Raw genomic sequence first — 115,343 nt, forward strand, 5'->3', positions numbered from 1 at the left:
AAGGCCGGCGTTTATAACCGCATACTTTACGGTTCCTGAAACAATGTCGATGTCCAGGTCGCCTATTTTGCCTATCTTATCGCCGCGTGAACCTAGAACTTCTTTTCCCAGCAATTTCTTTACGAGCATATTACCTCCGCGTTTCCACACTTACCGGTATTGAATTTTTGTTCTTTATTATACAATTATTACCTGAACCAACAAGAAAGAGTGATCAAATCCAGCAGGCTATGGGAGGATTATGTTTTACATAATACATGGTAACGACAGTTACAGGTGCCACCAGGCATTAAATGAGATAAAAGCGAGCATCGGCAGCCCGGACATGGTGGATGTAAATACCACGGTATTGGATGGACGCAGACTATCTATCAGGGCTCTGAATGATGTATGCAGCGTGGTCCCTTTCATGTCTTCCGGCAGGCTGGTGATCGTGGAAGGTTTATTCAAGCGCTTCCAGCCGGGGGACAGGCAGGCCAGGGCGAATAGTGGTGGTGAGGAAGTAGGGCAGGCACTCAAAGAATGGCAGGGCTTATCCGAATATATCAAGATGATGCCCCAGACAACCACACTGGTTCTTTTCGATGCCGACCTCGATCCGAAAGCGGTCAACCAGCTTCTGAAATCGCTGGCGCCGTCGGCGGATCGCGTGTTACAGATGAACGAGATAAAGGGCAAAGAGTTGGCAGCCTGGATTAAAGATTATACGGCTAAGAACGAGGGAAAAATCTCGGCGAGCGCTGTGGCTCTGCTGGCTGACTATATCGGGGGGGATTTATGGTCGTTGACCGGTGAACTTAATAAGCTGATTACCTATTGTGAGGCCCGTGAAATAAACGACAATGACGTCAGAGAGATATCCAGTTTTGCACGGGAGGAAAGCATCTTCGCTCTTGTCGATGCGGTGCTGGAGGGTAGAATCAAGGATGCGCAACTTATGCTGCACCGCATGCTTAAATACGGGACGGCGCCGCAGCAGATCTTAGCCATGATCGAGAGGCAACTCGCGATCATCCTCAGGGTTAAAGAATTGAGTCACAGCAACCAGCAGGAGATCCGTGAGAGCCTCGGTCTTCATCCCAGATATCCACTGGAGAAAACCCTGCGTCAGGCCAGGTCCTTCACCATACCCAAACTACGCAAAGCGTTTCACTCGCTGCTGGATACTGATGTGGCGATCAAGACGGGGAAATACGAGGACGACCTGGCGCTTGACCTACTGGTAATTGAGTTGTGTAAATAAAATACGAAAAGAGAAAAATCTGACGTTTCGCTGCTGTACGGTGTAAGTCCTTTAAAAATGTAAATCGTAACCATCGACAATTACCTGACATTTAGTTAAAATTGAGTCGAGGTATGGTTGCGATATCGAATATGCGTAGGGTTTTAGCTATTGTTCTGGCTGGTGGTGCGAGCGAGCGGTTGAGCGTCCTTGCCGACGAGCGTGCCAAGCCGGCTGTCCCTTTCGGTGGAAAATACCGCATCATCGACTTTACGCTAAGCAACTGCGCCAACTCGGGCATTTATAATGTAGCCGTTTTGACACAGTTTAATCCGAGGTCGCTGGCCAGGCATGTGGGCGTAGGCAGGCCCTGGGACATGGACCGTGAAATGGGAGGAGTGGTGCTGCTGCAGCCTTTTCTCAGCCGCTCACAGAGGACATGGTATAAGGGGACCGCTGACGCTGTTTATCAGAACCTTTACTATATAGTCGACCAGAGAGTCGACGAGATCCTTGTCCTGTCGGCGGACCACATCTACAGCATGCGTTACGACCAGATGCTGGCCTCTCATCGCAACAGGCATGCCGATGTGACCGTAGCGGTCTATGAAGTCCCTCAGGAAGATACTTCAAGGTTCGGCATTATTACGATAGATCACAATGAGCGCATCGTCAATTTTGAGGAGAAGCCCAAAACAACCAAAAGCAGGCTGGCATCCATGGGCATCTATATCTTCAATAAAAAAGTGCTGGTAGATGCTCTGGAGGAGATGGCCAGCAAACAGGAAGGCCATGACTTCGGGCATGATATCCTGCCAAACCTGATAAGTAAATACGAAGTGTTCGGATTCCGTTTCCGCGGTTACTGGCGCGATGTGGGAACTGTGGATGCATACTGGCAGGCCAATATGGACTTGATCGTGGACCTTCCGGAACTGAACCTTTATAATCCGGAAAATGAGGTGAGGACCATCACGCAGGGATACCCACCCGTCAAGTTGGGGCCTCACGCCCGGGTCAACAGGGCGCTCATCTGTAACGGGGCGATCGTCAACGGTACGGTCATAGAATCAATCATATCACCGCGCGTTTTCATCGAGGAGGAAGCGATAGTAAAGAACTCAATCATCTTCGAAGATACCACCATCGGCCGCGGAGCTGTTATTGAAAAGAGTATTATCGATAAACAGGTCTGGGTCAGCCGCGGGTGCCACCTGGGAGCCGGAGACGATCTCACTGCTAACAAGGAGGAGCCCGACCATCTGGATTCAGGCATTACTCTGGTCGGCAAAGGTGCGAGGATACCAGCCGATGTAATAATCGGGAAAAACTGCAAGATAGAGCCCTGGGTGGAGGCCACAGATTTCGCTTCCAAGACGGTTGAAAGCGGCGAAACGATCAAGGGTAAGAGCGTTCGCAGATATCAGGTCTGATCAAGCTGATTCCGTATAACTGAAGCTTAAGCATATCCAAACCGGGACTGTTAATCATGAAGATACTTTTTGCAGCTTCGGAAATAGCCCCTCTGACCAAAGTGGGAGGCCTGGCGGATGTTGTCAGGTCCCTGCCGGCGGAGCTGATTAAGCTGGGACACCAGGTCCGCGTGATAGTGCCCAAATACGGCTTCGTGGACTATTCTTCCTATAAAGCTGTGACTGTAATCCGCGACCTTATAGTATTCTCTCTTAAGGAATACAGAACGATCGTGCTGGAGCAGATCTTCGTCGACGAGGTTCCGGTCTACCTGTTGTCCAGTGATGTTTTTTCCAGGTCCGAAACTGTTTACGGCGGCGATGAGGTCGAAAAATTCTGGACCTTCTGCGACTGTGTCAACCAGTCGCTGCCCTACCTGGGTTGGAAGCCCGAAATAGTCCACTGCCACGACTGGCACACTGCCTTGCTCCCTCTACTGCTGAGGACAGGCCGGTCTGATTGCCGTACGGTATTCACCATACATAATTTAAGGTATCAGGGCAATTTCGATGACCGCATCTTACATAGATCCGGTATAGACCAGTACTGGTTCGGGCAGGTGGCCGGCCTGACCGATTTACCCTGGAATTTAATTGTGCAGGGTATACTCTGGTCTCATGTAGTAAATACAGTCAGTGAGAATTTTGCACGGGAGATACTTACCGCCGAATATGGCTGCGGCATGCAGGCGTTCATCGAGTTTCGCAAGAGCAGCCTTTTCGGCATCATCAATGGTGTGGGATATGATGAATATAATCCGGCGAGTGATGCGTTGATCGAGGCCACCTATAACAGCGAGGATACCACCAGCAAGGCGGTGAACAAGCTTAAACTGCTGACGACGGCCGGCTGGAAACCGCGGCCTGAGGCTCCGCTGGTGGGTATGGTCTCCAGGCTGGATGAACAAAAAGGCATGGACATCATCATTAATGCCGTTCCTGAAGTAATAAAATCGACAGGAGCAAGGTTCATTTTCCTGGGACGCGGAAAAGAGTATTACGAAGAGTCGCTGCTGCAGCTTGAATCAAAGTATCCGGACAATGTGAGGGCATATATTGCCTACGATAATGCCAGGGCGCACCTTGTTTACGCGGGATCGGACCTTTTCCTCATGCCCTCGCTTTGGGAACCGTGCGGCCTGGGCCAGATGATCGCCATGCGCTACGGGACATTGCCGGTAGTGCGCAATACCGGGGGACTGGCCGATACGGTGCGCAATCTGAGCGGCGATCTCAAACAGGGAACGGGGTTTGTCTTCTCGGAGTACTCCGCGAAAGCGCTGGCTTTTACACTAAAAAAGGCGGCGGAGGCGTTCAGTAACAAAACAGCCTGGCAAAGGACAATAAGACGCGTCATGGAATTGGATTTCAGCTGGCAGGCATCGGCCCAACGTTATCAGGCGCTTTACAAAAGGGCGCTGGGATTGAAGACAGATGGTCCGCTCTGAATCACCTGTTGTCGCAGTGGATATCGGCGGCACAAAGATAATCGCTGCCGTATTTGATAGAGACGGCGCAATGCTGTCGAGGATATACTGTCTCACCCTTGGCAGCGAAGGTCCGGCCAGGGTGATAAAAAGGATTGAGTCGACGATAGTCCAGGTAATTGAAAAGGCAGGACTGAAAAGAAACCAGGTGGGGTGCATTGGGATTGCTGCTGCGGGGGCGATAGACATAAACAGGGGGATTGTCGCCGATTCGCCCAATATTCCTCACTGGCAAAATATTCCTCTCAGAGATAGGTTGCTTGAATCTCTGGGCGGTCCTCTTTTTGTGTTGAACGATGCCAACGCTGCTGCGCTGGCTGAACACCGGCTGGGCGCCGGACGTGGATTGAATAACCTGATATATATAACCGTCAGCACCGGCATTGGTGGAGGCATGATTGTCGACGGCGAACTGTATCAGGGCACGGACGGCAGCGCTGCCGAGATCGGGCACATGATTATCAAGATCGGTGGACCGGTCTGCAAATGCGGCAAGCGCGGATGCTTTGAAGCCATGGCTTCAGGCACGGCAATTGCCAAGCTGGCACAAAAAAGATTGCGTCGGGGCGAGCAGAGCAGCATGCCCGGGCTGGCCCATGATAAAGTAGGCGATGTTACTGCACAGGTAGTTGCTGAGGCGGCTCGCAAAGGTGATGCGCTGGCTCGGGCTGTAATCGAGGAATCAGCCGGCTATCTCGGCATCGGGGTGGCCAATCTTGTGAACCTGATGAATCCGCAGATGATTATAATCGGTGGCGGAGTATCAAAAATGGGGGAGATGATTTTAAGGCCGACCAGGAAGTCAATGACGGCTAACTCTATCGAGCTGCCTGCCCGGACAGTGCATCTGGTCAGGTCCCAGTTGGGTGTGGATGCGGAGCTCACCGGCGCTGCATTATATGCGCGTGATATGATGAGGGCGAAAGTATGATTTATTGGGCGCCTCTTTTCCATTTTTATCAACCGCCGACTCAGACTCCCTCCATATTAATGAAGGTGGCCAACGAGTCTTACCGACCCGTGCTGGAGGTATTTGACGAATTCCCCCGGGCCAGAGCTACGTTCAACATCAACGGTGTTCTCAGCGAGATGCTCGGCCTGTACGGGTACGGCGATGTGCTGAGCGAAATGCGCAAGCTGGCCGAGAGGGGTCAGATCGAGTTTACAGGCTCTGGGAAATACCATCCCATATTGCCCCTCATACCCGAAGATGAGATGGCCCGGCAGATCATGCTTAACCAAACGACAAATAGCGAGTATCTGGGCCAAGCCTATCAGCCGAGAGGGTTTTTCCCCCCGGAGATGTGTTACTCCAGGGATATCGCCGGGCCTGTCAGCGCTGCGTATCACGAATGGATTATAGTCAGCGGTATCGCCTGCCCGGTGGGCTGGCCCATGGATGTCATCCACCGCATCGATTACGCCGGCCAGTCGCTGGCGGTGTTTTTCCGCGACGATATCCTGAGCAACAAAATCAGCTTCAAAGATGTGGACGGCAAAGGATTTATCCAGCATTTAAAACAACTGCGCCAGGGCGAAGGAGATATCTACGTGATAACGGCTATGGATGCGGAAACGTTCGGCCACCATATACAGCACTGGGACAGGCTATTCTTATCCCAGGTATATGAGACACTGGTGCCGGCCGAGGACAGCCAGGCTGTAATGCTCGAACAGAAGCCGCTGGCCGAACAACACCGCAAGCTATTCGAGTACGAGAGGTCCCAGGACGCCGATGAGATCAGGATTGTTACGATAAGCCAGTTGCTCGATCTTTTTCCTGCGGGGCAGAAGATCAGCCCGCGGCCCTCATCCTGGAGCACATCCGCCGGCGATATCGAGGCGGGTAACTACTATCCGCTCTGGCAGGACAGGAACAATCCGGTGCATAAGATGCAGTGGGAACATCTGGACCTGACTATACGGGCGGTGCATAAAGCGGTGGAGGTGGGGGACAATCCAGACAGTCTTGAGTATGCCGGACTGGCCAGAAATGCGCTCGATTGCGCGCTGCACAGCTGTCAGTTCTGGTGGGCCAGCAGAAAGCCTATGTGGAACATCAACATGATAGATAAAGGCCTGGTACAGCAACGGGAAGCCCTGTTAAACGCAGTAAAAGCCGTATCGCTGAGCGGATGCAGCCAGCAGGCAAAGCGGGAGATTAATTACAGTGCAATGGCGGCCAGACACGTATTTGACCGAATCACTGATTACCTTTTCATGGATCAGGTGTAAATATAGCCTGCCATCGCTTATGGAGGGTTAATGAAATGATGTCCCGGGAGATTGTCGGAAAAGAGGTTATCGACTCCGGCGCGCGCATCGTCGGACGCGTGAAGGATGTCGAGGTAGACACGGTTAAGTGGAACGTGACGGGCATCGTTGTCTCGACGGGATTTATGCGGACCAGGACGCTGCTGACGGGCGATATCGACAAGGTCGGCGACAAGGTCGTGCTAAAAGTATCCATAGACAAAGCGCACAAGGTCTGAGCACAAGGGTGCATATTTGAAGCGGATATATCTGGGCCTGGCCATACACAACCATCAGCCTCTCGGCAATTTCTCATGGGTTTTTGAAGATTCTTACCGGCAGGCATATTTGCCCATGCTCGAGGCGCTGGAACGCCACCCTTCTATCAGCGTTTCACTGCATTACAGCGGATGTCTGCTGGACTGGATCTCCGAGCAGCATCCCGAATTCTTAGGACTGCTGGCAAAGTTAATCTCCTGCGGGCAGGTGGAAATAATGGGTGGGGGATACTACGAGCCGATCCTTTGCATGATACCTGATGCCGATAAGAGCGGGCAGATAGCCAGGATGAGCGAGTACATACAACAGCAGTTCGGTTGCCTGCCGCGCGGCCTGTGGCTGGCCGAACGCGTCTGGGAGCCCTCACTGGCTATGGTCCTTGCGGAGTCGGGGATAGATTGGACGCTGGTGGACGATACGGCCTTTAAAATGGTGGGCAGGGCTGAAAAGGATCTGTTAGGCTATTTCACAACCGAGGAGCAGGGCAGGTATATCAAGGTCTTTCCCATCAGCAAGCACCTGCGTTACGCCATACCCTGGCATAATGTGGGCGACGTTATCGCGTATTTGAAAGAGAACGCATCGGAAAGCGGGGAAAAGATTGCAGTGCTGGGTGATGACGGCGAGAAATTCGGCGTCTGGCCGCAGACCGCAAAGCTTTGCTGGGAAGCGGGCTGGGTTGATGAGTTCTTCACAGCTATCGAAAATAATGGAGAGTGGCTGTCCACGATCAAACTCGGTGATTACGCACAAAGGCATGACCCTGCAGGCTGTGTATATCTGCCGTGCTCATCCTATGACGAGATGCTGGAATGGTCGCTGCCCGCTGACGTATCTGAGCAGTATACGGAGCTGAAGCGCCGGCCGTCCGGAGACAGGGAGTTGAATAATCTGTTCAGCGGCTACTGGCGAAATTTCCTGGTCAAGTACCCGGAGATAAACCGTATGCAGAAGAAGATGCTTGCAGTCAGCTCCAGGGTCCACCAGGCGCTGGCCGTGGATGGGACTGATTGCGGGATAGAATACCTCTGGAAAGCGCAATGCAATTGTCCGTACTGGCACGGCGTATTCGGAGGTATCTATCTGCCGGACATAAGGGCGATGGCCTTCACCAATTTAATCAAGGCGGAGAACTGCGCGGATGCCGTATTGACCGATGTCGATCAGCGATACCGCTGGCAACAGGTTGATTTCGACGGTGACGGACGTGAAGAGATAATAATAGAAGGTGGGGACCTTAACCTGTACCTCTGCCCCGCTGAGGGCGGCAGCATATTTGAATGGGACATTCGCCGGTACGCCTATAATGCGCTCAGCACGGTATCGCGCAAACCCGAGGCCTATCACAGTGCCCTGACTGCTGGTGAGAACGCACGTCAGAAATATCAGGATGGCAGCAGCGTCCGCAGCATTCACGATGGCGTGAAGATCAAGGACAGCGATGTCGCGGACTGGCTGATCTATGACAGGTTGCCGCGCTCGAGCCTGATGGATCGCTTCCTGGACAGTCAGGTAAAAATGATGGATTATCGTAAGAATATCTTTGATGACAGGGGTGATTTCGCCGGACAACCTTACCTTTGCCGGGTTGTCCCGGAAATCAATAGTCTGAAAATAGAACTGGAGCGTGAGGGCGCTGTGCTTTCTTATCATAACACGTGCGGCTTGATGCTGAGTAAAAACATCACCCTTGAGCGTAACGATGGCAGCCTGAGAATCGATTACAGATTTGAAAACACGGGCGATATCTCAATAGATACGCTCTTTGCAGGTGAATGGAACATCAATCTACTGGGGGGAGGCCGGAACGAGGCAGCCTATTATCGTATAGAAGGCAGAGAAATCGCAGACGCCCATCTTGATTCCAGCGGAGAGATAGCGGACGTGGACCGGCTTATCATGGGCAACCGCTATCTGGGATTCGAGCTTGAGCTGGAGATCGACCGGCCGTTGACTATCTGGCGCTATCCCGTGGAGAGTATATCCAATTCCGAGGCCGGCCTGGAGAAAGTCTATCAGTGCAGTTGTGTGGTGATGCTGCTGCCTTTGACCCTGGAGCCGGGACGTACGGCTTCCTATAACTACATCTGGCGGGTGACAGAATGACGGCCGCAGAGACGCCCCACACACCGTTGAGGAAGCAGTACCTGCGCATCAAGCAGAAATATCCCGGCGCCATTGTCTTCTTCCGGCTGGGCGATTTTTATGAGACATTCGACGAGGACGCCGGGATCACCTCACGTGAGCTTGAGATCGTGCTCACCTCGCGGGAGATGGGCAAGGGTGTAAAAGTTCCGCTGGCGGGAATACCTCACCATGCCCTGGAGAACTACCTGGCGCGTTTGATAAGCCGCGGCTACAAGGTGGCTATCTGTGAGCAATTGACACCACCGGGCAAGGGCCTGGTTGAGCGCGATGTGATCCGGGTGGTCACACCGGGCACGCTGATCGAGCCCGGCCTGCTGGCGGAGAAAAGCAATAACTATCTGGTCAGCGTACTGATGCATAAGGACCAGGCCGGCATCGCCTTTGCGGATATCACCACCGGCGAGTTTGCCGTAACTCAGGTGGACCGCGACCGGGCTGCGGACGAGTTGGCCAGGTTAAATCCGGCCGAGCTCATTGTGCCGAAATCATCAGGATACGTTGAAATCAGTGCTTTCCGCAATGTAACCGAGGTAGAAGCGTATTTCTTTGAGCGGGAGAGTGCCGCTCAATCACTGCTGGATCTGTTCTCCGCCTCGTCCCTGGAAGGTTACGGCTGCGAACATCTACCGCTGGCAGTAGGTGCGGCTGGCGCCGTTGTCGCTTATCTGAAGGACAACCAGAAAGCAGCCCTGGGTCTGCTCACCCATCTGTCGACCTATTCCACGGCGTCCTTCATGACGCTGGATATGCAGACCATACGCAATCTGGAATTGTACAGCAGCTTGCGCTGGGGCGCTGCCCAGGGATCCCTGCTGTCGGTTATCGATATGACTAAAACATCCATGGGCGGCCGCCTGCTGAAAAAATACATCGGCCAGCCGCTGCTCGATCTTGGGGCTCTCGATCAACGGCAGCAGTCCATCGGATGGTTCGTCAATAACGCCATTCTGCGCGGCACAATTATCTCCCTTTTGTCCGACATGCCCGATATCGAACGCATCATCAATAGAGTGCGCGGTGGCAGCGCCCTGCCCAGGGAACTGGTGGCGCTCAAGTCCGGACTGGAGAAACTGGCTTCGATACAGGTTTCGCTGGATGAAAATGGTCCGCCTTCCTATCTCAGCGATGGACTTAAACCCTGTCCGGACGTAGTCGAACTGGTCTCCAACTCCATCGCCGACAACCTTGCCTCAAACTTCGATCACGGTGGCGTTATCCGAAAAGGCTTTTCAGAGGAGCTTGACAGGATCAGGTCCATGGCGTCCGATGCGCGGCAGTATCTGGCCGGGCTGGAGAAACAGGAAAAGGAGCGCACCGGTATCAAGTCGCTCAAGCTGGGCTATAACCGGGTTTTCGGCTATTACATAGAGGTATCGCAATCGAACCTGGGGTCGGTGCCCTCGGACTATATCCGCAAACAAACTCTGGCCAACGGGGAACGTTTCTACACCCCGCAGCTCAAGGAATACGAGTCACGCATACTCAATGCACAGGAGAGGATGATCGAGCTTGAGAAGTCTATTTTCAGTCAGGTGTGCGGTCAGATTGCCGACAGGGGTGAAAGGATCCTGGAATCGGGCAATGCGCTGGCGAAGGTGGACGTATATTCCAGCCTGGCAGAGCTGGCTGTGCGCAACAAATACGTAAAGCCTGAGCTGAATGACGGGGATTCCATCACGATCAGGGGCGGCCGGCATCCGGTCGTGGAGAGGGCTTTGGGCAGCGGCGTATTTATTCCCAACGATACGTCGCTTTCCAATAGAGATAACCAGTTGATCGTATTAACCGGCCCCAACATGGCGGGCAAGTCGACCTATCTCAAGCAGGTGGCGCTGATCGTTTTAATGGCTCAGACCGGGAGCTATGTACCGGCTGATGAGGTCGTGATCGGGCTGGTCGACCGCATCTTTACACGCATCGGAGCACAGGAAGATATAGCGGCGGGGCAATCGACATTCATGGTCGAGATGATCGAGGCGGCCAACATTCTCAATAATGCGACAACCAGGTCGCTGCTGATACTCGATGAAGTCGGGAGGGGCACCAGCACCTATGACGGTCTTTCCATCGCCTGGGCCACCATCGAATATATACACAATAATGCTAAATTGAGGGCCAGGACGCTTTTTGCCACTCACTATCATGAGTTGGTGGAGCTGGCTGCCAGCCTGCCGCGGGTGAAAAACTACAACATGGCCGTGGCTGAGGAGGGTGGGAAGGTCATATTCCTGCGCAAAGTCATTCCCGGGGGCGCCGACCGCAGCTATGGCATACACGTGGCTCAACTTGCCGGCTTGCCCAAAGCCGTCATACGACGTGCAGAGCAGATATTACAGCAACTGGAAGAGGACCAGGCCTCGCGCAGGAACGGTACAGGCAGGGAGTCGACTGATGCTCAGTCGCTACAGCTATCCATATTCGGGCGGTCATCCGAAATTGAAAGCGAACTGAAGGATCTCGATATAGATTCGATGTCGCCCATTGAGGCTATTAACAAACTGTATGAGCTGAAGAAAAAAACGGAGCTTGATAAATAGCGATAATTGATCAAAAGGCAAGGCGCTCGGCCGGAAAATAGCGGTATCAGTAGAAAAGTGCTATAGTCTTAACCCCATGAAAGAGAAAACAGAGGATATCAAACAGGGCACAGTCACATCGCCGCAGGGTTTTTTAGCCGGTGCTGTGGAGGCTGCAATCAAATACAAGGGCCGCCTCGATCTGGGTTTGCTTTATTCCGAAGCGCCGGCGGTTTCCGCCGCGGTCTTCACCCGCAGCAAAGTAAAAGCGGCCCCCATTATTCTCAGTATGAAGAATAATGAAAAAGGCAGGGCGCGCGCCGTGGTAGTGAATTCGGGTTGTGCCAATGCCTGCACAGGTGACGGGGGATTGCGCGATGCCGCCGAAATGGCTGCCCTGGCTGCGAAAAAACTGGGTATCAGGGCCGATCAGGTCATGGTGGCCAGCACAGGAGTTATCGGCAATATCATGCCCATGGACAGGATACAGAATGGCATCGGCAAAATCGAGTTGATTAAGAGCGGGGGACATAAACTGGCCCGGGCCATCATGACCACGGATACCCGTCCCAAGGAGATCGCCGTCAGGGTCATGGAGCAGAACGGGCATTATACTATCGGCGGTATAGCCAAGGGCGCGGGCATGATCCATCCGGATATGGCCACGCTGTTGAGTTTTCTGACCACCGACGCAAGGATCGATCGTGTATTTCTGGCCAAAGCGCTGAGAGCCGCCGTTGAGGACAGCTTTAATATGATAACTGTAGACGGAGATACCAGCACCAATGACATGGTATCGATTATAGCCAACGGCAAGGCCGATAACGATTTGATCACGGCTGAAAATGGCAGAATGTTCAAACATGCCCTGAGCAGGGTATGCCGTTACCTGGCCTGCAGCATCGCTGCGGACGGGGAGGGCGCCACCAGGCTGATCGAGGTGTGCATAGAAAGAGCAAAGAGCAGATCCCAGGCGAGGAAGGTGGCCAGGTTGATCGCCGCATCAGCGCTGGTTAAATCGGCCGTGCACGGCAACGATCCCAACTGGGGCCGTGTCGTGGCTGTTCTGGGCCGCAGCGGAGCTGACATGGACGAAGGGGCGCTGGATGTTTACCTGCAGGGTGAACAGGTCATGCGCGGGGGCAACCCGCTGCCCTTTGAGAAGAATAAACTCAGCCGTCGTATGAAGGCCGATGAGGTTACGATCAGAGTCTGCCTGAATATCGGCACGGGAAGTGCAGTCGCGTGGGGATGCGATCTATCTCAGGAGTATGTTACTATAAATAGCGATTATACTACCTGACCTGTCCCTTGATTGCATATGTTAAGATCGAAAATCATTGTGGTTAAGATCGGCGGCAGCACTCTGGGCCAGAACGATACCACGCTGGAAGACCTTGTTACGCTCCAGAAAAAAAAGGTCCCCGTGGTCGTTGTACACGGCGGAGGCAATGCTGTTACGGACTGGCTGAGCAGGCTGCATATCTCAACGCGCTTTGTGCAGGGCTTACGCGTGACGGATGAGGACACGCTGAAGGTGGTCACGGCTGTGCTGGCGGGACTGATCAATAAGGAACTGGTATCCGAGATCAGCCGGAGGGGGGGGAAAGCTGTGGGTATCAGCGGCGCCGACGGCGCCATTGTTACAGGGAAAAATAAGAACCGCGAGTTGGGATTGACTGCCGAAGAACTGACGGTGAACTCACGGCTGCTGAAAGTGCTGCTCAACAGCGGCTACATGCCGGTGATAGCACCCGTCTGTATCAATGCCCAGGCCGGCGACAGAGATGATAACAACCTGCTGAATGTCAACGGCGATACTATCGCCGCCCAGATCGCTGCTGCGCTGGACGCACGGAAGCTGATCTTTTTGACCGACGTGCCGGGGATATACGATGATTCCAGGCAGGTGATAACTCATATCGATGTAGGCAAGGCCAGGAATATGATCGAGAGCGGGACCGCCTCCGGCGGGATGGCGGCCAAGCTCGAAGCGGGCGTGATCGCCGCCCGCAAGGTATCGCTTACGCGCATAATAGACGGGCGGGTCGAACATGCGCTGATAGACGAAATCGAAGGAAAAGGAAAAGGTACAACAATTGTCAACCAAAAATAATAACTGGCAGGAACTGGAAAAGAAGGTTTATATGCAGCTGGCCAAACGCTGGCCCATCACTATTGTACGCGGCAAAGGAATGAAGGTCTGGGATGATAGAGGCAAGGAATACCTTGACTTCGTGGCCGGCATCGCGGTGACCAGTCTGGGACACTGCCACCCTGTTGTGGTTAATGCGCTGACACGCCAGGCTAAAACGCTGATACAAATGTCCAACATGTATTACACAGTCCCGCAGCTGCAGCTGGCTGACCTGCTGGTTAAGACAAGCTGCCTCGACCGCGTCTTTATCTGCAATAGCGGAGCGGAGGCGAACGAGGGCGCCATCAAGCTGGCGCGCCGCTATGGCAAGCTGAAGCTGGACGGCGCCTACGAGATAATAACCACGCACGAGTCGTTCCATGGAAGGACGCTGGCAACTACGGCTGCCACAGGCCAGAACCAGTTTCAGGAGCCTTATACTCCACTGCCTACAGGTTTTGTCAATGTGGATTACAACGACCTGGAGGCCATCAAAGCAGCCACCAATAAACAGACCTGCGCGGTAATGCTCGAGCCGATACAGGGTGAGGGTGGGGTCAACCTTCCGTCCGACGATTACCTGAAGAAAGTAAGGGCCTGGTGCGATGAAAAGGGACTGTTGCTCATCCTGGACGAGGTACAGACCGGCATCGCCCGCACCGGCACGCTATACGCATATCAACAGTACGGAGCGGAGCCCGATATCATGACGCTGGCCAAGGGTCTGGGTGGGGGTGTTCCCATCGGAGCTTTCCTGGCCAAGGAGCGCGCCTGCGTTTTCAAGATCGGCGAACATGGCACTACCTTCGGCGGCAATCCCCTCGTGTGCGCAACGGCCTTGGATGTGCTCAGCTACATAATACAGAAGAATCTGGCCGGCCATGTCCAGCGTATGGGTGAATACCTTCGCGCCGGCCTTAAGTCCCTGGCCGCCGACTATAAGATTATTAAAGAGGTCAGAGGAAAAGGTTTGCTTGTGGCCTTGCAGTTCAATGCAGAAATAGCAGAGCCGATAGTGCTGGCCTGCCTGGAAAAAGGCCTGATCGTAAATAAAGTGAAAGCCGACACGATACGCTTTATTCCACCGCTCATCGTCACGGAAAAAGAGATCGACAGGGCGTTGGACGTGCTCGGCAAAGTACTGAAAGAGAGGCAATAGAAATGGCGAAAAAAGCAAAGGAAAAGGTTGTCCTGGCCTACAGCGGCGGATTGGACACATCTGTGGCCATCAAGTGGCTGGCAGACAACTACAAGATGGACGTTATAACGCTTTGTGTTAATATCGGAGGCGTCAAAGATGTGGAGGGTATCAGGCAGAAGGCCTTAAAGCTGGGGGCGGTGAAATCATTCGCTGTTGATGCCAGGGACGAGTTTATTGACGATTACGTCTTCAAGGCCGTTAAAGCCGATGCGCTGTATGAGGGACAATATCCACTGGCCACGGCGCTGGGCCGCCCCCTCATGGCCAAGCTGCTGGTGGACCTGGCGCACATGGAGGGCGCTACCGCTGTCGCGCACGGATCGACCGGAAAGGGCAACGACCAGGTTCGCTTTGACGTCAGCGTGCTGGCGCTGGGGCCCGACCTCAGGATCATAGCCCCCGCACGCGAGTGGGGCATGACCAGGGACGAGACCATTGAATATGCCCAGCTGCACAAGATACCCGTGCCGGTCAAGGTAAACCGTCCATACTCCATCGATGAGAACCCGTGGGGCCGCAGCATCGAATGCGGTATACTCGAAAACCCCTGGACGGAGCCGCCCGAGGATATATACGAATGGACCAAGTCCCCGGCGGACGCGCCGGACAGGGCCGAATATGTTGAGATCGGCTTTGAAGAGGGCGTACCCGTCAGCCTTAACGGCAGGAAGATGGATGGGTTGCCCCTGATCGAAAAGCTCAACGTGATGGCCGGGCGAAACGGCATAGGCAGGATCGACCACATGGAGAGCCGTCTGGTGGGCATTAAGTCCAGGGAAAACTACGAGGCCCCGGCTGCCCTGGTCATTTTAAAATCCCACCTCGCGCTTGAAGCTATGACTCTGACCAGACACCAGCTGAGATACAAGGAGCGGGTAGCCCAGGAATACTCGGACCTAATATACAACGGCCTATGGTTTTCCAATCACAGGGAAGACCTGGATGCCTACATCGACAGCTCTCAGAGGTATGTATCTGGGACAGTCAGGGTCAAAATGCACAAGGGCAATTGCGTCATCGTCGGGCGCAAATCGCCTTACTCGCTTTACAGCTTCCAGCTGGCAACCTATGACCGTGGCGATCTGTTCGACCAGAGCGATTCGGCGAGCTTTATCCGCATCTGGGGCCTACCGCTCAAGATACAGGCGCAGGCACAGGTCATAGGATTAGCTCCGCCCAAGAGCGGCAAGAGGAGCAAGAAAAGTAAGAAGAATAAATAAAGTACGGCGGGAGAAGGATGGGAGTTAAAAAAGAGGCAAGGTTACGGGGCAGGTTTAAAGAGGATATTAATGAAGCTGTCCAGCATTATCTGGCTTCGATTCTTTATGACTGGCGGCTGTACAGGCATGATATCGAAGGCAGCTTGGCGCACGCCGAAATGCTGGCGCGGCAGAAGATCATAGCCAAAAGCGATTACACAAAGATACGGGACGGGCTGCATTCCATCCTGAAGGAGATAGAAAGCGGACGTTTCCAATTCAAACTCGAGCTGGAAGATATCCACATGAACATCGAGAGCCGGCTCTTCGAACTGATCGGCGATACCGCAGGAAAGCTGCATACGGCCAGATCGCGCAACGACCAGGTGGCTCTCGATATGCGGCTTTATGCCCGGGAGTCAGCCAGGAAAGTGATCGGGGCCCTGCAAAGGTTTAATTCGCAGCTTGTGGATATCGCCGAGAGAAACATCAAGGTGATCATGCCGGGATATACCCACCTGCAGCAGGCCCAGCCGGTGCTTTTCTCTCATTACGTCATGGCTTATTTCCAGATGTTCAGCCGTGATATACAGAGATTTGAAAGCTGCCTCAGCCGCATCAATATTATGCCGCTGGGCAGCGGCGCGCTGGCCGGTCTTCCCTACCCTGTGGACAGGGAGTTCGTTGCGGGCAAGCTGGGATTCGATGATGTCAGCGCCAACAGCATCGACGCAGTCTCCGACCGCGATTTCATTATAGAGTTCGAGTCTGCCGCCGCCATTGCCATGATGCACCTCTCGAGGATGGCTGAGGAGATCATTATCTGGTCCACGGCCGAGTTCGGATTCATTGAAGTCGGCGACTCCTATGCAACCAGCAGCAGCATCATGCCGCAGAAGAAAAATCCGGATGCGGCTGAGCTTGCCAGAGGGAAAACCGGCCGCGTATACGGACATCTGGTATCAATGCTGACCGTAATGAAGGGCCTGCCGCTGGCCTACAACCGTGACCTGCAGGAGGATAAAGAGAGTTTTTTCGATACGGTGGACACGCTCATCTCAAGTTTGGATGTTCTGGCAGGTCTGGTTTCTTCCATCAAGATCAACTCTGCCAGGATGAAGTATTCCATGCAGAGCTATATCCTGGCCACCGACATGGCGGATTACCTGGTAAACAAGGGCCTGTCGTTCCGCGAGGCGCACGACGTCGTAAGCAGGGTGGTCTCATATGCCGTTGATAATAACAGGGATTTGAACGAACTGGATATCAGGGAATACAGGGGATTCTCGAAGCTTTTCGAGAAGGATGTGCTGGCCATCTCCCTGCATAAATCCGTCGAAGCGAGGTCCTCACAGGGCGGCACGGCCACCGCCGAGGTGAAAAAGAGCATAGAAAGAGCCAGAGACGTCGTCAGGGGATATGAAAAAGAATAAAGTTAAAATAGCCCTTTCCATCCTTTCTGCGGATTTCGGCCGTCTGGGAGAGCAGGTACGCGAGGCAGCCGCCGCAGGCGTGGATTACATACACGTGGACGTCATGGACGGCCATTTCGTACCCAATATATCCATCGGCCTGCCGGTGGTTGAATCGCTGCGCAGAATCACGGATGTTCCGCTGGATGTCCACCTTATGATTGACAAGCCCGAGTTATTTATTGAGAAGTTCGCCGGGGCGGGCGCCGATATCCTGACGGTGCATGTGGAAGCATGCCCTCACCTGGATGGCACACTTAACAGCATCAAGAAGCTGGGGATAAAAGCGGGCATCTCGCTCAATCCGGCCACGCCACTATCCTCGCTGGACGAGGTCTTGCCCCTGGCCGACTTATTGCTGTTGATGACAGTTAATCCGGGTTTCGGCGGGCAGAAGTTCATCGCGGGAATGGCCGATAAAATAGTCAGGCTGAGGCAAATACTCTATAATAGAAAATCCAGTGCCGAGCTTGAGGTTGATGGCGGGATAACCACTAAGACGGCCCCTGTCGCTGTAAGCGCTGGTGCGGATGTCCTGGTGGCCGGTTCCGCCATTCTTAATTCAAGCTTGGGTATAGGCGCAGCGATAAAAGAGCTGAGGAATTCTGTATGTTAGCGGGCGACTTTGTTTCTGGTCCTGATGCACCTGGTACACAGGTTGAGCCGGACGGCGGTCCCGTTGATGTTGAATGTAGTGGGCTGGACGTTGGGAAGCCATGTCCGCCTGGTATGCTGTTTAGAGTGGCTGATCCTGTTGCCGAACCGCAGCGTTTTTCCGCAGATATCACATTTGATAGCCAATTTATAACCTCTTTCCGATACTTTACGAATTCCGAGTAAGAATGATATATAATACCACAACGTTCAAAATGTTGAAAGGAGACAGATGAAACAGTCCTGGGACGGCAAAGACCTCAGAGATATGTTTGCGGCCGGCAGCAACTGGCTGGAGAAGAGCGTCGCCGAGGTCAATGCCATCAACGTCTTTCCGGTCCCCGACGGCGATACGGGCACCAACATGCTGCTTACCCTCAGGTCGGTTATCGAAGAAGCGGACAGGGCTACCGATAGTACTGTGGGCGTAATGGCCAAAGCCATGTCGCACGGAGCGCTTCTCGGCGCCAGGGGCAACTCCGGCGTGATCCTGGCCCAGATCTTTCGAGGCATGGCCAAGGGATTCGACGGGAAAGCTCAATTCAACGGCACGGACTGGGCCGCAGCTCTGGTGCAGGCGGCCAAGACGGCGCGGGAGGGCCTTTCCAATCCCGTCGAAGGCACTATACTGACGGTTATAGGGGATGCCGCCGGCACAGGCCAGCAGTATGCGGACAAGCACCCTGATGACCTGGTGGCCATTATCGATGAGACGGTCAAGGAAGCCCGTGAGTCTGTCGCCAGGACCCCCACGCTGCTGCCCGTGCTGATGGAAGCCGGCGTGGTGGACGCCGGCGGCCAGGGATTGTACATATTACTGGATGGCGCCCTGAGATATCTTAAAGGTGAACTGGAGGACCTGCAGTTCCGCAAACCCCAGATGGTCAGCGCCAACATCACAGCGACCAGGAACGTCAACGTGATCTCTGTGGATGAGGATGAAGCCTACGGATATTGCACCAATTTCCTGCTGGAGGGAACGAACCTGGACCCCGAGAAGATCCGGCGTAAGCTCGAGGACAGGGGGCAGTCGCTGGTAGTGGCGGGCGATGAGACCGCCGTGCGCGTGCATATTCACTCGTACGATCCAGGGGGTATTCTGGCCTACGCCACGACGCTGGGCACCCTTCACCAGATACAGATCCAGAACATGGATGACCAGCACGTCGGATTCAAGGAGATGCAGAAGCAAAAAGCCATGCCCACGGATATAGCGGTAGTGGCCGTTGCTTTTGGCGCGGGCATGATCAAATTATATGAGAGCCTGGGCGCCGTGGTGGTGAAGGGCGGGCAGACCATGAATCCCAGCGTTAAGGAGATACTGGCTGCTGTTGAAGCCGTCGAGCCGGATAAGGTCATATTGTTGCCCAATAATAAAAACATCATACTGACAGCCTCACAGATTAAAGAGTTGACCAGGAAATCGGTGGAGGTTATTCCGAGCCGCACGATACCCCAGGGCATCACAGCCCTGATGATTTTCAACTACGAGAGCACGCTGGAAGAGAACATTAAGTCGATGAGCGAGGCCATTAAATCGGTCAAGACAGTCGAGGTTACCACGGCTGCCAGATCGACCCAGATACACGGGCTTAAGATTAAGCAGGGGCAGGCCATCGGCATAATCGATGACACGGATCTCGTGGCGGCGGGCGATGACGTTCAAGATGTGCTTGTGCGGAGCCTCGATAAAGGCGGGATCGGTGCGGTCGAGATGATCACCATATATTACGGTGCTGATTTGCCGGGTGAGCAGGCTGAGGAGGTGGTCAAACAATTAAAGGAGAAGTATCCGGGCAAACAGTTCGAGTTGGTCAGCGGAGGACAACCCCACTATTTCTATGTAGTATCTCTGGAATAAGTCAAGGGAGGCTAAGTCATGATTAAACTTGTTACCGACAGCACCTGTGATATCCCGGCGGATCTAATCAAAAAGTACGCCATCACTATCGTGCCCATCAACGTTCTTTTCGGAAATGAGACTTACCGGGACGGCATAGACATCAATGCAGAGCAGTTTTACAAGAAGCTGGTGGAGTCCAAGGTACATCCCACGACTTCGGCGCAGTCACCGGGATACTTTTCCGAGCTGTTCACCCGGCTATCCAAGGAAACCGATGAGATTCTACTGATACTGTTTTCCAGCAAGATCAGCGCTACTTACGAGAGCGCCATCCAGGCCAAGGCTCTGGTAGGCGATATCTGTAAAATCGAGATCGTGGATTCACTGCAGACCTGCGGTGGATTGGGCCTGCCCGTTATCAAAGCAGCGGAGATGATTCAGAGCGGCGCCAAGCTGGCGGATATTGTTGCATCCGTGAATGACATGTGCTCCCGGTCCCATTCTTATATGGTCTTTGATACGCTGGAGTACCTGCGCAAGGGTGGCAGGATCGGACGCGCACAGGCCTTACTGGGTGGATTGCTCAAGATAACCCCCATCCTGACGCTACGCGAAGGCATTGTGACTCCGGTGCAGCGGACAAGGAGCAGAACTCAGGCTATCGATGCTCTGGTCAATCTGGTAAAGGGCGCTAACAAAATCGAGGGCCTGATGCTCCAGCATGCCACCACGCCGGACGAGCTGGAGATACTGGCCAAGAGGGTCGCCGAGTTTTATCCCAGGGAAAAAACTGTTTTCAGCACGGTTAATTCAGTGATCGGCGCCCATGTCGGACCCCATGTGCTCTGTGTGAATTTCATCGAGGGCAAATAGCCCCTGTGAATACAGTGTGTGAAAGCGGCGTCCATGACACAGCCTGTTGTTGAAAACGCTGCCACTTTCAGGACTGTATTGAATCTGGAAGCCAGAGGCGGTTATAACAACCGCGCTGTAATCGGCGGCCTCGACAAATACGTGGCCAGGTGGATTTCGCAAATCCCATCCGGCCACGATTATTTTCTGGCTCATCCGCAATTAAAGACGCTGCTGCTCGGCAAGCCTTCCTACGCTGAGAAGAATGTCGATGAGAGGCGGAAATGGGTGGAACAGGTATTGAGGGAACTGGACAGCACAGAGAGTTCTCGTAAGGTTGGAGTGCAGACGAGCAAAGCGTCCTTGCAGAGAGCGAAGGCGGCGTCCGGTAAGACGGTATCCACTGCGGTGGCAACCGAATCTCTGGATTTGCAGGCATCCAGGATAAAAGGCATAGGCGATGCAGTTGCGGCACGATTGGCCAGACTGGGCGTGGCCAGTATAAGGGATCTTCTTTATTTCTTCCCGAGGCGTTTCATGGACTTCAGCCGGCGCTGCACCGTATCCACGCTCGAAACAGGCAAAGAGCAGACGATTTTCGTCGATGTGTGGGAAGCGCGTCAGGTCATGCTGGGCCGCATGAAGAGCAGCGAGGCCGTGCTGGGTGATGAGACCGGCAATGTGCGGGCTGTGTGGTTTAATCAGCCCTGGGTGGCAAAACAGCTCAAAGTAAATACTAAAATAGCCGTCAGCGGTAGAGTGGGAGAATTCAATTACGGTAAGGTTTTTGAAAATCCCGAGTGGGAGATTGTTGACGATCGTGAGCTCCTGCACACCGGTCGCATGGTCCCCGTCTATCCCCTGACCGGCGGCCTCTTTCCCAGGCAGGTGCGGGCTGTAGTGAGAAAGGCGCTGGATGTATATCTGACGGCTCTACCCGAGTTTCTGCCGTTACCCGTCCGGCAGCGCTGCGGGCTGATGGACCTGCGGGACGCGATAATGCAGGCGCATTATCCCTCTGACTATGCAGCGCAGAACAGGTCGCGGCAGCGGCTGGCTTTCGATGAGCTTTTCCTGCTGCAGATCGGTGTGCTCAATAAGAAGCGCGACTGGCAGGAGGATCAGCCGGGCCGGGGATTCCATATAAAGAGGGAAGATATTCAAGGATTCATCGGGACGCTGCCCTTCAAACTGACTGCGGCCCAGGTCAGGGTCATAGAAGAAATATGCCGGGACCTCGAGCAAGACGTACCGATGTCGCGCTTGCTGCAGGGCGATGTGGGCAGCGGCAAGACGGTGGTGGCAACCATAGCACTGCTGGCTGCGGTTACCAACGGATGCCAGGGCGCGCTGATGGCGCCCACCGAGATACTGGCTGAGCAGCATTTCTCGACATTACAGAAGCTGCTGTCAGCCATTTCAGAGGAAAGCAATGCGGAATCGAATATCTGTATCTTCAAGGGAATCATGGGTCGCGAAATCAGGATCGCTCTTTTAACGGGCAGCCTGTCTGCCGCAGATAAAGCCAGGACGCATGAACTGGTAAAGCGGGGATCGGTGGACATCGTGGTGGGTACTCATGCGCTGGTACAGAGGGGGGTAAAATTTGCGTCCCTGGGGCTGGCCGTAATAGATGAACAACACCGCTTCGGCGTACTGCAGCGCTCAGCTTTGAAACAGAAAGGTTACAATCCACATCTTCTGGTTATGACGGCCACTCCCATACCGAGGACACTGGCGCTAACGCTCTTCGGCGATCTGGACATCTCGACGATAGACGAGATGCCGGCCGGCCGGCTGATAATAAAAACGCGCTGGCTGAAGCCTGAGGACCGCCAGCGCGCATATAATTTTATAAAAAAGCAGGCCGCCGAGGGGCGACAGTCCTTCATTATTTGCCCCCTGATCGAGGAGTCCGAGAGCCTTGACGCTAAGGCGGCGGTAGCGGAATACAAGCACCTGTCGAGCGATGTTTTCCCCGATCTAAAATTGGGGCTGCTCCACGGCAGGATGAAGAATGCCGATAAAGAATCCGTCATGCGCGATTTCAAGGACGGCAGCCTGGATATACTGGTATCCACCTCGGTGGTGGAGGTTGGCATAGACGTGCCCAATGCCACCGTGATGCTGGTTGAGGCGGCGGACCGTTTCGGTCTCTCTCAGCTGCACCAGTTTCGGGGCAGGGTTGGAAGGGGTGAGGTCCAGAGCTATTGCATCCTGCTGTCGGAGAACCCCTCGGAATACGGACAGGAAAGGCTGAAGGCCATCGAGGAACTGACAGACGGCTTCGCCCTGGCCGAAAAGGACCTGGAGTTGCGCGGGCCCGGCGAGTTTTTCGGTACCCGGCAGAGCGGACTGCCCGATCTTAAGATGGCAAAGTTATCGGATACACGCTTGTTGGAGATGGCGCGCAGGGAGGCCCGCATGATATTTGAAAAAGACCCCGGACTTTCCGCCGCCGAAAATGGGCTGTTAGCTTTGGAGTATCATAGAATCTGGCATAAAAGCATAGAAAACAATTAAAATATTACTTTCTCGGCGGGAACCCGTGTGTTCCCGGGCAAATTTTACTGATTTATTCGGGGGATTACATGACTTTCAAAAAACGCCTGGCTGAAATGCTTGAGCAGGCATTCGCCCGCGCCTGTGAAAAAGGATTGGTGGAGAAGTCCAGCCTGCCTGATATAACCATAGAGCGACCTGCCAGACCGGAACACGGGGACTATGCCAGCAGCCTTCCACTCAAGCTGGCGCGGCTGACAGGCACAAAGCCCATGGATATTGCTGCAGCCATAATCGAGAATATGCCGAAGGACAGCGATTTTGAGAAAGTCGCCGCGGTGCCGCCCGGGTTCATCAACTTCACATTAAGTCAAAAATGGCTGGCCGGCCAGGTGGACGTTATCTGCCGGGCCGGAGAAGCCTATGGCAATATACAACTTGAGGATAAAAGCATTCAGATCGAGTTCGTGAGCGGTAACCCGACCGGTCCTTTGCACGTGGGGCATGGGAGGGGAGCCGTGCTGGGCAGTACGCTGGCCAACGTCCTTAAAGCGGCCGGATACAGGGTGTCCACCGAATATTACATCAACGATGCCGGAAGCCAGCTCCAGGCCTTCCACCGGTCGTTATATGCCCGCTACCTGGAGAAGCTGGGCAAAGAGGCCGAGGTACCGGCCAATGGTTACCACGGCCACTATCTGGCGAACCTGGCCGGTGATCTGGTCAATCAATACGGGGATAAATTCGCCAATATGCCGGAGGATCGCGCTGTTGAGGAGATCGGCCAAATCGGTATTGAGAGGGAGATGCAGCAGATCAAACAGGACCTCGAGACGCTGGGAGTGACTTTCGATGTCTGGTTCAGCGAGCAGGGCCTGTTTAAGAGCGGCAGGTATGACAGCACCATGCAGATGCTGCGCGATGGAAATTATATAGTCGACAGGGAAAATGCAACCTGGTTTACTTCGTCCACATTGGGGGAGGATAAAGATAATGTACTGGTGCGTTCCGACGGCACACCCACCTATTTCGCCTCGGATATTGCCTATCATTACGACAAGTTCGCCGTCAGGAAGTTCGACAACGTAATCGACATCTGGGGCGCCGATCACCAGGGCCATGTGCAGCGCATGAAGGTAGTATTGAATGCGCTGGGCATCGATCCCGAGAGGCTGGAGATAATCATATGTCAGCTTGTGATGCTGAGGCGTGGCAAGGAGGCGGTTAAAGTCTCCAAGAGGAGCGGCGATATCATCACACTGCGCGAGCTGCTGGAGGAGGTGGGTCCCGACGCCTGCCGCTTCGTATTTTTGTCGCGCTCGGCCGACAGCCAGATGGACTTCGACCTGGAGTTGGCCATAAAGCAATCCGCCGACAACCCCGTCTATTACGTGCAGTACGCGCACGCGCGCATCAGCAGCATTCTGCGCAATGCGGTTGAGAAAGGGATCGATTTCAGTAAAGGCGATACAGGCCTGCTGACGGCCGAGCCCGAGTTGACGCTGATACGCAGCATGGTCAGGATGCCGGAGATAATCGAGACCGTTGCGGTATCACGTCAGCCGCATCACCTGCCGTTTTATGCCCAGGACCTGGCCACGGTCTTTCACTCTTTTTATAAACAGTGCCGGGTCATCTCGGAAGACGCCGACCTGACGGCTGCCAGGCTGAAGCTGGTGCTGGCGGCCAGGACGGTGCTGGCCGGGACGCTACACCTGATGGGCATGAGCGCGCCGGACAGTATGTAATAAGCCTGTAATTGCGGTGAGCCGAAGCTGCGAGCCGAAGGCGTGGCAGCCGCAGGGCGCGGCAATCCTGTGTCCCCGAATGGCGGTATCAGGATAGGGCAGGCTTAATCGAGAATCCACTAGTACCTCCGGGCGTTCTGGTTGCCCCTGGGCGCACTTCTCTGCTTCTTTTCTATCATGAATCACTTTGAGCATGCCGTAGACGATGGTCTTAGCCGCCAGCTCGTAGTTACCTTTCCTGAGCGCTTTTTCGAGTAAAGACATAGCCGTTGGATATCATGATAGTACACATGCGTTGATTAAAAAAGAGGGTTTTGTCAGGGTGGGGGGGGAGGCGGAAAAGATTTAAACAAATTTCAGATAAGCGTTGCTAATTATTATGAAAAGAGATTAGAATATCCGAGATGAAGGGTCGTAAAGGTATGAATGCGGCATTGCTGGTTACTAATTCGCGAAATAGACGATTCAGAATATGAGCTCTCCTTACACTGTATGGCTGCAATAAAGTATTTACCTCATTCATACAGAAAACAACACAACGGAGGATTGAATAATAATGAGAGCGGCGATATTATTAAGCGTTGCAGCAGTATTTCTTTTAGGGATAATTGCGGGTGGCATTACGGGGTGGTGTTTAGCTGAAGGAAACGGATCATCAAGCGTACCAGGGCTTATCAATTATCAGGGGACATTAACCAATCCAGCTACAGGAAATCCTGTACCGAATAATCAATATCAAATGACCTTCTCGATTTATTCTTCAGATACCGGTGGCAGTGCGCTTTGGCAAGAAACCCAGCAGGTAACGGTGCAAAATGGGGTATTTAATGTATTGCTGGGCAGTCAAAATGCACTTAACGAAAGCATATTTGAAGGCAGTACCAGATACCTCGGAGTTAAAGTGGGCACAGATAACGAGATGACGCCGAGACAACGCCTGACAACGGTTCCCTATGCTTTTCAAGCGGAGAATGCACAAACACTTCAGGGATTATCAGCAGATTCTTTTATAAGAGCACCTGCTGTAGCACCGGTAATATCAGGAATCACCGTATCCAGTATCTCTTCATCAAGTGCTGTTATAAGTTGGACAACAAATGTAGGAACAAATACAGTTATATTTTATGGCACTACTACATCTTTTGACGAGTCAGCTGGACAGCAACTGCTTCTAGTAACCAGTCACAGCATCACTTTGACTTCACTTAATGCTAATACAACATATTACTACAGGATTAAAGCAGAAGATATATATGGAAATGTGGCTACATCGTCAGTTGCGACATTCACTACTACGACTGGTCCAATACCGCCAACAGTAAATGGAATTTATATAAATTATGACTATCGTTTCTCAGTACACTACCCTGAAACATGGACTTCTCAAACTGTGACTCTATCCGGAGGCGTCTTCTATGCAAAGGATGATGACTTGGTTTATATAGCCGTACGCCCAGCCACTAACTTTGCGGATGCAGCAACATCATTCCTTACTGACCTGATTGCTTCCTCTGGTGCTGCCTTTTCTCCCAGCGTTGAGAGTGAAACTACTATAACGCTGGACGATGGTACAACGCAAGCCAATCAAATAGTTTTTTCTGCTGCTTTTGGTATGGCCAAGGCGGTCGTCACTGGTGTCTTAAAAGATGGCAATGCAATCATGGTCTGTGGTGCAAGCGACCCCCAGCATCTTGACCTGTATAAGGCAATAGGGCAATCACTATTTTTTTGGACTGCTGGACCATATATCGGAGACATGGCACCAGATTTCACCTTGAGATGCATTGATGGTAGCCAGGTGACTTTGAGCAATCTCCGGGGGAAGAAGGTAATTATTAACTTCTGGAATCTGAACTGTCATTTCAGCATGGAGGAGATGCCCGATTTTCAGACCGTGCGTGATAATCATCCCGAAAGCAGTGTGGCCATGCTGATTATCAACAGCGCTGCCGCCGGATTCCCCGCCAACAGCGATCTAGCCGTTGGAGCTGCTGTTGCAACTGGAGGCTGGACTTTTACAGTCCCGCTGGACGACTCCGGCGCCGTTGCCCAGGCCTATGACGTGACCAGTGGTATACCGGTGACCTTTTTCATCGACTCCGGCGGAATCATAAGGGCCAAGCAGGATGGTAAATTCAGCGACGCCGCCGCCATTGAGGCCATGCTGAGCTCTTATTAAAGAATATATGCATTAATTAGGATGATCTTTTCTCTTACCCGCTTGAAGAAGCGTTAATTGGTGATTGCTATTAGGCTCATAATATGAAAATTGTCATCATAACCCTGATTTGCCTAGCAATTGGCGCACTTGCTGCTGGAGAAGCATTGGCAGTGGCTTCTACCATTACTCCAGGATTAGTTTCAAGTAGTGGCGGCACTAGCAATTCTGCTAGCTACTCTGTTAATGGCATAGCTGGACAACCTGCTACAGGCTTGTCTCAAAGCCAGAATTTCGGCATATTTGCCGGTTTTATCACAGGTATGGAGTATCCAAGTCAACCTCCACCTTTCCCTACAACTACTAATATACTAACACCAGAAATATCAACCATGATTTCGACTACACCACATGGTTCATCAATGCCAGCTACGATAGCACCTGCTCCGATGCAATTGCCAAATCTATTAGTTCAGAGCGCATCGCTATCCACATCAAAAGTATTACCGGGGACACTTGTAACGGTAACCGCTAATATTGCCAACAAGGGAACTGTCAACGGGTCAACCAGGATAAAGCTATATGTCAACGGCGAGGAGGATTCCAGCCAGGGCGTCACAGTGGAAAGCGGCGGCAGCCGGCAGGTTTACTTTACAGTGAATAGAAGCCAGCCGGGAACCTATGACGTGTACGTAGGCGGTGTACAGGCCGGCACCTTTATGGTCGAGAATGAAATAGATCCAAATATCATCCTCTTATGCAGCTGCACATTAATATTGATTTCCCTTGCACTTGGTATAGTTTATGTACTGAGGCGGCGGAATTACAGTTATTGAGTATTTGTACTATTGCGAGCGAAGCGAAGCAATCCTGTGTTTGATATAGAGGCAACACCAGATTGCCGCGTCGCCTGCGGGCTCCTCGCAATGACATTATTTTTGTGTTAAACTTTCCCCCTGTTATGAAGAAACGGGTTTTCTCCGGTGCGCGCCCCACCGGCAGGCAGCACATCGGCAACTATATCGGCGCAATTCAGAACTACGTCAAGCTGCAGGACGATTATGATTGCATCTATTGCATCGTCGACCTGCATGCGCTGACAACGCTTGAGAGCACATCCGAGCTCCAGCACAACATCTTCGAGATGACGCTGGACTGGCTGGCCGCCGGCATCGATCCTAAGAGGTCTATCGTCTTTGTGCAGTCGCACGTTCCCGAGGTGACCGAGCTTTTCACACTGCTGGGCATGCTCACGCCGCTGGGCTGGCTGCTGCGCGTCCCGACCTTCAAGGAGAAGGCCAGGATGCAGCCGCAGAATGTGAACTACGGCCTGGTCGGGTATCCGGTATTGATGGCTGCCGACATCATGTTATATAAATCGGACGCCGTTCCCGTGGGAGAGGACCAGCTGCCGCACCTGGAAATGACAAGGGAGATAGTGCGCCGCTTCAACTACATATTCGGCGAAACCTTCCCCGAGCCGCAGGCCAAGCTGACCAATTATCCCATGGTGCGCGGCCTGGACGGCGGGCAGAAAATGGGCAAGTCATATAACAACCACATCGAGCTGGCGGCGACCCCCGAGGAGACGCTGGAGCGGGTAAAGACGGCCGTGACCGATCCTGCCAGGCAGCGCCGCAACGATCCGGGGCATCCGGAGGTCTGCAACGTTTTCAGCCTGCAAAAGTTCTTCAATGCATCACGTGTACAGGAGATCGAGTCGCAGTGCAGGGTGGCGGGGATAGGCTGTGTCGATTGCAAGAAACTGCTGGCGGCCGGGATAAACAGCAGCCTCAAGGATTTCCGCGAGCGCAGGGCGAAGCTTGAGAAGAACCCGGACCATATTTACGAAATACTGGCCGACGGTGCGAAGCGCGCGCAGGCCATAGCAGGAAAGACCATCGGCGAAGTTAAGCTCAAAATGGGCCTCAGCAGGCATGACTGAGAAGCCGTCTACATCACTCCCTTCATCCTTACAGGGACAATCCGCCTATCATGTGGCCAGACAGGCAGCCGCCGAAGCAGGCAAGATACTGCGGCAGCGCTTCGGTTTACATAACGCCACAAAGGTCAAAGGCAAGCGCAATCTTGTGACCGAAGCCGACCTGCTGTCTGAACAGACCATTATTCGGATCATCAACGCCGCGTTTCCCCAACACGGGATAATGTCCGAGGAAGCAGGGAGCAGGCGGGAGGGCAGTGAATATACCTGGATCATCGATCCACTGGACGGCACCAACAACTTCCATTTCGGGATTCCCCTGTTCTGTGTAAATATCGCCCTGGCCCGGCGTGGTGAGGTATTGCTGGGCGTTACCTTCGATCCCATGCGCGATGAGACCTTCCGGGCCGTCAGGGGCAGGGGCGCTTACTTGAACAACAAAAGAATCGAGGTGGCGGATGTTGCCGACCTTAATGACGCCGCGGTCGGCGTGGACCTTGGCTACGACGCGGAAAGAAGCAACGATCTATTAGAAACGGCGATGAAGTTGTGGCCGAAGATACACTGTATGAGATTGATCGGCTCCTCCAGCCTGGGGATGGCCTATGTGGCCGGTGGACGGATGAGCCTTTACTTTCACAGGAGCCTGTATCCGTGGGATTCGGCCAGCGGACTATTGCTGGTGCGGGAAGCGGGTGGAGAGGTGACAAATTACACGGGACGCCCTGCCACTATTCATGACAGAGAGATCATAGCGGCCAATCCCCGCCTCGGCCGTGTATTCAGAGACTGGCTGGTTAAAAAGTAGTTATTTTCTGCGGCGCCGTGCCAGGAACTTCTTGATCCTTTTGAGGGCCTCTTCGATCTCGGGCATTGAGGTAGCGTAACAGCAGCGAACGTAGCCCTGTCCACATTTCCCGAAAACCGAGCCGGGCACCACGGCCACCTTCTCCTCCGTCAGCAAATCCTCGGCAAATTCCTCTGATGTCATGCCGGTGGATGTAATATTGGGGAAGGCGTAGAAGGCGCCCTTCGGTTCGAAGCAGGAAAGGCCCAGGTCTTTAAATCCCTTGACTATAACACGCCGGCGCCTGTCATATTCGGCCAGCATGTCCTCAACCTCCTGGTTATTGCTGTCCTTCAGTGCTTCAAGGGCGGCCAGCTGGCCCATGATGGGAGCGCACATCATGGTGTACTGGTGCACCTTGAGCATGGCCTCGGTGATCTCGTCGTTGGCCAGCGAAAATCCGACGCGCCATCCTGTCATGGCGAAGGCTTTGGAGAAGCCGCCGATCAGTATGGTCCTGTCTCTCATGCCCGGCAGGCCGGCCATGCAGGTATGCTCCATGTCATAGGTCAGACGGGCATATATCTCGTCCGAGACCACCAGCAGGTCGTGTTCGACCGCTATTTTCGCTATCTCAAGCAGCAGCTTCCTGGGCATGACCGCGCCGGTGGGATTGGAGGGGAAGCTCAGAAGTATGGCCTTGGTCTTGCGTGTCAGCTTCTTTTTGATATCGGCCGGCATTAGCTCAAAATTATTTTTCTCGTAGGTCGGAACAGGCACCGGCACGCCTCCCGCCAGGGATACGCAAACAGGGTAAGCCACGTAATGCGGATCGGACATGATAACCTCGTCACCCGGATCGATAATAGCCCTGAAAGCCAGGTCGAGCGCTTCGCTGCTGCCCGTGGTCACTAAAATCTCCGATTTCGGATCGTAATTGAGGTTATAGAATTTATGGTGGTATTTTGCTATGCCGTCCCTTAACTCGGGTATGCCCCGGTTGGAGGTGTACATGGTGAATCCCTTCTCGATTGCCGTGATACCGGCCTCGCGCATCGGCCAGGGTGTCACGAAATCAGGTTCTCCTACACCGAGAGAGATAGCGCCATCCATGTGAGATAGCAGGTCGAAATATTTCCTGATGCCCGATGGTGAGATGTCCTGTGCTTTTTGCGATATATAGCTACATTTGTTTTTTTTAATATGATGCGTCATATGGAGTCTCCTGTAAGAGGTATGATGGGTGGTGATCAGGCTACGACGCCCAGCCGCCGGGGCTCACCGTCATCCTCGAATATGACACCGTCCTCTTTGTATTTCTTGAGTATGAAATGGGTTATCGTGCCCTGGACGGTATCCATAGGCGCCAGTTTTTCGGAGACGAAAATAGCGATCTCCTGCATGGTCTTGCCGGCTATGAGTATGGCCAGGTCGTAGGTGCCGGATGCCAGGAAGACCGATTTGGCCTGGGGGAAGCGATAGATACGCTCTGCGATGGCGCCGAATCCGGTATCCTTCTGCGGGACTACCTTTACCTCAACCAGCGCCCATACCTGTTCCTCACCCAGCTTGGACCAGTTGATAACCGTCTTGTATTTAACGATGGTGCCGTCCTTCTCCGCCTTCTTGATTATCTTCTGTACATCATGGACGGGCACGCCGGTCATTTCGGCGATCTGGTCGTGGGTCAGCTTGGCATCCTTTTCCAGTGCCTCGAAGATTTTCTTCTCGTTCTCCATAACGCCTCCTCGAACAGCCTGAATTTTCGGGTAAACCGTATTATAACAAAACAGGCAGGCAAAGTAACATAACTATTTATGAGGGGCTCTTTCAACGGGTCATTGCGAGGAGCCGCAGGCGACGCGGCAATCCTGTGCGTGCCTAATAATATTAGATTGCCACGCCCTTCGGACTCGCAATGACGGCAGGACGGAATTGCGTTGTTAGGCGATGACGGGCTTCTGCTTGTGCCAGGGCGTGGCCTGCTCGTAGGTATAGGCGGCGCGCAGCAGGGTTTCCTCGCCGAAGTGTTTGCCAATGAACTGCATGCCAACCGGCAGGTCGTCCACGAATCCGGCGGGAATGGAGATGGCGGGGATACCGGCGATGTTGATCGGAAGTGTGCACACATCGCTGAGGTACATCTGAACCGGATCGTCTGCCTTCTCGCCGATCTTAAAGGCCACGGTGGGCGATGTGGGTGTGACCAGGACATCGTACTTCTCAAAGGCCCGGTCGAAATCGCGTTTGATCAGGGTTCGCACCTTCTGCGCTTTCAGGTAATATGCGTCGTAGTAGCCGGCTGAGAGGGCGTAGGTGCCCAGCATAATACGCCGTTTGACCTCCGCGCCGAAGCCGTACTGCTTGGTCTTCTCCATCGATTCCCACATGCTTGTGGTCTCGCGGTAGGAGTAGCCGTATTTCACGCCGTCGTAGCGCGCAAGGTTGGCTGAAGCCTCCGAGGGCGCGAGGATATAATATGCGGCCAGGCCGTATCTGGTGTTGGGCAGTGAGACGTCCCAGTCGACTTTCGCGCCCAGTTCTTCAAGCTTTTTAACTGCATCCTCTATGGCCTTACGGACGGCGGGCTGCATCCCCTCCACCAGGTACTCGCGCGGTACTCCTATGCGCAGGCCCTTGATATCCGGCTTCAGCGCTCTGGAATAGTCCGGCACCTCCAGCGGCACCGTGGTGGAATCGCGTTTATCATGTCCCGAGATGACATTCATCACCAGTGCGGCATCGGTTACATCTTTAGCTAACGGTCCGATCTGGTCCAGCGAGCTGGCGAAGGCTACCAGCCCGTAGCGGCTGACACGTCCGTAGGTGGGCTTGAGCCCCACCACGCCGCAGAACCCCGCCGGCTGGCGTATGCTTCCACCCGTGTCGGAACCCAGGGCGTAGACGCAGGAATCGGCGGCGACCGCTGCGGCCGAGCCGCCGCTGCTCCCGCCGGGAACGCAGTCCAGCTTCCAGGGATTGTGCGTGGTAAAGAAGGCCGAGTTTTCCGTGGAGGAGCCCATGGCGAACTCGTCCATATTGGCCTTGCCCACCATCACGGCATTAACCGAGTTGAGCTTCTCTATTACGTGCGCGTCGTAGGGCGGCACGAAGTTCTCCAGCATTTTGGAGGAGCAGGTGGTGGTGACGCCCCTGGTGCACATGTTGTCCTTGATGATGGCCGGCACGCCGGTCAGGGGGCTGCACCTGCCCTCAGCGATTGCCCTATCCGCAGCCGCAGCGCTTGCCATCGCCTGTTCGGTAGTGATGCGCATACAGGCACGGATCTTGCCGTCGATGGATTCGAGGTATTTTAGAACGGCGCGCGTCAGCTCGACCGAAGAGATTTTTTTCTCTTTGAGCAGGGCGTGAGACTCGTGGATGGTCAGGCGGTGAAGGTCGTTCATGGATTACTCCAGGACTGCATTGACCTTGAAGCAGCTCTCTTCGCGGTCAGGCGCATTGGCCAGGACATCGTCGACCGGCAGGGAAGGTCTGTCCTCATCCGGCCGGTAGATGTTCTCCAGTGCTACTGATTGTGCTGTAGGCGGAAGGCCTTCGGTGTCCGCCTGGCTGAGTATGTCGAAGTTCTCCAGGATATTGGAGAGCTGAGTGCGGAACCTCTCCACCTCGGCATCGGAGATGCCCAGCCTGGCCAGGAGAGCGATGTGTCGTACTTCTTCGTCTGTTAATTTCATCGGCGTGCATTAAGATTCCATGCCCGAGTTGGTAGATAAGGATTATAACATAAATGAAGCCGTATGGTGACAGGCACTGTCCCGCTCTTGCCCATCACGCGGCCAAGATAACATGCAGTTTTTAAGTTTCACACGGGTTCAGGGATTGCCGTAGCCGCAGATAGAGACATTTATTTTGGTTGTGCCGTTATCTGAAGGGGCCTTGGCCGGGAAGGCAAAGTCATCGAAAAGGGCCTTTAAGTAAAAGGCCTTCTGGGTACCCGACCCGTTCATCACAACACCCGTTGTATCTGTATTGAAAGCGAGCCAGTATGCTCTCCCTTTGGATATCGATACAGGCGGGATATTGATGGTATTCCACGTGTTGGCGGCGCAGGCAGTGGGCTGATCGTTTGAGCTCAGCTTGTTCACAGGATGGTCGGATGCTGGGTCATGATCATAGATGGCGGCTTTGGCGGATCCGGACTTGGAGCTATAGACCATGATTAGATCAGCGCTTCCGTCGCGGTCGGCCGTGAATTTAATGTAGTGCACATTATCCTTTCCGCTGGAGTTCTTATTTGACGTGGACAGTTCGCTGCCCAGTATTTTAGTCATGATAACGGGAGGTGTTGTGCCGGCGGGTGGCTTCAGCTTTTCGCTGATCCACAGCGGGATCTGGTCGTTAGCTTTATCATCGGTTATCCTTTTTTGATTTCCCCCATCGGTATTCATGATATAGATGTCGTCGTTTCCAACAATATTGGAATGGTATACGATTTTCATGCCGTCCGGGGAAAAGCAGGGTTGATAGTCCTTGGCGCTGTTGAATGTGATGCGTTTCTGATTTTTTCCGTCGGCGTGCATGGTATATATCTCAGGATTGCCGTCCCGCTCGCTGACAAAGACGATCCTCTTACCGTCCGGCGACCAGCGCGCCTGCCCGTCATAGCCCTCAGCGGTGGTAAGCCGTAGCTGGTTGCTGCCGTCGGCATCCATGACATAGATCTCATAGTTGCCGTCACGGTCTGTATAGAATACGATTTTATCTCCCGCAGGTGACCAGCGCGGCCTTTGATCGTTAGGTTTGCTCACCGTCAGCCGCTGGAGATTGCCGCCGTCGGCGTCCATAACATAGATCTCGTAATTACCGTCCCGGTTACTGACAAACGCTATTTTCTTGTTGCCGGCTGACCAGTCAACCTGTTGGTCGATGAAATTATTTTTAGTCAGATTAGTATCATTCGATACGTCCGCATCTATGCTGTATATCTCATAATTTTTATCGCGGCTGGTGCAAAAATATAATTTTTTCAGGTCAGCGGACCAGCTGGATTGCACATTGAAATATTTGCTCGTATTGTCGTGAGCGGTGAATAGTTGCGGATCCGATCCGTCCGGATTCATAACCCAAACCTGCCAGGTACCATCACGATTGCTGTCAAAGATGATCATGCCGCGCTCTGAAGAGCCGACCGGCATGCCGGGCAGTATCGCGAAAACAAAGACAACCACGGCATAAACCGCCGTAAGCCCGATGCCGGTCCAGAGCATAGCCTTCGCTTTGCCGGGCTCTTTAGATTTATTCATGAACCAGGCGAGCAGACCTCCTATGAAAGCGAGCAGTACAGGGGCCAGCCACCACAGTCCCGAGGGTACTTTGACGTCACGATGGGGTGTTTGTTTACCGGTATCGGTTGCAGCGGATGGAGTTATTATCGCCTTTTTTATTACGGGAGGCACACTTGTGGCAGGGGTCACAGCGGCTGCTGTCTGCGGTTGCGCCATCGGTACAGCCGGCGGAGCAATCCTGCCGACGTCCTGTTTGGACTCGGTTGCAGGAGCGATGTTGCTGATCTCCTGCTTCGGCGCGGACGGTTGCTGTTCTATCTGTTTCTGCTTTGATTTAGATCGAGCATCGCCGGTTGGCATCGGAGCAGACGGCTGCTCCTTTATGGTGAACAATTTATTGGCACAGGACGTACAGTAGACCCTGTCCTTGACCTCTGTATAACAGGCTTTGCAGACCAGGTGCCCGCATTCGCTACAAGCTCCAACGGCGTCTTTCCCAGGATGCTGGGTGCAGTATGACATATCGGACCTCCTCGCCACAAAAGGATGTTTGGATGTGATGTATCATACTCGATATATATAATAATGGTCAACGAGAGAGCAGCACTGAAAGCAAGCGGGGTTAAATTTTAGTCCATCTGTACCCGCTTAATGCCCAGAGCACCACGTTGGTTCCGTAGAATACCCAGACCAGGCAGAACATTACCTGTGAGACGTTTCCCAGGCCCAGGTTATAGACCTCCCCGAAAATCTCTGTAATGTACCAGCAGGTGGCTGCTATGGCCACCATCCAGGCATTGGGCGCGGGATAGAGCTTGCGGCGCATCGTCTCCCACGCCAGCCAGGTCGTGGTGCAGAAGAAAGCTGTGTAAACCGGACCGAGCACGCCGTGCCCGACCCGCACGATGTCATTCCACAGGATCGCTATTACAATCACGGCTGAGCCGTAGATTAACACGGGAAGCCATAATTCAGACAGCCTGAACTTTTTGAAGTAACCGAAGCCGCGTCCTACGCGTATGATCAGGAAAATATGGGCGATAATGGAGAGCACGCCGCCGATCATGAAGACCCAGCCTCCCACGGTCATTCCTGGAACCGCAACCACCACACTCATCAGTATATCCGTGGGCAGCATACAGCAGAACGCCAGCAGCAGCAGCGTCCAGTCATTTTTCTCCAGCGCATACCTTCCTGCGATAAGAACGATGATCATCGACAACAGGGTGATACCCGGCTTGGCGATGGCGGGATAGAGACTGCCTGTGCCGTAGAGATAGTTGATCCAGTCGACGCCGAAGATTGATCCAGCCAGCAGCAGAGTGGCGCCCAGCAGCGCAAATACCCATATTCGCCTTGCGCCCTGCAATACCGCTCCCTGAAGCTGTCCATTACTCATCTTAACCTCCAAAACTCAAATCGGAGAGGTGGTTTTCTTTATCAGGAATTAATCAAATAGCTCTTTAATAAGAGTATGCTTAGCCATTTCAAGGTATACTGATAGGTCGTTTATGATATTGTTCAGGGTGCCGACCCGTATAGGATTATGTGCCGGTATGGTTATATGATGCTCAGCGCCTTTGATATTACTGGTTATTTTGATGTGACTGCCGGCACGATGGCTTTCCCGATATCCATACCTCGTTAGAAGTGAAACAAGTTTCTCGCCACCGATATCACGCGGCAGCTTCATACTTTGATGACCTCGTCCTTTACCATGTGCAGCCTGATAAGCGCAGGCCGGTCACTTTCCGGAAAATGACACATAACCGCATCCAGCGCCATGGTTTTCAATTGCTCAATGTCATCGGCTTCTGTAAATATTGAATGGCCTAGTGCTTTCGCCTGGTAGCCCCCTTCGGGCGATTCTTCCACTAAAAAGATAATTTCCTCGGCCATTTGACTTCTCCTCTATTAAGTCGGCAACGTTGTCCAGAGCAGGTCGATTATCTATTAGTGTAACATAGTTTAATGATCTATTTAATTTTGCACTGCGTGACAGCCGGACTGCTGTAATTTGAGCGTGTTCAAGCTACGATGCTATAATGCCATGTGAATTTGCAGGACTGAGTAATGTTTGAGAAGCTTGAAGCAATTGAAAAGCGCTACGAAGAGCTGGGCGAAATGATCACCCAGCCGGAAGTCTACAATGATTTCCAGCGCGTACAGGCGCTCTCGCAGGAGCGGGCCGTCATAGAGGATGCTGTTAACAGATACAGGCAGTACAAAGCAGTGGGAAAGGCCATTGCCGATACGCAGGCCATGATCGAAAGCGGACTGGACCCTGATATGCTCTCCATGGCCAGGGAAGAGCTATCTGAACTGAAGGCTTCGGAGCAGGCATTGGGCGAGGTTTTGCGCCTGAGCCTTGTGCCGAAAGACACCAACAAGGACAAAGACGCTATCGTGGAGATCAGAGCCGGTACGGGAGGTGATGAGGCGGCGCTCTTCGCCGCGGATTTGTACCGCATGTATTCGCGCTACGCCCAGGCTAAAGGCTGGCAGATAGATATAATCGACAGCAACCAGAATGAGATGGGGGGCTTCAAGGAGATCATCTTTGAGGTCAAGGGCAAGGGCGCCTACGGTCATCTCAAGTATGAACGCGGTGTGCACCGTGTCCAACGAGTGCCTGTCACCGAGGCTTCGGGCAGGATACATACTTCGGCTGCTACGGTAGCCGTATTGCCTGAAGCGGAGGAGATAGACGTGCATATCAACCAGGAGGACCTGCGGATCGACATCTTCCGCAGCGGAGGCGCCGGCGGGCAAAACGTCAACAAGCTGAGCACGGCTGTGCGTATCACGCATATACCCACAGGAATTGTTGCAATCTGCCAGGACGAGCGGTCGCAACTCCGCAATAAGCTCAAAGCCATGGCGGTGCTGAGGTCCAGGCTATACGATATCGAGCAGCGCAAGCAGCAGGACGAGCTCACCGAAGAGCGCAGGTCGCAGATAGGCAGCGGGGACAGGTCCGAGAAGATACGCACCTACAACTTCCCTCAGGATCGCATGACCGATCACCGCATCAATCTCAGCCTGCACGGGCTGCCCCGTATTATGGACGGCGACCTGGATAAGCTCATCGATGCGCTGGCCAATGAGGAGCAGTCGCAGCTGCTTCAGGAAAGCAAGTTGTGACCTGCGCAGAGTGGCTGCGAAGATACACCACTGTTTTTCGTGAGGCGGATATAGGTGAGGCGGGGGATGAGGCTATAGCTCTGCTGTGCCATGCTCTCGGTCTGAATAAAGCCGCAGTTTTGGCACAGCCCGAGAGGGTATTGACCGGCGAAGAGATATCGCGGCTGGAGGAGAGGGCAGCGCGCAGGTTGCGCCGTGAGCCCCTGGCCTATATCACAGATGAGAAAGAATTCTACGGTCTCAGCTTTTTCGTCGATCCGCGGGTGTTGATACCCAGACCTGAGACGGAGACGTTGGTGGAAGCGGCGGTCGAATTTCATCGCTCATGGACCCTGCGCAATCACAGGCAAATGCTGGCGGCCGACATCGGCACCGGCTGCTGCGCCATCGCCATCGCGCTGGCGGCCAATATACCTGAGGCTCACCTGTACGCTGTGGACATCTCACCCACTGCGCTGGAAGTTGCCGCCATAAACGTTCATCGCCATGGACTCGACAAAAGAATAACTCTGGTTCAAGGAAATTTACTGGAGCAAATAAATCAGAAAATGGATTTGATCGTGGCCAATCTACCGTACATACAGAGTATGGAGCTGGCAGGGCTCCAGCCCGAGATTTATCTGCACGAGCCAATATTAGCGCTGGATGGGGGTGACCGTGGTACCGAGGTTATCGAAGCTATGCTAGCACAGGCGCTGAATAAAATAGCCTCCGACAGCGCTCTCCTCCTCGAAATAGGAGCAGGCCAGGAAGAGCGGTTGGGGCAGATTATTTGCGATATCTTGCCCAGCTCAGATGTGGCACTGGTCAAAGATCTGGCCGGTATCAACAGGTGTATGCGCATTACGAACGTAGCTTGATATGGCACATATTCAATGCCGGCTTATAATATGCAGGCCAATGCAGATTACAGGAGGAGGATTCGATGACGATTCCGCGACCGTTCAAAACGACCTATGATTGGGACTACATGGAAAAGGTGTTGAGGCGTGAAACGACGGAGGGGCCGGTGCCGCTCATTGAGTTGTTCCCGGATGCCGAGATCATGTCCGAGGTTACGGGAATCGACTATCCCTCGGCCAGGGCCGTGGAACTTTCCACTAATACCGGTCAGTTGATCGATGACCGGGAAGCTCTGGATATGGGGATCAGGCTGATGGACCTCAGTATAGCCTTCAGCAAAGCGGTTGGATACGATTACGTGACAATGATCCCCATAGTCCCGCTCACCAAGACAAGAAGGGAACTGGCTGCGGATGACGACCCACGGCGGCAAAAACGCGCCTGGAAGGAGGAGGGCAAGGGTATTATCACCAGCCGCGCTGAATATGAAGAATACAAATGGCCTGCGCTGGATCAAATCAGTCTGCTGCCGCTGGATTACGCGGCCGGTTGCATACCTACCGGCATGAAGATCATGGTCATGTACAATGGCATCTATGAAGACCTGTCGGAGCTGATGGGGACACAGCAAATGGCTATCAAAAGCATCGAGGAGCCTGATCTGGTCGAGGATATAATCGAGCAACTGACGCGCATTGCTGCACATGCAGTAGGTTTGTGCGCGGCTCACCCGGGCACCGGCGCCATTTTTTATTCCGATGACCTGGGCTTTAAAGGCGGCACTATTTTATCGCCGCGCTTTTTGCGGAAATACTATATGCCCAGGCTGAAACGCATCAGCGATGCCTGTCACAGGCACGGGAAACTGTTCCTGCTCCACTCTTGCGGACAGGTTATGTCCATCATGGATGACCTGATAAACGCGGGTATAGATGCCAGGCACAGCTTCGAAGACACCATCTTGCCGGTAGAGCAGTGGTACGATAAATTTCACGACCGATTGGCTATCCTGGGGGGAGTAGATATGGACCTGATGGCCAACGGCACTGCGGAGCAGGTGGCGCAGCGAACGCGCCGGATACTCGAGCACTGCGCCCCGGGTGGGGGATACTGCATGGGAACGGGTAATTCAGTGGCTAACTATGTAAGAATCGAGAATTACTATGCTATGATCGACGAAACACGGAAATGGAATGTGGAGCATGGGTTTTGACATCCATATAAGGTTAAGGTAAACTTTGCGATTGGTTAAATTCTTTAACCAAATATCATATTTAGGGGTGATTTGCTACCATGAACATGATCGTCTGCTGTAAACAGGTACTCGATCCCGAAGCAGCTCCAGCCACCTTCAAACTGGATGCTGCCAACAACAGGATGGTCCAGCCGCCTGAGGTCAAGCCGGTTGTAAATCCGTATGACGAGCAGGCTGTCGAGGCTGCCCTGCGCATCAAGGACAAGGACAAGGCTGCCCACAAGGTGACTATTATTAGCCTTGGCAACAACCTTGTGCGCGATGTGGTCAAGAAACCGCTCTCGATGGGCGCCGACGAGCTGATACTGCTTGAAGACGCTGCTTTCGAAGGCGGAGACAGTTTCTCAGTTGCTTCGGCGCTGGCAGCCGCCGTTAAAAAGGTCGGAGCTTTCGACCTGATCTTCTGCGGCAGGCAGGAATCAGAATGGGACGACGGACAGGTCGGCTCAGGATTGGCCGAGCTGCTGGGTATACCCAGTGTTACGGTAGCCAAGAAAGTTGAGGTTCTCGACGGTGGCAAAGTAAAGGTGGAACGCGTGGTTGCAGACGGCTTTCAGGTGCTGGAAGTTCAGGGCCCCGCGCTCATCACCGTCAGCAACGAGCTTGGCGAAGCGCGCTATGCCACGCTGAAGGGCATTATGGCCGCCAGTAAAAAACAGCCCGTTGTATGGAAGCCTGCGGATATCGGCGTGGATGCCGGCAAGGTCGGCGCCGCAGCCAGGAAATCCAAGATCGTCAAGCTCTTCCAGCCGGTAAAAGAAGGCAAATGCGATATCGTCAGCGCCGATTCACCGGCGGAGGCAGCAGCCTTGCTCGCCAATAAATTGCGCGAAGCCAAGGTTATTTAACGCTACCGACAGGATAATTAATAGGAGGATACAATGGCTGATAATAAAGGAATACTGGTAGTCGGTGAAGCCGCTGAAGGCAAACTTCTCCCGATCACCGCTGAAATACTGGGCGCCGCTAGGAAACTTGCCGATGAGCTCAAAGAGCCCCTGAACTGCATTATTATAGGCGCAGGCCTGGGCGACACAGGGAAAGCGGCCGTGGCCGCCGGCGCGGACAAGGTCTTACTGGCCGACGATGCGCAGCTTAAAGATTACGAGAACTCTACATATATGCAGGTCATGGAGAAAGCCGTGGCCGAGCTGGCTCCCAAGGTCATTATTATGGGACAGACCGCCAACGGTCGGGACCTGGCCCCCAGGCTGGCCTTCAAACTGGGTGTGAGCGCGGTTATGGACTGTCTGGAGTTGGCAATGGACGGCGGTAAGCTGCAATGCACTCGCCCGGTATACGGCGGCAATGCCAAGGCCATCTTCACTTCAGATGCTCTTCCGCAGATAGCCACCCTCAGGGTCAAGGCTGGAACCCCGCTGGCCCCCGACGCAGGCCGCGCCGGTGAGGTAGCCGCCTTCGCAGTGGCGCTGGACGCTTCCAAAATAAAGGCCAAGGTTCTTGAGACCATCAAAGAGGAAGTTGCGGGCGTCAAGATCGAGGACGCTGCTTCGGTTATCGGTGGTGGACGTGGCATGGGCGGGCCCGAGCCATTCACCAAAGAGCTGGCGGAGCTGGCCAAGATACTCAAAGGCGCTGTAGGCGCATCCAGGCCCCCCTGCGACAACAAATGGGTGCCTGATTCCATTCAGATAGGGCTGACGGGCAAGATCATTGCCCCCGAGCTTTACATCGCGGTCGGCATCTCCGGTTCGAGCCAGCATATGTCCGGTTGCTCAGGCGCCAAGTGCATAGTGGCCATCAACAAGGACCCCGAGGCCAACATCTTTAAAGAGGCGCGCTTCGGCGTGGTGGGCGACTGGAAGGTTGTGCTTCCGGCCTTCACAGCCAAAGTCAAAGAACTGGTATCGTAACAGATTACGGTATAGTAAAAGGAATACCCCGCCGGATTTCCGGCGGGGTATTTTATTTTTTATTCGTAGGGGCGTACCTTCAGGTGCGCCCGAGTTAATATGCCTGTTGATATCCGATTACTATTCGGGCGGGGTTAAAAACCAACCACAACATTCATTCTTTCTGCGCCGCGCTCTTATATTGGGCGATGATCTTCTGGGCGACAAGGGCGGGCACGGGCTCGTAGTGGCTGAACTCGATGGTAAAAGTGCCCCTGCCCTGCGTCATGGAGCGCAGGTCGATGGCATACCTGAGTATCTCTGACTGCGGGGCTTGCGCCTGGATAACATTAAGGCCGTGGCTGGGATTCATTCCGCTGACCCGGGCGCGCTTGGTGTTCAGATCGCCGATGATGTCGCCGGTAAAGGAATCGGGCACCGTAACGGTGATGTTCATAATCGGCTCGAGCAGTACCGGCGAACCGTCCAGCATTCCCTTCTTGAAAGCCTGGGCAGAGGCGATTTTAAAGGCCATTTCCGATGAATCAACCGGATGGAAGCTGCCGTCGTAGAGCGTGACCTTCATGTCCACGGCCGGGAACCCGGCCAGCACGCCCTCGATTCGCGCCTCCTTGATGCCTTTTTCGACGGCCGGGATGTAGTTCCTGGGCACTGAGCCGCCCACTACCTTTGAGTCGAATTCGAAACCACCACTCGGTGGCAACGGTTCCATCCTTATAAGGACATGCCCGTACTGGCCGTGACCGCCGGTCTGCTTCTTATGTTTAAATTCAGCTTCCACGGGCGTTGTAATCGTTTCCTTGTAGGGTACCCTGGGTACATCGAGCAGTACTTCCACGGCGAATTTGCGCTGCAGCCTGCTGGCCGCGATCTCCAGATGTGTGTCTCCCATGCCGCCCAGCGTGAGTTCACCGGTATCGGCTTCCCGCTGTGACCTCAGGCTGGGGTCCTCCTCGCAGATCCTGGCCAGGCCGGAGCTCATCTTGTCCAGGTCCGCCTTGGATTTGGGATGCACGGCCTTGCTCAGTATTGGCGACGGGAAGTTGATTGGAGCTAATTTGAGGGGATGTTCTTTGACGCCGAGGGTGTCGCTCGATGCGGTATTGGTTAGCTTGACCACCAGGCCGATGTCACCTGTACCCACCTGGGTGACAGTTTCCTGGGTCTTGCCATGCGGCATCGAAACCTGTCCGATACGCTCGACCGCGCCCTTGTTCACGTTCCATACTTGCGAGTTGCTGGAGAGCACTCCGGAGTAGACACGGAAAAAGCTGACCTTTCCCACGTGCGGGTCGGTGGTCGTTTTGAATACCAGGGCGGTCAGTGTTGATTCGGCAGCCGGCTTGACCTCCTCCTCTTTGCCTGCAGCGTTGGTTGCTTTGAAAGCGCCTGCTGCGATGGGAGACGGCAGGTATTCTACGATAGCATCCAGCAGGCCGATGACGCCGTTGTTGGCCAGGCTGGAGCCTGCCAGAACCGGGATGACCGTGCCCTGTAAAGTAGATGCTTTAAGACATTTATATATCTCATCGGTGGTGATCTCACCGCCGTCGAGATAGCGCGTCATAATCTCGTCGTCGGCCTCCACTACGGCCTCGATCAGCTTCTCCCTGGCGGCATCCACCTCGGCCGCCATGGCCGCGGGCAACTCCATTTCTTTGGCCGGCGCTCCCGCATAGGCCTTTTTAGCTATGATATCTATGACGCCTTTAAAGGCCTTTTGCGAACCGATAGGGATCTGGATGGGCAGGCACCTGGCGCTCAGTTTATTCTGGATCTGCTCCAGCGTGCCCGCGAAATTGGCGTTCTCACGGTCCATTTTGTTTATAAAAATAAGGCGCGGTATCCTGGCTTCCAGGGCATAGTTCCATACCTGCTCGGTGCCCACCTCCACGCCCGAGGCCGCACAGACCACCACTACGGCAGACTCGCATACGCGCAGGGCCGATTTAACCTCGCCCACGAAATCGGGATAACCGGGTGTGTCGATTATGTTGATCTTGTTGTTCTTCCAGGGGGCAGGCAGTATGCTGAGGTTGAGGCTGATCTGGTGTTTGATCTCATCAGGGTCGTAATCTGAAGCGGTAGTGCCGTCGGCAACATTGCCCATGCGGCTGATGGCGCCTGCATCGAAGAGGATGGCCTCGGCCAGGGAGGTTTTTCCCGAGCCGGAGTGAGAGAGGAGGGCTACATTGCGGATTTTATCAGGGCCAGGCTGCTGCATATAAATACCTCGATTCTCGTAAAATTTTGAAAGGAATACCAGGGGGCATTTTAGCAGCGTATGAGTGTAAACGTCAAGGTTGTTGACGTGTGATCAAAGCTAACGCGGTTCACATCCTGACAGCAGGATTAAAACGGTCGAAATCAATTGGACTGTATGACATGCTATAGAGTAGCAGGAATCACCGACGTCGTTTGCATCGAACGTTGCACGCCGCATTAATGGGTAGGAGGTATCGGCAATGAGGAAGTTGTTATAAATCGCACTGGTCCAGTTGATCTTGATCGTGATGGCAGTGCCCGGATGCCGGCTACTAATACAGCGCTTCCTCCGCCTCCGCCGCTCCAGCCATACATAACCGGAGCTTCCGCTCGCGGACAATATTTGAAAACTGGTCATCAAACCGGAAAGCTTTTTGCTCACAGACAGTCATGCTATAATGAATATTATTCAATAACATCGCTTGTTTTGAGATGATTTAGTTATGAATCTAAGAGCAAGAACCCTTGAAGCCAAACAGCAAAAAAGGCAGAAGATTCTTGAGGCAGCCAAGGAGCTTTTCTTCAATAATGGCTACTACGGCACTTCTATCGAGATGATCACTGAGAAAGCTGGTGTAAGTACGGGGACTTTTTACCTGTACTATACGAACAAAGTAGAGATCTACAAGGCCCTGCAAAATGAAGGCCTTGATATTCTTGTCGATAAGATTACGAAGGTTATATCGTGGCCTGGCATGAGTTCCCTTGCGAAACTCTCAGAGATCGCACGGACTTATTTTAATTACTATAATGAGCATAGGGAATATTTTGACATAATATCCATATTGAGTGCCATACCGGATGAGCTCAAGGAAACGCAAACAGAAATCGGCAGGGTCATAGACAATAAGGCATATAATTTATTAAAGGTGATTGAAGGTGTGTTGAAAGAAGGTATAGAAAATGGTGAATTCATCTCGATGGATACGTGGAAAGCAACAAATGCGTTCTGGGGCTTGATGGATGGCCTTATTCTACTCGACGAACGGAATAATACACGGAACGTAATTGGGATTGGTCTGGAAGATTTGATTAAACAGGCACTCGAAATGGCATTCTATGGTATAGTGAAGCAGAGACCTGTATGAAAGTTTAAAAATAGCATAATTTGGTCGTGATTTCCTGAAATGTGTTAATAAGCAGGATTTCATGTGACAACTGAGAGTTCGCCGGTAACAAAATTCTTGTCAGATTGCAATATATCAAACATTTTTTATTGGCCAGTCTATTACTATCAAAGTAAGGTCCTATACTTCTCCCATTAAGACAGATCTGCTGCAGACTGTTTGAGTTTTCGTTTTTCTTCCCCCAGAACTATAACCGTCTCACCCCATCCGCATCTCCATCCCACGTACCCCCTCTAACGCAAAAAGTTTGCTCTACGGAGTTTAAAAATATTTGACAATTGAACCAGATTCAGTTATAAATATAGCCGAGGTTAGAACCGGTTATATTTTGCAGGAAGATGATTAAGAGAGTGCCCAAGACCGCGATTCAACAATAATTAAAAGGGGATAGCAGGAATGAATATAGCAGATCAGGCCAGGGAGAGGATAAAGAGAATTCATAAGTGCTATCTGAAGGATATTTCGGTTATCTCCATCCAGCGGGCTAGGTACTATACTGAAAAATGGCGTGAGACTGAAAACAGCACGCTTTCGCCGGCTGTGAGAGTGGCACTTGCCGTGAAACATGTCTATGAAAACATGGACATCTGTATCCATAGGGATGACAGGATTGCCGGCACCTGGACCGAGAATTACCTGGGCATACCGATCGATATTGAACGTGGTCTGTTTAATAAGGTAATGGAGATCGAACTCGACCGGCCTTCCATGATCCGATACCTTGTAAAGACAAACCTCAGTTTCTTTATCTACATGTTCAGGAAATATGGGATTCTGAATCTCTATCGAAACCTGAAACATATCCAGGCAGTCGGTGCCGCCATGCCCAGCATCGGCACCAAGCCCGTGGATAAGCGCAATATCAATCCCTATTCGATCCGGCCTAAAGACCGGAAGATACTGCAGAAAGAATTATTGCCTTACTGGGAGGGAAAGACCATTGTCGATGTGTTCAGGAAAGAGCTCGAATCTTCAAATATATATAAAGGAGATATGCTCAGTTTTGCTATAGCCCTTCCTTCAACCACTTCACGAAACGACACCATTATCTCGCCGGGTGCTGGAATCGGTAACTGGCAGGGACATGTGATTCTCGACCATGAGAAATACCTGCGACACGGTCTTATCGGTATGCGCTCTGCAGTTCAGGGATTAATTAAACAGAACGGAAACCTCAGCCCCGATGAACGCGCATTCCTTGATTCCATTGATATCGTTCTTGAGGGAGTGATGATCTATGCTCGCAGGTTAACGGAAAAACTGAAGCAGGAACTGGAGCGTGAGAATAATCCGGAACAAAAGCAGATACTCTCAGAAATGCTGGAGATCTGTGAGCACGTACCTCTGAACCCAGCACGCACCTTCCGCGAGGCAACGCAGTCGTACTGGACCGTGAAGACAGCAGTCGCGCTTGCCATTCCATTCAATGTTCACACGCCCGGCAGGCTTGACCAAATCCTTTTTCCATATTACCGCGATGATATAGCGGAAGGTCGTATCACCAGGGACGAAGCCTGTTGGCTGTTACAGGAGCTGTTCCTGAAGGTTATGAGCCACAATATGCGGCCATATTCCAATTTTACCGCCTACTTCGCCAGCCGTTACGAAGGCTCGGAACCGGTGACGCTCGGCGGGCAAACCGTGAACGGGGAGGATTTATGCAACGAGCTAACCCATGTAATACTGGATGCCGCAGAACAGTCCAAGGTTGTGCTGAATTTTGCGGTTCGCTTTAACAGGAATACCCCTGACGAGTTATACATGAGGTTAGCCGATATGTACTATAACGGCTACTCAAGTGTTTCTATGCTGAATGATGATGTCTGTCTCAAGGCCATGGAGAAACGGGGATTTCCTCAAGAGGACGCCAGAGAGTATGCCATGGGAAGTTGTGTTGACCTGTGCGTGCCCGGCAAGATGGGCAGTATGTCGTATTCCGCATTGCTGCTCTGTCGTACCTTGGATATTACGTTGAGAAATGGGGATGCCCGTACTCTTGTGGGCACGGTGGCAAACGTCGGGCTCAAAACCGGCGAACCGGAGGGGTTTTCTTCTTTCGGTGAGTTCGTTGATGCATATGTCAGGCAGGCTGCTTTCCAGATTGAGAAGATTGCAGAGGCGTCCTGCATCAGAGACCGGCTATATGCCAAATATCTTCCTGCCCCGCATATCTCGGCATTCATCCAGGGATGTCTGGAAAAGAAGAAGGATGTCACCCGTGGTGGCGGCATCTATGATCTTGAGGGTATCCTCTACATGAGTAGCATCGCCAATGTGGTTGACTCGCTCTATGTGATCAAGAAACTCATCTTTGAACGGCGGGAGTTTACTTTCAAAGAACTGCTGAGTGCCATCGATAACAACTTTACCGGCTATGAGCATATCCATCGCATGATCCAGGGAGTGGAGGGTAAATGGGGCAATGGCAATCCCGAATCGGACGACTTTGCCAGGGACCTTACCACCCGTTTGTTCACTGAGACATTCAAATACCGCACCTACAAAGGGGGATTCATAGCTCCATTTGTCAACAGTATGACCTCACATACCTATGACGGGCGCATCTGTATAGCAACTGCCGATGGCAGGAAAGGCGGCAAACCGTTTGCCTCGAGCTGCAATCCTTACAATGTGGACAAGCACGGGCCGACAGGAGTGCTTCGCTCGGTTGCCACAATGGATTTCACCAACGTGCTCGGGGTTGCGGTTAATCTCCGAATGCACCCCTCAGCGATCGGTAAAGATACGGAAAGCAGAAAGAAGTGGATATCCTTGGTCAAGACATACTTCGGTATGGGCGGCGAACAGCTTCAGCCCACCGTGGTCTCTACAGAGGTGCTGAGGGCGGCCCAGAAGAATCCCGAGAACTACATGGATGTGGTTGTAAAGGTCGGTGGCTACAGTGCTTGCTTCGTGGATCTCGGGTATGAGATCCAGGAGGAGATTATTTCTAGATCAGAGCACAAAATGGTGTAGAGGATATGGCTTCAGGGATTGTATTCGACATTTAGGTGGTGGAGCTTAGTAGTATTGGTGGTATTGTCAGGTAATTCGGGGTAATAATGGCAGGGATGATAATAGTCATAGGAGACATTAGATGTATATGAAGGATAAGGCGTCGGAACGCATCAAACGAATTCGCCGCAGGTACCTTGAGGATATGCCCGGCATCTCCATTGAACGTGCGCGATATTATACGGAAAAGTGGCGTGAAACAGAGAAGAGCAACTTTTCGCCGGGAGTGCGGGTAGCCCTCTCCATGAAAAATGTATATGAGAAAATGCGTATAAATCTGGATCCTGACGACAGGATCTGCGGTACGTGGACAGAGTATTATCTGGGGATTCCTATTGATATCGAACGGGGTCTTTTCAATGAGACATTAAAGATTGAGCTGGGCAGACTCTCGATGGCGGGGCACCTGGCTAGATCAAACCTGAGATTTATCGGAAGCATGATAAGGCGCTACGGTTTATTGACCCTTTACAGGAATATGAAACATACGGCGGATGTGGGCGTGGCGATGCCGAGTATCGGATTAAGTCCAATGTACAGCCGCAAAATAAATCCCTACAGGATAACATCAGGTGATAAAAAAGAACTCCACAACAAGCTTTTCCCTTATTGGAAGGGGAAAACCATTGCCGATCTTCTTAAAACAGCTCTGGAGAGTTCAAACGTTTATACCGGAGATATCCTGAGCTTTTCGGCAGCGCTTCCATCCACTACGTCCAGGAATGACACGATCATCTCAACCGGGTCTGCAATAGGCACCTGGCAGGGACATTTGATTCTGGACCATGAGACGCCGCTGAAGAAGGGACTGCTGGGGATGCATGAAGAAATAAGAGAACGACTGAATAGCAAAGACTTAACATCAGATCAACGTGAATTTCTGAAATCAATTGACATTGCTTTAGAAGGGGTCATTATTTACGCCCGAAGGCTAGTGGAAACGATATTGCGAGAGCTTGAACAGAACAAGGATCCCCAAAGAGGCAGATTATTGCAGCGGCAACTTGAAATATGTAAGAGAGTTCCACTGTACCCGCCGCAGAGCTTTAGTGAGGCCGTCCAATCGTATTGGACGATAAAAACCGCGGTCGAACTTTCGATGCCATTCAACGTGCACGCACCTGGGAGGTTGGACCAATTGTTTTACCCATATTACGTCAAGGATATGGAAGAGGGTAAGATCAGCAGGGAAGAAGCACGTGAATTACTTGAAGAGCTCTTTCTCAAAGTCATGAGCCATAATATGAGGCCGTATTCCAATTTCATCAGCTATTTCACCCAGCGATACGAAGGGTCTGAGCCTGTAACAATGGGAGGACTTACCGCCAACGCGAAGGATGCCACTAACGATCTAACGTATGTGATGCTGGAAGCCGCAGCAGATTCAAAGGCAGCGCTGAATTTCGTTGTCCGACTGCATAAGAATTCCCCCCCGGAGCTTTTTAGGAAGGTTGCCGAGCTTCACCATGAGGGTATCTCCAGCATATCAGTCATGAATGATGAAGTGAGTATCAAAGCCCTGGAAAAGCGCGGTTTTTCGCGCGAGGATGCGCTTGGCTATGCTATTACCGGTTGTGTTGACATGGTGGCCCCGGGCAAAACCGGTGGAGAGGCATTCTGCGCATTATTATTAAGCCGGATTCTCGACATGACTCTTCGCAATGGCGATTCGCAGACCGTGATAGGCATGGTTGAAGGCATCGGACTTAAGACAGGAAATCCTGATACTTTTATAACCTTCGATCAACTGGTCGATGCATTTGTAGAACAAACAGCCTTTCAGATTAAAAAGCTCGTTGAGGCAACATATATACGAGACAGTCTGTATGCTGAACACCTTCCTGCGCCTTATATCTCGGCTTTCATGGGTGGATGTTTGGACCATGGCAGGGATATAACGGCCGGCGGTGCAGTATATGACCTTGAAGGCATTCTATTTATGAACAGCATAGCAAACGTCGTTGACTCGCTCTTCGTGATGAAAAAACTTATCTTTGAACAAAAGCGGTTTACGTTTAAAGATCTTTTAAATGCCGTCGATAAGAACTTTGTGGGATATGAGAATATCTATCAATGGATAAACGAAGTGGACGGCAAATGGGGCAACGGGAATCCGGAGTCGGACTCTATAGCACACGATGTGACAAAGCGTATTTTCGAAGAGACTTTCCACTACCATACGTATAAAGGAGGTTTTTATGCCCCCTTTGTCAACAGTATGACTACGCATACATATGACGGTCGCATTTCAACTGCCACTCCTGATGGCAGGAAGGCCGCAAAGCCATATGCAGCCAGCTGTAATCCTTACAACGTGGAAAAATGCGGTATCACCGGTGTGCTGCGATCGGTGGCTGCTATCGATTTTTCCAATGTCATGGGTTGTGCAGTAAATATCAGATTGCACCCATCCTCCATCGGCCAAACAGAGGAGGCAAGGAAGAAATGGATCGATCTATTGAAAACGTATTTCCGATTGGGGGGCGAACAGCTTCAGCCGACAGTGGTTTCAACTGAGGTGCTTAAAGCGGCGCAGAAGGATAGGGAGAATTACAGGAATGTCATTGTGAAGGTCGGCGGTTACAGTGCATATTTTGTAGACCTTGGATATGAAATACAGAATGAAATCATCGAGAGGACTGAACACAGGGGAGTTTAAGATACTTCATGAAGGGCTTGGTTTTCGATATACAATACTACTCCATTTATGATGGCCCCGGTATACGCAGCACAATTTTTCTGAAGGGATGTCCGCTCCGTTGTTTATGGTGCCACAACCCCGAGTCACAGTCTGGTATGGCGGAGATGTCATATTTTGCAGAACGGTGTGCACGTTGCGGCGCCTGCATCAAAGCCTGCCCGCAGGCAGCGCTTAGCATGACTGGCAAAGGAGTCCTGCGGGATCGTGAAAAATGCTCTGTTTGTGGTAAATGTGCCGCTGTCTGCAGGAACAACGTCATGGAAAAAATCGGACGTGAGTGCGACTCGGAAGAAATAGCGCTTCTAGTCTCCAGGGATAGAGATTTCTACCAGGCTTCGGGGGGTGGAGTGACGGTGTCAGGGGGTGAACCGACAGTTCAGACATCGTTTCTCTTCGATCTTCTAATAAAGTTGAAAGCCTTGGGTATCCATACCGCTGTAGAAACCAGTGGATGTTTTAATACGGATTCTCTTGAGAAACTGCAAACGCTTTCTGACCTTATTCTCTTCGATCTCAAACACTCTGATCCGGTAAAACATCGTGAGTATATCGGCACTGGTAATGAAAGAATACTAGAGAATTTCAGTCAGTTCGTTGAGAGAATCGGAAGCAAACGGATCATACCGCGAATTCCGGTAATCCCGGGTTTCAATGCTGATGCCAAATCAATGCATGGAATTTTATCGGTTCTCAAAGAATCCTCCTATAAGGGACCAGTACATCTCATGCCGTATAACAGAATGGCTAAAACAAAATACGAAAAGATCAACAGAGGCTGCGACTATCGCGACATGGGCGAGCTAACCGACGCGATGAAGACGGAAATAGCCGGGATAGTTGAATCATATGGTTACGAACCATTGTTCAATCAATAGGATAATTCAGCTACAAATCTGTAACACAATAGGTAATTAAGAAATGTGTGAGGAATCCATATGAAAGACATTCAGCAGGTCTCAAATGTGAACACGGTCGAAGGCAGCGAACGCCTCTCTCTGGGTGTTAAGTTGGGTTATGGCATAGGCAACTTTGCCTTTAACTTAGCGTTCCAGGTTGTCGCCCTTTTCCTGATCTTCTTTTATACTGATGTGTTTATGATCAGCGCGGCCTTTGCAGGGGCCATTTTTTTTGTATCTAAAGCCTGGGATATTGTCTTCGATCCGATGGTAGGATACTTTTGCGATCATACAAAGTCACGATGGGGGAAGAAACGCCCATATATTTTGTTTGGATCGATATTATTAGGTATCTCGATGATATTGCTTTTCGCCTCCCCGAACCTTTCAGAAACAGACCGAATAATCTATGGATTTGTTACATTTATAGCCTTCTGTTCGGCAATCACTGTGGCGAATGTTCCCTACGGCTCCCTTACGGCCGATCTCACGCTTGATGCCCACGAGAGGTCGTCTCTTTCGGGCTATTCCATGGCCTTCGCGCTTGCAGGAACGCTTGCTGCTGCGGGCGCAACGAAGCTACTGGTGGGATCTTTTGCTGACGAGACTACAGGATTTCGAGCTATGGGGATAATATATGCAGTTATCGTTGTCGTCTTGCTGATGATTACATTTGCGAGCGTCAAAGAGAGGGGTTTGTCTTCGGGAGAGGTAAAGCAGCCGCTTAAGAAGGATTTGGCGCTGGTAGTAAAAAATGGCCCCTTTCTCATACTAACCGGAGCGACTACTCTGATGATGGTTGGGATAAGTATTGTGGGAGTGGTGGTAAACTATTATTTTAAATATAACCTCCAGATGGAATGGATGATCCCCATCGCCTTCCTCCTACTCTTCGTCACTGCGGGCATTTTCCTGCCTCTTTTCGTGTTTATCTCAAAAAAGAAGAGCAAGAAATTTGCCTTTAACACAGGCCTGATAATTTTTTCCATCGCACTGGTACTTCTGTATTTTTTCAGTGATAAAGGCATTGAGTATATAGTTCCGATCTTATTCCTGGCTGGTGTGGGGATGGCAACCGTTTACCTGAGCCCGTGGTCGATGATTCCCGATACGGTTGAATTCTCCCAATGGAAGACGGGATTGCGCAGAGAAGGGATCCTTTATGGTTGTTTCTGGGTTAGCTTTAAAATAGGAGCCGCGCTTGCGGGTTTTATTGCCGGGCAATGCCTCACTCTGGCGAACTATATTCCAAACATTGCACAGAGTGAAGGTACACTATTTATGATCAAGCTTTTAATGACTGCCGTGCCACTCATTTTCATTCTGGCTACTATTACGCTTATTTCTTTCTATCCCATCGATGCTGAAATGCATCGTAAAATGCTTGATGAGATCAAGTCAGGAGCCTGATTGTAAATGATGGGGACCTGTAATGGCGTTTGTGGGCAGCTCGTTGCAAGAGGAGACATCAGAACGCATTAGTAAGGGTTCTACGCGAGTACCTTCAGGATATGCACTGCGTTTTAAACAATTTTTATAACTGAAAAAGTTCATAATGATGAATCTATTCTGAGGTGAATTTAAAGGCCATCGTAAAAGAAAAAAGGTGTAAATAACATTATGTATGAAGATGTTGATATGCCAATAATTAGCGAACGTTATCTCGAAGATTTAAGGTTATTTCAATTGTTCGTAGAAACACCTGTAAGGAGTAACTCATGAACAGCAACGAACGAACCGCAATCGCACTCAATCTGGGAATACCTGATCGTGTGCCTATCTACTCCGAGACCGTGATACAGAACCAGATTTACGAAATCCTGGGCGAGAAAAACAAGGCCGTTCCGCTACGCCTGATCCAGGAAGGCTTGACAGGGACGTTATTCAAACTGGCTGCCCCACTGATAAATCGTATTGGCTGGTCCAATCGACAGGTAGAGAAATTTATGTCAAAAAAAATTGAAGCCGACATCGTCCTGGGATACGATTGTTCCCTGGCGGGGTACTCGGCGATTTTCAATCTAAAGGGTAACCGGCAGGCGACCGACATTTGGGGTAAGCTATACGATTTGGTAGCCGACCCGGATGGAAATGTGGACACGCCTATGTACCGTCAGGGATTGCTGACCACGCCGGAGCTATGGGACGCCTGGCCTCACCCCACTCCCGATCGATTGTATAAGATGCTGTATCCTATCTTCGCCGACCTGCAGAAACGCTATGGCAAGCGGATTTATCTGCTGGGCAGCCTGTCGTGTGCTGGGTTGTGGGAGGCGTCCACCGGGGGCATGGGCTTGACAGCCTTCTCAGTTGCGCTACACCGCAATCCCGACTTTGTGCGGCGCATGGCAAAGTATTATGAGATGATCTGGCTGGCTACCATCCACGCTACTGCCGATGCTGGAATGCCGGCTTTAGTTTACGAGGACGATTTGGCCTACAAGAGCGGACCGATGGTTTCGCCACGTGTGCTGGATGAATTTTTCGGCCCCGGCCTGCGGAGAATCACCAAAGAGGCTCACAAACGCGGCTTGAAGATCATCATCCATTGCTGCGGCAACGTGAACCAGTTGCTGGATCTTTTCGTGGATTGGGGCTTCGATGGTGCACAAGCATTGGAGCCAACTGCCGGGGTAGACCTGGCGGAGGTGAAAAAACGAGTAGGGAAGCGGATGTGCATTTTTGGTAACCTTGACATCTCCCATGTGATGAGCCAGGGTACACGGGAGGAAGTGGAGGCAGCGGTAAAGTCGGCGATACAAGCTGCTGCTCAGGATGGTGGGTTCATCATGGGTAAGACCAACTCGCACTATGCGGTGAAAGTCGAAAATACCCGCTGGATGATCGAATATACCCACCGCTACGGGGCGTATCCTATCGCACATTAGATTGAAATCGATGAGGTGAGCAATGAACGAACATGAAGCTATACAAGGGGTGTTGGCAACTGTTGTCAGCCTGGATATCGACGGAGTGACAGGGCAGGTAAGCGCTGCTCTAAAGGCGGGCGCCGATCCGCGCAATGTGCTGAACGAGGGTCTGAGCGCCGGCATGAGGATCGTGGGCGAGCGATTCCAGTCAGGTGAATATTTCCTGACCGAGCTGTTGCTGGCGGGAGAGGTGATGAAAGCCGGCTTGGTCCCGCTGGAGCCATTGCTGGTCAATACCGATATTCAGGGCAAAGGCACCGTCGTGCTGGCAACCGTCAAGGGAGATATCCATGACCTCGGCAAGAACCTGGTGGGTATGATGCTGAGCGCCGCTGGTTTTGAGGTGATCGACCTGGGGTCCGATGTTGCCTCTCAGCGGATTGTTGAAGCAGTACGCAAACACAAGGCAAAAATCGTGGCGCTCTCTATGCTGCTAACACCCATGGTTATCTCCTTACGGTCCGCGGTGGAGGAGATAACCATGGCCGGGCTGCGGGATCAAGTAAAAATCATCATTGGCGGTGCCTGCACCACGCCGGTCCTGGCAAAAGAGCTGGGCTGTGATGCCCATGGAGAAGATGCGATGGCGGCCGTCTATCTCTGCGAGAAATTTATTTAATATTTCAGTAGCTGGGGTTATTTCTGACTTAAATTAACAAGATTAGATAGGTAATGAATAAAACTGATAATAAGGGTAAAATGACATCCATCGAGCGGGTAAACTCCCTTTTGAACAGGCAAAAATTCGACCGCGTGCCTTTTTTCCCCTTTTCGCTGGGCTTCAGCGCTAAGAACGTCGGGTACCCCATAGGTTCAGTGTACAGCGAACCTGTTAAAAGCTTCGATGCCCAACTATGGACCCAGCAAATGTATGGACACGACCAGTACCCCTTTTTCGGCAGTGCTGTCTATGGGACGAGAGAGTTTGGTGGGGAAGTAGAGTTCCCGATCGGCGATTCGATTCAATCACCGAGAAGTATACGCTACCCGGTACAATCGCTTGAAGATATCGATAAGCTCAGGCTCTTGGATCCGCAGGCAGCGGGCAATCTTCCCAAGGCGCTGGAGTTTTCCAAAATGCAGGAAAGCCATGGTGGTTTGATCAGTCTTGTGGTGGGCGGTGTATTCACCACGGCAGGCAACATCTGTGATATAAAAAATCTGTGCATGTGGATAGCGAGGGAACCGGAAACGGTCCACAGGGTTATGCAGCTGGCGGCCGATCATATCTTAAGTGCAGCCAGGCTGTGGGTTAAGATCTTCGGCACGCAGCGCCTGTTGGTGCAAATATGGGAACCCACTGCAGCAAACTCCATTATATCGCCACGCACTTTTGAAGAATTCGTGTTGCCCTACCAGCAGAAGCTGCACCAGGAGATACTGGGATTGAGTGTGAAGCACATTTTATGCCATATCTGCGGAGAGCAGAATAAGAACCTGCCTTTATGGAGCCAGGTGCCTATGGGCGATCCCGGCATCGTTAGCTTGGGACAACAGGTTAGCATTGCGGATGGAATAAAATACTTTGGTGAAAAAAATATCATTGCCGGCAATCTCGATACTTCACTTGTTGCCAACGCGGCGGCCAATGAAGTCTATGAGGCAGCTAAAAAATGCATCCTAGCCGGCAAAGATGCCCCCAGTGGGTATATCCTCATGACGGCCTGTGAGACTCCGTCATCGACGCCGCCATATAATTTCTACATGCTGACAAAGGCCATTGATGATTTCGGATTCTACGATTAGCGTATTGACAGTTAAGTTTTATTAATATTTGACGTTGATCCACTCGTAAGACTATTACATGTTCATGGTCCAGGGTAAAGTGCGTTATGATACGCGTGATACTTCCTCCTTGGGATATACCCACCCCCGTACATGCAACATCTAAGTCAAGCCTGCTTCTTTCAGCCATTTGTTTCCAGGGGAGTAACAGCACACATTACTATTCACTGCCAGAATAATATGCGCCTATCTGAATCGGTTGGGAGTGAAGGTGACAAAATCACAGAACATCAACAATTGATTTGGTATTGTTTGACATCCCCCAAACGGCATGCTAATATAAGTGCTGTTTTCCAAAACGTACCTTAACAACTGGATAGTGGAAGGAAGGTTCTAAACTAATTAAGAGAGTTTGATCCTGGCTCAGGATAAACGTTTGCGGCGTGCCTGATGCATGCAAGTCGAACGCCCCGATTTTTCGCAAGATTGATCGGGGAGTGGCGAACGGCTGAGTAACGCGTAAGTAACCTACCCTTAAGTGGGGGATAACTTGCCGAAAGGCAGGCTAATACCGCATGTTCTGGTAAGCGTCAGCTTATCAGCAAAGCTTTTGCGCTTGAGGAGGGGCTTGCGTCTGATTAGATAGTTGGCAGGGTAATGGCCTACCAAGTCGATGATCAGTAGCTGGTCTGAGAGGACAACCAGCCAGACGGGGACTGAGATACGGCCCTGACTCCTACGGGAGGCAGCAGCAAGGAATTTTGCGCAATGGGCGAAAGCCTGACGCAGCGACGCCGCGTGGGGGATGACGGCCTTCGGGTTGTAAACCCCTTTTCACGAGGAAGAAATATGACGGTACTCGTGGAATAAGTCTTGGCTAACTACGTGCCAGCAGCCGCGGTAATACGTAGAAGGCGAACGTTATCCGGATTTACTGGGCGTAAAGAGGGTGTAGACTGTTCTTTAAGTCAGTTGTGAAATCTCCCGACTCAATTGGGAGACTGCAGTTGATACTGGGGAGCTTGAGGGCATCAGAAGAAAGCGGAATTCACGGTGTAGCGGTGAAATGCGTAGATATCGTGAGGAACACCAGTGGCGAAGGCGGCTTTCTAGGATGCTCCTGACGTTGAGGCCCGAAAGTGTGGGGAGCGAAACGGATTAGATACCCGTGTAGTCCACACCCTAAACGTTGAATACTAGGTATAGGGGGTATCGACCCTCTCTGTGCCGAAGCTAACGCTTTAAGTATTCCGCCTGGGGACTACGGCCACAAGGCTAAAACTCAAAGGAATTGACGGGGGCCCGCACAAGCAGCGGAGCGTGTGGTTTAATTCGATGCAACGCGAAGAACCTTACCAGGGTTTGACATGCTTGAAGTAGAAACTCGAAAGAGGGACGACCTGTATCCAGTCAGGAACTTGCACAGGTGCTGCATGGCTGTCGTCAGCTCGTGCCGTGAGGTGTTAGGTTAAGTCCTGCAACGAGCGCAACCCTCGTCGCTAGTTAATTTCTCTAGCGAGACTGCCCGTATAACGCGGAGGAAGGTGGGGATGACGTCAAGTCAGCATGGCCCTTACATCCTGGGCTACACACACGCTACAATGGGTGATACAATAGGTTGCAATAGAGCGATCTGGAGCCAATCCAAAAAATCATCCTCAGTTCGGATTGCAGGCTGAAACTGCCTGCATGAAGTTGGAGTTGCTAGTAAACGCAGGTCAGCACACTGCGTTGAATACGTTCTCGGGCCTTGTACACACCGCCCGTCACGTCATGGAAGTCGGTAACACCTGAAGTCGATAGGCTAACCCGCAAGGGGGGCAGTCGCCGAAGGTGGGACCGGTGACTGGGACGAAGTCGTAACAAGGTAGCCGTACGGGAACGTGCGGCTGGATCACCTCCTTTCTAGGGAGTATTTACTCCTATGGTCGTTCGGTGGCGGCAACGCCGCCGTACCTTTGAAATCAATTTACTTCCTTCCACTATCCAGATGTTAAGGTTTTTTATTTCCCTCCCACGCCATCCCCGGCAATTCAATCGATTCTCGCCAAAGGTATATCTTTCCATTGACTTGGATGATACAATAAAATCAATAGATTTACGTGGACAGAGAGATAATTCCCCTGTCGGGCGGACCGACCGTATTAAATGAGTATTTTAATATCCTGAGATGATATACGAAGCGTCACAATACGTTTTTCAACCGCCTCCGCTGGTCTCCAGGGCACACAAGATCCTCATTAAGCCCAATGCCAGTTATCCTTACCCGTATCCTTTCAGCACCAGTAGGGAGATACTTGGCACGGTGATAGACAAGGTCAAGCAGGTCAGCGACGCCGATATCATCGTGCTGGAGGGCACCGCAAGCGGAGAGTCGGTTTATCCGATCTATAAGTCGCTGGGATACGATTTCCAACGTGTTCTGATGCTGGATGTCAAGGATTGCATCTGGGTGGAGATCGAGAATCCCCTGCCTCATCCCTTCGCGGTGGCAACTTTCTGGGTGCCCAATGTTGTGCTTTCGTGCGATTTCCTCATCACAATATCATCTCTGCGCACCGTTGGAAACCACGCCTTTCTCAGCATTAAAAACCTGCTCAGTCTGCTGCCGGTAAGCAAATATAAGAAAGGATCCGACTGCGGATGGGGTTCGCTGGATGAATTCGGCTGGGACAAGGTATACGCCGACCTCTACTTCACATTGCCCTTCGACCTGGCCATCATCGACGGCAGGAAAAAATTCAGTGCGGCCGACGATTCGTTCAAAGGGAAGACCGAGTGCCCGGGTAAAATATTCGAGGGAGAGCCTTATGAGATCGACCGGGAAGCTTCGGATATGCTGGGAGTTGACCGGCAGTATCTGGATGTCATTAAGGCCGGCAAAAGCGAATTAGAGAGCTGATTTCAGTACCTGACGTTAAAGCCGCTGAAATCACCCGTGTAATCCGACCAGGTCACGTCGATTTCAGAGACTGAAGCGCCTTCCGGACCCACTTTCAACTGCTTGAGCAATGCTTCCAGGTCTTCTCTGGCGCCCTCGGCCTGAACCTCGACATCTCCAGAGTGTGAGTTTTTCACCCAGCCACTGAGCGACAAACTCTTGGCTATGCGAAATGTGAAAGCCCGGTAATAAACTCCCTGTACTCTGCCGTGTACGACGGCTTGAAGCCGGGCCAGATCAGACATATGACGACCCCGAGGTACCGGATGCGGCCGCGACTATTAAAAGTGTCCGCCGACTATTCAGGGAACTCCTCTTTTTTCCCTTTCTTCCTGATCACTTCGACTTCGGACACCGGTTCAAAAATCGTAGCCGGCGCCGCTTTTTTTGCATCTTTCTTAGCCTTTTTGTGTTCCTTCTTGCCCTTATCTTTAGAACCCATAACAATTCTCCTTGAGTCGTATTATGCGCTCAGCTAAGTCTAACAAATAAATCGCGGGCAAGTAAAGATAGCGTGGGGTATTGATTTACCTTGACTTTTAGCTATGCCCCATCTATAATTCGTGTTTGTCGTCTGATTAAAGCACGGATAGGACGCCTTGTTGCCCGAGTGGCGCAATGGAAGCGCAACCGACTTGTAATCGGTAGGTTAGCGGGTTCGACTCCCCTCTCGGGCTAAGATCTGATGACCGGTATGGAGGGATGCCGGAGCGGCCAATCGGAGCAGACTGTAAATCTGCCGCCCTAAGGGCTACGTAGGTTCGAATCCTACTCCCTCCACCAGTATTCTTTTTTGAATTTTGTAGATTTAAAATGATTTATTGTATAATTTGTGGTCGCATCTGCGTGATGTGATATATAATATTATGGCAATTTGCCCACATAGCTCAGTCGGTAGAGCACGTTCTTGGTAAGAACGGGGTCATCAGTTCGAATCTGATTGTGGGCTCAGAAATGAAGGAGGTTTTACCATATGGCAAAGAAAGTATTTGAGCGAAAAAAGCCGCATTTGAATGTGGGCACAATAGGTCACGTGGATCATGGCAAGACCACATTGACCGCTGCTATCACATTAGTCTTATCCAAACAGGGCATCGGTGATACATCGTTCAGACCTTTCGATAGCATCGATAATGCTCCCGAGGAAAAGGCCAGGGGCGTTACCATCGCCATCGCCCATATCGAATATGAAACCAAGAAGAGGCATTACGCCCATGTGGACTGCCCCGGCCATGCCGACTATATCAAGAACATGATCACCGGCGCGGCCCAGATGGACGGCGCCATACTTGTCGTGAGTGCTCCCGACGGCCCCATGCCCCAGACGAGGGAGCACATCCTGCTGGCCAGGCAGGTAGAAGTACCCGCCATGGTTGTGGCGCTGAACAAGGTTGACGCAATGGAAGACGAGGAACTGCTTGAGCTGGTCGAAATGGAGCTGAGGGACCTGCTGACCAAATACAATTTCCCTGGAGACAAAATCCCCATCGTCCGCGTGAGCGCCCTGAAGGCGCTGGAATGCGGCTGCGGCAAACCCGATTGCAAGTGGTGCAGCGGCATAATAAAGCTTATGGATGCTGTGGATGATTATATTCCTCAGCCGACTCGTGCAGTTGACAAGCCGTTCCTGATGCCAATCGAAGACGTGTTCGGCATCAAAGGGCGCGGTACTGTGGTCACCGGCAGAATCGAGCGTGGCGTGGTTAAGATCGGCGACGAGGTTGAGATCGTCGGCATTAAAGAAACCAAGAAAACTGTAGTCACAGGCGTTGAGATGTTCCACAAACAGCTTGAAGCCGGAGAAGCAGGCGATGCGGTCGGCTGCCTTATCAGGGGCATCGAGCGCGAGGATGTGGAGAGAGGACAGGTGCTGGCCAAACCGGGTAGCATCAAACCGCAAACACATTTCGAGGGTGAAGTCTACGTTCTGACCAAGGAAGAGGGCGGCAGGCATACACCTTTCTTCAACGGATATAAACCGCAGTTCTTTATCAGGACACTGGATGTTACAGGCCAGACCGAGCTGCCGCAGGGCGTTGAGATGGTCATGCCGGGTGACAGTATTAAAATGAGTATCAAACTGATTTACCCCGTTGCACTCGAGCAGGGCATGCACTTTGCCATCCGCGAGGGCGGTAAGACGGTTGCATCAGGCGTGATCACGAAGATACTTGGATAAAAGATGGCAAAAAAAGGTGATGCGCGAGGCGTAGTCTATATGGCATGTACGACGTGCCAGGAGAGGAACTATACCTCAGAAAAAAATAAAAAGAATGACTCACAGCGTCTGGAACTGAAGAAATATTGTCCCCGTTGCCGAAGTCATCAGCTACACCGGGAGACCAAGTAACAAGGTGGCTAATAAAGAACAGGTAAAGGTTATACAACCTACCAAAACACGAGACCAGGCAGTTCAGGACAATAAAAGTCAGGCGCTGGCAAAGGCTAAGAAACCTCAGGTTCAGCCCTCTCAGCCCAAGAAACGCCGGTTTACTTTTTTCTCCGATGTAATCGGAGAGTTGAGGAAAGTAGTATGGCCCACCCGGCAGGAGACCATACGGCTGACCCTGATCGTTCTGGGCTTGTGCATTGTCATGGGCGTTATACTGGGCGCTGTTGACTACGGTTTTTCAGAGCTCGTGGCAAGAGTATTATTAGGTGGCAAATAGTGTGACCGTTGACGCCAATGCCAGATGGTATATCATACATACCTACGTAGGGCATGAGGAGAAAGTTAAGAATAAGCTGCTGCAGCGTATCAAATCAATGGACGCCGGCAACAAGATCCTCAATGTAGAGATACCTAAAGAGAACGAGATCGAAATAAGGTCCGGGCAACGCAGGACCGTTGAGAAAAAAATGTTCCCGGGTTACCTCCTGGTCCGAATGGCGATGGACCACGAGAGCTGGAAGGTAGTCAGGGAAACACCGGGGGTTACGGGCTTTGTAGGTGATGGAAAGGAAGCCACACCGCTGCAAGAGAACGAGGCCAACCGGATCCTCAAGCAGAAAGAGGAAGGCGTAGCACAGGTCAAGATCAGGTTTAAAAAAGGCGAGAACGTCCGGGTGGTCGACGGTCCATTCACGGATTTCATCGGCACCGTCGACGAAATAAATATGAGCAAAGGCAAAGTTAAAGTTATGCTGACCCTCTTCGGACGGGAGACTTCAGTAGAGCTGGACTTCCTGCAAGTGGAGAAACTATAAAATGGCCAAGAAAGTTAAAGCAATAGTCAAATTACAGATACAGGCCGGCAAGGCGACGCCTGCGCCGCCGGTCGGTCCTGCCCTGGGCCAGCACGGCGTCAATATCATGGGTTTCTGCAAGGACTACAACGACCGCACCAAATCATTTGAAGGCTCCATCGTACCGGTGGAGATCACGGTCTTTGAGGACAGGTCTTTCACCTTCATTACCAAGACACCGCCGGCCTCGGACCTCCTGAAAAAAGCCCTGAGCATTGAGAAAGGCAGCGGGGCTACGCCGACGCAGTTAGCCGGCACAATAACAAAAGCAAAAATCAACGAGATCGCCAAGGTCAAACAGAAAGACCTGAATGCGCTGGACCTGGATGGCGCAGCTCGTATTATTGAGGGAACCGCCCGGAGTATGGGCATAAAAGTGGAGTAATTACAATGGCTACCAGAGGTAAAAATTACAGAGAAGCAGCCAAACTGGTTGCAAGCAATAAGGTCTATGATCCCAGGGAGGCTGTTGCCATCGCTAAAAAGTCGGGCTACGCCAAGTTCGACGAGACGGTCGAACTGCATCTCAGGATGGGCGTCGATCCCCGCGCAGCCGACCAACAGGTACGAGGCACAGCTCTTTTACCCAACGGCCTGGGCAAGCAGGTGAGGGTTGTAGTATTTGCGCAGGGAGAAGGCGCCAGGCTCGCCTCAGAGGCCGGCGCGGAATACGTGGGCGCCGACGACCTGATGAAAAAGATCGAGGACGGCTGGCTGGATTTTGACGTGAGCATAGCTACACCGGATATGATGGGCAAAGTCGGTAAGTTGGGCAAAATATTGGGCAGGAAAGGGCTTATGCCCAATCCCAAGGCAGGAACCGTTGTCGGACCCGCCGATTTACCGCGCGCTATCAACGAGGTGCGGAAGGGCCGCGTGGAGTTCAGGCTCGATAGGACCGCCATCATACACGTTCCTGTGGGCAAGAAAAGCTTTGAAGAGGACAAGCTTTACGAGAATCTCATGTCGGTTATCGAAGCTATTACGCGTGCCAGGCCGAGCGGTGCAAAGGGACAGTATATAAAAACAGCATCGGTCTCGACAACTATGGGACCGGGTATCAGGCTTGATATCAAGTCCATAACGGATTTGGCTGTAAGCGCATAGTATTAAAAGAATAAAATCAGCCGTTGATAGCGGGCGCCGCAAGGCTTAATCTTATGCCCGCCGAGGTTAATTATCAGGGATAGCATCAGTTTGCTGCCTGAATAATCCTCGTGCAACGGCACGAGGATAGTTTTTTATAGGAGCATTGATATGTTACGTAAACAGAAAGAAGCGGTTATCAACGAACTTGCCGGCAGCCTCGGCAAATGCGTGGTTGCAGTCGCCACGGATTACCGCGGCCTGACCGCGAAAGAGATGGTACAGCTGCGCAAGCAAATGCATCAACAGGGTGTCGAGTACAAAGTAGTCAAAAATACTCTCATGCGTTTCGCTGCCGAGAAAGCGGGAATAAAAGGCCTGGACGAGTTCCTGACAGGGCCCATGGCCATAGCCTTCAGCTATGACGACGCCGTTAAGCCGGCTAAAATTCTGATCGAGCACATCAAGTCGGCCAACTCCGTGCTGAAAGTCAAAGGCGGCGTGCTGGGTGATAAGGTGCTTACACCCGCTGACGTGATCAGCCTGGCTGCGACACCATCGAAGGAGGTACTGATCAGCCAGTTGCTGGGCCGTCTGAAATCACCGGTCTATGCACTTCATTTTGTACTCAGTTCACCGCTGCGCGGGCTGGTCGGAGTATTACAGGCCAGAGCGAGACAGCTCGAGAGCGCCTGAAGCAGGCAATTACAGGGTAATGAACCCTATATCAATAATTAATCTGTAATAAACGAATAACAGGAGGATACCAGGATGACAAAAGACGAGATCGTAACGATGATAAAGGGAATGACCGTACTTGAGCTTTCGGAGCTGGTTAAGGCGCTGGAAGAGGAATTCGGTGTCAGCGCCGCTATGCCCATGGCCGTGGCCGCAGGGCCGGCTGCCGGTGGGGCATCCGGCGGAGCAGCCGCAGCCGCCGAGGAACAGACCGATTTCACGGTGATTCTCAAGGAAGTCGGCGAGAACAAGATCGCCGTCATCAAAGCCGTACGTGAGGTGACCACGCTTGGTTTGAAGGAAGCCAAGGATCTGGTTGAAGGCGCGCCCAAGCCCGTCAAAGAAGGCATAAACAAGGACGAGGCCGCTTCCATTAAAAAGAAGCTGGAAGAATCCGGCGCAAAAGTAGAAGTAAAATAGTTCATTTCTCGTAAGCACGCTCAGTTCACCGGCTTCCCGTTTCGCTGCAGGCAAGCCGGTGAACTTTCGTTTTTGCGGGGATCGTGGTATTTTTCGTGCAGAAGCAGTGGACAGGAGGAGATATATATGGCGAATCATGAGAAACGTGTGATTTCCGCGAAGGTAGTATCACAGAAAGGCACATGCGTGGCCGGCCACAAACAGGGCGACGAATTCGTGGTCACGGACATGTGCCCGGCAGGCATGTGCGCCTGGGCTTTTTACACGTTATTCCCATTTGCCCAGGTATTGATGTCGGAGGGCAACTTTCCCTGGGAAAAAGATCCTGACAAATGCACCGTGGTTTGCCCCGATCCGGGCAGCCCTGTGGTTTTTGAATTATCCCGCAGAAAGTGATCAAGGTCTCTTGTTATTTGTAAATCACATATTTATAATTTAATTGAGTAAATAAACCAAGGGGGTGGGAATAGAGATTTAGAATAAATTTTCTCTTGCACGTATCCTGTATTTAAATCAGCGTGGTGACAATTAAAGGAGGGTGCTATGGCCGGGATGTATATAGCCTATGCTGACAAATTGTTAAATTTCACCGAGCAGCACGCCCAGGAGATAGCCAGGCTGTGGGCAAAGGCACTGGTGTCCAACCCAAAGACCGCAGCCTATAAAAAAGTCCGTGAATTCAAGCTGGTTAACCAGGGTGAATCCTTCTATAAAAATCTTAAGAGAATGTATTTTGAGCAGAATACATACGATGTCGCCACAGCATACTTCTCCAAATTCGCCGAGGAGCAGTTTTATGAGAATATTCCCCTGGATGAAGCGGTCTATGCGCTGATTCTGCTGCGAAGGCAGATGTGGCTTTTTGCCGAGTTTCAGGTTCTATTTACCTCAGCCCTCGACCAATACCAGGCCTCGGATGGCATAAACCGCACGGTGCTGCTGACCGATTACGGTATCATTGCCATGATCAGGAAATACAGCGAACTGAAAAAGTAAGCGTCACCACAGGTGACACGGTATATAAGATCGGGCAGGTGGGCCTCAAGCTCGCCTGCTTTTTTATTGGTTGATATTCCTCTGCCTGTACTGCAATGCCTCGGCCACGTGGTTGGTCTTTATTATCGGAGAGCAGTCCAGGTCCGCTACGGTACGCGCGAGTTTAAGCGTACGGTGGAAGGCCCTTGCAGTGAAATGGATCTGTTTCATGGCTGTTTTTAACAGCGCCTGGGCCTGAGGATCGACCTTGCAGAATTGTCTTATCTCGAGGGCGGTCATGTCGGCATTATCCGTTAAAGCGGATCCTGCAAATCTTTCAGTCTGGATTAGCCTGGCTGCCTGAACGCGCCGGCGCACGCTTTCCGAGGTTTCAGAGTGGCCGTCATCCATGAGCTTATCGTAATCCACACGGGGTATATCGAGGAAAATATCGATGCGGTCCATGAGCGGGCCGCTGATTTTTTTCTGATAGTGAGTGACTACCGTGGATGAGCATGTGCATTCCCTGACCGGGTCGCCGTAGTATCCGCAGGGGCAGGGATTCATGGCAGCCACCAGTATGAAGTTAGCCGGAAAGGTCAGGCTGCCCTCGGCACGGCTGATGGTGATAACCCTGTCTTCCAGTGGCTGGCGCAGCGATTCAAGGGCCATATGGTTAAATTCGGGGAATTCATCCAGGAAAAGGACGCCGCGGTGGCTCAGGCTTATCTCACCCGGATGCGGCAGACGGCCACCTCCCACCAGACCTGCGTGCGAGGTGGAATAATGCGGCGCGCGGAATGGGCGCCGGTTGATAAGCGGGATATCACGGGACGTAAGGCCGCTGACGCTGTATATCTTGGTCACTTCGATCGCTTCGGTAAGAGTGAGCGCCGGCAATATATTGGCCAGGGCGCGCGCCAGCATGGTTTTTCCACTTCCCGGAGGCCCTACCATCAAAACGTTGTGGCCTCCCGCGGCGGCCACCTCAAGTGCCCTCTTGGCGTGCTCATGGCCCTTTACCTGCGATATATCGTCCTGCTGGCCTGCCCGATATGAATCCTCCCACTTCGCCTTGTCTGAGTACGGTTGGATATCCTGTTCACCCTGGAAATGGCTTACCAGTTGCCCGAGCGCGATAACCGGGTAGACTGCGATATCTTCGATCAATCCTGCTTCACCGGCATCTTCTGCGGGCACAAAAACGCTGCGGATGCCCCTTTCCCTGGCCATGGCTACCATGGGCAGGATGCCGTTGAGATGACGCACACTGCCGTCCAGGGACAGCTCGCCCAGGAAGAGTGTATTTGAGCAGTCGATGTTGATCTGGCCGGAGCTGACCAGTATGCCGATGGCGATGGGTAGATCGTAGGTTGGGCCGATCTTTTTCAGGTCGGCCGGCGCAAGGTTGACCGTTATCCTTTTCATAGGGAAGCTGCAGCCGGAGTTGCGCACGGCGGCGCGCACGCGATCACGAGCTTCCTTGACGGCGGCATCGGGCAATCCTACGATCAGTGTGCCTGGTAAGCCGGGCGATATATCTACCTCCACCTCGACCATGCGTGCATCGAGCCCGACCATCGCTGCAGTATTAATTCTGGCTAACATATATGAAGTGACTTTATGACTGATTATACCAGATATGACGCCGCCGATTATTTATGCATGACGCTGCGCAGCGCTCTGTCAAGGCCGGGGACAGTGGTATACCCCGAAAGGTCGCCCGGTTTGATCCATTTGCACTCGGTGTGTTCCCAATCGATCAGGATTTTATCCGGGTCCAGCACGTGGAAGAGGAAGGGGTGTACGATCCATTTTCTGTGAAGCTTCTCATCCACCACCTCAACCGTTTTCCCTTCTTTGACCAGCCTGATATTGTTCTTGAAAAGTCCGGTCTCCTCCCTGATCTCGCTGTAGGCCTGGTCCAGCGGATCGGTCTCGATATAGCCACTGACGCCCGCCCATGTCCTCTGGTACGTGCCCACCTTGTTACTGCGCCTCAATATCAGTATCAGCTGTCTCTGTTCAAGGAAACAGGTGACCACGTGTTTCTCTTCAAGAGGAATAGAAGATAGACGATCGAGATAACCTTGAAGCCGGTTTTCCAGCAGCCCCAGTGCCTTCCTGGCTGCGCTGCGTTTGATCTCTATACGGTTTCCCTTGAAGACGAATTTTTCGACCGATATCTCATCTGGAGTTGCCACACTTATATAAAAAAGGCCTGCAGGTTTCTCCTGTGTTGCGCCGCCCGGGCCGGCAATGCCCGTTGTGGACAGGCATATGTCCACATCAAGAGCCTTGCGCCCGCCTTCCGCCATTTCCCCTGCTGTCTCAGGGCTGACAGCCCCGTGAAGCTTTAGGGTATCAGGTTTTACACCGGCAGCATCAACTTTGAGGTCGTTGCTGTACGAGACTATCGATCCTTTATAATAATCGGAACTGCCTGCCACATTGGTGATTTTATCAGCTACCCGTCCACCGGTAGCCGATTCCACCGTGCCGATGGTCAGGCATTTGCCGGCCTTGTCGCGATATGCCCTGACTAAAATGGCTATCTGTTCCTCGGATTTTTTCACGGAAACCTCCGGATGTCCTTTCAGGTGGCATTTTAACAGAAACGCTTCCTTCAGTATAAGCGGGGCAAGCTGATATAATGATCGCCATGGTAAATCTGCGTGACACAATTCTATTTCTGGGGACGGGGGGCGCCAGGTTTACAGTCGCCAAGCAGCTGTTAGCCACCGGCGGCGCCTGGATGAATCTGGGAGGCACTCAGATATTGATGGATCCAGGCCCGGGCTCGCTGGTTTACGCAATTAAATACGGCTGTGAGCCTCCCGTGCTTGATGCCATTATCCTCTCACACAAGCACCTCGATCACTCAGTTGACATAAATGTGATGATTGAAGCTATGACTGACGGCGGTTGGAAAAAGCGCGGATCGCTGTACGCGCCGGCCGATGCTTTTAATAATGGCGCTGTGATACTTCCCTACGTCAGGGCTTATCCCGGCAAGGTGGAGGTGCTGGAGGAAGGGAAAGACCAGACGGAGGGCGACGTGGTTTTCAATACTCCCGTGAAGCATATACACCAGGTAGAGACATACGGTTTCGTTTTTAAAACGCCACGCCACAAATTTTCGTGGATAACGGACACGAAGATTTTCGATTCGCTGGCCAGTTACTATATGACTGAACTGGTGATTATCAACGTATTAAGTTACGAGAGGAGACTGCCGGTCGACCACCTGTCTTTGCCCGAGGCAGAAGCGATTATACGAGAGATCAAACCGAAGGCGGCAGTGCTCACGCACTTCGGGTTGACCATGTGGAGGGAAAAGCCGTGGGATATCGAGCAGCGGGTGAGCGACGCCACGGGCGTCAGGGTCATAGCCGCCAGGGACGGCATGTTGCTTGACCTGGATGAAATGGTCTGACCGAGACTGCGTTTACAGTGCTTCGAGTATTCTCTGTGCCAGCCCCGGCGTGATGCCTTCAACTGCGGTTAGCTCCTCGATACTTGCCTCTCTTATTTTGCGTACTGAGCCGAATTTCTTGATCAGCGCCTTTTTGCGGGACGGGCCTATGCCGGAAACACTGTCCATGGCAGATTCCCGGGCCGCCTTTGCACGGACGCTCTTATGATACGTAATGGCAAACCTGTGCGCTTCGTCCCGCGTCCTCTGTAGCAAATGTAATTCGGGCGATGATTTGTCCATGGGTACAGGCTCGTTGAAACCGGGTAGATATATATCTTCGTTCTCTTTGGCTATGCTGGCTACGGCAATATCCTTGATACCTGCTTCGCGCATAGCGGATATGGCAGCGTGAAGATGCCCTTTGCCCCCGTCGATCAACACAAGGTCCGGCAAGCTTGCCCATTTGCCTCCATCGTTTACGTGCTCTTTAAAACGCCGCCTGATCATCTCTCGCATCATAGCATAGTCGTCTGCGCCGGCGACCGACCTTATCCTGAAACGACGGTAATGAGGCGGCCTGGGGCTGCCGTCTTCAAATACTACCATGCTGCCGACAGCGCTGGTACCCTGGATATTTGATATGTCGTAGGCTTCAATTCTATGCGGGAAGCGCTCAAGATCGAGCAGTTCCTTCAGGTTCGCCAGCAGTTTGAGATTTTCGGGTCTGGCTGCGCGCCTGTTCTTGTAGATCTCCAGTTGCTGGCGTGCATTTTCCATTACCATGTTGATGAGACGAAGGCCGACACCCTTCTGCGGCACGCGCAGCTCAACATTAGAACCACGCTTGTTTTTCAGCCATTCTGATATGAGAAGACGTTCGTCGATAGGGGACTGCAGGAGGATCAGTCCGGGGATATGGTCGGTAGAGGAATAATACTGCTTGATGAATCCTTCCAGCAGCCTTGCAACAGGCTCATCTCTGACATCATCCAGGATAAAGTGCTCATCGCCGGCCAGTCGTGTATTGCTGATCGAGAAAATGCGCACGCAGGCCAGTTCGTCGTCACGAGCAATCGCTATGGCATCCTGTTCACCGCGGATATTGAGGGGGATGTTGTTGCTGGCGATTACCGCTTCAATGGCCTGAGCCTGGTTCCGTAAGGCTGCTGCCTTTTCAAATTCAAGAGAATGCGATGCCGCGGCCATGGATTTCTTGAGGTCGCGCAATACCATCTCCTCTTTACCCTCAAGCAAGGCCACCACCCGCCGGACGATGGCCTGATACTCCTCCTTGCTGATGGCTCCGATACAGGGTCCGTAACAGCGGCGGATATGATATTTCAGACACGGCCTTATTTCATTTCCGCTGATCTTCTTATCGCAGGACCTTAGAGGGAATACTTTTTTAATGAAATTATAGGTCTGGCGTGCCGACCACGCACTGGGTACGCGGCCGATGTATTTAGCGCCATCGTTGTAGCGCCGCCTGGTAATGCTGATGGTGGGCCATTCATTTTTGACATCGACCTTAATATAGGGAAAACTCTTGTCGTCCTTGAGCAGTATGTTATAGGGAGGCCTGTGCTTTTTTATCTGCTGACATTCAAGTACAAGAGCTGCTATTTCCGATTCCGTAATAACGAATTCAATTTTGTCGATCTGCTGTACCATACGGGCTGTTTTTTCAGATAGATTGGGTGTATATTTGAAGTAGCTTTTTACCCGGTTGCGCAAGTTTGATGCTTTTCCGATGTATATGACTGCACCGTTGACGTCTCTGAAGGTGTAGACGCCGGGCCTGGGAGGCAGAAGCTTTAAGTAGGACACAATGTGCAGTTTAATCAATTACGGAAGAATTTTAGCATCGAAACGACAGGCTTACAAAAGGTGTGGCAGGATCAACCCAGTGGTCTGTTCCAGGGATGCCGATTTATGTTAAAATAGTGGTCGCCGTTATGGAAGAAGACATAAGATTATTCCTGAATTACATATCTAAAGAGAAGAAGTGCTCAAGGAACACCTTGGACGCTTATCATAATGATCTGAGCCAGCTGGCGGATTATATAGCTGCGGTCAAAGGGAAAGAAGGGCCGGGCTACAATTCCGCCGAGTTGAGCGGAGATCACCTATCGTCCTACATGCAAAGCCTCAAGCAGAAAAGCTATACCGTTTCTACCATCGCGAGGAAGGTTGCAGCGGCCAGGACCTTTCTAAAATTCATGGCCGAACGCGGCAAGATTAATAAGGATCTGGCGCCCAGCCTGACTGCCCCGAGGGTTAATAAACCTCTACCAACAGCCTTGTCGGTGAATGATATGCAACGTCTACTGGCGGAGACTGCGCGGGTTCCTTCCGTCGATGCCCGCAGAGACCAGGCCATGCTGGAACTGCTGTATGCCAGCGGACTGCTGGCCAGTGAACTGATGTCTCTGAATGTTGAGGATATCGACACAGCGCATAACTGCGTTAATTTAAAAGGGCCTAGCGGCAAAATAAGGAAGATCCCTCTGGATGGCCGCATCGGTCGAATGATGCGGGAATACATAGACTCGGTGCGAATCAAGTTGCTGATCAGTGATAAAGAGAGAGCCCTTTTCCTGAATCAGAGGGGTGAAAGGCTCACCAGGCAGGGATTCTGGCAGATCGTACAGGGATATGCAACTGCCGCCGGGATATCCGCCAAAGTCACGCCCAGGACTATCAGGCACAGTTATGCTGTGCACAGGCTTAACAGCGGTGCGGATATTCATTCTGTGCAGGAAGTACTGGGGCATGCTCACATCTCTACGACACGGGCCTATAAACAGGTGTAGCCCTTTCAGCGCAGTCATAATCAGGAGAATATAATGTCTAAGAAATCACGCAAAAACAGGTCCAGGAGCAGAGCACCCGAGGCATCCCGGCCAAATGCCGGGCTGGCGCAGCAGAAGGTGCAGCCCGCCCGCTCCAAACCACAGGCAAACGCTGTGGCCGCAGCTTTACAGCCGCAGAATTACAGCTATGTCAAATCCGATCTAATAAATATCGCCATCATCGCCGGGATTTTGATACTGGTGTTGATCATTCTGACATTTATCCCCGCCTTGAAATCGTAGGATTTTTTACGGCTGTGGACTTGGACAGGGCCCGGCGGATCCTGATCGATTCGATATCTCACGATATCAAAGATAGACATGTATTGTTGGCTATGTCCAGGGTGCCTCGCGAGCGGTTCATACCACTGGAGCTACAGTCGTCGGCGTACGACGACAGGCCTCTCGGCATCGGCTGCGGTCAGACCATCTCGCAACCTTACATCGTCGCTCTTATGACGGAGGCGCTGGGATTGACCGGGCAGGAGAAGGTGCTTGAGGTCGGCACCGGCAGCGGATACCAGGCTGCAGTGCTGGCCGAACTCGCCAATTGTGTTTACAGCGTCGAGAGGATACCCGAGCTCGCGGAGTCTGCAGCCGGGATACTGGCGGAGCTGGGCTACAAAAATGTTCAGGTTGAGCTTGCCGGCGATCAGCTGGGTTGTGCGAAGTATGCGCCCTATGACGCTATTTTAGTGGCCGCCGCTGCCCCTTCCGTGCACCAGACATTGATAGACCAGCTGTGCGAGGGAGGAAGGCTGGTCATACCGGTCGGATCAAGAATGGAGCAGGAGCTTCTGCGCATCACGAAACTGAAAGCGGGTATCAGGACCGAGAGATTGGGGGGCTGCCGCTTCGTGCCGTTAATCGGCAGGGACGCCTGGAATGAGTGATCGCAGGTAGATAGACCCGACAGGGCATACTTCAGCACAGGCCAGGCATGAGTTGCAGTCAGTTTCTGCCAGGGGCATCTGAGCAAACGTGGAAACGATAGTATTCAAGCCGCGATAGGCAAAGTCCAGGACAGAAGTTCCTTTATTTTTGCAGGCCAGGATACACTTCCCGCAGAGAACGCATTTATTGCGGTCGAATATGATCAGAGGGTGGCTGGTGTCAATTGGATACTCCAGCGGGATTTTTTTGAAACGCCGGTCATTGAGTTTGTAATGCTCGTGGGCGGCTATGTTCTGCATCTCGCACTTTTTATTCTTGGCGCATCTTGCGCAATCCAGTGAGTGGTTGCTCAGTAACAGGTTGAACGCTGCTTTGCGTAATCTCCTTATAACCGGGCTGGTGAGGGTAACCGACATGCCGTCGCAGACGTTTTCAGTGCAGGCGGTGACAGGACCACCGGCCTTACCTGCGATCTCCACAAAGCAAAGGCGGCATGATGCGGTGGGCTTTTTAAGGCCGCGGGTCGCGCACAGGTTAGGGATATAGAAGCCTTTGTCCAGCGCCGTCCACAGCAGGTTTGCTCCGCGGGTTGCTCTGACCTCTCTTCCGTCTATGATTAAAGTGCAAACCATGTTCCAAAAGATATCAAAACAAAAGGCGGGTTACAAATCGTAACCCGCCTCTCAATCAGCATTTTAACCTTTAGCTATACACGTCCTGTACTATCGAGCCGTCCGGCGCCCTGAGCTGGATGTGAAGGGGCATCTGCCCGAGGGCATGAGTGGAGCATGACAGGCAGGGATCGTAGCAGCGGATGGCGGCTTCGACTCTGTTTAGTATGCCCTCGGTGACCTTGCCGTTCTTTATATACTGGTGGGCGACTTCGTAAACTGAGCGGTTCATGGCAGCATTGTTGTTGCCGGTAGCCACAATCAGGTTAACACCGGTAATCTTTCCGCTCTCGTCGACCCAGTAATCATGGAAGAGAGTACCTCTGGGTGCTTCGACGACGCCAACACCATGACTGTTATATATACTGGAGGTGACCTGCAGGTCTGTCGAGGTGACGTCTTTGTCCTCCAGTATCTCCCGAGCCTTCTCGATGGAGTAGATGAGCTCAATCAGGCGTGCGTAGTGGAAGAACATGGAGCCTTCGACCAGGCCGTTGGGGCTGAGCTTCTTGTAAAGCTTGAATTCGGCATTAGCCAGCGGCGTAGTGATACCCTTACAAACATTAAGGCGGCCCAACGGTCCGGCGCGATAAATTCCGCCGGGGTAGCCCAGGCTTTTATAGAAAGGGAACTTCATGTATGACCAGTCTTCCACGTACTCGGCAATGATATCGAGGTATTTGGAGGGATCGAACTGGTCTTCAAGTACCACCCCTTTGGAGTCGACCAGCCTCAGGTTGCCGTCGTAAAGGGCGAGATTGTCGTCCTGGTCTACCAATCCGAGGTAGGCCGAAGGAAATTTGGCAAAGCTGTTAACGACTTCAGCATTAGCTGCAACGTATTCCTTTAATATTTTCACTGCAAGTTGAGCGTCAGCAAGCGCCCAATCGATCTGTTTGAGGAAATAATCCCTGTCTTCGGCGGAGAGGGCGGTGGTCATACCGCCCGGCAAGGCAGCGTTCATGTGCACTTTCTTACCGCCGAGTTTTTTTATGATGGTCTGGCCCAAGCTGCGCAGCTTGACGGCCTCTGTGGCCAGCGCCGGGTCAACTTCGATAAGCCCTATCACATTTCTGGTGGCCGGGTCGGAGTCGAAGCCCAGCAGAAAATCAGGGCTGGCCAGATGGAAGAAGTGAAGGGCATGCGACTGTATGTACTGTCCAAGGTGCAGCAGCTCTCTGAGAAGCTTGGCCGGCCGTGTTAGCTCTTTACCCAAGATCATATCGCACGCTTTAGCTGATGCAAGCTGGTGGCTGACCGGGCAGATGCCGCATATCCTGGGTGTCAGATTGGGCATCTCCTGGAAGACCTGTCCTTCACAAAACTTCTCAAAGCCACGGAACTGAGTATTATGGAACCTGGCCGATACGGCATTGCCCGCATCGTCCAATTGGATGGTGACCTTGCCGTGCCCCTCTACTCTGGTTATGGGGTTGATTTCAATCGTTTTACTTGCCATCTTTCACCTCTTTAATCAAAGCGCATTATATTGCTGGGAACGACAGGTATCCTGCCGGCCAGCAGTTCGGTAAGTCCATATTTAATGGCCTCCGGCTCCGGCGGACAGCCGGGCACATAGCAATCCACTTTTACAATCTGGTTAGCCGGATATACCTTATCAAGCAATTCGGGGACTCCGGGAGCTACCGGAATCTTGCCCTTGTATGTGCTGGGGGTATCTATATAGGCGCGCTTAAGGACAGCTTCTTTATCGAGTGTATTGCGCATAGCGCAGACTCCACCGAAGCAGGCGCAATCTCCCAGTGCCATAAGGATCTTGCAATGATGACGCAACTCCTGGATGACCTCTTTTTCCTCTTCGTTGCCGACGGAGCCTTCAACTATGCCCACGGTTACATCGTCGAAGTCCTTGAGATCGGTGATGGGACTTCTGCGAAATTCGACCAGCTTCGAAAGGTCGATTATGAATTCATCTACGTCGAGGAATGACATGTGACAACCTGCACATGATTCCAGCCAGACCGTCGCTACTTTTACTTTTGCCATCTGTTCACTCCTTACGGGCGTTTATTTTTTAAGGTGTTTGGCAACTTCCTTGAGGGTATCGGCATCCGGCTTGATCGCAGGATTTGCCTTGACCATGGGAACGGTCTTCTTACTGATACCGTCGATCGAGGTATAGCTGCCTTTGCTCTCAGTCCAGAGCAGTGATGGAAGAACAACATCCGCTTTTTCTGTAACGGGTGAGCGGTAGCTGGCCTGAACTACTGCGAATTCGACTCCTTTGATGCTGTCGGCCAGGGCCTGCGCATTTGTCAGGTCATCGGCCAGCAACAGATAAAGGCCTTTGGCTTTGCTCCTGGCCAGATCCGCGGCCACGGATGCCTTTGAGTTGACCAGACCCAGGTCCCAGGCGCCGCGGCTGTTGCCGTATCGTTTCAGAGAGATAACCCTGGATTTATCACCTATCAGCGCAGAAAGATTCAATATTGTTGCCACCAGTGAGGCATCTTTGTACTGAAGTATACCGCTACCATAGATGATAATGCCGTTATTAGAGCCGGCCAAAATCTCGCCGGCTTTGACTATATCGTGTACATCGATGCCGAGGTCCTTGCCGGCTTTCTTTATGTCAATATCCTTGAATGCCGCCGAGTATTTACCTTTAGCTGCGGCTGTCTTAGCCGGCAGATGGTCTGCTATAGATTTGCCCAGCGCATTGATGACAAGCTCCTTCTTGCCCTCGGGCGGCTTAAGCCAGACCGAAGCACGGAAAGAGAAAGGATTGCGCAGCGGATCGATCACGATTAAATTTGCCTTGTTTTTAGAAGCAGCGCGCATAACATATGAGCCGACTACCGGATGTGTTTTGGTGGGATGCGCGCCTATAACGACTATGGCATCGGCAGTTAGGATGTCCTCAAGTTTTGCTTCTATAGACAGTCCGGCCTTGCTGTCGAATTTGGCTATACCCTGTGTGATGGTCCGGCAATCGTCTCCGTCCAGCGTATCCACCAGATTGCCTCCGACCTTTTCCATCAGTTCGGCGAAAGCCTTCAGAGCTTCACTGTTAGCCTTACCGGAGGCCAGCCCTGCCACACTATCGGACGCGCCCAACTTTTTAACGATCGCTTCGAACGCCTCATCGTAAGAGCAGCTGGCCAGCTGCCCTTTGCTGTTGCGCTTCAAAGGAGTGGTGACACGGTCGGCGGTATCATAGAGCGGCTCGAACCTGCCGATCTCGCAGAGAAGGCCGCGGGGTTTGGTCATGTCAGGACTGTCGATCCTGACTACACGGTTGTTTTTGACCAGGCCGTTGATATCGCAGCCGACACCGCAGATGGCGCAGGTTGATTCGACTGAAGTGCACTCAGAGGGTCGGCCCCTGTAAGCGCTGATTTTTGAGAAAATAGCTCCCGTCGGGCACGCCTGGAAGCAGCCTCCGCAGGAGATACACGATGATTCGCCCAGCGGCTGGTTGATGTCTGCACAGATGTTGGTCTTCCAGCCGCGTTTACCGAAATCGAGCGCGTGCGCGCCGGTTATCTCGTCACAGGTACGGATGCACCTTCCGCAAAGAATGCAGCGATTGTGATCCATTACAATATTAGGATGGGACGAGTCTGTTGTCTGGTTGGGCCAGGAATACTGGTAGCGCGCATTGTCCATCTGGTATTTGTAGGCCAGGCTCTGCAGCTCGCAGTCGCCGCTTGCCACACAGTACGCGCAAAGGTGGTTGCGCTCGGTAAACAGCAGCTCGAGCACCAGGCGGCGGTATTTCTCGATCTTCTCACTGTTTGTCGTTACCACTATACCTTCACGTGCAGGATAAGCGCAGGCAGGTACGGGTTTTCTTTCTTTTTCAACTTCAACTATGCACATCCTGCAGGCGGCAATATCTACCAGCCCTTTAAAGTGGCACAGTGTTGGGACATCAATCCCATTGGCCAGGCAAACCTCCAGGACGGTGTCGCCCTGTTTGCCTTTACATTGTTTACCGTTTATCGTTAAAGTAATTTCACTCATTTGCCTTTTCTCCTATCCAATATCGCATCTCAGGCATCTGCTGCATTCTTCTTTAGCCTCCTTGGCGGAGTAGTTCAGGATTACCTCTTTCATGGAAGACTTGCGGTCTGCCAGCCTGATCTCGGCCATGCCGACCCTGGCATGTTCTGCGGTCTCCGCGTCAGTCGGGGGAACGTTGGTGTAGGTGAAGGTTTCGGAATCTTTCCGGTCGACCCTGGGTGCGAGGTCTTTACCGGTGAGGAACCGCTTGATGGAAGAGGCCGCCCTCTGACCGGAGGCGATGGCTTCAATGACCGTCCACGGGCCTGTGAAGGCGTCGCCTCCGACAAACACACCTTTCTGGTCGGTGGCCAGGGTCCGTTTGTCGGCAACCAGTGTGCCGCCTTTACCGGTCTTGACCTCACAGAGTTTCAGTGAAGCAGTGTCGGGCCGCTGGCCGATGGCTTCGATCAGCATGTCTACTTCGATGGTGTATTCAGAGCCGGCGATGGCTTTGGGTGAGCGCCTGCCGCTCTTGTCGAAATCACCCAGCGCCATCTTCTGGCATTCGATCGCAGCTACCTTGCCTACCTTGCCGATGACCTTGACCGGGGCGGTGAGGACATGGAGTTTGATTCCCTCTTCTTCGGCGGCCAGTATCTCTTCCTCCTCTGCCGGCATATCTGCCTTTTCCCTGCGGTAGACGATGTGCACTTCCTCGGCGCCCTTACGCAGGGCAACCCTTGCGGCGTCGATGGCGGAGTTGCCGCCGCCTACTACTGCGACCTTCTTACCCACGTTAATAAACTTGCCCAGGTTGATGTTGCGCAGGAAGTCGATAGCATCGTAAACACCCTCAAGCTCCTCGCCCGGGATGCCCATCTTGTCACCTTTATGAGCGCCGATACCCACAAAAACGGCTTTGAATCCGTCTTTGAACAGGGCGTCGATATCTTTGACAGGGCTGTCGAGCTTTATCTCGATACCCAGTTTCTTGATGTTGTCGATCTCTTTGTTGAGCACTTCTTTGGGGAGCCTGTACTCGGGTATACCGACTGCCAGCATGCCGCCGGCTACCGGCAGCGCTTCAAAGATGGTTACCTTATAACCTTCTACAGCCAGGTCCCAGGCTGCGGCCAGGCCGGCAGGGCCTGCGCCGATGACTGCTACCTTCTCAGACTTGGAAGCTTTGATCTCCGGTGTGTATGAAAGGCCGTGCTCCCAGGCGTAATCGGAAGCGTAACGTTTGAGGTGCCTGATGGAGACTGCCTCATCTACCTGCCCCCTGCGGCATTTGCTCTCGCAGGGATGCGGACAAACGCGGCCGACTGACATCGGCAACGGGAGCCTCTGCATGATCAGTTTATAAGCCTCAGCGGGCTTGTCGCTCTTGATCAGTGAAATGTAACCGGGGACATCCAGCCCGACCGGGCAGGTATGCTGGCAGGGCGCCCTGAAGAGTGCCTGGCACATGGCAGCCGGACATTTCTTGTCGATGATGTGCGCTTCATATTCTTCCCTGAAATGCCTGAGGGTTGAAAGTGCGGGATTGGGAGCAGTCTGTCCGAGTGCACAAAGACATGCATTCTGCATCATCTCGGAAAGCTCTTCGAGTGTATCGATATCCTCCATGGTACCCTTGCCATCTGTGATCTTGGTCAGAATTGCTAAAACCTTGGGGATACCGGCACGGCAGGGAACGCATTTACCGCATGATTCATCTCTGCAGAATCCGAGGAACATCTTGGCGATATCAACCATGCAGTTGTCTTCATCCATAACGACCACACCGCCCGATCCCATGATCGCGCCTAAGGCAGTAACGGATTCATACTCAACAGGTACATTAACGTGCTGAATCGGAATAACGCCGCCTGACGGGCCGCCCAATTGAGTTGCCTTGTATTTCTTACCCTTGGGGATACCGCCGCCGAGATCAAATACAATTTTACCCAGGCTGGTGCCCAGGGGCACTTCCACCAGGCCGACATTATTAACCTTGCCTACGAGACTGAAGGTCTTGGTGCCGGTACATTTTTCAGTGCCGACACTGGTGAACCAATCGGCGCCCTCGCGAATTATCCTGGGTATATATGACCACGTCTCAACATTATTGAGAGCAGAAGGTTTGCCGAACAGGCCCTTGTCTGAGGGGAAAGGCGGCCTCTGCTTCGGCATACCTCGTTTGCCTTCAACCGAGGTCATCAGGGCTGTCTCCTCTCCGCAGACAAAGGCGCCTGCGCCGGGGAAGATATCGAGGTTAAACTCGAAATCGGTTCCCATGATGTTCTTGCCGAGGAATCCGTACTCCCTGGCCTGCTTGATGGCTGCTGCCAGGGTTTCAATTGCCAGCGGATACTCGGCTCGTATATAAGCAAACCCTTCCTTCACATTTTCAACCGCATAAGCGCCCAGGGCCATCCCTTCAATAATTGAGTGAGGATTGCCTTCCAGCACCGCACGGTTCATATACGCGCCGGGGTCGCCTTCGTCGCCGTTACAAAGAAGATACTTGACAGTACCCGGCGATTTCTTGAGAAATCCCCACTTTGTTGCAGTCGGGAAGCCTGCACCACCTCTGCCGCGTATATTGGCTTTCTTTACCTCCTCTAATACGTCATCCGGCTTCATTTTAAACAATGCTTTGGCTAGAGCTTCATAACCGCCGCGCCCGATGTATTCTTCTATATTGTAAGGATCGATAAGTACGTTATTATGCAGAATACGAAGCTCCTGTTCAGCCAGGAAGCCGATTTTCAGCCTTTCGGGTATGGCTTTGTCAGTAACAGGATCGTGATAGACCAATCTATCTACGATTTGCCCTTTGAGAATATGTTTTTCAACGATCTCCTCAACATCTTCCGGTTTGACCCTTACATAGAGGATATCGCCCGGATTTACGATGACTGTCGGGCCCATTTCACAGGGGCCGAGACAGCCGGTCCTGACGATAGTAACTTTATTGCCCATGCCCTTTTTCTTGAGCAGTTCTTCAAATTTTTCGGTTACCTTGTCACCACCGGCAGCGGTACAACCGGCGCCTCTACATTGCTGGATGCAGATTTCCGGAGATGTCTTGAATGCGGAAAAATCCCTGTTTTCGCGGACTTTTAAGGTTGGTGCAATTTTCTTCTGAAGTTTAATTAATTCATCATATGAGGTTATTTTTTGCACTTCATTTGCCTCCTACTGATACATGCCCAGGATGTCTTTAACCTGGCCCGGTTTAACTTTGCGGTGGATGTCGTCGCCGATGGCAATGACCGGTGCAAGGCCGCAGCAACCGAGGCAGCGAACGATCTCAAGGGAGAATTTACCGTCCGGAGTGATCCCCTCAGGTTCAAGCCCGTATTCTTTCTTGAGCAGATCGAGTATCTGTTGGCCTCCCTTCACATAGCAGGCAGTGCCGAGGCAGACCTGTATCACGTGCCTTCCTTTGGGCTGCATAGTGAAGAAGCTGTAGAACGTAACGACCCCGTGCAGTTCACTCAGAGGGATCTTGAGGTCCCTGGAGATCGTTTTCAACACGGTTGGCGGCAGATAGCCGACGATACCCTGCGCCTGCTGAAGGACGCGGATCGGGGCACCTGCCTGGCCGCCGGTATCATCGATGATTCCCTGGATCCGCTGGAAGGCCCTGCCGGCGAAGCCTCTCCCGGTGTCCGCGGTGGTTACTGGGGCTGCCTTTTGCTTTGCCATAAAAATCCTCCTAACTCAGGATATATCCGTAAAAAAGTGGAATAAAGTCATACGACCCTATTCCACTGGGGAGACTGTGATTTCAGACGGCCCAACCAACTGAAAATTCTAATACTTTTCATATATTAAGTCAATCCTTAGCCAGCTTTCCCAGCGACTTCAACGAACTGTCTATGCCGCGGCCGAAAAGCTTTAGTTCGATAGGCTCGCAGTTTCCATATTTTTTATAGACTCGACATACCTGACAGATACTGGTATCGTTGCCGTTTTCTCCGTAATCGTCCAGTTTGCAGTACGTGCCCTCAATTTGCCAGCAGGGCAAAAAGTGGTATTTTGTGGCAGGACACTCATTCCTGATCATGGCAGGGCAATGGCACATCTCCCAGCAGGGTGACCTGCCTGCCCAGTAATCTGTTTGTCCTGCAGCATCCGCTGCCGGTATGGGGTTTGTTCTCTCGGTCATAGTAAAAGGCATAACGGTTATTTCAGTACGCGCGGCGCATGATAAACACAGAGCTTCTGATTGTATAACAATCTAATACAAGCAAAGCTTCGTTCCATCCGTCTCAAAGCTTAATCGGCATCATATTTACCATGGTAACAAATTTACGAGGCAACCAAGATCGAAGAACAGGCAGATCTGGGTGCCGTCGGCGGGTTGAAATACGTAAGCATTTATGCTGACGGAGCATGTTGCGAGGCTTGAATAGTGTATTTATTGTGTATATAATCACATTCAAAGGGGTAACTATTGATGGAGAAAGTAAGGATACTTCTGGCTGAAGACCACAAAGTTGTTAGGGAGGGGACCAGGCGCCTGCTGGAATCACAGACCGATTTCGAGGTAGTGGGCGAGGCCAGCGATGGGATTGAGGCGGTTGAGCTGGCAAAAAAGCTCAGGCCGGCCATAATTATTATGGATGTGTCAATGCCGCGGTTAAACGGTATCGAGTCGACCAAGCAGGTTAAAGCATTGTATCCGAATACGGCCATTTTAGTACTAACCGGCTATGATGATGACGAATATGTTTTCGCCCTGCTGGAAGCAGGTGCGGCCGGTTACCTGCTTAAAGAATCAAGCGGTGAGGAATTGATCGTTGCCATACGCCAGGTTATGACAGGAGAGCCGGTTCTGCACCCCAAAATTATGAAAAAGGTACTTAACCGGCTTCGCTCGCCGATCGAGGAACAGACGGTACAGACGCCCGGCGAAGTGCTGAGCGACAGAGAAATGGAGGTATTGAGACTGGCTGCCAAAGGTATGAGCAATATGGAGATAGCCGACAGCCTGACTTTAAGCGTGAGGACGGTTCAAACTCACCTGCGCAGCATCTTTAACAAACTCGGGGTGGGTTCACGATCCGAGGCAATAGTATACGGGTTGAAAAAGGGGTGGCTCACCCTGGAGGAGCTGCCTTAAGGCTCTTTTCATCCGGCTTGCGTAATAGCCTGGCAGGGGCCCACATGACATGAGATTTCCGCATAAAATCTGGTCGAGTTACCATTTCTGGATTATTCTCGCCCTGTTCGGTGTCATCACGTTATTTCTGTACCGCGATGTCATATGGCAGGGCGGTTTGCGGTCGGACTTCTACCTTTTCAATCTGAGCCGCCATACGATCGAACGCAACCTCTTTCTTCTGATCGCTCTCTATACTGCGTTCGTATTCGGTATACTGCCCACGCTGATAGTCATCGGCGCCTCACTGGCGGTGATGCTGCCGCAGGCGCTGTTTTTTTCTACCAACCGCAGCGACGCCCTGCTCGAAGTAGCACTGGTTACAATTGCCGGCCTGGTCTTTGTCTACTGGACCCGCATCAAGGAAAACGATGATAGACGTTACAAGAAGGCGGTGACGGCACTGGAGAATACGCAGGAGCAACTGCAGGCCAGGATACGAGAAGCTCGCGCCAACGCCAGGAGGCTGGCGACATTAAATACTATCTCCAACGCCCTCAGCCAGTACCTCGAACCCGCCAAGGTTATTGAGACTGCCGTTGAGATGGTGGGTGAGGTCATGGAAGTCGAAGTTATCCTGGTCTATACCATCGAACCGAGACAGAATGACATGATACTGACAGCCTATGAAGGGATTTCATCCGAGAGCGCGGCGGAGCTCGATCATGTAAAGATCGGGGAAGGATTCAACGGCGAAGTCGCAGCCACGGGCGAGGTTATGCTAGTGCAGGACGCATCGAGCGATCCCAGGTTGACGCGTTCGGCGGTGATACGTAATAAAATCCACCCGATGCTTATAGTACCGATGAAATCCAAAGGAGAGGTGATAGGAACACTTTGCGTAGGCATGCGGCGCCCGAGGACTTTCCTGCCGGACGAGATCGATCTGCTCAGTACCATAGCCGGTCAGATAGCATCGGCTCTGACCAATGCCAAGCTGTACGCTGAGGCCAGGGAAATCGCGGATCAGCTATATAAATCGGCCAGAGATTACCGCAACCTTTTCGAAAACGCCCACGATGCAATCTGGTTCCAGGATCTGTATGGGAAAATTCTGGCGGGTAACCGCGCTACACTGATGATCTCGGGCTACCCGCTTGACAAACTAACAGGCAGGAACGTCAAGGAGTTCATGGACGAGGGGATGCTCAAGCTGGGTCGGGAAGTAGCTAAGAAACTGCTCAAGGGAGAACCTTTTAACCAGCCTTACGAGCAACAGACGATCACCAAGGACGGGATTACCAGAACCCTGACGCTGACCACCATACTGATGACCGTCGATGACAAACCGGTGGGCTTTCAGCATATTGCGCGGGACGTATCCGAAGAGAGGCGTATGCAGAACAATCTGCGTTATTATCTTAACCAGATCACCAGGGCCCAGGAAGAGGAACGCAAGAGGATCTCGCGAGAGCTGCATGATGATACGGCGCAGGCGCTTTTCGCCATCTCCAGGCAGATGGATAATTTTATTCGCGATAATGTGGGCCTCTCACAGCAGCAGAGAATAGCCCTGCAAGATATCCGACAGAGGATCGGCGTTACCCTGCAGGGTATAAGACGGTTCAGCCAGGACCTGCGACCATCGATCATCGATGATCTGGGGCTATTGCCCGCTGTTCAGTGGCTGATTAAACAGAAAGCAGAGGACAGCGGGATAGACATCTCGCTGAAGATAAACGGCAAGGAGCAGAGGCTGCTGCCGGAGATGGAACTGATATTATTCAGGATCATACAGGAGGCGCTCAATAATATCGGCAAGCACGCCGCAGCTACAAAAGCCGATGTCAGGCTCGAATTCGCGGATTCGCAGCTGACAGTTGCTATAAAAGACAATGGCAAAGGATTTCGCCTGCCCGATGCTGTTGGAGACCTGTCCAGCAGCGGAAAACTTGGCCTGGTCGGTATGAACGAGAGAGTCTCGTTATTGGGGGGGACTCTGGTAATCCAATCTAAACCGGGGGAGGGCACGACAGTCGACCTCAGTGTCCCGCTGGGTATCTATAACGGTTTGGCCGGTCAGAGATAGTCGAGGTAATCGGATACTTCTTCCTGGGAAAGTATCTTGGTGGATTTGTCCTGGAAAACGTCTATTGCCTCTGACGGCAAATTGTTCAAAACAACAGCAATAGGCAGATGATTGTCCAGTTTACGGATCTTCTTGAGCTCTTCAATCTCCTCGGCGGTGGGGAAATACACCAGCACGGCCTTCGGTTCGCTGAGCAGGAATGTATGCAGTAAATCTTCGGACGTCTCGGTAGTAAAAACCTTATAACCCTTGCTCTCGAGCCCGGCAGTAACACCGCGTTGATATTCGCTGTCCTTACTGAAGATCAGCAGGGTCCTCAGAAGAATATTCATTCTGGCAATAATGTGATCCAGCTTGGCTTCGCCTTCAGCGTTAAATTTCTTAACGTAGGGAATACCATAGTACATAATCTCCACCAGTTTTCCGGTTTCTTTAAGAGTGGCGGCCCCCATGGCCACGATTGGTTTTGACTTGTTCATGCATGCCTGCAGGACTTCCTCAATGCCGCCCGGCAGATCAACGTCTATTATGCAGGCATCTATATCATATTGCGTGATCTGCTGCAGGGCCGTTTCTCTGGACTCGGCGGGGTACAGGCTGTAGTCCGAGTCCAGCAGGGCTCGTCCCAGCATACTCATGAATTTGGCATTGCTGTCGGCGATTACAATTCTAAAACCCATCTCTATTCCGGTTAATCCTGAATTCTTTGCCGATACGCTATCGATGTATGACGATTAAAAATATACTGAATCGTACATCTATTATAATAGGTTCGCCCCTGCAGATAAAACCTCTCATGAGGCAGGCATGAAGTTATATGCAGGCAGGGAAGGTAAAACCGGTTTATGATAACCGGTGTATGATAATATGGTGAGTTATGAACCTGTGTAGCATAAGCAGCAGGCTGATAATAACCGTTGCAGCAGGGTTATTAATCGTCTGTGCCGGCACTGCATCTTGCAGGTCATCGCCGGGCGCTGACAGCGCCCGCAGGCTTTATCCTGCCGTGGTTAAAATTATGGCCGGTGATAAGATGGGCTCAGGCGTGATAGTTAATAATGCAGGTTGTGCTCTGACGAGCCGGCACGTGGTCGGAGACGAGAAAACGGTTTATGTGATGTTAAGCAACGGAGTAGTGTGCGAAGGAAGTGTGCTTGCTGCCGACCAATCGAAAGACCTGGCCCTTGTCATGATTACCGGCGGAACAGGGGAGTTCATATATGCCAATCTGGGTAGCTCCGCTGAGTCGGACGGTCTTCAGATCGGCGACGCTGTTACAATCGCGGGTTATCCGGCCTATGCAGATTCGATATCGCCGACCCTGTCTGAAGGGATCGTCTGCGCTTTTCCGAAGATAGAATCGGTCGGTTTTATCCAGTCCAGCGCACAGGTATATCCGGGGAGTAGTGGTGGACCTATGATCAACAGATTTGGAGAGGTCATAGGTGTTGTGAATGGGAAATACACCAGCGTCAGCGCAGGCTGCACGACCTTTGCCACGGCCGCAGAGGAGGCTATAGAGTTGATGGATTTAGTGTATGGGTTGGACAAGGCCGAGGCGAGCGATACCGGTATGCCGACTGTGGAGCAGATCCCGAGCTCCCGCGCCTGTCCCAACGTGGGATGCAAAGCCCCCGCCTTCTCTCTTTCGGGGCCGGACGGCGAACAGGTTTCGATCGCTGCTTGCAAAGGTAGAAAGGTGCTGCTGGTGTTTGCGGGCAGTACATGTCCCGGCTGTTCACAGTTGATGCAATGTGTCCTGCAAATATATGATGCCTGGCCGCGGGAACAGCTGGAAGTACTGGTGATTGTCAGCGGTGAGAGCGATGCGGTGGTCAGGGAATGGGCTGCGGTTAACCGGATAAAATGCAGGGTACTGTCGGATCCTGAAGGGCAGGTGGCCGACCTGTACAGGCCAGCCGGTTTGCCGGCCGTCTATTTTATCGACGCTTATGGCCAGATAAAGATAAAAAGGGCTGGTATCGTGGACAATTGCAATCAGGAAATAGATACATTGCTTAGGTTGTATTAGTATAGGGACAGGCTCTTAATACTTGACTTAGCAAAGGGTTTGTTGTATTTTTACACACGCGCAGCTAATTCAGAGGCTGTAGTACCAACCAAAATATTATTGTTTAAGGAGGTAGTCCAGGAAGTGTTAAAGAACAAGTCATTAGTCATCGTTTCCATCTTGGTGCTCGTAATGGCAGTTGTGGCCATGGGATGCGCACCGGCAGCTGCGCCGGAGACCCCGGCAGCCCCGCCCGCAGCGCCGGAAACTCCGGCAGCCCCACCCGAGGCACCTGAGACCCCGGCAGCCCCACCCGAGACACCTGCGACTCCGGCAGCGCCCGCAGTGGTGGAGAAAGAGACATCTTATAAATCCGTGAAATATGAAGATCCCACATACAACTTCTCGGTAGCATATCCTGAGGGATGGACGGCCGGGGAAGTCAAATTGCAGGGTGGTGTTTTCTATGCAAAGGGAGAAGGTAAAGATCTTCTCTATGTCGCAGTTCGGCCGGCCACTGAATTCAAGAGCACTGCCAATGTTTTCCTCGCTGATCTGATTAAACTCAGCGGCGCTGCTTTCACTCCCAGCATCGATAGCGAAACCAAAATTACTCTGGCCGATGGCACGGAAGCAGATGTAATCCAGCTGTCTGCCGCTTTCGGTATGGCCAAGGCCACCATAACCGGTGTCCTGAAAGATGGCAATGCCATCATGGTCATGGCAGGCACCGATCCCAAGCACATGGATCTCTACAAAGAGATAGGTTCAACACTAATTCTCAAATAACAAATGAAGCTGAATTAAAAATGGCGAAGAAGGCGCTCCTGAACAGGAGCGCCTTCTTTATTTGCACCTATTAAATTATGATACAATTTGTTTGTAGCGTGCACTGATGGGACGAATTGAAGCGGAGGCTAAAATGGGAGACCAGGATGGAAATCCCGCGCTGGATGAATTCAGGAAGAAATATCCTGAAAAATTCGCGGGAGAAAAAGAGGCCTTCAGCAAGATACACAAAGGCGGCCGTATTTTCATCGGCACGGCCTGCGCTGAACCTCAGTACCTAGTCAACGCCCTGGTCGACTACGTAGAATCCAACCCCAAGGCCTTTTTCGATGCGGAGGTTCTGCAGGTGTGGACTCTTGGCGTGGCCGCCTACACACAGGAAAAATTCAAGTCGAATTTCAGGCATAACTCGTTCTTTATCGGCGATAATACCCGTGGGGCGGTCAACCAGGGTCTGGCTGATTATACACCCATCTTTCTCTCTCAGGTGCCACAGCTTTTCCGGCGGGGGGTCGTGCCCATCGACGTGGCTTTAATCCAGACCTCGTTGCCGGACCGGCACGGATATTTGAGTCTGGGCATCAGCGTGGATATCGTTGCGGAAGCCGTGGAGCAAGCTCACCTGGTAATCGCCCAGGTGAATGCCAATATGCCCAGGGTGCAGGGCGATGGATTTCTTCATATAGACCGTGTCGATTACGTATTACCCTGCGACGAAACTGTACTTGAATTTGATCCCCCTGTGGACGACGAGCTTGCTGCAAAGATAGGCAACTACGTATCGCGCCTGGTCCAGGACGGCGATACTATTCAGGTTGGCTACGGCAGCAGGCTCAATTCCATCCTCGGCAGCCTGTCCAATAAGAAACATCTGGGTGTGCATACGGAACTGATGTCGGACGGTATAGTTGAACTGATCAAGCTGGGAGCCATAGATAATTCAAGGAAGAAATACGACCGTGGGAAGACGGTGGCAACCTTTTGCATGGGTAAAAGATCTACTTACGACTTTATCGATGATAATCCATCCATTGAGTTTCGCACGATTGAATACACCAACGACCCGCTTGTCATCGCCCGGCACGATAATATGGTGGCCATCAACAGCGCGCTTGAGATCGACCTGACCGGCCAGGCCACTGCGGAATCGATCGGCAAGACCTTCTACAGTGGTGTTGGAGGGCAGGCTGACTTTATGCGGGGAGCGATCCTCTCGAGGAACGGCAGGACTATACTCACCATCCAGTCCACAGTCCAGGATGAGTCGGTCTCCAGGATCGTACCCTTTCTCAGCGAGGGATGCGGTGTGACCATGATAAGGGGCGATATCCATTATGTGGTTTCCGAGTATGGCATAGCGTATCTGCACGGTAAAAACATACGTGAGAGAGCCATGGAGCTGATAGCAATAGCGCACCCAAAATTCAGGTCGTGGTTGATTGAAGAAGCCAAGAAGCTCAACCTGATCTATAAAGACCAGGCATTCGTCCCGGGCAAGCGCGGGGAATATCCGGAATCGCTGGAGACAGCCAGGACAACCAGCTCCGGGCTGCAGTTGCTTTTCAGGCCGGTCAAAATCAGTGACGAACCTCTGATCAAGGACTTCTTTTACTCATTGTCCGATCAGAGCCTCTACCGCCGCTTTATCTCGAGCAGGAAGGACATGCCGCATGAACGGCTGCAGGAATTCGTAATCATCGACTATACGCAGGAGATGGTCATCCTGGCGACCAGGGGGACAGAGGATAATGAAGAGGTTGTGGGCATCGGTCAATATGGTATCGGACAGGATATGCACAGCGCCGAGGTAGCCTTTGCGGTGCGTGATAAGGACCAGAGGCAGGGGATAGGCACAGAGTTGCTGAATTACCTGATATATCTGGGTAAAAGAAACGGGCTGCTGGCCTTCGTAGCCGAAGTGCTATATGAGAACAAACCCATGCTGACAGTATTCGAGAAGGCTGGTTTTAAAGTGACGAGCAGCGGTTCGGGCCTCTACTATCTCAGCCTTGAACTGTGATGATATCAATAAAAAGCTATGGAGGGCAGTTTTATGGAACTATCCTGGTGGCGCGACCTGGCGATCGTTGTCTGGGCCGGCATCGCCACGATCGCTGTGGTGTTCATTTGCATCATTATCATACTGCTATACAGGAAGCTAGTCCCGTTGATGAAGTCTGCTGATTCCGTAATGGAGTCTGCCGATATAGTCGTAAATAAAGTCGGCAACGTAGTCGATTATACCAGGGACGAAGTTATCAGCCCTGTCGTGCAGCTGGGCAGCGCTGTACAGGGTATAGCGCAGGGCATCAATCTAGTAGTCAATCTTTTTAAAAAGAAGGAGGAATAGCATGGATAGAGACAGCGGAGCAGGTTTTTTCACGGGATTACTGGTAGGTGCATTGATCGGTGTAGTCGTGGGATTTATGTATGCGCCGAAAAGCGGCTCCGAGACTCGCCAGATAGTAAAGGAGAAAGTTGCTTCCTTGAGACACGAGGCTTCCGGTGTGGCCGGTAAAGTTAAAGACGCAGTGCAAAGCCGTATAGCCAGGGAAGAGGGATAAAGATATCTTCCTGAATGTGTTCTTAACAGACACTTAACAAAATGTCCGAACAGGGCATATTCTCACATTAACGTGTGAAAAAGCACGACAATAGGTCACAGGAGGAAACTATTTGACGACGGAAAGCAGCCCGTTTAAAAAGTATTGGCGTCCCGTTCTCATACTTGTTGCCATTGCGCTGGCGCTGTGGCTGATATGGATATCCCTGGCCGTGCTGATCCCGTTTCTGATAGGCATACTCATGGCCTACCTTTTAATACCGCTGGTGCAGTGGCTGGAACGCGTTTTACCGCCCCGGAAAAAGGCCGCCAGGGCCCGAAGGGTTGTTTCAATTATTGTCGTGTTCATTCTGTTTACCGCAGTAATGTTTTTTTTCATTGCATATATAGGTTCTGCGCTGGTGGCGGCTTCAACGGTTATGGTGGATAAAGCTCCTCTGTATTTACAGCAGGGGCTGGATCAGTTCAGTGAGTGGTTTAAGGCGTTCAGGGGAGGACTGCCCCAGCAGATAGCAGAGAGGTTTGAAAACTGGTTATCCCAACTGGGGCCTGCCGCAGGAAAATTCTTGCAGGATTTTGTGGTGGGCAGCATGGCTGTTATACCTGCCTCAATGCCCACCGTAATGGGGTTTTTTATACTGCCTTTTTTCCTTTTCTTTTTGCTTATGGATTACGAGTCATTCCAGAAATTTTTCTTCGATGCCGTACCGTCGAGCGCCGCACGGCGCACGGGCGATATACTCAGCATTATAGGGAATGTTATGGGCCGCTATATCCGATCTACCTTAGTATTAAGCATAATAGTCGGTGTGATGGTATTTATAGGCCTGGCCATTCTACAAGTGGAACATGCTGCGGCACTGGCCGCATTAACTTCTTTAACGCAGTTCATTCCCATCATCGGTCCGGTCATTTCGGGGCTGGTCCTTCTGATAATCGTGCTGGCCCTGCAGCCTCATCTCGTGATCTGGGCATTGTTGGTTTTTCTCATTGCGCAAATGTTGCTAAATACTATATTCGTTAACTGGATACAGGGAAAGTATATGCAAATGCATCCTGCCGTCATCATGGTGCTGCTTGTTGTAGGTGGGTATGTCGCAGGATTCTGGGGTATGATTCTAGCCCTGCCGGTAGGCGCCACCATATGGGAGATTATCAAGTACTTCCGCGTTGAGCAGGTCAGCGAGAAGCTGGAAACCTGATCTGAGCTTGACAGTCAAAATTCCATAATGTATCATTCGAGTTTGGTTGTGCCAAGTCCATGAACCGCTGTTCTCAATATATCCTTAGCTCTGGGCAGGCACATAGCCGGATATCCCTTAAGCATATAGTATGGGTTCAATATAAAATGCTATAGAAATTAATACAAGGAGGATCAGCAAAGCAAGCTATGGCAGACAAACCTGAAGAGAAAAAGTCGACAATCACCTCTATGTCGGTGGAGAACAGGAAGTTCCCGCCCTCCAAAGAATTCACCAAGAACGCTTACATCAAAAGCCTGGCGGAGTACAAGAAGATCTACAAACGATCGATCGAAGACCCCGACGGCTTCTGGGGTGAGCAGGCTGACTTGATCACCTGGTACAAGAAATGGGACAAGGTGATGGTCAACGACTTTAAAAATGCCAGACATGAGTGGTTTGTGGGCGGCAAACTCAACGTATCCTACAACTGCCTGGACAGGCATCTCACCACCGCCAAGAAAAACAAGGCTGCACTTATCTGGGAAGGCGATATCGGAGATTCCCGCACTTTCACTTACCAGCAGGTCCATTACGAGGTCAGTAAGTTCGCCAACGTGCTGAAAAAGCACGGTGTTAAGAAGGGCGACCGCGTTTCCATATACCTGCCTATGATCCCCGAGTTGGCGTTCGCCATGCTGGCCTGCACCAGGATCGGCGCCATCCACAGCATTGTATTCGGCGGATTCAGCGCCGATGCGCTTAAGGACAGGATGCTGGACTGCAAATCGACCCTTCTCATCTGCGCCGATGGCTATTACCGCGGCGGCAAGGTCGTTCAGAGCAAGGCCAACGCCGACCAGGCGCTGCAGTCATGCCCCCTGGTGAAGGACGTGATCGTTGTAAAGCGCGCCAACAATAATGCCCCCATGGTTTCCGGGCGCGATTACTTCTGGGATGAGGAGCTTGCCACTGTCGGCGCCGTTTGCGAGCCCGAGAAAATGGATTCCGAAGATCCCCTCTTCATTCTCTACACCAGCGGCAGCACCGGCAAGCCCAAGGGTGTGCTGCATACCACGGCCGGCTATCTGCTGTATGTTATGAGGACCTTCCAGTGGATATTCGACTATAAGGACGAGGATACCTTCTGGTGCACAGCCGATATCGGATGGGTTACCGGTCACAGCTACATTGTCTACGGTCCCCTGGGTATGGGCGCCACCAGCCTGATGTTCGAGGGCGTGCCCAACTACCCCAAGCCGGACAGGTTCTGGGACATTATCGAGAAATATAAGGTCAATACCCTCTATACCGCGCCCACGGCTCTCCGCGCCATAATGAAAGATGGCGATGACTGGGTCAAAAAGCACGACCTGAGCTCTTTAAGGCTGCTCGGCACGGTCGGCGAGCCGATCAATCCCGAGGCCTGGATATGGTACTACAATGTTATCGGCGGCGGACGCTGCCCCATTGTTGATACATGGTGGCAGACGGAGACCGGCGGCATACTCATCACCCCGCTGCCCGGCGCCTGGCCGATCAAACCGGGATCTGCTACATTACCCTTCCCTGGCGTGGCGGCCAAGGTCATCCGCGAGGACCGCTCGCAGGCCGGCGTTAACGAAGGCGGTTCGCTTATCATCGAGAAGCCGTGGCCCGGCCTCATGCGCGGTGTTTATGGTGATCCGGAGAGGTTCAAGAATACGTACTTCATCCAGAATCCCGGAGTATACACCACTGGCGATGGCGCCAGGGTGGATGAGGACGGTTACTTCTGGTTGATGGGCCGCATCGACGATGTCATCAACGTGTCCGGCCACAGGATCGGAACGGCTGAGGTCGAGAGCGCACTCGTCTCACATCCCAAGGTCGCGGAGGCTGCTGTAGTCGGTATGCCCCACGATATTAAGGGCCAGGGCATTTACGCCTATGTGACCTTAAAGACGGGCCAGCAGAAATCGGACGAGCTCAAGAAAGAGCTGGTTACACATGTCCGCAAGGAGATAGGACCTATCGCGACTCCCGACAAGATACAGTGGGCCGACAGTCTGCCCAAAACCCGCAGCGGCAAGATCATGCGCAGGATCCTGACCAAGATCGCTGCCAATGACGTATCCAACCTGGGTGATACCACCACGCTGGCTGATCCCAGCGTCGTGGACGACCTGGTTAAGAACAGGGTATAAAGGAGAAAACGGCGCTGCCCGCAAAGCAGCGCCGTTTTTTTATCTACAAAAACAGAGTAATATCATCTAAATTTTCAGGAGGAGAAGGTACAAAATGGCTGAAGAAGCGAGAGTTTTCGGGATGCCTGCTGAGAAGGGCAGGTGGATCTTCGTTGTATTAGGTTTCATCATCAATCTTTGCCTTGGCAGTGTTTACGCATATAGTGTATTTAATGTCCCTGTCAGAAACCTGTTCAATATCGGAGCATTTGATAGCGGATTACCCTTTATGGTATTCCTCGCCTTTTTCGCCGGTATTTTCCCGTTTAGCGGCAGGTTGCTGGAAAAAGTCGGACCCAGGAAGCTGGGCATTATTGGCGGCGTCATCGTCGGACTGGGATGGATACTATCAGGTATTCTACCATCGATGATACCAAGCATCTGGACACTGATTATTACGTATGGAGTTATCGCGGGATCGGGCGTCGGCCTGGCCTACAGCGGCCCTATTCAGGTTGCTACCAGGTGGTTCCCCGATAAAAAAGGTCTGGCGGTAGGTTTAACTGTGGCCGGTTTTGGCGGATCACCTTTCGTCAGCGCCTATGTCGCAAAAGCGCTCATTGATTCAGTAACCGTTTTACCCACGTTCCTTTATCTCGGCATCGCATTTCTGTTATTAATTATCTTGCTGTCCATCCCTTTGAAGTTCCCTGTAGCGGATTGGAAACCTTCCGGATGGACTCCTAAAGCAGGTGCTGCGGTTGCTTCTGCTGATTATGATAGTTCCCAAATGACAAAGACATCCTCATTTTGGGGACTTTTTATCTGTTTTACTATAGGTTCCCTGGCAGGCTTGATGGCCATCAGCATCTCCAGTCCCGTCGCAACGGGAATCATAAAACTTGACTCTGCAGTTGCGGCAATTTTGGTCTCTGTGTTTGCCATATTCAATGGTGGAGGCAGGCCACTGTTCGGTTGGATAACGGACAGGATAACGCCGAGATATGCGGCAATCCTGTCTTTTGTAATTATCCTTCTGGCGTCTATCGGAATGATGTTTGCCGGTCCGGGTACCACGACCCTCTATGTGATCTGTTTCGCCGGGTTCTGGCTGTGCCTGGGTGGTTGGCTGGCAATTGCGCCAACCTCTACGGCCACCTTCTTCGGTATTAAATTTAATGCCAGGAATTATGGCATTATGCTACTGGCCTATGGCATAGGCGCCATTCTGGCCAATTTCATTTCCGGTTTTGCCAGCGACCTGTTTGGCTCATATCTGAGGGCCTTTATTCCGGTCGGTGTACTGGCCTTTGCGGGTCTTTTCATTGCCTTCTTCCTGATGAAACCACCGAAGAAAATCAGTTAGCTGAGATACCTCTGCAATTAAAGATTTAAGTGGGCGGCGGGCATAATACCTGCCGCCCACTTGTGTTTGTTTCTATACCCCTCCTGCAGGTGCTAAAATTATTCTCTGCGGTAAAAAATATGTCTACTGATGCAATTGAAGTCAGGGGCGCTCGGGAACACAATCTCAAGAACATTGACGTTACTATCCCGAGGGATAAACTGGTTGTCATTACAGGCGTCTCTGGTTCAGGCAAGAGCTCGCTGGCATTCGATACCATCTATGCCGAGGGGCAGCGGCGTTATATCGAATCTCTTTCGGCATATGCCCGGCAGTTTCTGGGACGTATGGACAAACCCGATGTCGACTATATCGAAGGCCTGAGCCCTGCTATATCGATCGATCAGAAGGGGCCGTCTCATAATCCGCGCTCCATCGTAGGAACTGTGACCGAGGTTTACGACTACCTGCGCCTGCTGTTTGCCAGGGTAGGAAGGCCGCACTGTCCCCAATGCGGCCGGGAGATATCCCGCCAGACGGTACAACAAATCGTGGATTCGGTACTCCAGATCAAGCCTGATACTCGCATAATAGTACTGGCGCCGTTGATCAGGGACAGAAAAGGTGAACACCTGCAGATATTCGACGATCTGAAGAAGGCAGGATTTGTACGTGTCAGGATCGATGGATACGTGCGCGACCTCTCCGAATCCATACAGCTGGATAAAAACAAGAAACACACGGTGGAAGCCGTAGTGGACCGTATTGTAACAGGTGATGAAAGCAACCGGGCGCGTATAGCCGATTCAGTTGAGACCGCGCTCAAGCTGGGGGGAGGTGTGGTGCTGGTGTCTGTTGCCGAGGGAGAGGAGATGCTCTTTTCGGAGCATTTTGCCTGCGTAAATTGCGGGATCAGCTTGGGCGAGATCGCTCCACGCACATTCAGCTTCAACAGTCCTCATGGCGCCTGCCCGGCCTGTACCGGCCTGGGCATCAAGCTTGAGATCGATCCCGATCTGGTTATACCCAACCGGGAACTGACGATCGCCGAGGGCGCCATCAGGCCGTGGGCTACCTACTCATGGTATATCAGCCAGCTCGAAGAGGTAGCTGGGCAATACGATTTCTCGCTGCGTGTACCTGTGAGCAAGCTCAGCAAGGAACAACTGAATCTGGTGCTGTATGGAGAACATCCTGACCGGCACAGGCACCGTTATCGTTTTGGCAAAGTGCGCGAGTATGCGGTCGGTTTTGAGGGCGTTATACCAAACCTGCAACGTCTGCACAGAGAGACGGAGTCCGAAAACAGGCGCGCAGAGATCGAGAGGTATATGTCGGCGTCGCCCTGTCAGGTTTGCGAGGGGAAAAAGTTGAAACCGGAATCGCTGGCGGTCAGGATCGATGGGAAAAATATTATGGATGTCACGGCCCTATCGGCAGTTGATGCAAGCGTATGGATACAATCCATCACAGGCAGCCGTGACGGCAGGCAAATACTGACCTCCAATGAGAAAATGATCGCGGGGCAAATAATAAAGGAGATTAATGCCCGTCTGGGTTTTCTCAGGGATATCGGCCTTGGATACCTGACTTTAGACAGGGCCTCGGCCACTTTAAGCGGGGGAGAAACGCAGAGGATCAGGCTGGCAACCATGATAGGAAGCGGATTGATGGGCGTTTTATATATCTGTGATGAACCGACCATCGGCCTGCATCCTGCCGATATACACAGGCTGATTAGTACGCTTAGTAAGCTTCGTGACCTGGGCAATACCGTCATCAGTGTCGAGCATGACGAAAGTATGATGAGGGCGGCCGATTTCATTGTTGATCTGGGCCCGGGCGCGGGCGAGCACGGAGGCCGCATCGTTGCGACCGGCGGTATTCAGGATGTGATGAATACCCGTGAATCGATCACCGGTCAGTATTTAAGCGGCGTCAGGCATATACCCATGCCGGCCGGGCGCAGGAATGGATCCGGCAAATTCCTGGTGATCAGAAAGGCAGGGGAGAATAATCTTAAAAACATCGACGTTAAGATCCCGCTGGGCAAGCTGGTCTGCATCAGCGGCGTCTCAGGAAGCGGCAAGAGCACGTTGATGAACGATATTTTGTACAAGAAGCTGGCCCAGGTTTTTTATCAGGCCAGGGACAAGCCGGGGAAATGCGCAGGGATAACGGGCGTGGAGAGTATCGACAAGGTAATAAATATCGATCAGTCTCCTATCGGGCGCACCCCGCGTAGCAATCCGGCTACATATACCGGCGCCTTCACTCCCATCAGGGAGCTTTTCTCATCTGTACCGGAAGCGCGCGTGCGAGGCTACGGGCCGGGCCGTTTCTCGTTTAATGTGCGAGGCGGGCGCTGCGAAGCCTGCCAGGGCGACGGGTATATACAAATTGAAATGCAGTTTCTACCAGATGTCACTGTCCCCTGCGAAGTATGCAAAGGAAGGCGATATAACCGGGAGGCGCTCGAGATACAGTTCAAGGGCAAGAATATTGCTGATGTGCTCGATATGACGATCGAGGAAGCTACTGCCTTTTTTACCAGCTTCCCCAAAGTTAAGAATAAGCTCGCCACATTGTTGGATGTCGGTCTGGGGTATATGCGTCTGGGACAACCTGCCCCGACGCTGTCAGGTGGAGAGGCGCAGAGAGTCAAGCTGGCATCGGAGCTATCGCGCCGGTCGACAGGCAGGACCCTCTATATTTTAGACGAGCCAACGACAGGGCTTTCTTTCGCAGATATCGATTGCCTGCTGAGAGTAATTCAAAGGCTGGTGGACGCAGGCAATACTGTGATCATCATAGAACACCATATGGACGTGATAAAAAACGCAGATTATATCATCGACCTCGGGCCCGGAGCGGGAGACGAAGGAGGTTATCTTATAGCCTCAGGTACGCCTGAGGAGGTGGCAAAAATCGATTCTTCCGCTACAGGGCGTTATTTGAAAGACGTGCTGGCCGGGCGCAGTGGATCTGCTACTCGATCTCGATATCTTTAATGCTCAGCTCCGTGCCGCCTGTTAACTTGATTTTGGTACTGCCGCATGTGGGGCATACGTATTCATAATCCTTGATGGAAAAATCTGCATTGCAGCCGTCGCAATGTCCGCTGACGGGCACTTCGTCGATATTCAAATAGGCGCCTCCGGCTATGGTGTCTTTGGCCACCAGCCCGAAACAGAAGGTGAGCTGCAAAGGTACGATGCCGCGCAGATCGCCGGCCACCAGGTTGATCCTGGTGATCTTCGATGCGCCTTCCTTGCCGGCTGCGCTGAGCGCTATGTCCAGTATATTCTGGGCGATGCCCATCTCATGCATGGCCGGCCCCGCCGGTTTTGTTACGGTGTTTTGCTGTCAGCCACGATACCCATTCGTCCAGTCCGGAGCCGTTTGTGCACGATAGCTCAATGATGTCGATGCCGGGATTAATCTTGCGGGCATTGGCTCTGGCTTCTTTCAAACTGAAGTTGGTGTACTGGAGAAGGTCTATTTTATTGATCAGCATCAGAGCCGATTCACGGAACATCAGCGGGTACTTGAGGGGCTTTTCATCACCTTCTGTAACACTTAAAATCATGATTTTATAATCCTCGCCCACGATAAACTCGGCGGGACAAACCAGGTTTCCCACGTTCTCGACCACCAGGACATCTATTTTATCCAGCTTCAGGTGGGGAAGAGCGGAAGCGACCATGTTGGCATCGAGATGGCAGGCGGTTCCCGTGGTCAGTTGTATGGCGGGGATGTTGAATTTGCTGATGCGGTCTGCGTCCCGCGTCGTCTCGATGTCGCCGACGATAACTCCCAGCCTGAGTTTGCCCTCGACTCTCTCTGCTGTTTTCTCAAGCAGCGAAGTTTTTCCGGCGCCCGGCGAGCTCATCAGGTTGAGCACAAGATTGTGGTTTTCATTGAAAAGCTGCCTGTTCTCTCCGGCTATCCTATCATTGGCTTGCAGCACATCCTGCATAACGTTGATCTTCATATAAGTACCTCTTAGCTGGAGTAATTCTGAGAAGCGCTCCGAGGGTAAGTATACAGCTTTGATAGTTTGTGTGCAAAGGAAATCAGGGTAACTCGTTTGTAATAGGCTCGCCCGTTTACTTATAATAGAACACCACAGTTAACCGGATATCGGAGTCCGCATAATAATAGCTTATCGTATTACACAGGATATTTATGAAAGAACATATTAAGATGATAATACCTGAGCGCATATCGGGATTGGGTGAGCTTGCCTATAATATGTGGTGGAGCTGGCATCCTGAAGCCAGGAACCTGTTCAGGAGACTTGACAGGCTGGTCTGGAAGAATACCGCACATAATCCAGTCAGGTTATTAACGGAAATACCGTATCACCAACTGGTGGCCTGTGCCGAGGACGCCAATTACCTGAGCAGCTACGACGCGACTATGGAGGAGTATCGCAAGAGCCTCTTTGTCAATCCTCCCTGGTTTATGACGAAATATCCACAGCACGGCGACAAATCAGTAGCCTACTTTTCACTGGAATTTGCCCTGCACAACTCGTTGCCGCTTTATGCCGGCGGATTGGGTGTACTGGCGGGAGATTACTGCAAAGCAGCCAGTGATCTCGGTATACCGCTGGTAGGGGTGGGTTTCATGTACCCGCAGGGTTATTTTCATCAGCATATATCGGAGGACGGCTGGCAGACCGAGGTGTATGAGCAACTGGGCTATGATAAAGTCGCGGTTTCACGGGTGATGGACCATGACGGTAAAACTCTGACTGTTCAGGTCCCTCTGGATAGTGTTCATATCAAGGTCGCGGCCTGGCTTCTGAACGTAGGCCGCGTTAAATTGTATCTGCTGGATACAAATCTTGAGGAGAATCCCCAGGCCTATCGGGGATTAACAGCCAGATTGTATGGCGGAGACAGGGAGTTGAGGTTACTTCAGGAGCTGGTAATAGGTATCGGCGGCGTGCGCATACTAAGGGCGTTGGGACTGAAACCCGCAGTCTGGCACGCTAATGAGGGACACACAACCTTTATGCTGGTGGAACGCCTTCGCGAATTCATTAAATCGGGCATGCCGCTGGATGCCGCGCTTAAGTCTGTGGCTGAGACGTCGGTATTCACCACGCATACACCGTTGCCCGCAGGTAACGATACCTTTGCACCCGATATCATCGACAGGTATTTTCACTCCTATTGGGGGGAGCTTGGAATCACAAGGGAGCAATTTTTTGATTTTGGGACCAGCCAGCAGAACAAAGACTCCTTCAATATGACGATACTTGGCCTGAAACTGGCAGGCTACAGAAATGGTGTAAGTAAGCTGCACGGAGAGGTCTGCCGCAGCATGTGGCATGGCCTGTGGCCGGAAAAGCCCGAGTCCGAGGTGCCCATTGTATCTATAACCAACGGCGTACATCTGCCTACCTGGACGGCGCCCCAGATCCAGATTCTATTCAGTCGATTCCTGGGAGATGACTGGGAAGATCATCAGGCTGAGAGGGAAAGATGGGACGGTGTAAATGATATACCTGATGAAGCGATCTGGACCATACATCGTTGGCTGAAGTTTAAACTGGTCGGAGCAATACTGGACCGTGCACGTGAAAGGTGGTCCCATGACCGAGTTGCCGCCATACAGCCACTGGCTATGGGAGCATTGTTAGATCCCGATGTGCTGACCATTGGATTCTCCAGACGCTTCACGGGATATAAGAGAGCTTCACTCATCTTCAAAGATGTTGAAAGGCTAAAGAAAATACTGAATCATGAGATGCAGCCTGTGCAGATTATTTTTGCCGGCAAGGCTCATCCTCAGGACGACGATGGCAAACGGCTGATACAACAGATTTACCGCTATGCCAAGGATCCCGATTATGGTGGAAGGATCGCCTTTGTTGAAGATTACGATATGCATATGGCAAGGGATCTGGTGGCCGGAGTGGATGTCTGGTTAAACACACCGTTAACGTTGATGGAGGCCAGCGGGACGAGTGGTCAAAAGGCGTCGGCGAATGGTGCGGTTAATCTAAGCATACTGGACGGTTGGTGGTTTGAAGGGTACAACGGCGACAACGGCTGGGCCGTGGATGAAAGAGGTCGGATCGATTCAATGGACCGCGATAACGTGACGGCGGATGCCATCTGCGAGCTGCTGGAAGATCACGTGATACCGCTTTACTATGATCGCGACATCAATGGCACGCCACACGGCTGGGTAAAAATGATGAAAGAGAGCATACGCTCAAACGCGCCGCATTTCAATACATCAAGGATGGCCGGCGAATATGTCGAGAGGTTCTACCTGAAAGCTCTGCAATACGCTGAAACAAACAATCTTGAATAAAGCGTATTATGAATGGACGCGCATTGTCCCATATACGTATTGTGATATGATTGAAAATTCAGTAATCTATTAGATGAATTATAATTGAAATGAAGAAGCAACTTAGAAAAATCGGAGTCCTTACATCCGGTGGAGACGCGCCCGGCATGAACGCTGCCATAAGGTCCGTTGTCCGCAGTGCCATATTCCACGAGATGGAAGTAGTCGGCATACGTCGCGGATTCTCGGGCTTAATAGCCGGTGAATTCCAGAAATTCAACCAGCGATCTGTGGCCAATATAATTCAAAAGGGTGGAACCATCCTGGAGACCTCCCGTTGCCCCGAGATGATGGAGGTAGAAGGTCGCAAGAAGGCTATTGATGCTTTATTGTCTCAGGAGATCGATGCTTGCGTGATAATAGGCGGCGGCGGCTCATTCCATGCTGCCCAGGCTATGACTGAGGAAAGCGACATTGCCTTTATGGGAATACCCGGGAGCATCGATAATGATATCTGGGGCACGGATTTTTCGATTGGATTTCATACGGCTGTTAATACTGCCCTGGACGCCATCGACCGCATCAGGGATACCGCCAGCGCCTTCGAAAGGATATTCTTTGTCGAGGTGATGGGCAGGAAATCCGGATTTATCGCGCTTACAGTCGGCCTGGCGGGTGGCGCCGAACAGATCATTATTCCGGAGATCCATATGGATGTGGAGGAACTCTGCCAGAACCTCAGGGAGAGCTTCAAACGGGGCAAGAGAAGCAGTATTATTGTGGTTGCCGAGGGAAACACCGTCGATGATACCATCAATATCGAGAAGTATGTGCAGATGCGCCTCAAGGTCGAGACGCGATTGTGCACGCTTGGCCATATACAGAGGGGAGGATCACCCACAGCCGCAGACAGGATTCTTGCCAGCTGCCTGGGCGTCGCCGCTGTTGAAGGCCTGGTGAACGGGAAAAAGGGGCATGCTGTCGGAGAGGTCAAGGGCGAGATCGTCTACACGCCCTTCAAGGATACCTGGCAAAAGAAAAAGACCATCGATGAACGTTTCCTCAAATATATACCCGTTCTATCTCAGTAAAATCTCATGGTTTCTCGAATATTCTGCTACTGACCATGTTATCGGACAATAAGAAGCATTGCGAAATGGAAAACCCGGTTGTATTTCTAATAATCTGAGGAGGTTTACCCATGGAGATAGTCAAATGGTTCGAGGATCTCGGCAAAGCTGACGTTAATAAGGCCGGCGGCAAAGGCGCAAACCTTGGAGAGCTGGTGAAAGCCGGGCTCCCCGTGCCCCCGGGTTTTGTCGTAACTGCGCAGGCCTATCTGTTGTTCAACACGGAAAGCGGGCTTTCTCAGAAGATCGCACATTCCATGGAGGGGATCAACGTAGATGATACGGCGGAGCTTCAGGCCAAGGCCAGGGAAGTGCAGGGGCTGATTGTAGGTACAGAGATGCCGGCCAATATCAAGGAGGAGATCATCAAGGCTTATGAGGAACTGTCGAAGAAGGATTCGTCCAGGGCGCTGTTCGTGGCGGTAAGGTCATCCGCCACTATGGAGGACTCGGAGCAGGCCTCGTTCGCCGGTATGAATGCAACATTTCTCAACGTTCACGGCAAAGAGGACCTGATCAGGAAAGTAAAGGAATGCTGGGCCTCTTTATACGGTGCAAGGGTGATCTTTTACCGTGCCAAGAAGGAGTTCCTGGATGAGCCTGTGATAGCCGTGGTCGTACAAAAAATGGTCAACTCCGATAAAGCGGGTGTCATGTTTACCGCCGATCCGAGCAATAAAAACATGAGCAGCCTGGTGATCGAGGGCGCCTTCGGCCTGGGTGAAGTTGTAGTAGGTGGATTGGTGTCGCCCGATTACTACGAGGTGGAAAAAAGCAGCCTGAAGGTAAAGGACGCCAGGATATCACATAAAAACTTCAAAATCATACGTGATGAAAAAGGCCGAAACAAGAATGTCGATTTGAGCGATAAAGAGGCCGAACAGCCAGTGCTCAGCGATGCTGAAGTGCAAGAGATCGCCAGGCTGGGCATGAAGATCGAGCAGCACTATGGCAGTCCACAGGATACGGAGTGGGCCATGGAAGGCAAGAAGGTATATATGGTGCAATCCAGGCCGATTACCACCTTGATCGGAGCTGCTGGAGTCGTTTCTGAAGAACTCGATGCGGAGGAGAGCAGGGAGCTGATCAGGGGCCTGGGGGCAAGCCCGGGCCGTGGCAGTGGGGAGGTGCGGGTTCTGGCATCACCCGATAAAGACGATGGATTCGAAAGCGGTGATGTGCTGGTCGCTGAGATGACAACGCCTGACTGGGTTCCCTTGATGAAAAAGGCCTCTGCCATCGTCACTGACGGCGGCGGTGTGACCTGCCACGCTGCCATTGTGTCGCGTGAGATGGGATTGCCCTGCGTGGTGGGAACCCGTAATGCAACCAAGGTTCTCAGTGATAAAATGCTGGTGACAGTCGATGGAACACACGGCATCGTTTATGAAGGGAAACTTAAAGAGGATAAGAAGGCCGAGGAGCCGGGCACCCGGGTGGTGGCCAAGACGGCGCCTATTGTTACAGCGACCAAGCTGTACGTTAATCTGGCCATGCCTCATGAAGCTGAGAGGATCGCCAAGGAAGATGTTGACGGCATAGGCCTGCTCAGGGCGGAGTTCATGGTCATCGATGCCTGTGACGGCGTGCACCCCAGGCAGCTTATGGAGGAAGGCAAGAGCAACCAGTTCATCGATGCCATGGTCAGGAAATTGCGCATCTTTACACGCGCGTTTCATCCCAGACCGGTCATTTATCGGGCTATCGATTTCCGCACCAATGAATTCCGTAACCTGAGGGGTGGCGACAAGTATGAGAGTGTCGAGCAGAATCCTATGATAGGCTTCCGGGGTTGTTACAGGTATGTGATGAATCCGGACCTTTTCGAGCTCGAGCTGAAGGTCCTTCAGAAGGTTCGGGAGCTGGATAAGAACCTTCATCTCATGATCCCGTTCGTGCGAACGCTATGGGAGTTTAAACGCTGCAAGAAAATCATAGATGACAGCGGTCTGATGGATGACAGGGAGATGCAGCTCTGGGTAATGGCCGAGGTGCCCTCAGCGGTTTACTGGCTTGAAGACTATGCCAGGGCAGGTATTCACGGTGTATCCATCGGGTCAAACGATCTCACGCAGCTTGTCCTGGGCGTGGACCGCGACAGTGAGATATGCGCCCCTCTCTATGATGAAAGGGACAAGGCGGTGATGGAAGCCATTAAATCGATAGTAAAAACCTCTCAGAAAATGGGTATAACCTGCTCCATTTGCGGGCAGGCGCCCTCCAACTACCCGGACTACGCAGAGAAACTGGTCGAATGGGGGATCACGTCCGTATCGGTAAATCCGGACGTCATAGACCGCACACGGCATAATATCGCGGCCGCCGAGCAGCGCGTATTGCTCAAAGCGGCTTTGAAGAGGGAATTCGACCGGGAATAGTATAATAATATCAGCAGCGGCAATTGCAGGATAACTGCTTTTAATGCAGCGGTTATCCTGCATTTACTATTTTAATATGAATAATATTCGCAATTTTTGCATCATCGCTCATATCGATCATGGCAAGTCCACACTGGCCGATCGCATACTCGAGATGACGGGCCTGATCAGAAAGACCAGCATGGATCAGATGCTGGACAGCATGGACCTTGAGAGGGAGAGGGGTATCACGATCAAGGCCAAGTCGGTCCGCATACCCAACAGAGCGGCGGACGGAAAAGAATACATATTAAACCTCATAGACACGCCGGGCCATGTCGATTTCAGCTATGAGGTATCACGCAGCCTGGAAGCTTGCGAGGGCGCTGTCCTGCTGGTGGATGCCACACAGGGTGTGGAGGCGCAGACCATAGCCAATGCCAACCTGGCTATCGATGCAGGTCTGAAGATCATTCCTGTAATCAACAAGATCGACCTTCCCGGCGCCATGCTTGATGATTGCGCCTTGCAACTTTATACCATGCTGGGTCTAAGCATTGAAGATATACTGCATGTTTCGGCCAAGGATGGGCGCGGAGTAGCTGAGCTGCTCGAGGCCATCGTTGAGCGGATCCCTCCGCCGTCAGGGAGTGAGACAGATCCCTTGAAGTGCCTCATTTTCGATTCGTTTTTCGATCCCTATCGTGGGGTCATTCCGCATCTGCGCGTCTTCTCGGGTCGTATCGCTGCGGGTGACAAAATCATGCTGAAGTCATCCGGACGGGTATTTGAGATTGAGGAGGTGGGCTATTTCAGCCTGGGGCTGGCTCAATCTGAACAGCTTCTGGCCGGAGAGGTCGGGTATGCCGTGGCGCTCATCAGAAACGCCGGCGAGATACATGTGGGCGATACTATCGTGGCCGCCGACCATCCGGAGGTGGCCGCGGTACCGGGCTTCAGGCTTTCGCAGTCGATGGTGTACTGCGGGATTTATCCCATTATCACCAGTGATTATGCCAAGCTGGGAGCTGCGCTTGATAAGTTCAAACTCAATGATTCGTCAGTTGTGTTCGAGAAAGAAAATTCGGCTGCCCTGGGTTACGGATATCGAATAGGATTCCTGGGGATGCTGCATATGGAGATAGCCCTTGAGAGGCTCAGGCGCGAATATGAACAGGATATTATAGCTACCATGCCATCGGTCATTTACCGTGTTATCTGCCTGAATGGCGAAGTGCTGATGCTTGATAATCCCTCCAAATTTCCCCCGGAGGGACAGATAGACCATATCGAAGAGCCTATCATCAGGACCAGGATTATAGTTCCGTCGGACTATGTGGGGCCATGCATGGAGTTATCCGATGCCAAGCGGGGTGTCCTGGTGGGCATCGAGCATCCCGATGATAAGCGCGCCATACTGATATACGATTTGCCGCTGGCTGAGATGATCACGGATTTTTACGACAGGCTCAAGAGTGTCAGCCGCGGATATGCCAGCATGGACTACGAAATGAACGGATACCGGGCTGGAGACCTGGTCAAGGTGGATATACTGGTCAACAATGGGCCTGTGGACGCACTTTCATATATTGCGCCCAGGGAGAATGCGGCCACCAGAGGCCGGGCGCTCATCCACAAACTTAGCAAGACCATTCCCAAGCACCTCTTCAAGATCCCGCTGCAGGCGGCCATCGGTTCACAGATAATTGCCAGGGAGGACATCTTTCCCATGCGCAAGGACGTACTGGCCAAGTGCTACGGCGGCGACATAACAAGAAAAAGGAAGCTGCTGGAAAAGCAGAAAGAAGGCAAGAAAAAGATGAAGATGGTCGGCTTTGTAGAGGTACCCCAGGAGGCCTTCCTGTCGCTCATGAAGATTGAGGATTAGGCTGCTGATATGAGAGGCCTCTATATTCACATACCTTTCTGCATCAGCAAATGCTTTTACTGTGATTTCTATTCGGTTTATGCAAAACCTGATTTGATGGATGGGTATATCGATGCTCTGTTGGCCGAGGCCGACAGCAACCGTGGTATGGACTTCGCTACGCTTTTTATCGGGGGCGGTACCCCCAGTATACTGGGAGCTGAAAGGCTGGAGAAGTTGATATGCGGCCTTCGGCGGATATTCGATCTTGCTGATTTAGGGGAGGCGACAGTCGAGGTTAATCCGGAGTCAGCCGGGATTGACTTGCTGGCGGCGCTGTACAGGCTCGGCATCGGCCGGATCTCCATCGGGATACAGTCGTTGAACGATGATGAGCTTAAAAAGTCAGGCAGGGCCCATAACAGGCGGCAGGCGCTTGAGACTGTCAAGACGACCTTTTCCGTCGGTTTGCGCAATGTATCGGCGGATATCATGATAGGATTGCCCGGCCAGACAGCACAAAGCCTTGCAGGCACGCTGAATATCCTGATAGGCGCGGGCGTAAACCATATTTCAGCTTATTGCCTTTCAATCGAAAAGGGCACCTCTTTTTATCGGTATCCTCCGCCTGATTTACCCAACGAAGATGAGCAGGCAAGCCTTTTCGAGTGCGCCGTCGACATTCTACAGACGCGCGGCTTTGTGCATTATGAGATATCGAATTTTGCATCACCGGGCAGCGAGTGTCTGCACAACCTCAATTACTGGAGGGGGGGAGAGTATCTCGGGTTAGGTCCGGCGGCCGCCTCGCACCTCGGTGGACGTCGCTTCAGGAACACACCCAGGCTGGAGCGATATCTGGCTGACCCTTTGTCCGGCCGGGAAGGGGAGGAGTGTCTGGAAGACGCACGTAAAGCAGGTGAAGAGGCGATGCTGCGTCTGCGGCTTATTCAGGAAGGCCTGGACATGCAGGAAATGGCCGGAAAATACGGGCGGAATGTAATTGAAGGGCTGGAAGCAAGGCTGAATGAGCTTGTAAAGCGGCGGTCGCTGGCTCGTGAAAGGGCTGTTTTCCGTTTGCAGCCCGCCTGTGTGCTGACATCCAACAGTGTTTTTATCGATGTGATAGGCTAATGTGCCTTGTCGGGTATCCGAGCCTGATCGTTTACCATATGCCGGGCAAGAGTGATTTACGATCGGCGGGATAATCAGGGAAGCGCTGGTGATACCAGGCATGGTGCGACATGGCGCGTGGCGCGAGGTTGGCTATGGTCCACAGTGCGAAGCTCAGCCCGGCCAGCGACCAGGTGGCCAGCGCCCATCCAAGCCAGATCAGGATCTCGCCGAAGTAATTGGGGCATGATATCCAGCGATATAATCCTCCATAAGGTATTCTATAACCGGTTTCTCCGGGCCTGCGCAGCCTGGCCAGCGTATAATCGGCGTGCCTGTTGATAACGAAACCCGAGATGAAAAGCGCGGCGCCTGCGATGAAGCGAGGATCGATCAGCCATTGATCGGGATAACCGCCGGACAGCGTGAAAATATAGTATCCGTTCAGCCAGGCATTCATCATATTGAAGAAAATGCCTGAAAATACGATTGAAAGAGGCATTTTATCATGGGAATTCTTCAAGCTGAAAGGGTATATAAAGGCACGATGTATGTAATGCGCTTCCCACATCAGCAGGAAGATCACCGATGGGATCGAGAGCGGCGCTTTCCCCAGTATGAAAGATGCGATAAATATCAACGGCGACCAGGCCTCCATGATCACCCAGGCGAGTTTGCTGTCAATTGAAGGCCCCCATCCGCTCTTAATGTGGCGGCCGTACGGTGCGGCGATGAAGGAAAGACTGACAAAAATAAGGGGACAAAGCACCAGCCAGGTGATCAACAGGATATTGTAGGTAGCGTCCGAAGTCATTCTAACGATGCCCTCGTCTCTTTATAAAGCCGTTGTCCATAAACCAGTTGATGGTATCCGACAGGGTTTCTTTGATAGGCCTCGGTTCATATCCGAGTTCACGCGTGGCTTTAGCGTGGTTAATGTTGCGGTTGCCGGCCAGGGCCTTTAAAGAAACGCTGGTAAAGAGCGGTCTGACCCCTGTCCAGCGGGATATTGCCGTCACAACAGGAGCGCAGGCCCCGGCCACCGGTACCGGGCATACCAGTGCAGGCGGCTTCCTACCTGCCATCTGAGATACAATAGTTGCTATTTCTCTCACCGATAGCCATGTGCCGGAGAGCAGATAATTCGAGCCCGCGGGTGCGGTCTGCTCAGCCTTGATGGCGCCCTCGGCCACGTCTCTGGCGTCCACCCAGTCGAAACCCCCTTCGAGCAGAACAGGGATTCTGCCTTCGGCCATCATGATCAGAGCCTGCCCGAAATGCGATGGCCTGTAATCATAAGGACCGATAACAGCGGTAGGATTAATTATCACCGCATCAAAGCCCGCGACGGCGGCCTGTCGTACCAGTCTCTCACCCGAAGCCTTGGAGAGGTCATACGGCGCAGACTTCGGCGATTCAACCAGTGGCCGAGTTTCATCGATCGGCACATCCAGAGGCTCGTTGCAGAGGGAGTGAATGGAGCTGAAATGTACAAGCCGTTTGACATCGTTGCGGCGGCAGGCTTCTATCACGTTGCGGGTACCTTCGATATTAACAGTACTGCATCGTACGCGGTCGCTCATCAATAGCGATATATATGCAGCCAGATGGTATACAATCGAAACGCCTTCAAATGCATGGATCATGGAATCCAGGTCACTGACATCGCCGTTGCGGCGCTCAACTTTAAGATCCTCCAGACCCAGCGTGCTGCTGTGCGCTATGATACGCACATTCCTTCCTCGGGCGATCAGAGAACGGACAAGATTTACGCCGACATGTCCGGAAGCTCCGGTTACAGCTGTAATCATATGTAAGGAAACAGGAAGTTAAACTTAAAGACTTCTGCAAGTTTAAATAGGCGGCAGTGCCATGTCAAATGTGTGTTCGCAGACGATATAACGGCTACTGCTGCGTGCGTTGATAAAGCGGTATTATATTGATATGATAAATGCCATGTCCAAGCCAGGTTCATTCACACTGGATGAGATATTTCATCCGAGCAGTGTGGCCATAGTCGGCGCTTCGCCTGACAATATCATGTCTTTCGCGGCATGGGCTGTCAGCTCGTTGAAAGAGGCCGGTTTTCCAGCCATTTACCCGGTAAATCCCAGACACAGCGAGGCCTTCGGGCTTACCTGCTATCCTTCCATCTCGGCTATACCCGGGCCGGTGGACCACGTCATAGTATGTATCCCCGCCGAAAAATCCATGGACGTCCTTGATGATTGCGCCGGAAAGGGCGTGATGTCGGTGCATTTTTTCACAGCCGGTTTCAGTGAAAGCGGCGACAGGAGCCGCGCCGAGCTGGAGAGGGATATGCTGCAGAAGGCGCGCGACGGCGGATTCCGCATCATCGGACCTAACTGCACCGGACTTTTCGTGCCCGAGGCCAGGTTGACCACGTCCAGCCGCATGCCGATGCAGCCGGGAGACATAGCATTCATGTCGCAAAGCGGCGGGCATTCCCAGGACATGCCGATGCACGCCGGATCCCGCGGCCTGCGCTTCAGCAAGGTCATCAGCTATGGAAATGCGCTGGATATCGGTGAATGTGAATTACTGGAATACTTCACAAGCGATACCGGGACGGATATAATAGCTATCTACATCGAAGGCGTGAGGGAGGGCAAACGTTTTCGACGTGTTCTCGAGAAGGCCTGCGCTAAGAAACCGGTGGTGGTCTATAAGGGAGGCACTACCGAAGCCGGACTGAGGACGGCCATGAGCCACACAGCCAGCATGACATCCTCTATAAAGGCGTTTCAAGCAATATGCCGCCAGGCCAACGCCATCCAGGTTGGCGATATACAGGAACTGATCGACGTCCTGGTGGCTCTGAGGTTCGCCCGTCCTTACCCGTCGGGCAAAGGCATTGCAGTTGTAGGTGTTGGAGGTGGGCCCAGCGTCGAGGCCGGCGATCACATGGAGGTTGTGGGGCTTGAACTGTCTGCGCTGTCTTCCGATGTGCAGGCTCAACTCAGGAGTTTACTGCCCAATGAGGGCGGTATCTTCACCAATCCGCTGGATGCCACCAATCTCGTCTATCCTGATGTGATCTATAATACGTTGAAAGTGATCGGATGTTCCCCTGGCATCGACATGATAATGTATCATATGGGATTCCATCCGGTAACCCGCTGGGGTGAGGGCATCTACTCCAGCGAATTTTTCCTGAAACCGGCTTCAGAGGCTTTACATAAATCGCATAAGGAGATCAACAGACCGGTGATAATGGCGCTGGGGCAGGCCTCGGATATGGTTGGAATGGAGGAGTTGCTCAAGGTGCAGGCCGCTTTCGTAAAAGAGGGATTGCCCGTGTTTCATTCTATTGAAAAGGCAGGGCTGGCCATGGCGAGGGTTGCGGCATGGTGGAGGAGATTTGCCCGGGATTAATCATTGTGCAGGAGGGGGATGATGACGATGCAGCCGCAGGACCACCTGGCCGGGCCGCTGACATGGCAGATCGAAGATCTTGGTAAGCGCATCAGATTGCTTGAGGAAACGATCACTCAGTTAAAAACTCTGGACACGACCCTTCATGAGATGCAGTTTATCATTTACAGCTACGTGGAGAAGATCAAGGAAGGCGTCGTGCTTATGCAGGATGAGATAATAGTGTGGGCCAATAAAGCGGGCTGCGATATACTGGGATATGAATTCGATGAAGTAGTAAATAAGTCCGTCATCGAGATAGCCCACCCCAAGTATCGCCAGCAGTTGTCGGCGCGTTTTGCATTGGTACAGGCCGGTGACGAGACATACGATGCAACACTGTGGCCTTTTGTCAGCAAAACCCGCGAGATCAAGTATATCAAGCCGTTCAGCACGCGTGTTATGTACATGGGACGGCCGGCTGTAATGGCTTTTTTCAGTGATATAACCGAGGAGAAGAAGGCGCAGGATGAGTTGACCCTGCGGGCTGAGATGCTCGACCAGGTGACGGACTCGATCTTTCTGCTGGATATGAAGGGCAATATTAAGTATGTCAATAAAGCTGTATGCGAATGCCTTGGCTATGCACCGGACGAGATCACGCAATTGAATATTCTGGATATTAATGCGCAGGAGCTGAGGGAAAAAGCCGAGATCCGTTTAAAAAAGACCGTAGTGCGCAAACTGGGAGCATTTAAGACCATACATATGCATAAGGATGGCACAAGAGTGCCGGTGTCCGTGCGGGTGCGCGTCATCAAGATAGGAGGGAGGGAGTATATTCTGGGAGGAGTTCGGGAGATCGTACGTGAGGAGGAATCGTTATAACAACTAACATATCCGGGGAAGTTCGAAAATGAAAGGCAAACTGGTGCATCCTTTGTGGACGCATCTGCCCGCATTGCTATTAATCCTTGTGGCGGTATACTTCACAATTAAAGCTCTCCCGCTACCTGACCCGGCCCCGGTGCGTTTTGATCTCAGCGGTCAGCCTAATACGTATGGCTCTCCCTGGATCAGCTCATCTCTGCTGCTGGGGCTATCGGTTGGATTTCTTATTCTTTCGTTATGGCTTGACGAGCTCTGGGCGCGCCAGGAAAAGAAGAAGACCTTCAACTGGATGTCGCTTTTCGATGAGTTTGCCATAGGGAGCATGTGCGGTGTGCAGATTGCCTATGTGAATATGCTCGCTTCCGCGCAAATGATTTTTTCTTTCCCCTGGATTGAAATGGTCGCGGCCTGCGGTCTGGGAACCGGCATGGCCGTAGTATTGGAGCTTATTCGCCCGTACCGGCATTATGAGAAGAAGCCGGCTATAGAGGACGTGAGCCGGGTTGCAGAGGAGATAACCCGGGTAGTACAGGCGGGGCAACCCGTATCGTACTGGGAATCGCAGAATCCGCCGTACGTGGGAGTGCTGATGGTGATCGTGCCGCTGATCATGATTGTGGCGGCTGTCTTTACCTGGGCATTGCTTCCCTGGCTATCGATTATACTGGGTTTGATTGCTCTGGCGATGATCGGAACCTACGGTGGTTTTCGCACACAGGTCACGCGGGATATGGTCACGGTCAGAATGGGCCTGCTGGGCATCAAGCTGCTGCAGTTAAAAACGGCGGATATTACCGGTGTGGAGGTGCATTCATTCTCGCCGCTGCAGGACTTCGGTGGTTACGGGATACGTTTTAACAGCGAGATGAAAGCCTACTATCTGCAGGGTGACCGCGGCGTCAAGATCACTGCCGGTGACGGTAAGAAATACCTCATAGGCTCCGACCGACCGGAGCACCTGGCTGCGGTGATAGACTTGGTCAGGGGATGAGCCCGGCCGGTTCAGACCTTAAACGAAGTAGCGCGGGATCATATAACGGACCTGCCGCAGTATGTTCGCGAAAAAGCCGATGCGTTTCTTTTTCTTATTCATAACATTCACCTGCTCTATTTCTCATATTTCTCGATAAGGTCAGCCGCGTTCATGGCCGAGGCTGTGACCACCGGTACGCCGCCGCCCGGATGGGTCGATGCGCCTACCAGGTAGAGCCCCTTGATGGACTTGGACTTTGCTGCTGGACGGAAGCAAATCGCATGAGGCACATCCTGCCTGAGCGCGTAGATGGCGCCCTCGGGAGAGAGCAGCCTTCTTTCAAAATCGGCCGGAGTTGAGAATTCCGCTACGCGGACGTGCTTCTCCAGGTCGGGTATATACCTCTCGGAGTAATAATTAATGATCCTCTGCAAGAGGTCTTTCTTCTCCGCCTCCCAGGTCGTGCCTTCCAGCTTATAGGGCCCCGGCCCCATGGTCAGGATAATGATGTTGTGTCCTTTGGGCGCCAGATCGGGATCGGATCGTGTAGTGCAGCTTATAATACCGAACTGCTGGGCCGGGTAACTTCCCTGCTCGTACTCATCCCACCAGTATTTGTTCATCTCCTCCATGGGGATGGTGGCCAGCGTGTGGTGCGATTCCAGCGGCGGGTCGTAATCAACCCCAAGGTAAACAGTCGGTGTCGACATCGAGTACTCGTAGCTTTTAACGCCTGTTCGGACTATAGAGGGCAGGTGTTCTTCACCGATCAGATCCAGGTACAGGTTCTTGGCGTTTATATCGGATATCACCAGATCGGCCGTGATCTCGCTGCCGTCGGCCAGGACGACCCCAATAGCGCGGCGGTCCCTGACCATGACCTTCTTTACCAGCGTATTCAGCCTGGTCGTCATGCCGAGCTTCTCGCCAACGCGTCTGAATGCCGCCGGTATGGCTACCATGCCTCCTTTGCTGTAGTAAATCCCTTCATGCTCCGAATAGGGTATCACGGCGTAAAGGCCGGGCAGGAGCTCCGGAGGCAGGCCCGCGTAAAAGCATTGATATGAAAGTGATTCCCGGATTTTCTCGCTCTTGAAGAACTTCTTCAATACTCCCTCGTAGTTGCCGTTGAAGAGAGGCATATATTTCAGCATGGTGGGAGTCTGCTGGAACATGCGGACGACATCGCCCAGCGTGTTGGCCGGTTTAACGAAGAACCCTTCCACCGCCGCGTCGTTGAACGCCTTCATATACTTGCAGAAGTCATACCACCCCTTGACATCCTCCGGGGCGACCTTAGCGATCTCCTGCGCCGATTCCTCGATAGACTTGGGATAGCGCATCCGGGAGCCGTCCTTGAAGATAATAGAGAAGATGAGGTGCGGAGGTATCAGCTCGACCTCCTGTGCCAGGGTGGTGCCCAGGCGCTGGAAGCACCAGTCCATCACCTGGATGTCTTCGATAAGGGAGGCGCCGAGGTCGAAATGGTACCCCTCCCGTTCGAAAGTGGAACAGCATCCCCCAACCCTTTCGCTCTGTTCAATCAGGAGAACCTTGCGACCCTGTTTGGCCATCAGAGCGGATACAGCCAGCCCCCCGATACCGGCGCCGATAACGATCACATTGTAATCAGACATACGATACCTCCCAACACTAATTAAATATTGATTGACCAGTCAATCCAAATTCGCAGCGGCTCAATTGTACAGTAGCCATGTTTTTTTTGTCCAGTTTACATCTGCTCTGATAAATCATTGCTACAATCGCAACGAGGCGACAGGTTTGAAGCATTGATTATTTGTGATAGCTCATTATAGCATTACGCCCGGGAAGCTGGGTGATATAATTGCAGTTAAGTTGCCAAACGGGTATAGGCAGAGTATATCTCGGAATACAGGACAGATTCTATAGTGGAAATCGTGACAGACGGGGTTATCCTGGATATTATCGTTCTGGAGGCTGATTGAGAGCAGATGTACGA

Annotated in this window: 100 protein-coding genes, 3 tRNA genes, 1 rRNA gene and 1 other annotated feature (2 of these 105 cut by a window edge); of the genes, 74 read left to right on the plus strand and 30 right to left on the minus strand. The window is 52.2% G+C overall.

From position 1 onward, the window contains the following. On the minus strand, positions 1 to 129 hold the 5' portion of the coding sequence (locus WC359_00585) for a PRC-barrel domain-containing protein (GenBank protein MFA5398933.1). It extends 102 nt beyond the left edge of the window; 129 of the gene's 231 nt are visible here — the first part of the coding sequence; the start codon lies at positions 127 to 129; its stop codon lies beyond the left edge, outside the window. Positions 130 to 241: 112 nt separating this feature from the next. On the opposite strand from WC359_00585, the gene holA reads away from it, so the two are divergent. The 14 genes from holA to rpe all read left to right on the plus strand — a co-directional run bounded on the left by holA (position 242) and on the right by rpe (position 18,002). Continuing rightward, entirely contained in the window at positions 242 to 1,243 is a 1,002-nt protein-coding gene (gene holA / locus WC359_00590; protein MFA5398934.1) for a DNA polymerase III subunit delta, read from the plus strand. Between the two features lie 113 nt (positions 1,244 to 1,356). Further along, positions 1,357 to 2,655: a glucose-1-phosphate adenylyltransferase gene (glgC, locus tag WC359_00595; GenBank protein ID MFA5398935.1), complete on the plus strand. Its 1,299-nt coding sequence runs from the start codon at positions 1,357 to 1,359 to the stop codon at positions 2,653 to 2,655. 56 nt (positions 2,656 to 2,711) lie between these two features. Then, complete coding sequence (locus WC359_00600; GenBank protein MFA5398936.1) at positions 2,712 to 4,142, plus strand: glycogen/starch synthase; 1,431 nt, start codon at positions 2,712 to 2,714, stop codon at positions 4,140 to 4,142. Further along, positions 4,129 to 5,112 (plus strand): ROK family protein, encoded by a 984-nt coding sequence (locus WC359_00605; GenBank protein ID MFA5398937.1) that lies wholly within the window; start codon positions 4,129 to 4,131, stop codon positions 5,110 to 5,112. Before WC359_00600 ends, WC359_00605 begins: the two co-directional genes overlap by 14 nt. Beyond that, a complete protein-coding gene (locus WC359_00610; protein ID MFA5398938.1) occupies positions 5,109 to 6,416 on the plus strand; it encodes a hypothetical protein in 1,308 nt (435 codons plus the stop codon). The genes WC359_00605 and WC359_00610 overlap by 4 nt, the downstream gene beginning before the upstream one ends. Before the next feature lie 35 nt (positions 6,417 to 6,451). Next, the gene (locus tag WC359_00615; protein MFA5398939.1) at positions 6,452 to 6,673 is read left to right on the plus strand and encodes a PRC-barrel domain-containing protein; all 222 of its coding nucleotides are present in this window, start codon (positions 6,452 to 6,454) and stop codon (positions 6,671 to 6,673) included. 16 nt (positions 6,674 to 6,689) lie between these two features. Next, positions 6,690 to 8,819: an alpha-amylase/4-alpha-glucanotransferase domain-containing protein gene (locus tag WC359_00620; GenBank protein ID MFA5398940.1), complete on the plus strand. Its 2,130-nt coding sequence runs from the start codon at positions 6,690 to 6,692 to the stop codon at positions 8,817 to 8,819. After that, complete coding sequence (gene mutS, locus WC359_00625) at positions 8,816 to 11,398, plus strand: DNA mismatch repair protein MutS (protein ID MFA5398941.1); 2,583 nt, start codon at positions 8,816 to 8,818, stop codon at positions 11,396 to 11,398. Before WC359_00620 ends, mutS begins: the two co-directional genes overlap by 4 nt. A 76-nt stretch (positions 11,399 to 11,474) precedes the next feature. Continuing rightward, positions 11,475 to 12,680 carry a bifunctional glutamate N-acetyltransferase/amino-acid acetyltransferase ArgJ gene (gene argJ / locus WC359_00630; protein MFA5398942.1) on the plus strand — a complete coding sequence of 402 codons (1,206 nt, stop codon included), beginning with the start codon at positions 11,475 to 11,477 and terminating at the stop codon, positions 12,678 to 12,680. A gap of 18 nt (positions 12,681 to 12,698) precedes the next feature. Next, a complete protein-coding gene (argB, locus tag WC359_00635) occupies positions 12,699 to 13,493 on the plus strand; it encodes an acetylglutamate kinase (protein ID MFA5398943.1) in 795 nt (264 codons plus the stop codon). Between the two features lie 31 nt (positions 13,494 to 13,524). Further along, positions 13,525 to 14,673, plus strand: coding sequence for an acetylornithine transaminase (locus tag WC359_00640; GenBank protein ID MFA5398944.1), 1,149 nt, complete (start codon positions 13,525 to 13,527; stop codon positions 14,671 to 14,673). 2 nt (positions 14,674 to 14,675) lie between these two features. Beyond that, complete coding sequence (locus tag WC359_00645; protein MFA5398945.1) at positions 14,676 to 15,935, plus strand: argininosuccinate synthase; 1,260 nt, start codon at positions 14,676 to 14,678, stop codon at positions 15,933 to 15,935. Positions 15,936 to 15,952: 17 nt separating this feature from the next. Then, positions 15,953 to 17,347 carry an argininosuccinate lyase gene (argH, locus tag WC359_00650; GenBank protein ID MFA5398946.1) on the plus strand — a complete coding sequence of 465 codons (1,395 nt, stop codon included), beginning with the start codon at positions 15,953 to 15,955 and terminating at the stop codon, positions 17,345 to 17,347. Beyond that, a complete protein-coding gene (rpe, locus tag WC359_00655; GenBank protein ID MFA5398947.1) occupies positions 17,334 to 18,002 on the plus strand; it encodes a ribulose-phosphate 3-epimerase in 669 nt (222 codons plus the stop codon). Before argH ends, rpe begins: the two co-directional genes overlap by 14 nt. On the opposite strand, the gene rpmB is transcribed toward rpe, so the two are convergent. Next, positions 17,999 to 18,187, minus strand: a complete 189-nt coding sequence (rpmB, locus tag WC359_00660) for a 50S ribosomal protein L28 (protein ID MFA5398948.1) — start codon at positions 18,185 to 18,187, stop codon at positions 17,999 to 18,001. The two genes, rpe and rpmB, sit on opposite strands and share 4 nt — an antisense overlap. A gap of 85 nt (positions 18,188 to 18,272) precedes the next feature. On the opposite strand from rpmB, the gene WC359_00665 reads away from it, so the two are divergent. The 4 genes from WC359_00665 to argS all read left to right on the plus strand — a co-directional run bounded on the left by WC359_00665 (position 18,273) and on the right by argS (position 24,985). After that, positions 18,273 to 19,901: a DAK2 domain-containing protein gene (locus WC359_00665; protein ID MFA5398949.1), complete on the plus strand. Its 1,629-nt coding sequence runs from the start codon at positions 18,273 to 18,275 to the stop codon at positions 19,899 to 19,901. An 18-nt stretch (positions 19,902 to 19,919) separates the two neighbouring features. Further along, a complete protein-coding gene (locus WC359_00670) occupies positions 19,920 to 20,756 on the plus strand; it encodes a DegV family protein (GenBank protein ID MFA5398950.1) in 837 nt (278 codons plus the stop codon). Positions 20,757 to 20,789: 33 nt separating this feature from the next. Continuing rightward, entirely contained in the window at positions 20,790 to 23,258 is a 2,469-nt protein-coding gene (recG, locus tag WC359_00675) for an ATP-dependent DNA helicase RecG (protein MFA5398951.1), read from the plus strand. Positions 23,259 to 23,326: 68 nt separating this feature from the next. Next, positions 23,327 to 24,985, plus strand: a complete 1,659-nt coding sequence (gene argS / locus WC359_00680; GenBank protein MFA5398952.1) for an arginine--tRNA ligase — start codon at positions 23,327 to 23,329, stop codon at positions 24,983 to 24,985. Here argS and WC359_00685 read toward each other — a convergent pair. Then, positions 24,947 to 25,249: a hypothetical protein gene (locus WC359_00685; protein ID MFA5398953.1), complete on the minus strand. Its 303-nt coding sequence runs from the start codon at positions 25,247 to 25,249 to the stop codon at positions 24,947 to 24,949. The two genes, argS and WC359_00685, sit on opposite strands and share 39 nt — an antisense overlap. Before the next feature lie 292 nt (positions 25,250 to 25,541). Here WC359_00685 and WC359_00690 point away from each other — a divergent pair, with 292 nt between their 5' ends. The 4 genes from WC359_00690 (at position 25,542) to WC359_00705 (ending at position 29,893) form a co-directional block, all read left to right on the plus strand. Continuing rightward, positions 25,542 to 27,164 carry a redoxin domain-containing protein gene (locus WC359_00690; protein MFA5398954.1) on the plus strand — a complete coding sequence of 541 codons (1,623 nt, stop codon included), beginning with the start codon at positions 25,542 to 25,544 and terminating at the stop codon, positions 27,162 to 27,164. Positions 27,165 to 27,247: 83 nt separating this feature from the next. After that, entirely contained in the window at positions 27,248 to 27,979 is a 732-nt protein-coding gene (locus tag WC359_00695) for a CARDB domain-containing protein (GenBank protein ID MFA5398955.1), read from the plus strand. 125 nt (positions 27,980 to 28,104) lie between these two features. Beyond that, entirely contained in the window at positions 28,105 to 29,088 is a 984-nt protein-coding gene (trpS, locus tag WC359_00700; GenBank protein MFA5398956.1) for a tryptophan--tRNA ligase, read from the plus strand. Further along, positions 29,081 to 29,893, plus strand: coding sequence for an inositol monophosphatase family protein (locus WC359_00705; GenBank protein ID MFA5398957.1), 813 nt, complete (start codon positions 29,081 to 29,083; stop codon positions 29,891 to 29,893). Before trpS ends, WC359_00705 begins: the two co-directional genes overlap by 8 nt. Here WC359_00705 and WC359_00710 read toward each other — a convergent pair whose 3' ends face one another. The 8 genes from WC359_00710 to WC359_00745 form a co-directional block, all read right to left on the minus strand. Next, entirely contained in the window at positions 29,894 to 31,087 is a 1,194-nt protein-coding gene (locus tag WC359_00710; GenBank protein ID MFA5398958.1) for an aminotransferase class I/II-fold pyridoxal phosphate-dependent enzyme, read from the minus strand. A gap of 35 nt (positions 31,088 to 31,122) precedes the next feature. Further along, positions 31,123 to 31,611: an Lrp/AsnC family transcriptional regulator gene (locus WC359_00715; protein ID MFA5398959.1), complete on the minus strand. Its 489-nt coding sequence runs from the start codon at positions 31,609 to 31,611 to the stop codon at positions 31,123 to 31,125. 204 nt (positions 31,612 to 31,815) lie between these two features. Beyond that, positions 31,816 to 33,279 (minus strand): Asp-tRNA(Asn)/Glu-tRNA(Gln) amidotransferase subunit GatA, encoded by a 1,464-nt coding sequence (gatA, locus tag WC359_00720; protein ID MFA5398960.1) that lies wholly within the window; start codon positions 33,277 to 33,279, stop codon positions 31,816 to 31,818. Positions 33,280 to 33,282: 3 nt separating this feature from the next. Further along, complete coding sequence (gatC, locus tag WC359_00725) at positions 33,283 to 33,570, minus strand: Asp-tRNA(Asn)/Glu-tRNA(Gln) amidotransferase subunit GatC (protein MFA5398961.1); 288 nt, start codon at positions 33,568 to 33,570, stop codon at positions 33,283 to 33,285. Positions 33,571 to 33,708: 138 nt separating this feature from the next. Next, positions 33,709 to 35,643, minus strand: a complete 1,935-nt coding sequence (locus WC359_00730; GenBank protein MFA5398962.1) for a DUF5050 domain-containing protein — start codon at positions 35,641 to 35,643, stop codon at positions 33,709 to 33,711. Between the two features lie 100 nt (positions 35,644 to 35,743). Next, positions 35,744 to 36,520, minus strand: a complete 777-nt coding sequence (locus WC359_00735; GenBank protein MFA5398963.1) for a hypothetical protein — start codon at positions 36,518 to 36,520, stop codon at positions 35,744 to 35,746. A 48-nt stretch (positions 36,521 to 36,568) separates the two neighbouring features. Continuing rightward, a complete protein-coding gene (locus WC359_00740) occupies positions 36,569 to 36,814 on the minus strand; it encodes a type II toxin-antitoxin system HicA family toxin (GenBank protein ID MFA5398964.1) in 246 nt (81 codons plus the stop codon). After that, on the minus strand, positions 36,811 to 37,020 hold the full coding sequence (locus tag WC359_00745; GenBank protein ID MFA5398965.1) for a 2-oxoisovalerate dehydrogenase: 210 nt from the start codon (positions 37,018 to 37,020) through the stop codon (positions 36,811 to 36,813). The genes WC359_00740 and WC359_00745 overlap by 4 nt, the downstream gene beginning before the upstream one ends. Before the next feature lie 174 nt (positions 37,021 to 37,194). On the opposite strand from WC359_00745, the gene prfA reads away from it, so the two are divergent. The 5 genes from prfA (at position 37,195) to WC359_00770 (ending at position 42,237) form a co-directional block, all read left to right on the plus strand. Then, complete coding sequence (gene prfA / locus WC359_00750) at positions 37,195 to 38,265, plus strand: peptide chain release factor 1 (GenBank protein ID MFA5398966.1); 1,071 nt, start codon at positions 37,195 to 37,197, stop codon at positions 38,263 to 38,265. Then, positions 38,262 to 39,125, plus strand: a complete 864-nt coding sequence (gene prmC, locus WC359_00755) for a peptide chain release factor N(5)-glutamine methyltransferase (protein MFA5398967.1) — start codon at positions 38,262 to 38,264, stop codon at positions 39,123 to 39,125. The genes prfA and prmC overlap by 4 nt, the downstream gene beginning before the upstream one ends. A 65-nt stretch (positions 39,126 to 39,190) precedes the next feature. Then, on the plus strand, positions 39,191 to 40,321 hold the full coding sequence (locus WC359_00760) for a uroporphyrinogen decarboxylase family protein (GenBank protein ID MFA5398968.1): 1,131 nt from the start codon (positions 39,191 to 39,193) through the stop codon (positions 40,319 to 40,321). Positions 40,322 to 40,401: 80 nt separating this feature from the next. Further along, complete coding sequence (locus WC359_00765) at positions 40,402 to 41,211, plus strand: electron transfer flavoprotein subunit beta/FixA family protein (protein ID MFA5398969.1); 810 nt, start codon at positions 40,402 to 40,404, stop codon at positions 41,209 to 41,211. Positions 41,212 to 41,244: 33 nt separating this feature from the next. Further along, positions 41,245 to 42,237: an electron transfer flavoprotein subunit alpha/FixB family protein gene (locus tag WC359_00770; protein MFA5398970.1), complete on the plus strand. Its 993-nt coding sequence runs from the start codon at positions 41,245 to 41,247 to the stop codon at positions 42,235 to 42,237. Positions 42,238 to 42,391: 154 nt separating this feature from the next. Here the strand turns inward: WC359_00770 and fusA are convergent, their stop codons facing one another. Continuing rightward, a complete protein-coding gene (gene fusA / locus WC359_00775; GenBank protein ID MFA5398971.1) occupies positions 42,392 to 44,461 on the minus strand; it encodes an elongation factor G in 2,070 nt (689 codons plus the stop codon). A 484-nt stretch (positions 44,462 to 44,945) separates the two neighbouring features. Here fusA and WC359_00780 point away from each other — a divergent pair, with 484 nt between their 5' ends. The 10 genes from WC359_00780 (at position 44,946) to WC359_00825 (ending at position 59,798) form a co-directional block, all read left to right on the plus strand. Next, a complete protein-coding gene (locus tag WC359_00780) occupies positions 44,946 to 45,590 on the plus strand; it encodes a TetR/AcrR family transcriptional regulator (GenBank protein MFA5398972.1) in 645 nt (214 codons plus the stop codon). 435 nt (positions 45,591 to 46,025) lie between these two features. Continuing rightward, on the plus strand, positions 46,026 to 48,605 hold the full coding sequence (locus tag WC359_00785) for a pyruvate formate lyase family protein (protein ID MFA5398973.1): 2,580 nt from the start codon (positions 46,026 to 46,028) through the stop codon (positions 48,603 to 48,605). Positions 48,606 to 48,732: 127 nt separating this feature from the next. Beyond that, positions 48,733 to 51,303 carry a pyruvate formate lyase family protein gene (locus WC359_00790; protein MFA5398974.1) on the plus strand — a complete coding sequence of 857 codons (2,571 nt, stop codon included), beginning with the start codon at positions 48,733 to 48,735 and terminating at the stop codon, positions 51,301 to 51,303. An 8-nt stretch (positions 51,304 to 51,311) separates the two neighbouring features. After that, positions 51,312 to 52,220, plus strand: a complete 909-nt coding sequence (locus WC359_00795) for a glycyl-radical enzyme activating protein (GenBank protein MFA5398975.1) — start codon at positions 51,312 to 51,314, stop codon at positions 52,218 to 52,220. 60 nt (positions 52,221 to 52,280) lie between these two features. Then, positions 52,281 to 53,651, plus strand: coding sequence for a glycoside-pentoside-hexuronide (GPH):cation symporter (locus tag WC359_00800; GenBank protein ID MFA5398976.1), 1,371 nt, complete (start codon positions 52,281 to 52,283; stop codon positions 53,649 to 53,651). 308 nt (positions 53,652 to 53,959) lie between these two features. Then, positions 53,960 to 55,129 carry a uroporphyrinogen decarboxylase family protein gene (locus WC359_00805; GenBank protein MFA5398977.1) on the plus strand — a complete coding sequence of 390 codons (1,170 nt, stop codon included), beginning with the start codon at positions 53,960 to 53,962 and terminating at the stop codon, positions 55,127 to 55,129. Between the two features lie 22 nt (positions 55,130 to 55,151). Further along, on the plus strand, positions 55,152 to 55,790 hold the full coding sequence (locus tag WC359_00810; protein ID MFA5398978.1) for a cobalamin-dependent protein: 639 nt from the start codon (positions 55,152 to 55,154) through the stop codon (positions 55,788 to 55,790). A gap of 53 nt (positions 55,791 to 55,843) precedes the next feature. Further along, positions 55,844 to 56,917 (plus strand): uroporphyrinogen decarboxylase family protein, encoded by a 1,074-nt coding sequence (locus WC359_00815; protein ID MFA5398979.1) that lies wholly within the window; start codon positions 55,844 to 55,846, stop codon positions 56,915 to 56,917. 379 nt (positions 56,918 to 57,296) lie between these two features. Next, positions 57,297 to 58,801 (plus strand): 16S ribosomal RNA (locus WC359_00820). A gap of 265 nt (positions 58,802 to 59,066) precedes the next feature. Next, entirely contained in the window at positions 59,067 to 59,798 is a 732-nt protein-coding gene (locus WC359_00825; GenBank protein MFA5398980.1) for a DUF362 domain-containing protein, read from the plus strand. Between the two features lie 2 nt (positions 59,799 to 59,800). Here the strand turns inward: WC359_00825 and WC359_00830 are convergent, their stop codons facing one another. Then, positions 59,801 to 60,082 (minus strand): acylphosphatase, encoded by a 282-nt coding sequence (locus WC359_00830; GenBank protein MFA5398981.1) that lies wholly within the window; start codon positions 60,080 to 60,082, stop codon positions 59,801 to 59,803. A gap of 53 nt (positions 60,083 to 60,135) precedes the next feature. Further along, a complete protein-coding gene (locus tag WC359_00835; GenBank protein ID MFA5398982.1) occupies positions 60,136 to 60,279 on the minus strand; it encodes a hypothetical protein in 144 nt (47 codons plus the stop codon). A gap of 162 nt (positions 60,280 to 60,441) precedes the next feature. On the opposite strand from WC359_00835, the gene WC359_00840 reads away from it, so the two are divergent. From WC359_00840 to WC359_00900, 13 genes are all read left to right on the plus strand, one after another. After that, positions 60,442 to 60,514, plus strand: a tRNA-Thr gene (locus WC359_00840). Positions 60,515 to 60,533: 19 nt separating this feature from the next. Then, a tRNA-Tyr gene (locus WC359_00845) sits at positions 60,534 to 60,620 on the plus strand. Positions 60,621 to 60,713: 93 nt separating this feature from the next. Beyond that, positions 60,714 to 60,786 (plus strand) — tRNA-Thr (locus tag WC359_00850). Positions 60,787 to 60,810: 24 nt separating this feature from the next. After that, on the plus strand, positions 60,811 to 62,016 hold the full coding sequence (tuf, locus tag WC359_00855) for an elongation factor Tu (GenBank protein MFA5398983.1): 1,206 nt from the start codon (positions 60,811 to 60,813) through the stop codon (positions 62,014 to 62,016). A gap of 3 nt (positions 62,017 to 62,019) precedes the next feature. Further along, a complete protein-coding gene (rpmG, locus tag WC359_00860; protein MFA5398984.1) occupies positions 62,020 to 62,187 on the plus strand; it encodes a 50S ribosomal protein L33 in 168 nt (55 codons plus the stop codon). A gap of 4 nt (positions 62,188 to 62,191) precedes the next feature. After that, positions 62,192 to 62,506, plus strand: a complete 315-nt coding sequence (gene secE, locus WC359_00865; GenBank protein ID MFA5398985.1) for a preprotein translocase subunit SecE — start codon at positions 62,192 to 62,194, stop codon at positions 62,504 to 62,506. After that, the gene (gene nusG / locus WC359_00870) at positions 62,496 to 63,044 is read left to right on the plus strand and encodes a transcription termination/antitermination protein NusG (GenBank protein ID MFA5398986.1); all 549 of its coding nucleotides are present in this window, start codon (positions 62,496 to 62,498) and stop codon (positions 63,042 to 63,044) included. Before secE ends, nusG begins: the two co-directional genes overlap by 11 nt. Before the next feature lies 1 nt (position 63,045). Beyond that, positions 63,046 to 63,468 (plus strand): 50S ribosomal protein L11, encoded by a 423-nt coding sequence (rplK, locus tag WC359_00875; protein MFA5398987.1) that lies wholly within the window; start codon positions 63,046 to 63,048, stop codon positions 63,466 to 63,468. 5 nt (positions 63,469 to 63,473) lie between these two features. Continuing rightward, positions 63,474 to 64,190, plus strand: coding sequence for a 50S ribosomal protein L1 (gene rplA / locus WC359_00880; GenBank protein ID MFA5398988.1), 717 nt, complete (start codon positions 63,474 to 63,476; stop codon positions 64,188 to 64,190). Positions 64,191 to 64,192: 2 nt separating this feature from the next. Beyond that, positions 64,193 to 64,332, plus strand: a sequence feature (ribosomal protein L10 leader region). 8 nt (positions 64,333 to 64,340) lie between these two features. Beyond that, a complete protein-coding gene (gene rplJ / locus WC359_00885) occupies positions 64,341 to 64,865 on the plus strand; it encodes a 50S ribosomal protein L10 (GenBank protein MFA5398989.1) in 525 nt (174 codons plus the stop codon). Positions 64,866 to 64,940: 75 nt separating this feature from the next. Continuing rightward, complete coding sequence (rplL, locus tag WC359_00890) at positions 64,941 to 65,327, plus strand: 50S ribosomal protein L7/L12 (GenBank protein ID MFA5398990.1); 387 nt, start codon at positions 64,941 to 64,943, stop codon at positions 65,325 to 65,327. Between the two features lie 126 nt (positions 65,328 to 65,453). After that, positions 65,454 to 65,723 carry a TIGR04076 family protein gene (locus WC359_00895; GenBank protein MFA5398991.1) on the plus strand — a complete coding sequence of 90 codons (270 nt, stop codon included), beginning with the start codon at positions 65,454 to 65,456 and terminating at the stop codon, positions 65,721 to 65,723. Between the two features lie 147 nt (positions 65,724 to 65,870). Beyond that, positions 65,871 to 66,323: a hypothetical protein gene (locus tag WC359_00900; protein MFA5398992.1), complete on the plus strand. Its 453-nt coding sequence runs from the start codon at positions 65,871 to 65,873 to the stop codon at positions 66,321 to 66,323. A 63-nt stretch (positions 66,324 to 66,386) separates the two neighbouring features. Here the strand turns inward: WC359_00900 and WC359_00905 are convergent, their stop codons facing one another. Both WC359_00905 and WC359_00910 read right to left on the minus strand, forming a co-directional pair. Then, positions 66,387 to 67,910 carry a YifB family Mg chelatase-like AAA ATPase gene (locus WC359_00905; GenBank protein ID MFA5398993.1) on the minus strand — a complete coding sequence of 508 codons (1,524 nt, stop codon included), beginning with the start codon at positions 67,908 to 67,910 and terminating at the stop codon, positions 66,387 to 66,389. Between the two features lie 47 nt (positions 67,911 to 67,957). Continuing rightward, complete coding sequence (locus WC359_00910) at positions 67,958 to 68,878, minus strand: nicotinamide-nucleotide amidohydrolase family protein (protein MFA5398994.1); 921 nt, start codon at positions 68,876 to 68,878, stop codon at positions 67,958 to 67,960. 77 nt (positions 68,879 to 68,955) lie between these two features. Between WC359_00910 and WC359_00915 the strand changes: the two genes are divergently transcribed. Beyond that, positions 68,956 to 69,738 (plus strand): MBL fold metallo-hydrolase, encoded by a 783-nt coding sequence (locus tag WC359_00915; protein ID MFA5398995.1) that lies wholly within the window; start codon positions 68,956 to 68,958, stop codon positions 69,736 to 69,738. A gap of 12 nt (positions 69,739 to 69,750) precedes the next feature. On the opposite strand, the gene uvrC is transcribed toward WC359_00915, so the two are convergent. Next, entirely contained in the window at positions 69,751 to 71,547 is a 1,797-nt protein-coding gene (gene uvrC, locus WC359_00920) for an excinuclease ABC subunit UvrC (protein MFA5398996.1), read from the minus strand. A gap of 128 nt (positions 71,548 to 71,675) precedes the next feature. Between uvrC and WC359_00925 the strand changes: the two genes are divergently transcribed. From WC359_00925 to WC359_00935, 3 genes are read left to right on the plus strand one after another with little or no spacing between them, the layout of a single operon-like run. Continuing rightward, positions 71,676 to 72,533, plus strand: a complete 858-nt coding sequence (locus tag WC359_00925; protein ID MFA5398997.1) for a tyrosine-type recombinase/integrase — start codon at positions 71,676 to 71,678, stop codon at positions 72,531 to 72,533. A 33-nt stretch (positions 72,534 to 72,566) separates the two neighbouring features. Beyond that, positions 72,567 to 72,815, plus strand: a complete 249-nt coding sequence (locus WC359_00930) for a hypothetical protein (GenBank protein ID MFA5398998.1) — start codon at positions 72,567 to 72,569, stop codon at positions 72,813 to 72,815. A gap of 14 nt (positions 72,816 to 72,829) precedes the next feature. Beyond that, entirely contained in the window at positions 72,830 to 73,465 is a 636-nt protein-coding gene (locus WC359_00935; protein ID MFA5398999.1) for a protein-L-isoaspartate(D-aspartate) O-methyltransferase, read from the plus strand. On the opposite strand, the gene WC359_00940 is transcribed toward WC359_00935, so the two are convergent. The 7 genes from WC359_00940 to WC359_00970 form a co-directional block, all read right to left on the minus strand. Beyond that, the gene (locus tag WC359_00940; GenBank protein ID MFA5399000.1) at positions 73,436 to 74,098 is read right to left on the minus strand and encodes a 2Fe-2S iron-sulfur cluster-binding protein; all 663 of its coding nucleotides are present in this window, start codon (positions 74,096 to 74,098) and stop codon (positions 73,436 to 73,438) included. The genes WC359_00935 and WC359_00940 overlap by 30 nt on opposite strands. Before the next feature lie 70 nt (positions 74,099 to 74,168). Further along, a complete protein-coding gene (locus tag WC359_00945; protein ID MFA5399001.1) occupies positions 74,169 to 75,596 on the minus strand; it encodes a Ni/Fe hydrogenase subunit alpha in 1,428 nt (475 codons plus the stop codon). Between the two features lie 11 nt (positions 75,597 to 75,607). Beyond that, complete coding sequence (locus WC359_00950) at positions 75,608 to 76,144, minus strand: NADP oxidoreductase (protein ID MFA5399002.1); 537 nt, start codon at positions 76,142 to 76,144, stop codon at positions 75,608 to 75,610. Positions 76,145 to 76,165: 21 nt separating this feature from the next. After that, positions 76,166 to 78,124 carry a molybdopterin-dependent oxidoreductase gene (locus tag WC359_00955; GenBank protein MFA5399003.1) on the minus strand — a complete coding sequence of 653 codons (1,959 nt, stop codon included), beginning with the start codon at positions 78,122 to 78,124 and terminating at the stop codon, positions 76,166 to 76,168. Between the two features lie 12 nt (positions 78,125 to 78,136). Then, a complete protein-coding gene (locus WC359_00960; protein ID MFA5399004.1) occupies positions 78,137 to 81,277 on the minus strand; it encodes an NADH-ubiquinone oxidoreductase-F iron-sulfur binding region domain-containing protein in 3,141 nt (1,046 codons plus the stop codon). Positions 81,278 to 81,289: 12 nt separating this feature from the next. Continuing rightward, a complete protein-coding gene (locus tag WC359_00965) occupies positions 81,290 to 81,802 on the minus strand; it encodes an NAD(P)H-dependent oxidoreductase subunit E (protein ID MFA5399005.1) in 513 nt (170 codons plus the stop codon). A gap of 130 nt (positions 81,803 to 81,932) precedes the next feature. Beyond that, positions 81,933 to 82,265, minus strand: coding sequence for a hypothetical protein (locus tag WC359_00970; protein ID MFA5399006.1), 333 nt, complete (start codon positions 82,263 to 82,265; stop codon positions 81,933 to 81,935). Positions 82,266 to 82,556: 291 nt separating this feature from the next. Here WC359_00970 and WC359_00975 point away from each other — a divergent pair, with 291 nt between their 5' ends. Together WC359_00975 and WC359_00980 are read left to right on the plus strand one after the other, a co-directional pair. After that, on the plus strand, positions 82,557 to 83,222 hold the full coding sequence (locus WC359_00975) for a response regulator transcription factor (GenBank protein ID MFA5399007.1): 666 nt from the start codon (positions 82,557 to 82,559) through the stop codon (positions 83,220 to 83,222). A gap of 49 nt (positions 83,223 to 83,271) precedes the next feature. Further along, entirely contained in the window at positions 83,272 to 85,290 is a 2,019-nt protein-coding gene (locus WC359_00980) for a PAS domain S-box protein (protein ID MFA5399008.1), read from the plus strand. On the opposite strand, the gene WC359_00985 is transcribed toward WC359_00980, so the two are convergent. Continuing rightward, positions 85,281 to 85,970 (minus strand): hypothetical protein, encoded by a 690-nt coding sequence (locus WC359_00985; protein MFA5399009.1) that lies wholly within the window; start codon positions 85,968 to 85,970, stop codon positions 85,281 to 85,283. The two genes, WC359_00980 and WC359_00985, sit on opposite strands and share 10 nt — an antisense overlap. Before the next feature lie 197 nt (positions 85,971 to 86,167). Here WC359_00985 and WC359_00990 point away from each other — a divergent pair, with 197 nt between their 5' ends. From WC359_00990 to uvrA, 9 genes are all read left to right on the plus strand, one after another. Next, complete coding sequence (locus WC359_00990; protein MFA5399010.1) at positions 86,168 to 87,322, plus strand: trypsin-like peptidase domain-containing protein; 1,155 nt, start codon at positions 86,168 to 86,170, stop codon at positions 87,320 to 87,322. Between the two features lie 123 nt (positions 87,323 to 87,445). Continuing rightward, on the plus strand, positions 87,446 to 88,090 hold the full coding sequence (locus WC359_00995) for a hypothetical protein (protein MFA5399011.1): 645 nt from the start codon (positions 87,446 to 87,448) through the stop codon (positions 88,088 to 88,090). 106 nt (positions 88,091 to 88,196) lie between these two features. Continuing rightward, a complete protein-coding gene (locus WC359_01000; protein MFA5399012.1) occupies positions 88,197 to 90,110 on the plus strand; it encodes a GNAT family N-acetyltransferase in 1,914 nt (637 codons plus the stop codon). A gap of 33 nt (positions 90,111 to 90,143) precedes the next feature. Continuing rightward, positions 90,144 to 90,440 (plus strand): hypothetical protein, encoded by a 297-nt coding sequence (locus tag WC359_01005; GenBank protein ID MFA5399013.1) that lies wholly within the window; start codon positions 90,144 to 90,146, stop codon positions 90,438 to 90,440. 1 nt (position 90,441) lies between these two features. Beyond that, the gene (locus WC359_01010; protein MFA5399014.1) at positions 90,442 to 90,654 is read left to right on the plus strand and encodes a YtxH domain-containing protein; all 213 of its coding nucleotides are present in this window, start codon (positions 90,442 to 90,444) and stop codon (positions 90,652 to 90,654) included. A gap of 112 nt (positions 90,655 to 90,766) precedes the next feature. Continuing rightward, on the plus strand, positions 90,767 to 91,855 hold the full coding sequence (locus tag WC359_01015; GenBank protein MFA5399015.1) for an AI-2E family transporter: 1,089 nt from the start codon (positions 90,767 to 90,769) through the stop codon (positions 91,853 to 91,855). Positions 91,856 to 92,043: 188 nt separating this feature from the next. Beyond that, positions 92,044 to 94,020: an acetate--CoA ligase gene (gene acs, locus WC359_01020; protein MFA5399016.1), complete on the plus strand. Its 1,977-nt coding sequence runs from the start codon at positions 92,044 to 92,046 to the stop codon at positions 94,018 to 94,020. A 94-nt stretch (positions 94,021 to 94,114) separates the two neighbouring features. After that, positions 94,115 to 95,365: an OFA family MFS transporter gene (locus WC359_01025; protein MFA5399017.1), complete on the plus strand. Its 1,251-nt coding sequence runs from the start codon at positions 94,115 to 94,117 to the stop codon at positions 95,363 to 95,365. 119 nt (positions 95,366 to 95,484) lie between these two features. After that, entirely contained in the window at positions 95,485 to 98,355 is a 2,871-nt protein-coding gene (gene uvrA / locus WC359_01030; GenBank protein ID MFA5399018.1) for an excinuclease ABC subunit UvrA, read from the plus strand. Here uvrA and hypA read toward each other — a convergent pair. After that, complete coding sequence (gene hypA / locus WC359_01035; GenBank protein ID MFA5399019.1) at positions 98,333 to 98,674, minus strand: hydrogenase maturation nickel metallochaperone HypA; 342 nt, start codon at positions 98,672 to 98,674, stop codon at positions 98,333 to 98,335. The genes uvrA and hypA overlap by 23 nt on opposite strands. Continuing rightward, positions 98,667 to 99,338 (minus strand): hydrogenase nickel incorporation protein HypB, encoded by a 672-nt coding sequence (gene hypB / locus WC359_01040; GenBank protein ID MFA5399020.1) that lies wholly within the window; start codon positions 99,336 to 99,338, stop codon positions 98,667 to 98,669. The genes hypA and hypB overlap by 8 nt, the downstream gene beginning before the upstream one ends. Positions 99,339 to 99,532: 194 nt before the next feature. On the opposite strand from hypB, the gene glgP reads away from it, so the two are divergent. From glgP to hemW, 5 genes are all read left to right on the plus strand, one after another. Beyond that, positions 99,533 to 101,677: an alpha-glucan family phosphorylase gene (glgP, locus tag WC359_01045; GenBank protein MFA5399021.1), complete on the plus strand. Its 2,145-nt coding sequence runs from the start codon at positions 99,533 to 99,535 to the stop codon at positions 101,675 to 101,677. Between the two features lie 89 nt (positions 101,678 to 101,766). Beyond that, positions 101,767 to 102,747 (plus strand): 6-phosphofructokinase, encoded by a 981-nt coding sequence (gene pfkA / locus WC359_01050; GenBank protein ID MFA5399022.1) that lies wholly within the window; start codon positions 101,767 to 101,769, stop codon positions 102,745 to 102,747. A gap of 110 nt (positions 102,748 to 102,857) precedes the next feature. Beyond that, positions 102,858 to 105,164, plus strand: a complete 2,307-nt coding sequence (ppsA, locus tag WC359_01055; protein ID MFA5399023.1) for a phosphoenolpyruvate synthase — start codon at positions 102,858 to 102,860, stop codon at positions 105,162 to 105,164. 43 nt (positions 105,165 to 105,207) lie between these two features. Beyond that, the gene (gene lepA, locus WC359_01060) at positions 105,208 to 107,031 is read left to right on the plus strand and encodes a translation elongation factor 4 (GenBank protein MFA5399024.1); all 1,824 of its coding nucleotides are present in this window, start codon (positions 105,208 to 105,210) and stop codon (positions 107,029 to 107,031) included. A gap of 9 nt (positions 107,032 to 107,040) precedes the next feature. Beyond that, positions 107,041 to 108,144, plus strand: coding sequence for a radical SAM family heme chaperone HemW (gene hemW / locus WC359_01065; GenBank protein ID MFA5399025.1), 1,104 nt, complete (start codon positions 107,041 to 107,043; stop codon positions 108,142 to 108,144). Between the two features lie 31 nt (positions 108,145 to 108,175). Here the strand turns inward: hemW and WC359_01070 are convergent, their stop codons facing one another. Both WC359_01070 and WC359_01075 read right to left on the minus strand, forming a co-directional pair. After that, positions 108,176 to 108,937, minus strand: coding sequence for a DUF1295 domain-containing protein (locus tag WC359_01070; protein ID MFA5399026.1), 762 nt, complete (start codon positions 108,935 to 108,937; stop codon positions 108,176 to 108,178). Position 108,938: 1 nt separating this feature from the next. Beyond that, entirely contained in the window at positions 108,939 to 109,934 is a 996-nt protein-coding gene (locus tag WC359_01075) for an NAD-dependent epimerase/dehydratase family protein (protein MFA5399027.1), read from the minus strand. 145 nt (positions 109,935 to 110,079) lie between these two features. On the opposite strand from WC359_01075, the gene WC359_01080 reads away from it, so the two are divergent. From WC359_01080 to WC359_01090, 3 genes are read left to right on the plus strand one after another with little or no spacing between them, the layout of a single operon-like run. Then, positions 110,080 to 111,519, plus strand: a complete 1,440-nt coding sequence (locus WC359_01080; GenBank protein MFA5399028.1) for a CoA-binding protein — start codon at positions 110,080 to 110,082, stop codon at positions 111,517 to 111,519. An 18-nt stretch (positions 111,520 to 111,537) separates the two neighbouring features. After that, complete coding sequence (locus tag WC359_01085) at positions 111,538 to 112,386, plus strand: PAS domain-containing protein (protein MFA5399029.1); 849 nt, start codon at positions 111,538 to 111,540, stop codon at positions 112,384 to 112,386. 28 nt (positions 112,387 to 112,414) lie between these two features. Then, positions 112,415 to 113,380 (plus strand): DUF1648 domain-containing protein, encoded by a 966-nt coding sequence (locus WC359_01090; protein MFA5399030.1) that lies wholly within the window; start codon positions 112,415 to 112,417, stop codon positions 113,378 to 113,380. 116 nt (positions 113,381 to 113,496) lie between these two features. On the opposite strand, the gene WC359_01095 is transcribed toward WC359_01090, so the two are convergent. Continuing rightward, entirely contained in the window at positions 113,497 to 114,999 is a 1,503-nt protein-coding gene (locus tag WC359_01095; GenBank protein MFA5399031.1) for an NAD(P)/FAD-dependent oxidoreductase, read from the minus strand. 336 nt (positions 115,000 to 115,335) lie between these two features. Here WC359_01095 and WC359_01100 point away from each other — a divergent pair, with 336 nt between their 5' ends. Next, a protein-coding gene (locus tag WC359_01100) for an SDR family oxidoreductase (GenBank protein ID MFA5399032.1) crosses the window boundary here: on the plus strand, positions 115,336 to 115,343 show its start. The gene runs 805 nt beyond the window's last position; only the first 8 of its 813 coding nucleotides appear in the window; the start codon lies at positions 115,336 to 115,338; the stop codon falls past the right edge of the window.

This window comes from Dehalococcoidia bacterium, from assembly GCA_041653995.1.
Classification (GTDB): Bacteria; Chloroflexota; Dehalococcoidia; order GIF9; family UBA5629; genus CAIMUM01.

Coding starts and splice junctions, on each gene's coding strand:
- WC359_00930 (MFA5398998.1), top strand. CDS start 72,567: ATGTCTAAGAAATCACGCAAAAACAGGTCCAGGAGCAGAGCACCCGAG.
- WC359_00815 (MFA5398979.1), top strand. CDS start 55,844: ATGAATAAAACTGATAATAAGGGTAAAATGACATCCATCGAGCGGGTA.
- WC359_00670 (MFA5398950.1), top strand. CDS start 19,920: ATGATTAAACTTGTTACCGACAGCACCTGTGATATCCCGGCGGATCTA.
- hemW (MFA5399025.1), top strand. CDS start 107,041: ATGAGAGGCCTCTATATTCACATACCTTTCTGCATCAGCAAATGCTTT.
- WC359_00925 (MFA5398997.1), top strand. CDS start 71,676: ATGGAAGAAGACATAAGATTATTCCTGAATTACATATCTAAAGAGAAG.
- WC359_00640 (MFA5398944.1), top strand. CDS start 13,525: ATGCAGCTGGCCAAACGCTGGCCCATCACTATTGTACGCGGCAAAGGA.
- mutS (MFA5398941.1), top strand. CDS start 8,816: ATGACGGCCGCAGAGACGCCCCACACACCGTTGAGGAAGCAGTACCTG.
- WC359_00985 (MFA5399009.1), bottom strand. CDS start 85,970: ATGGGTTTTAGAATTGTAATCGCCGACAGCAATGCCAAATTCATGAGT.
- WC359_00835 (MFA5398982.1), bottom strand. CDS start 60,279: ATGGGTTCTAAAGATAAGGGCAAGAAGGAACACAAAAAGGCTAAGAAA.
- hypB (MFA5399020.1), bottom strand. CDS start 99,338: ATGAAGATCAACGTTATGCAGGATGTGCTGCAAGCCAATGATAGGATA.
- rpmG (MFA5398984.1), top strand. CDS start 62,020: ATGGCAAAAAAAGGTGATGCGCGAGGCGTAGTCTATATGGCATGTACG.
- WC359_00980 (MFA5399008.1), top strand. CDS start 83,272: ATGAGATTTCCGCATAAAATCTGGTCGAGTTACCATTTCTGGATTATT.
- ppsA (MFA5399023.1), top strand. CDS start 102,858: ATGGAGATAGTCAAATGGTTCGAGGATCTCGGCAAAGCTGACGTTAAT.
- WC359_00905 (MFA5398993.1), bottom strand. CDS start 67,910: ATGTTAGCCAGAATTAATACTGCAGCGATGGTCGGGCTCGATGCACGC.
- WC359_00800 (MFA5398976.1), top strand. CDS start 52,281: ATGAAAGACATTCAGCAGGTCTCAAATGTGAACACGGTCGAAGGCAGC.
- WC359_00965 (MFA5399005.1), bottom strand. CDS start 81,802: ATGGCAAAGCAAAAGGCAGCCCCAGTAACCACCGCGGACACCGGGAGA.
- holA (MFA5398934.1), top strand. CDS start 242: ATGTTTTACATAATACATGGTAACGACAGTTACAGGTGCCACCAGGCA.
- prfA (MFA5398966.1), top strand. CDS start 37,195: ATGTTTGAGAAGCTTGAAGCAATTGAAAAGCGCTACGAAGAGCTGGGC.
- gatC (MFA5398961.1), bottom strand. CDS start 33,570: ATGAAATTAACAGACGAAGAAGTACGACACATCGCTCTCCTGGCCAGG.
- WC359_01080 (MFA5399028.1), top strand. CDS start 110,080: ATGTCCAAGCCAGGTTCATTCACACTGGATGAGATATTTCATCCGAGC.
- argS (MFA5398952.1), top strand. CDS start 23,327: ATGACTTTCAAAAAACGCCTGGCTGAAATGCTTGAGCAGGCATTCGCC.
- rplA (MFA5398988.1), top strand. CDS start 63,474: ATGGCTACCAGAGGTAAAAATTACAGAGAAGCAGCCAAACTGGTTGCA.
- WC359_00760 (MFA5398968.1), top strand. CDS start 39,191: ATGACGATTCCGCGACCGTTCAAAACGACCTATGATTGGGACTACATG.
- WC359_00790 (MFA5398974.1), top strand. CDS start 48,733: ATGAAGGATAAGGCGTCGGAACGCATCAAACGAATTCGCCGCAGGTAC.
- WC359_00990 (MFA5399010.1), top strand. CDS start 86,168: ATGAACCTGTGTAGCATAAGCAGCAGGCTGATAATAACCGTTGCAGCA.
- argB (MFA5398943.1), top strand. CDS start 12,699: ATGTTAAGATCGAAAATCATTGTGGTTAAGATCGGCGGCAGCACTCTG.
- WC359_00765 (MFA5398969.1), top strand. CDS start 40,402: ATGAACATGATCGTCTGCTGTAAACAGGTACTCGATCCCGAAGCAGCT.
- argJ (MFA5398942.1), top strand. CDS start 11,475: ATGAAAGAGAAAACAGAGGATATCAAACAGGGCACAGTCACATCGCCG.
- WC359_00710 (MFA5398958.1), bottom strand. CDS start 31,087: ATGACGCATCATATTAAAAAAAACAAATGTAGCTATATATCGCAAAAA.
- WC359_00685 (MFA5398953.1), bottom strand. CDS start 25,249: ATGTCTTTACTCGAAAAAGCGCTCAGGAAAGGTAACTACGAGCTGGCG.
- hypA (MFA5399019.1), bottom strand. CDS start 98,674: ATGCATGAGATGGGCATCGCCCAGAATATACTGGACATAGCGCTCAGC.
- WC359_01010 (MFA5399014.1), top strand. CDS start 90,442: ATGGATAGAGACAGCGGAGCAGGTTTTTTCACGGGATTACTGGTAGGT.
- WC359_00615 (MFA5398939.1), top strand. CDS start 6,452: ATGATGTCCCGGGAGATTGTCGGAAAAGAGGTTATCGACTCCGGCGCG.
- WC359_00645 (MFA5398945.1), top strand. CDS start 14,676: ATGGCGAAAAAAGCAAAGGAAAAGGTTGTCCTGGCCTACAGCGGCGGA.
- WC359_00690 (MFA5398954.1), top strand. CDS start 25,542: ATGAGAGCGGCGATATTATTAAGCGTTGCAGCAGTATTTCTTTTAGGG.
- WC359_00740 (MFA5398964.1), bottom strand. CDS start 36,814: ATGAAGCTGCCGCGTGATATCGGTGGCGAGAAACTTGTTTCACTTCTA.
- WC359_00695 (MFA5398955.1), top strand. CDS start 27,248: ATGAAAATTGTCATCATAACCCTGATTTGCCTAGCAATTGGCGCACTT.
- WC359_00665 (MFA5398949.1), top strand. CDS start 18,273: ATGAAACAGTCCTGGGACGGCAAAGACCTCAGAGATATGTTTGCGGCC.
- WC359_00945 (MFA5399001.1), bottom strand. CDS start 75,596: ATGGCAAGTAAAACGATTGAAATCAACCCCATAACCAGAGTAGAGGGG.
- WC359_00780 (MFA5398972.1), top strand. CDS start 44,946: ATGAATCTAAGAGCAAGAACCCTTGAAGCCAAACAGCAAAAAAGGCAG.
- argH (MFA5398946.1), top strand. CDS start 15,953: ATGGGAGTTAAAAAAGAGGCAAGGTTACGGGGCAGGTTTAAAGAGGAT.
- WC359_00830 (MFA5398981.1), bottom strand. CDS start 60,082: ATGTCTGATCTGGCCCGGCTTCAAGCCGTCGTACACGGCAGAGTACAG.
- WC359_01025 (MFA5399017.1), top strand. CDS start 94,115: ATGGCTGAAGAAGCGAGAGTTTTCGGGATGCCTGCTGAGAAGGGCAGG.
- WC359_00745 (MFA5398965.1), bottom strand. CDS start 37,020: ATGGCCGAGGAAATTATCTTTTTAGTGGAAGAATCGCCCGAAGGGGGC.
- WC359_01085 (MFA5399029.1), top strand. CDS start 111,538: ATGATGACGATGCAGCCGCAGGACCACCTGGCCGGGCCGCTGACATGG.
- fusA (MFA5398971.1), bottom strand. CDS start 44,461: ATGCAGCAGCCTGGCCCTGATAAAATCCGCAATGTAGCCCTCCTCTCT.
- WC359_01075 (MFA5399027.1), bottom strand. CDS start 109,934: ATGATTACAGCTGTAACCGGAGCTTCCGGACATGTCGGCGTAAATCTT.
- WC359_01005 (MFA5399013.1), top strand. CDS start 90,144: ATGGAACTATCCTGGTGGCGCGACCTGGCGATCGTTGTCTGGGCCGGC.
- rplL (MFA5398990.1), top strand. CDS start 64,941: ATGACAAAAGACGAGATCGTAACGATGATAAAGGGAATGACCGTACTT.
- WC359_00950 (MFA5399002.1), bottom strand. CDS start 76,144: ATGGCAAAAGTAAAAGTAGCGACGGTCTGGCTGGAATCATGTGCAGGT.
- WC359_00795 (MFA5398975.1), top strand. CDS start 51,312: ATGAAGGGCTTGGTTTTCGATATACAATACTACTCCATTTATGATGGC.
- WC359_00785 (MFA5398973.1), top strand. CDS start 46,026: ATGAATATAGCAGATCAGGCCAGGGAGAGGATAAAGAGAATTCATAAG.
- WC359_01070 (MFA5399026.1), bottom strand. CDS start 108,937: ATGACTTCGGACGCTACCTACAATATCCTGTTGATCACCTGGCTGGTG.
- WC359_00915 (MFA5398995.1), top strand. CDS start 68,956: ATGATCGCCATGGTAAATCTGCGTGACACAATTCTATTTCTGGGGACG.
- WC359_01000 (MFA5399012.1), top strand. CDS start 88,197: ATGGGACGAATTGAAGCGGAGGCTAAAATGGGAGACCAGGATGGAAAT.
- WC359_00900 (MFA5398992.1), top strand. CDS start 65,871: ATGGCCGGGATGTATATAGCCTATGCTGACAAATTGTTAAATTTCACC.
- glgP (MFA5399021.1), top strand. CDS start 99,533: ATGAAAGAACATATTAAGATGATAATACCTGAGCGCATATCGGGATTG.
- WC359_00940 (MFA5399000.1), bottom strand. CDS start 74,098: ATGGTTTGCACTTTAATCATAGACGGAAGAGAGGTCAGAGCAACCCGC.
- WC359_00770 (MFA5398970.1), top strand. CDS start 41,245: ATGGCTGATAATAAAGGAATACTGGTAGTCGGTGAAGCCGCTGAAGGC.
- WC359_00610 (MFA5398938.1), top strand. CDS start 5,109: ATGATTTATTGGGCGCCTCTTTTCCATTTTTATCAACCGCCGACTCAG.
- WC359_00605 (MFA5398937.1), top strand. CDS start 4,129: ATGGTCCGCTCTGAATCACCTGTTGTCGCAGTGGATATCGGCGGCACA.
- lepA (MFA5399024.1), top strand. CDS start 105,208: ATGCAGCGGTTATCCTGCATTTACTATTTTAATATGAATAATATTCGC.
- WC359_00805 (MFA5398977.1), top strand. CDS start 53,960: ATGAACAGCAACGAACGAACCGCAATCGCACTCAATCTGGGAATACCT.
- rplK (MFA5398987.1), top strand. CDS start 63,046: ATGGCCAAGAAAGTTAAAGCAATAGTCAAATTACAGATACAGGCCGGC.
- WC359_00735 (MFA5398963.1), bottom strand. CDS start 36,520: ATGAGTAATGGACAGCTTCAGGGAGCGGTATTGCAGGGCGCAAGGCGA.
- gatA (MFA5398960.1), bottom strand. CDS start 33,279: ATGAACGACCTTCACCGCCTGACCATCCACGAGTCTCACGCCCTGCTC.
- WC359_00730 (MFA5398962.1), bottom strand. CDS start 35,643: ATGTCATACTGCACCCAGCATCCTGGGAAAGACGCCGTTGGAGCTTGT.
- recG (MFA5398951.1), top strand. CDS start 20,790: ATGACACAGCCTGTTGTTGAAAACGCTGCCACTTTCAGGACTGTATTG.
- rplJ (MFA5398989.1), top strand. CDS start 64,341: ATGTTACGTAAACAGAAAGAAGCGGTTATCAACGAACTTGCCGGCAGC.
- WC359_00975 (MFA5399007.1), top strand. CDS start 82,557: ATGGAGAAAGTAAGGATACTTCTGGCTGAAGACCACAAAGTTGTTAGG.
- WC359_00705 (MFA5398957.1), top strand. CDS start 29,081: ATGACTGAGAAGCCGTCTACATCACTCCCTTCATCCTTACAGGGACAA.
- WC359_00810 (MFA5398978.1), top strand. CDS start 55,152: ATGAACGAACATGAAGCTATACAAGGGGTGTTGGCAACTGTTGTCAGC.
- uvrA (MFA5399018.1), top strand. CDS start 95,485: ATGTCTACTGATGCAATTGAAGTCAGGGGCGCTCGGGAACACAATCTC.
- pfkA (MFA5399022.1), top strand. CDS start 101,767: ATGAAGAAGCAACTTAGAAAAATCGGAGTCCTTACATCCGGTGGAGAC.
- WC359_00970 (MFA5399006.1), bottom strand. CDS start 82,265: ATGACCGAGAGAACAAACCCCATACCGGCAGCGGATGCTGCAGGACAA.
- glgC (MFA5398935.1), top strand. CDS start 1,357: ATGGTTGCGATATCGAATATGCGTAGGGTTTTAGCTATTGTTCTGGCT.
- WC359_00895 (MFA5398991.1), top strand. CDS start 65,454: ATGGCGAATCATGAGAAACGTGTGATTTCCGCGAAGGTAGTATCACAG.
- rpe (MFA5398947.1), top strand. CDS start 17,334: ATGAAAAAGAATAAAGTTAAAATAGCCCTTTCCATCCTTTCTGCGGAT.
- WC359_00715 (MFA5398959.1), bottom strand. CDS start 31,611: ATGGAGAACGAGAAGAAAATCTTCGAGGCACTGGAAAAGGATGCCAAG.
- WC359_01090 (MFA5399030.1), top strand. CDS start 112,415: ATGAAAGGCAAACTGGTGCATCCTTTGTGGACGCATCTGCCCGCATTG.
- trpS (MFA5398956.1), top strand. CDS start 28,105: ATGAAGAAACGGGTTTTCTCCGGTGCGCGCCCCACCGGCAGGCAGCAC.
- WC359_00825 (MFA5398980.1), top strand. CDS start 59,067: ATGATATACGAAGCGTCACAATACGTTTTTCAACCGCCTCCGCTGGTC.
- WC359_01095 (MFA5399031.1), bottom strand. CDS start 114,999: ATGTCTGATTACAATGTGATCGTTATCGGCGCCGGTATCGGGGGGCTG.
- WC359_00600 (MFA5398936.1), top strand. CDS start 2,712: ATGAAGATACTTTTTGCAGCTTCGGAAATAGCCCCTCTGACCAAAGTG.
- tuf (MFA5398983.1), top strand. CDS start 60,811: ATGGCAAAGAAAGTATTTGAGCGAAAAAAGCCGCATTTGAATGTGGGC.
- WC359_00955 (MFA5399003.1), bottom strand. CDS start 78,124: ATGAGTGAAATTACTTTAACGATAAACGGTAAACAATGTAAAGGCAAA.
- acs (MFA5399016.1), top strand. CDS start 92,044: ATGGCAGACAAACCTGAAGAGAAAAAGTCGACAATCACCTCTATGTCG.